102 protein-coding genes and 1 pseudogene (1 of these 103 running past the window's edge) are annotated in these 115,343 nt (G+C 59.4%); 78 read left to right on the forward strand and 25 right to left on the reverse strand.

The annotated features are described in order from the left end of the window. Positions 1-63: 63 nt before the first annotated feature. The gene (locus ACL0K2_RS22035; RefSeq protein WP_045161489.1) at positions 64-477 is read right to left on the reverse strand and encodes a CopD family protein; all 414 of its coding nucleotides are present in this window, start codon (positions 475-477) and stop codon (positions 64-66) included. Between the two features lie 148 nt (positions 478-625). Continuing rightward, complete coding sequence (locus tag ACL0K2_RS22040; protein WP_045161490.1) at positions 626-1,477, reverse strand: ion transporter; 852 nt, start codon at positions 1,475-1,477, stop codon at positions 626-628. A 233-nt stretch (positions 1,478-1,710) separates the two neighbouring features. Between ACL0K2_RS22040 and moaA the strand changes: the two genes are divergently transcribed. The 21 genes from moaA to fliT all read left to right on the forward strand — a co-directional run bounded on the left by moaA (position 1,711) and on the right by fliT (position 29,501). Next, positions 1,711-2,706: a GTP 3',8-cyclase MoaA gene (moaA, locus tag ACL0K2_RS22045; RefSeq protein ID WP_045161491.1), complete on the forward strand. Its 996-nt coding sequence runs from the start codon at positions 1,711-1,713 to the stop codon at positions 2,704-2,706. 389 nt (positions 2,707-3,095) lie between these two features. Then, positions 3,096-6,584 carry a chromosome segregation protein SMC gene (smc, locus tag ACL0K2_RS22050; RefSeq protein WP_045161492.1) on the forward strand — a complete coding sequence of 1,163 codons (3,489 nt, stop codon included), beginning with the start codon at positions 3,096-3,098 and terminating at the stop codon, positions 6,582-6,584. 180 nt (positions 6,585-6,764) lie between these two features. Continuing rightward, positions 6,765-7,580, forward strand: coding sequence for a cell division protein ZipA (gene zipA / locus ACL0K2_RS22055; protein WP_045161493.1), 816 nt, complete (start codon positions 6,765-6,767; stop codon positions 7,578-7,580). A 177-nt stretch (positions 7,581-7,757) separates the two neighbouring features. After that, positions 7,758-10,109, forward strand: coding sequence for an NAD-dependent DNA ligase LigA (gene ligA, locus ACL0K2_RS22060; RefSeq protein ID WP_045161494.1), 2,352 nt, complete (start codon positions 7,758-7,760; stop codon positions 10,107-10,109). 198 nt (positions 10,110-10,307) lie between these two features. Then, positions 10,308-11,078: a glucose-1-phosphate cytidylyltransferase gene (gene rfbF / locus ACL0K2_RS22065; protein ID WP_239612039.1), complete on the forward strand. Its 771-nt coding sequence runs from the start codon at positions 10,308-10,310 to the stop codon at positions 11,076-11,078. Next, positions 11,075-12,151: a CDP-glucose 4,6-dehydratase gene (gene rfbG / locus ACL0K2_RS22070; protein ID WP_413043415.1), complete on the forward strand. Its 1,077-nt coding sequence runs from the start codon at positions 11,075-11,077 to the stop codon at positions 12,149-12,151. The genes rfbF and rfbG overlap by 4 nt, the downstream gene beginning before the upstream one ends. Beyond that, positions 12,142-12,699 carry a dTDP-4-dehydrorhamnose 3,5-epimerase gene (gene rfbC / locus ACL0K2_RS22075; protein ID WP_239612040.1) on the forward strand — a complete coding sequence of 186 codons (558 nt, stop codon included), beginning with the start codon at positions 12,142-12,144 and terminating at the stop codon, positions 12,697-12,699. Before rfbG ends, rfbC begins: the two co-directional genes overlap by 10 nt. After that, the gene (locus tag ACL0K2_RS22080) at positions 12,696-13,919 is read left to right on the forward strand and encodes a methyltransferase domain-containing protein (protein ID WP_413043416.1); all 1,224 of its coding nucleotides are present in this window, start codon (positions 12,696-12,698) and stop codon (positions 13,917-13,919) included. Before rfbC ends, ACL0K2_RS22080 begins: the two co-directional genes overlap by 4 nt. Continuing rightward, positions 13,916-15,040: a DegT/DnrJ/EryC1/StrS family aminotransferase gene (locus tag ACL0K2_RS22085; RefSeq protein ID WP_413043417.1), complete on the forward strand. Its 1,125-nt coding sequence runs from the start codon at positions 13,916-13,918 to the stop codon at positions 15,038-15,040. Before ACL0K2_RS22080 ends, ACL0K2_RS22085 begins: the two co-directional genes overlap by 4 nt. Further along, the gene (locus ACL0K2_RS22090; RefSeq protein WP_413043418.1) at positions 15,037-15,765 is read left to right on the forward strand and encodes a WbqC family protein; all 729 of its coding nucleotides are present in this window, start codon (positions 15,037-15,039) and stop codon (positions 15,763-15,765) included. The genes ACL0K2_RS22085 and ACL0K2_RS22090 overlap by 4 nt, the downstream gene beginning before the upstream one ends. After that, entirely contained in the window at positions 15,762-16,487 is a 726-nt protein-coding gene (locus ACL0K2_RS22095; protein ID WP_045161499.1) for a class I SAM-dependent methyltransferase, read from the forward strand. Before ACL0K2_RS22090 ends, ACL0K2_RS22095 begins: the two co-directional genes overlap by 4 nt. Continuing rightward, a complete protein-coding gene (locus ACL0K2_RS22100) occupies positions 16,487-17,362 on the forward strand; it encodes an NAD-dependent epimerase/dehydratase family protein (RefSeq protein ID WP_045161500.1) in 876 nt (291 codons plus the stop codon). The genes ACL0K2_RS22095 and ACL0K2_RS22100 overlap by 1 nt, the downstream gene beginning before the upstream one ends. Then, a complete protein-coding gene (locus tag ACL0K2_RS22105) occupies positions 17,352-18,338 on the forward strand; it encodes an ATP-grasp domain-containing protein (protein WP_045161501.1) in 987 nt (328 codons plus the stop codon). The genes ACL0K2_RS22100 and ACL0K2_RS22105 overlap by 11 nt, the downstream gene beginning before the upstream one ends. Continuing rightward, complete coding sequence (locus ACL0K2_RS22110) at positions 18,335-19,042, forward strand: metallophosphoesterase family protein (protein ID WP_045161502.1); 708 nt, start codon at positions 18,335-18,337, stop codon at positions 19,040-19,042. The genes ACL0K2_RS22105 and ACL0K2_RS22110 overlap by 4 nt, the downstream gene beginning before the upstream one ends. Continuing rightward, positions 19,039-19,785: a cephalosporin hydroxylase family protein gene (locus ACL0K2_RS22115; RefSeq protein ID WP_413043419.1), complete on the forward strand. Its 747-nt coding sequence runs from the start codon at positions 19,039-19,041 to the stop codon at positions 19,783-19,785. Before ACL0K2_RS22110 ends, ACL0K2_RS22115 begins: the two co-directional genes overlap by 4 nt. Before the next feature lie 59 nt (positions 19,786-19,844). After that, on the forward strand, positions 19,845-25,028 hold the full coding sequence (locus ACL0K2_RS22120; RefSeq protein ID WP_413044506.1) for a glycosyltransferase: 5,184 nt from the start codon (positions 19,845-19,847) through the stop codon (positions 25,026-25,028). A 504-nt stretch (positions 25,029-25,532) separates the two neighbouring features. Beyond that, positions 25,533-26,696, forward strand: a complete 1,164-nt coding sequence (locus ACL0K2_RS22125) for a flagellin (RefSeq protein ID WP_045161505.1) — start codon at positions 25,533-25,535, stop codon at positions 26,694-26,696. Positions 26,697-26,768: 72 nt separating this feature from the next. Next, positions 26,769-27,128 carry a flagellar protein FlaG gene (locus ACL0K2_RS22130; RefSeq protein ID WP_045161506.1) on the forward strand — a complete coding sequence of 120 codons (360 nt, stop codon included), beginning with the start codon at positions 26,769-26,771 and terminating at the stop codon, positions 27,126-27,128. Between the two features lie 65 nt (positions 27,129-27,193). Next, the gene (gene fliD / locus ACL0K2_RS22135; protein WP_045161508.1) at positions 27,194-28,615 is read left to right on the forward strand and encodes a flagellar filament capping protein FliD; all 1,422 of its coding nucleotides are present in this window, start codon (positions 27,194-27,196) and stop codon (positions 28,613-28,615) included. A gap of 132 nt (positions 28,616-28,747) precedes the next feature. Beyond that, positions 28,748-29,134 carry a flagellar export chaperone FliS gene (gene fliS, locus ACL0K2_RS22140; RefSeq protein WP_045161509.1) on the forward strand — a complete coding sequence of 129 codons (387 nt, stop codon included), beginning with the start codon at positions 28,748-28,750 and terminating at the stop codon, positions 29,132-29,134. A 73-nt stretch (positions 29,135-29,207) separates the two neighbouring features. Then, positions 29,208-29,501 carry a flagellar protein FliT gene (fliT, locus tag ACL0K2_RS22145; RefSeq protein WP_413043420.1) on the forward strand — a complete coding sequence of 98 codons (294 nt, stop codon included), beginning with the start codon at positions 29,208-29,210 and terminating at the stop codon, positions 29,499-29,501. Between the two features lie 138 nt (positions 29,502-29,639). On the opposite strand, the gene ACL0K2_RS22150 is transcribed toward fliT, so the two are convergent. Continuing rightward, positions 29,640-29,921 (reverse strand): pyrimidine/purine nucleoside phosphorylase, encoded by a 282-nt coding sequence (locus ACL0K2_RS22150; protein ID WP_413043421.1) that lies wholly within the window; start codon positions 29,919-29,921, stop codon positions 29,640-29,642. A gap of 115 nt (positions 29,922-30,036) precedes the next feature. Next, positions 30,037-30,378 carry a DMT family protein gene (locus ACL0K2_RS22155; RefSeq protein ID WP_045161513.1) on the reverse strand — a complete coding sequence of 114 codons (342 nt, stop codon included), beginning with the start codon at positions 30,376-30,378 and terminating at the stop codon, positions 30,037-30,039. Positions 30,379-30,529: 151 nt separating this feature from the next. Between ACL0K2_RS22155 and ACL0K2_RS22160 the strand changes: the two genes are divergently transcribed. Both ACL0K2_RS22160 and ACL0K2_RS22165 read left to right on the forward strand, forming a co-directional pair. Then, positions 30,530-30,781 (forward strand): YkgJ family cysteine cluster protein, encoded by a 252-nt coding sequence (locus ACL0K2_RS22160; protein ID WP_080890569.1) that lies wholly within the window; start codon positions 30,530-30,532, stop codon positions 30,779-30,781. 28 nt (positions 30,782-30,809) lie between these two features. Beyond that, entirely contained in the window at positions 30,810-31,427 is a 618-nt protein-coding gene (locus ACL0K2_RS22165) for an START domain-containing protein (protein WP_413044507.1), read from the forward strand. Between the two features lie 188 nt (positions 31,428-31,615). On the opposite strand, the gene gltA is transcribed toward ACL0K2_RS22165, so the two are convergent. Next, positions 31,616-32,887, reverse strand: coding sequence for a citrate synthase (gltA, locus tag ACL0K2_RS22170; protein WP_045161514.1), 1,272 nt, complete (start codon positions 32,885-32,887; stop codon positions 31,616-31,618). A gap of 350 nt (positions 32,888-33,237) precedes the next feature. Here gltA and sdhC point away from each other — a divergent pair, with 350 nt between their 5' ends. From sdhC to sstT, 19 genes and pseudogenes are all read left to right on the forward strand, one after another. Then, entirely contained in the window at positions 33,238-33,624 is a 387-nt protein-coding gene (sdhC, locus tag ACL0K2_RS22175; protein ID WP_196298642.1) for a succinate dehydrogenase, cytochrome b556 subunit, read from the forward strand. Next, positions 33,618-33,986, forward strand: coding sequence for a succinate dehydrogenase, hydrophobic membrane anchor protein (sdhD, locus tag ACL0K2_RS22180; RefSeq protein ID WP_045161516.1), 369 nt, complete (start codon positions 33,618-33,620; stop codon positions 33,984-33,986). Before sdhC ends, sdhD begins: the two co-directional genes overlap by 7 nt. A 3-nt stretch (positions 33,987-33,989) precedes the next feature. Further along, on the forward strand, positions 33,990-35,762 hold the full coding sequence (sdhA, locus tag ACL0K2_RS22185) for a succinate dehydrogenase flavoprotein subunit (protein WP_045161517.1): 1,773 nt from the start codon (positions 33,990-33,992) through the stop codon (positions 35,760-35,762). 10 nt (positions 35,763-35,772) lie between these two features. Beyond that, positions 35,773-36,477, forward strand: coding sequence for a succinate dehydrogenase iron-sulfur subunit (locus ACL0K2_RS22190; protein WP_045161518.1), 705 nt, complete (start codon positions 35,773-35,775; stop codon positions 36,475-36,477). Between the two features lie 288 nt (positions 36,478-36,765). Then, positions 36,766-39,597 (forward strand): 2-oxoglutarate dehydrogenase E1 component, encoded by a 2,832-nt coding sequence (locus tag ACL0K2_RS22195; RefSeq protein ID WP_045161520.1) that lies wholly within the window; start codon positions 36,766-36,768, stop codon positions 39,595-39,597. A 68-nt stretch (positions 39,598-39,665) separates the two neighbouring features. Then, positions 39,666-40,892, forward strand: coding sequence for a 2-oxoglutarate dehydrogenase complex dihydrolipoyllysine-residue succinyltransferase (gene odhB / locus ACL0K2_RS22200; RefSeq protein WP_045161521.1), 1,227 nt, complete (start codon positions 39,666-39,668; stop codon positions 40,890-40,892). A 95-nt stretch (positions 40,893-40,987) separates the two neighbouring features. Next, positions 40,988-42,424: a dihydrolipoyl dehydrogenase gene (gene lpdA, locus ACL0K2_RS22205; RefSeq protein WP_045161523.1), complete on the forward strand. Its 1,437-nt coding sequence runs from the start codon at positions 40,988-40,990 to the stop codon at positions 42,422-42,424. A 178-nt stretch (positions 42,425-42,602) separates the two neighbouring features. Beyond that, a complete protein-coding gene (gene sucC, locus ACL0K2_RS22210; RefSeq protein ID WP_045161524.1) occupies positions 42,603-43,769 on the forward strand; it encodes an ADP-forming succinate--CoA ligase subunit beta in 1,167 nt (388 codons plus the stop codon). Next, positions 43,769-44,656, forward strand: a complete 888-nt coding sequence (gene sucD, locus ACL0K2_RS22215; RefSeq protein WP_045161526.1) for a succinate--CoA ligase subunit alpha — start codon at positions 43,769-43,771, stop codon at positions 44,654-44,656. Before sucC ends, sucD begins: the two co-directional genes overlap by 1 nt. A gap of 275 nt (positions 44,657-44,931) precedes the next feature. Then, positions 44,932-46,281, forward strand: a complete 1,350-nt coding sequence (gene brnQ / locus ACL0K2_RS22220) for a branched-chain amino acid transport system II carrier protein (protein ID WP_413043422.1) — start codon at positions 44,932-44,934, stop codon at positions 46,279-46,281. A gap of 49 nt (positions 46,282-46,330) precedes the next feature. After that, entirely contained in the window at positions 46,331-47,056 is a 726-nt protein-coding gene (locus tag ACL0K2_RS22225; RefSeq protein ID WP_045161528.1) for a DUF599 domain-containing protein, read from the forward strand. A 56-nt stretch (positions 47,057-47,112) separates the two neighbouring features. Continuing rightward, on the forward strand, positions 47,113-47,571 hold the full coding sequence (locus ACL0K2_RS22230; protein WP_413043423.1) for a PaaI family thioesterase: 459 nt from the start codon (positions 47,113-47,115) through the stop codon (positions 47,569-47,571). Further along, complete coding sequence (locus ACL0K2_RS22235) at positions 47,568-48,014, forward strand: PaaI family thioesterase (protein ID WP_045161530.1); 447 nt, start codon at positions 47,568-47,570, stop codon at positions 48,012-48,014. The genes ACL0K2_RS22230 and ACL0K2_RS22235 overlap by 4 nt, the downstream gene beginning before the upstream one ends. 48 nt (positions 48,015-48,062) lie before the next feature. Then, positions 48,063-49,313: an MFS transporter gene (locus ACL0K2_RS22240; protein WP_413043424.1), complete on the forward strand. Its 1,251-nt coding sequence runs from the start codon at positions 48,063-48,065 to the stop codon at positions 49,311-49,313. Positions 49,314-49,454: 141 nt separating this feature from the next. Beyond that, positions 49,455-51,362 carry a molecular chaperone HtpG gene (gene htpG, locus ACL0K2_RS22245; RefSeq protein ID WP_413043425.1) on the forward strand — a complete coding sequence of 636 codons (1,908 nt, stop codon included), beginning with the start codon at positions 49,455-49,457 and terminating at the stop codon, positions 51,360-51,362. Positions 51,363-51,591: 229 nt separating this feature from the next. Further along, on the forward strand, positions 51,592-52,608 hold the full coding sequence (locus tag ACL0K2_RS22250) for an amidohydrolase family protein (protein WP_239612057.1): 1,017 nt from the start codon (positions 51,592-51,594) through the stop codon (positions 52,606-52,608). A gap of 245 nt (positions 52,609-52,853) precedes the next feature. Further along, a pseudogene (locus ACL0K2_RS22255) lies at positions 52,854-53,258 on the forward strand (MCP four helix bundle domain-containing protein); the annotation flags it as partial. Between the two features lie 123 nt (positions 53,259-53,381). Beyond that, a complete protein-coding gene (locus tag ACL0K2_RS22260; RefSeq protein WP_413044508.1) occupies positions 53,382-54,416 on the forward strand; it encodes a methyl-accepting chemotaxis protein in 1,035 nt (344 codons plus the stop codon). Between the two features lie 202 nt (positions 54,417-54,618). Beyond that, entirely contained in the window at positions 54,619-55,857 is a 1,239-nt protein-coding gene (gene sstT / locus ACL0K2_RS22265) for a serine/threonine transporter SstT (RefSeq protein ID WP_045161536.1), read from the forward strand. A 75-nt stretch (positions 55,858-55,932) separates the two neighbouring features. Here the strand turns inward: sstT and fabB are convergent, their stop codons facing one another. Both fabB and fabA read right to left on the reverse strand, forming a co-directional pair. Continuing rightward, complete coding sequence (fabB, locus tag ACL0K2_RS22270) at positions 55,933-57,150, reverse strand: beta-ketoacyl-ACP synthase I (protein ID WP_045161537.1); 1,218 nt, start codon at positions 57,148-57,150, stop codon at positions 55,933-55,935. 11 nt (positions 57,151-57,161) lie between these two features. Beyond that, positions 57,162-57,677 carry a 3-hydroxyacyl-[acyl-carrier-protein] dehydratase FabA gene (gene fabA / locus ACL0K2_RS22275; protein WP_045161538.1) on the reverse strand — a complete coding sequence of 172 codons (516 nt, stop codon included), beginning with the start codon at positions 57,675-57,677 and terminating at the stop codon, positions 57,162-57,164. Positions 57,678-58,104: 427 nt separating this feature from the next. Here fabA and ACL0K2_RS22280 point away from each other — a divergent pair, with 427 nt between their 5' ends. The 8 genes from ACL0K2_RS22280 (at position 58,105) to ACL0K2_RS22315 (ending at position 64,377) form a co-directional block, all read left to right on the forward strand. Beyond that, a complete protein-coding gene (locus ACL0K2_RS22280; RefSeq protein ID WP_239612061.1) occupies positions 58,105-59,127 on the forward strand; it encodes an NAD(P)H-dependent glycerol-3-phosphate dehydrogenase in 1,023 nt (340 codons plus the stop codon). A 19-nt stretch (positions 59,128-59,146) separates the two neighbouring features. Further along, on the forward strand, positions 59,147-59,485 hold the full coding sequence (locus ACL0K2_RS22285) for a DUF4389 domain-containing protein (protein ID WP_413043426.1): 339 nt from the start codon (positions 59,147-59,149) through the stop codon (positions 59,483-59,485). Beyond that, on the forward strand, positions 59,482-59,940 hold the full coding sequence (gene sixA / locus ACL0K2_RS22290; RefSeq protein WP_045161543.1) for a phosphohistidine phosphatase SixA: 459 nt from the start codon (positions 59,482-59,484) through the stop codon (positions 59,938-59,940). The genes ACL0K2_RS22285 and sixA overlap by 4 nt, the downstream gene beginning before the upstream one ends. 74 nt (positions 59,941-60,014) lie before the next feature. Next, positions 60,015-60,470 (forward strand): hotdog fold thioesterase, encoded by a 456-nt coding sequence (locus tag ACL0K2_RS22295; protein ID WP_045161544.1) that lies wholly within the window; start codon positions 60,015-60,017, stop codon positions 60,468-60,470. Positions 60,471-60,574: 104 nt separating this feature from the next. Beyond that, positions 60,575-61,381: an alpha/beta fold hydrolase gene (locus tag ACL0K2_RS22300; RefSeq protein ID WP_413043427.1), complete on the forward strand. Its 807-nt coding sequence runs from the start codon at positions 60,575-60,577 to the stop codon at positions 61,379-61,381. Further along, positions 61,378-62,235 carry an alpha/beta fold hydrolase gene (locus ACL0K2_RS22305; protein WP_045161546.1) on the forward strand — a complete coding sequence of 286 codons (858 nt, stop codon included), beginning with the start codon at positions 61,378-61,380 and terminating at the stop codon, positions 62,233-62,235. The genes ACL0K2_RS22300 and ACL0K2_RS22305 overlap by 4 nt, the downstream gene beginning before the upstream one ends. A 172-nt stretch (positions 62,236-62,407) precedes the next feature. Next, the gene (locus ACL0K2_RS22310; protein WP_239612068.1) at positions 62,408-63,211 is read left to right on the forward strand and encodes a DUF4892 domain-containing protein; all 804 of its coding nucleotides are present in this window, start codon (positions 62,408-62,410) and stop codon (positions 63,209-63,211) included. 77 nt (positions 63,212-63,288) lie between these two features. Further along, positions 63,289-64,377: an AI-2E family transporter gene (locus tag ACL0K2_RS22315; RefSeq protein ID WP_045161548.1), complete on the forward strand. Its 1,089-nt coding sequence runs from the start codon at positions 63,289-63,291 to the stop codon at positions 64,375-64,377. Between the two features lie 18 nt (positions 64,378-64,395). On the opposite strand, the gene ACL0K2_RS22320 is transcribed toward ACL0K2_RS22315, so the two are convergent. Next, positions 64,396-65,382 (reverse strand): patatin-like phospholipase family protein, encoded by a 987-nt coding sequence (locus ACL0K2_RS22320; RefSeq protein WP_239612069.1) that lies wholly within the window; start codon positions 65,380-65,382, stop codon positions 64,396-64,398. 214 nt (positions 65,383-65,596) lie between these two features. Here ACL0K2_RS22320 and selD point away from each other — a divergent pair, with 214 nt between their 5' ends. From selD to ACL0K2_RS22360, 8 genes are all read left to right on the forward strand, one after another. After that, a complete protein-coding gene (gene selD / locus ACL0K2_RS22325; protein ID WP_045161550.1) occupies positions 65,597-66,631 on the forward strand; it encodes a selenide, water dikinase SelD in 1,035 nt (344 codons plus the stop codon). Beyond that, positions 66,631-67,737: a tRNA 2-selenouridine(34) synthase MnmH gene (gene mnmH, locus ACL0K2_RS22330; RefSeq protein WP_413043428.1), complete on the forward strand. Its 1,107-nt coding sequence runs from the start codon at positions 66,631-66,633 to the stop codon at positions 67,735-67,737. Before selD ends, mnmH begins: the two co-directional genes overlap by 1 nt. Before the next feature lie 28 nt (positions 67,738-67,765). Continuing rightward, positions 67,766-68,044, forward strand: coding sequence for a lipoprotein (locus tag ACL0K2_RS22335; RefSeq protein ID WP_045161552.1), 279 nt, complete (start codon positions 67,766-67,768; stop codon positions 68,042-68,044). Positions 68,045-68,129: 85 nt separating this feature from the next. After that, positions 68,130-68,735, forward strand: a complete 606-nt coding sequence (locus ACL0K2_RS22340) for a flavin reductase family protein (RefSeq protein WP_413043429.1) — start codon at positions 68,130-68,132, stop codon at positions 68,733-68,735. 256 nt (positions 68,736-68,991) lie between these two features. Next, on the forward strand, positions 68,992-69,909 hold the full coding sequence (locus tag ACL0K2_RS22345) for an AAA family ATPase (RefSeq protein WP_045161554.1): 918 nt from the start codon (positions 68,992-68,994) through the stop codon (positions 69,907-69,909). Positions 69,910-69,936: 27 nt separating this feature from the next. After that, positions 69,937-70,896: a DUF58 domain-containing protein gene (locus ACL0K2_RS22350; protein WP_413043430.1), complete on the forward strand. Its 960-nt coding sequence runs from the start codon at positions 69,937-69,939 to the stop codon at positions 70,894-70,896. Next, on the forward strand, positions 70,893-72,911 hold the full coding sequence (locus ACL0K2_RS22355) for a DUF3488 and DUF4129 domain-containing transglutaminase family protein (protein WP_413043431.1): 2,019 nt from the start codon (positions 70,893-70,895) through the stop codon (positions 72,909-72,911). The genes ACL0K2_RS22350 and ACL0K2_RS22355 overlap by 4 nt, the downstream gene beginning before the upstream one ends. A gap of 98 nt (positions 72,912-73,009) precedes the next feature. Then, complete coding sequence (locus tag ACL0K2_RS22360; protein ID WP_239612074.1) at positions 73,010-73,807, forward strand: acyl-CoA thioesterase; 798 nt, start codon at positions 73,010-73,012, stop codon at positions 73,805-73,807. A 103-nt stretch (positions 73,808-73,910) separates the two neighbouring features. Here the strand turns inward: ACL0K2_RS22360 and ACL0K2_RS22365 are convergent, their stop codons facing one another. Both ACL0K2_RS22365 and ACL0K2_RS22370 read right to left on the reverse strand, forming a co-directional pair. Continuing rightward, positions 73,911-75,383, reverse strand: coding sequence for a methyl-accepting chemotaxis protein (locus ACL0K2_RS22365; RefSeq protein WP_413043432.1), 1,473 nt, complete (start codon positions 75,381-75,383; stop codon positions 73,911-73,913). 89 nt (positions 75,384-75,472) lie between these two features. Next, positions 75,473-76,288, reverse strand: a complete 816-nt coding sequence (locus ACL0K2_RS22370; protein WP_413043433.1) for a TatD family hydrolase — start codon at positions 76,286-76,288, stop codon at positions 75,473-75,475. Between the two features lie 177 nt (positions 76,289-76,465). On the opposite strand from ACL0K2_RS22370, the gene ACL0K2_RS22375 reads away from it, so the two are divergent. Next, a complete protein-coding gene (locus ACL0K2_RS22375; protein ID WP_045161560.1) occupies positions 76,466-77,875 on the forward strand; it encodes a transglycosylase SLT domain-containing protein in 1,410 nt (469 codons plus the stop codon). Between the two features lie 4 nt (positions 77,876-77,879). Here the strand turns inward: ACL0K2_RS22375 and ACL0K2_RS22380 are convergent, their stop codons facing one another. From ACL0K2_RS22380 to ACL0K2_RS22400, 5 genes are all read right to left on the reverse strand, one after another. After that, the gene (locus ACL0K2_RS22380; RefSeq protein ID WP_413043434.1) at positions 77,880-78,905 is read right to left on the reverse strand and encodes a lipase secretion chaperone; all 1,026 of its coding nucleotides are present in this window, start codon (positions 78,903-78,905) and stop codon (positions 77,880-77,882) included. Between the two features lie 46 nt (positions 78,906-78,951). Beyond that, positions 78,952-79,893 (reverse strand): triacylglycerol lipase, encoded by a 942-nt coding sequence (locus ACL0K2_RS22385; protein WP_045161562.1) that lies wholly within the window; start codon positions 79,891-79,893, stop codon positions 78,952-78,954. A gap of 305 nt (positions 79,894-80,198) precedes the next feature. Then, positions 80,199-80,696 carry a transcription elongation factor GreB gene (gene greB, locus ACL0K2_RS22390; RefSeq protein ID WP_045161563.1) on the reverse strand — a complete coding sequence of 166 codons (498 nt, stop codon included), beginning with the start codon at positions 80,694-80,696 and terminating at the stop codon, positions 80,199-80,201. Positions 80,697-80,758: 62 nt separating this feature from the next. Further along, the gene (locus tag ACL0K2_RS22395) at positions 80,759-83,260 is read right to left on the reverse strand and encodes an ABC transporter permease (protein ID WP_239612079.1); all 2,502 of its coding nucleotides are present in this window, start codon (positions 83,258-83,260) and stop codon (positions 80,759-80,761) included. Further along, positions 83,257-83,943 carry an ABC transporter ATP-binding protein gene (locus ACL0K2_RS22400; RefSeq protein WP_045161565.1) on the reverse strand — a complete coding sequence of 229 codons (687 nt, stop codon included), beginning with the start codon at positions 83,941-83,943 and terminating at the stop codon, positions 83,257-83,259. The genes ACL0K2_RS22395 and ACL0K2_RS22400 overlap by 4 nt, the downstream gene beginning before the upstream one ends. A 10-nt stretch (positions 83,944-83,953) precedes the next feature. Between ACL0K2_RS22400 and ACL0K2_RS22405 the strand changes: the two genes are divergently transcribed. From ACL0K2_RS22405 to ACL0K2_RS22415, 3 genes are all read left to right on the forward strand, one after another. After that, a complete protein-coding gene (locus tag ACL0K2_RS22405) occupies positions 83,954-84,559 on the forward strand; it encodes an arylesterase (protein ID WP_045161744.1) in 606 nt (201 codons plus the stop codon). 44 nt (positions 84,560-84,603) lie between these two features. Then, the gene (locus tag ACL0K2_RS22410; RefSeq protein ID WP_045161566.1) at positions 84,604-84,885 is read left to right on the forward strand and encodes a hypothetical protein; all 282 of its coding nucleotides are present in this window, start codon (positions 84,604-84,606) and stop codon (positions 84,883-84,885) included. A gap of 70 nt (positions 84,886-84,955) precedes the next feature. Continuing rightward, positions 84,956-85,918 carry a L,D-transpeptidase family protein gene (locus tag ACL0K2_RS22415; protein WP_413043435.1) on the forward strand — a complete coding sequence of 321 codons (963 nt, stop codon included), beginning with the start codon at positions 84,956-84,958 and terminating at the stop codon, positions 85,916-85,918. Between the two features lie 78 nt (positions 85,919-85,996). Here the strand turns inward: ACL0K2_RS22415 and ACL0K2_RS22420 are convergent, their stop codons facing one another. Next, a complete protein-coding gene (locus ACL0K2_RS22420; RefSeq protein WP_025241419.1) occupies positions 85,997-86,251 on the reverse strand; it encodes an Lpp/OprI family alanine-zipper lipoprotein in 255 nt (84 codons plus the stop codon). Positions 86,252-86,666: 415 nt separating this feature from the next. Between ACL0K2_RS22420 and ACL0K2_RS22425 the strand changes: the two genes are divergently transcribed. Next, positions 86,667-86,957 carry a GNAT family N-acetyltransferase gene (locus tag ACL0K2_RS22425; RefSeq protein ID WP_045161569.1) on the forward strand — a complete coding sequence of 97 codons (291 nt, stop codon included), beginning with the start codon at positions 86,667-86,669 and terminating at the stop codon, positions 86,955-86,957. Positions 86,958-87,006: 49 nt separating this feature from the next. Here the strand turns inward: ACL0K2_RS22425 and ACL0K2_RS22430 are convergent, their stop codons facing one another. Continuing rightward, the gene (locus tag ACL0K2_RS22430; protein WP_045161571.1) at positions 87,007-88,083 is read right to left on the reverse strand and encodes a 3-deoxy-7-phosphoheptulonate synthase; all 1,077 of its coding nucleotides are present in this window, start codon (positions 88,081-88,083) and stop codon (positions 87,007-87,009) included. 274 nt (positions 88,084-88,357) lie between these two features. Between ACL0K2_RS22430 and ACL0K2_RS22435 the strand changes: the two genes are divergently transcribed. Both ACL0K2_RS22435 and cysB read left to right on the forward strand, forming a co-directional pair. Further along, positions 88,358-89,311 (forward strand): putative 2-dehydropantoate 2-reductase, encoded by a 954-nt coding sequence (locus ACL0K2_RS22435; RefSeq protein WP_413043436.1) that lies wholly within the window; start codon positions 88,358-88,360, stop codon positions 89,309-89,311. A gap of 315 nt (positions 89,312-89,626) precedes the next feature. Continuing rightward, positions 89,627-90,601 carry an HTH-type transcriptional regulator CysB gene (gene cysB, locus ACL0K2_RS22440; RefSeq protein ID WP_045161574.1) on the forward strand — a complete coding sequence of 325 codons (975 nt, stop codon included), beginning with the start codon at positions 89,627-89,629 and terminating at the stop codon, positions 90,599-90,601. A gap of 136 nt (positions 90,602-90,737) precedes the next feature. Here cysB and ACL0K2_RS22445 read toward each other — a convergent pair whose 3' ends face one another. Next, positions 90,738-91,472 carry a phosphoadenylyl-sulfate reductase gene (locus ACL0K2_RS22445; protein ID WP_045161575.1) on the reverse strand — a complete coding sequence of 245 codons (735 nt, stop codon included), beginning with the start codon at positions 91,470-91,472 and terminating at the stop codon, positions 90,738-90,740. A 183-nt stretch (positions 91,473-91,655) separates the two neighbouring features. Here ACL0K2_RS22445 and thrH point away from each other — a divergent pair, with 183 nt between their 5' ends. Further along, a complete protein-coding gene (gene thrH, locus ACL0K2_RS22450) occupies positions 91,656-92,273 on the forward strand; it encodes a bifunctional phosphoserine phosphatase/homoserine phosphotransferase ThrH (protein ID WP_045161576.1) in 618 nt (205 codons plus the stop codon). A gap of 140 nt (positions 92,274-92,413) precedes the next feature. Here the strand turns inward: thrH and pabB are convergent, their stop codons facing one another. The 4 genes from pabB to ACL0K2_RS22470 are packed head-to-tail and all read right to left on the reverse strand — an operon-like array spanning position 92,414 to position 96,857. Beyond that, complete coding sequence (gene pabB, locus ACL0K2_RS22455) at positions 92,414-93,754, reverse strand: aminodeoxychorismate synthase component I (RefSeq protein WP_413043437.1); 1,341 nt, start codon at positions 93,752-93,754, stop codon at positions 92,414-92,416. A 48-nt stretch (positions 93,755-93,802) separates the two neighbouring features. Continuing rightward, entirely contained in the window at positions 93,803-94,786 is a 984-nt protein-coding gene (locus tag ACL0K2_RS22460) for an alpha-L-glutamate ligase-like protein (protein ID WP_045161578.1), read from the reverse strand. A gap of 3 nt (positions 94,787-94,789) precedes the next feature. Next, positions 94,790-96,316 (reverse strand): inactive transglutaminase family protein, encoded by a 1,527-nt coding sequence (locus ACL0K2_RS22465; RefSeq protein ID WP_045161579.1) that lies wholly within the window; start codon positions 96,314-96,316, stop codon positions 94,790-94,792. Between the two features lie 4 nt (positions 96,317-96,320). Continuing rightward, positions 96,321-96,857, reverse strand: a complete 537-nt coding sequence (locus tag ACL0K2_RS22470) for an ATP-dependent zinc protease (RefSeq protein WP_045161580.1) — start codon at positions 96,855-96,857, stop codon at positions 96,321-96,323. A gap of 273 nt (positions 96,858-97,130) precedes the next feature. Between ACL0K2_RS22470 and ACL0K2_RS22475 the strand changes: the two genes are divergently transcribed. The 5 genes from ACL0K2_RS22475 (at position 97,131) to prpF (ending at position 103,916) form a co-directional block, all read left to right on the forward strand. Further along, on the forward strand, positions 97,131-97,853 hold the full coding sequence (locus tag ACL0K2_RS22475; RefSeq protein ID WP_413043438.1) for a GntR family transcriptional regulator: 723 nt from the start codon (positions 97,131-97,133) through the stop codon (positions 97,851-97,853). Next, on the forward strand, positions 97,850-98,737 hold the full coding sequence (gene prpB, locus ACL0K2_RS22480) for a methylisocitrate lyase (RefSeq protein ID WP_239612085.1): 888 nt from the start codon (positions 97,850-97,852) through the stop codon (positions 98,735-98,737). The genes ACL0K2_RS22475 and prpB overlap by 4 nt, the downstream gene beginning before the upstream one ends. Before the next feature lie 93 nt (positions 98,738-98,830). Next, entirely contained in the window at positions 98,831-99,958 is a 1,128-nt protein-coding gene (prpC, locus tag ACL0K2_RS22485; RefSeq protein ID WP_239612086.1) for a 2-methylcitrate synthase, read from the forward strand. Between the two features lie 74 nt (positions 99,959-100,032). After that, the gene (gene acnD / locus ACL0K2_RS22490) at positions 100,033-102,630 is read left to right on the forward strand and encodes a Fe/S-dependent 2-methylisocitrate dehydratase AcnD (RefSeq protein WP_239612087.1); all 2,598 of its coding nucleotides are present in this window, start codon (positions 100,033-100,035) and stop codon (positions 102,628-102,630) included. A 98-nt stretch (positions 102,631-102,728) separates the two neighbouring features. Beyond that, positions 102,729-103,916, forward strand: a complete 1,188-nt coding sequence (gene prpF / locus ACL0K2_RS22495) for a 2-methylaconitate cis-trans isomerase PrpF (protein ID WP_413043439.1) — start codon at positions 102,729-102,731, stop codon at positions 103,914-103,916. A gap of 133 nt (positions 103,917-104,049) precedes the next feature. Here the strand turns inward: prpF and ACL0K2_RS22500 are convergent, their stop codons facing one another. Continuing rightward, positions 104,050-104,868: a pyruvate, water dikinase regulatory protein gene (locus ACL0K2_RS22500; RefSeq protein WP_045161588.1), complete on the reverse strand. Its 819-nt coding sequence runs from the start codon at positions 104,866-104,868 to the stop codon at positions 104,050-104,052. Positions 104,869-105,024: 156 nt separating this feature from the next. On the opposite strand from ACL0K2_RS22500, the gene ppsA reads away from it, so the two are divergent. The 7 genes from ppsA (at position 105,025) to ACL0K2_RS22535 (ending at position 112,029) form a co-directional block, all read left to right on the forward strand. Beyond that, positions 105,025-107,397 (forward strand): phosphoenolpyruvate synthase, encoded by a 2,373-nt coding sequence (ppsA, locus tag ACL0K2_RS22505; RefSeq protein WP_413043440.1) that lies wholly within the window; start codon positions 105,025-105,027, stop codon positions 107,395-107,397. A 188-nt stretch (positions 107,398-107,585) separates the two neighbouring features. Beyond that, the gene (rraA, locus tag ACL0K2_RS22510; protein WP_045161591.1) at positions 107,586-108,074 is read left to right on the forward strand and encodes a ribonuclease E activity regulator RraA; all 489 of its coding nucleotides are present in this window, start codon (positions 107,586-107,588) and stop codon (positions 108,072-108,074) included. Positions 108,075-108,176: 102 nt separating this feature from the next. Then, on the forward strand, positions 108,177-109,130 hold the full coding sequence (locus tag ACL0K2_RS22515) for a zinc transporter ZntB (protein WP_413044509.1): 954 nt from the start codon (positions 108,177-108,179) through the stop codon (positions 109,128-109,130). Positions 109,131-109,184: 54 nt separating this feature from the next. Beyond that, the gene (locus tag ACL0K2_RS22520; protein WP_045161594.1) at positions 109,185-109,430 is read left to right on the forward strand and encodes a hypothetical protein; all 246 of its coding nucleotides are present in this window, start codon (positions 109,185-109,187) and stop codon (positions 109,428-109,430) included. Positions 109,431-109,432: 2 nt separating this feature from the next. Beyond that, entirely contained in the window at positions 109,433-110,263 is an 831-nt protein-coding gene (locus ACL0K2_RS22525) for a mechanosensitive ion channel family protein (protein ID WP_239612089.1), read from the forward strand. 107 nt (positions 110,264-110,370) lie between these two features. Next, positions 110,371-110,937, forward strand: a complete 567-nt coding sequence (sigX, locus tag ACL0K2_RS22530) for an RNA polymerase sigma factor SigX (RefSeq protein ID WP_045161597.1) — start codon at positions 110,371-110,373, stop codon at positions 110,935-110,937. Positions 110,938-111,036: 99 nt separating this feature from the next. Continuing rightward, positions 111,037-112,029 carry an OmpA family protein gene (locus ACL0K2_RS22535; protein ID WP_045161598.1) on the forward strand — a complete coding sequence of 331 codons (993 nt, stop codon included), beginning with the start codon at positions 111,037-111,039 and terminating at the stop codon, positions 112,027-112,029. 690 nt (positions 112,030-112,719) lie between these two features. Here the strand turns inward: ACL0K2_RS22535 and ACL0K2_RS22540 are convergent. Together ACL0K2_RS22540 and ACL0K2_RS22545 are read right to left on the reverse strand one after the other, a co-directional pair. Then, positions 112,720-114,315, reverse strand: coding sequence for an isocitrate lyase (locus tag ACL0K2_RS22540; RefSeq protein WP_045161600.1), 1,596 nt, complete (start codon positions 114,313-114,315; stop codon positions 112,720-112,722). 507 nt (positions 114,316-114,822) lie between these two features. Continuing rightward, positions 114,823-115,343, reverse strand: partial view of a secretin N-terminal domain-containing protein gene (locus ACL0K2_RS22545; RefSeq protein ID WP_413043441.1) — the 3' portion only. 286 nt of this gene lie beyond the right edge of the window; the window shows 521 of its 807 coding nt (coding positions 287-807); the start codon falls outside the window, past its right edge — the gene reads right to left on this strand; the stop codon is at positions 114,823-114,825.

Here is a 115,343-nt window from a genome sequence, read left to right on the forward strand (position 1 = left end):
GCGATACATTCAGCTTGGGTCGTTCGGTCATGAGCATCATTCGGTTCTGTCGAACGGTTTGGGCTAGAACGGCTTGGCCAGTACCAGCCAGAGTGTCGCGGTTATAAAGGCCGCTATGGCCGCGCCAAGAAACAGGCAACGGAGGTTCACGCTCTGTTCCGGCTCCCGCTCGATGTGCAGCACCATGACCCCGCATAGGGCATGACACAGCACCATGCCAGCGACAGTGCTGAGCTTGACGATCAACCAGCCGGCCAGAATCCCATCACGCAAAAACAGCGCCGTGCCTGAGCCGATCGTGATAAGCGCGGCGGGTGTGCCGATGAGCGTGAAGACCATGCGTGTCAGATGCGCGTGGTCCCGATAGAAGAGGGCGCTGGTTTGCCGGGTGCCAGCGGCGACGAGCGCAGGCAGGTACAGCAGCGTGCCGCACCAACACAGCAGGCTCGCGAAGTGCAGCAGTTTGAGCAGGGGCATTCGCGTCTCCATCCGGCCCGCGGCAAGTCAGAGGTTGTGACAACCCTCCGCCGAGGCGGTTCGGATGGCGCGCGCTGATGATGGCTGCCCAGTTGTGGCGGTAAGAGCGCGAGGCCTCCTGGGCAATTGAGCGAAGGACGAGCCGGTGTCAGCTGTCGGCGCCGTGTTCTGCCCGCTTGAAGAGTTGGCTCCCGCAGCGGCTGCAGAAGGCCGCATTGGGTTCATGGCTGAGTTTTTCGCACGTCGGGCAGCGGTGCTGCAGGCTGTCGGTCCGCATGGCGGTAGCCAGTTCGGCCGTGAAAATGCCGGTCGGTACCGCGATGATCGAATAGCCGGTGATCATTACCAGGGTGGCGAGAGCCTTGCCCAACGGTGTGTGCGGGACGATATCGCCGAAGCCCACCGTGGTGATGGTCACCACGGCCCAGTAGATGCTCATGGGGATGCTGGTGAAGCCGTTTTCAGGGCCCTCGATGACGTACATGAGCGTGCCGTAGATCAGCACCATAGTGGTCACGCTGAGCAGGAAAACAATGATCTTCTGCTTGCTTCCACGAAGGGCAACCAGTAGGAAGTTGGCTTGGCTAAGATACTGAGTCAGCTTCAGTACCCGGAACACTCGCAGCATCCGAATAGCGCGCACCACCAGCAGATATTCGGCGTCTGGATAAAACAGCGCAATAAAGGCAGGCACCACCGACAGGAGGTCAATCGCGCCGTAGAAACTGAATACGTATCTGCGTGGCTCCGGATGGCAGTAAATGCGGACCAGATACTCGATTAGAAAGATTCCGGTGAACAACCATTCCAGTCCGTCCAGCAGAACACCATACCGATCGCTGTAAACAGCCACGCTGTCGAACATGACAACCAAGAGACTGGCCAGGATAACGAACAGAAGCCAGGTATCGAAGCGTCTGCCCGCCGATGTATTGGTGAAGAAGATGATGACGTAGAGGCGCTCGCGCCAGCCCATCGATCGGAGGGCGTCGTTGTCCATTTGCGGAAGCTCCCGGAAATCGGTGAATTCGAAAATTATCCCAGTGTTCGAACCGTAGCCGCAAAGCATCGTTGCGGCCCGGATGGCAAAAATATCGGACGGAGTCGTTCTGCCTTGGTTGGGTGGGCTGTTTAAGTGGCGTCACTTCGTGGTGACCATTCAGCTCTGCACCTTTGCCTCGCGCCACGTTCCGGCATAGTCTTAGGCATGCGTATCAGGCCTCGGAGAGCGACATGCCAGATTCCCAGTTGGTCGATCCGTTCGGCCGACGCATCACCTACCTTAGGCTGTCGGTTACCGACCGCTGCGATTTTCGCTGCACCTATTGCATGAGCGAGGACATGGTCTTCGCTCCGCGTGCGCAGATCCTCTCGCTGGAAGAGCTCTACGCCGTGGCCGACGCCTTCATCAGGCTAGGCGTCAAGCGCATTCGTGTGACCGGTGGCGAACCGTTGGTACGCAAAGGCTTGCCGACTTTGTTGAGTCGTCTGGGCGCGCGTGAGGAACTGGAAGATCTGGCGATCACCACCAATGGCTCACAATTGCCGACTCTCGCACCGGTGCTGCGCGATGCGGGCGTCAAGCGTCTTAACATCAGTCTCGATTCCCTCAAGCGAGAACGTTTCGCCGAGCTTACCCGCCGTGACAAGCTCGACCAGGTCATCGAGGGCATCGATGCGGCGCGTAACGCCGGGTTCCGCCGAATCAAGCTCAACAGTGTGATTCAGAAAGGCCGCAATGACGACGAAGTGCTCGACCTGGTGAATTTCGCCGTGGACCGCGGGCTCGATATCAGCTTCATCGAAGAAATGCCCCTGGGCAACATCTCCAGCCACGAGCGGGAAATCACCTTCTGTTCCAGCGAGGAGGTGCGTGAACGAATCGAGGTGGGGCACCAACTGATACGCAGTAGCCACACCACGGGCGGCCCATCGCGCTATTGGCAAGTTGCCGGCAGCGATACCCAGGTCGGCTTCATCTCACCGCACAGCAATAACTTCTGCGGCAGTTGCAACCGTGTGCGCGTCACCGCTGAAGGTAAGCTGGTGCTCTGCCTGGGGCACGAGGGCGCGCTCGATCTCAAGACCCTGATGCGGCGCTATCCGGGCGACAGCGAGCGGCTGCGCCAGGCGCTGATCGACGCACTGCAACTGAAGCCGGAGAAGCACGAGTTTCGTACCGACGAGCAGGTCCAGGTGGTGCGCTTCATGAGCATGACGGGCGGTTAAAGCGAACATGCGATGCTCCACTGCCATAGTTGAGTAGGGTGGGCTGGGCGGCATCCCGCTTCATTCCAGATTCCAGCCCGCACCGGAACGGAGCTGGCATCCTTCACACTTGATCGGTTTCGCTCCTGCACGATTTTGGTTGTCGCCGCGTAAACATTGCCGCCACTGGTGGGTTGGGCGGCCCCAGTAGGATGACCTGGTAGCGCTCCGCTTCAGCCCACCCGCATGCACATCCCAGTCACCGAAAGTGCGCATCCATCCCCGCGATGGCCGTTAGGCAGCATGATAAACTCCGGCGTTTCGTGCAGCACCCACTCGATGCCAGGAATCCCGATGTTCGCGGCGACTCTGCTTGTTCATCCTCACGCTGATGCCATGGATAGGCCCACATGCGACTGAAAAGCATCAAGCTTGCCGGCTTCAAATCCTTCGTCGATCCCACCACGGTGAGTTTTCCGAGCAACATGGCGGCGGTCGTCGGGCCGAATGGCTGCGGCAAGTCCAACATCATCGATGCGGTGCGCTGGGTGATGGGCGAGAGCTCGGCGAAGAATCTGCGCGGCGAGTCGATGACCGACGTCATCTTCAATGGCTCCAATACGCGCAAACCGGTGACCCAAGCCAGCATCGAACTGATCTTCGACAATTCCGACGGCACCCTGACGGGCGAATACGCGGCGTTTGCCGAGATATCCATCCGTCGGCGAGTCACGCGCGACGCGCAAAACACCTATTTTCTTAACGGCGTGAAATGCCGCCGCCGCGATATCACGGATATCTTCCTTGGCACCGGTCTGGGCCCGCGCAGCTATTCGATCATTGAGCAGGGCATGATTTCCAAACTGATCGAGGCCAAGCCGGAGGATTTGCGCAATTTCATCGAAGAGGCGGCGGGTATCTCCAAGTACAAGGAGCGTCGTCGAGAAACCGAGAACCGGATTCGCCGCACCCACGAGAACCTTGCGCGTCTGACAGATCTGCGCGAAGAGCTCGAACGCCAGCTCGAGCGCCTGCACCGCCAGGCCCAGTCGGCGGAGAAATATCAGGAATACAAGGCCGAGGAGCGCCAGCTCAAGGCGCAACTGTCGGCCTTGCGCTGGCAAGCGCTGAATGACCAAGTCGGCCAGCGCGAGCAGGTCATCGGCGACCAGGAGGTCGGTTTCGAGGCGTTGGTCGCCGAGCAGCGCAACGCGGATGCCAGTATCGAGCGGCTGCGCGACGGCCATCATGAGCTGTCCGAGAGGTTCAATCTTGTCCAGGGACGCTTCTACTCGGTCGGCGGGGATATCGCACGGGTCGAGCAGAGCATCCAGCACGGTCAGCAGCGTTTGCGCCAGCTGCAGGACGACCTACGCGAAGCGGAACAGGCACGCCTGGAGACCGAGTCGCACCTGGGCCACGACCGTACCTTGCTCGCCACCCTCGGCGAGGAGCTGGCAATGCTCGAGCCCGAGCAGGACATCGCGGGCGCGGCGGCCGAGGAAACGGCTGCGCAGCTCGAAGAAGCCGAAACAGCCATGCAGACCTGGCAGGAGCAATGGGAACGCTTCAACCAGCAGAGCGCCGAGCCACATCGCGCAGCCGAGGTGCAGCAGTCACGTATACAGCAGCTGGAACAGAGCCTGGAGCGTCTAGCCGAACGCCAGCGCCGACTGGAAGATGAGCGTGCGTCGCTCGCCGTCGACCCGGAAGACGCAGCCGTCGCTGAGATGGGTGAATTGCTGGCGGTCGGCGAGTTGAATCTCGAAGAGCTGTCGGCTGCACAGGAACAGGCTGAGCAGCGCCTCGAGCAACTGCACGAGCGATTGCAGCAGGCTGTTCGGGCCGAGCAGCAAGCGCAAGGTGAGCTTCAGCGACTGAACGGCCGCATCGCATCGCTGGAAGCCTTGCAGCAGGCTGCGATGGATCCGGGCAAGGGCGTTTCGGAGTGGCTACAGGAACGAGGTCTCGATCAACGGCCGCGTCTCGCCGAAGGACTGCGCGTCGAGCCGGGCTGGGAGCTGGCGGTCGAAACCGTACTGGGCGCTGATCTGCAGGCGGTGTTGCTGGATTCGTTCGACGAGCTTGATATGAGTGGCTTCGAACTGGGTGATCTACGTCTGGCCAGTCCTTCTCCAGCGGGCGGGGCGGTCAGCGGCAGCCTGCTGGACAAGGTGACGTCAGCCGTCGACCTTTCTCCCTGGCTGGGGCGGGTACGGCCAGTCGAGGATCTCGACCAGGCCCTCGCGCAGCGTGGTTCGCTGGCCGCTGACGCGAGCCTGATCAGCCGCGACGGCTATTGGGTAGGCCGGCACTTTCTGAGGGTCCGGCGGGCCGGGGAGGCCGAGTCCGGATTGCTCGCCCGCGGGCAGGAGCTGGAACGGCTGCAGGCCGAACGGGACGAACGCGAGGCCAGCCTGGAGCTGTTAGGCGAGCAGCTCGGCCAGCTTCGCGAGGCGCAACGAGAAGAAGAAGATCGGCGCGAGCAGCAACGTCGCCGTCACCAGGATTTGTCTCGTCAACAAGGCGAGCTGAATGCGCGCCTTTCCGCCAGCCAGGCCAGGCTGGAGCAGTTGAGCTTGCGCCGTCGTCGTCTGGAGGAAGAGCTGGCCGAACTGTCCGAACAGCGGGCGCTGGAAACCGAACAACTGGGCGAGGCGCGACTGCATCTGCAGGATGCGCTCGACGCCATGGCGCTTGATACCGAACAGCGCGAGACATTATTGGCGAGCCGCGACGGCATCCGTGAGCAGCTTGATCGCATTCGACAGGAAGCACGTCAGCACAAGGATCATGCACACCAGTTGGCCGTACGAGTCGGCTCGCTGAAAGCACAGTTCGATTCGACTCGCCAGGCACTGGAGCGCCTCGAGCAGCAGTTCGAGCGTGCCGTGGAGCGGCGCGAGCAGCTCAATTTGAATCTGGAAGAGGGTGAGGCGCCACTCGAAGAGTTGCGCATGAAGCTCGAAGAGCTGCTGGAGCGGCGCATGGGCGTCGAGGACGAGCTCAAGCTGGCTCGCCTGGCGCTCGAAGATGCCGATCGTGATCTGCGCGACGCCGAAAAACGCCGGACTCAAGCCGAGCAACAGGCGCAGCTGTTACGCGGCCAGCTCGAACAGCAGCGGATGGAGTGGCAAGCGCTCAGCGTCCGACGCAAGGCGCTGCAGGACCAGTTGCATGAAGACGGCTTCGATTTGCACGGTGTGCTCGCCACACTACCTGCCGGAGCTGGCGAGCCGGAGTGGGAGGCTGAGCTGGAGCGCCTAGGCGGGCGCATTCAGCGTCTGGGCCCGATTAACCTTGCGGCGATCGATGAGTTTCAGCAGCAGTCGGAACGCAAACGCTACCTCGATGCACAGAACGACGACCTCGCCGAGGCGCTTGATACGCTGGAAAACGTCATCCGCAAGATCGACAAGGAAACTCGCAACCGTTTCAAGGAAACGTTCGACCTGATCAATGGTGGCCTGCAGGCGCTTTTTCCCAAGGTTTTCGGCGGTGGCAACGCTTATCTGGAACTTACCGGAGAAGATTTACTCGATACCGGGGTGGCGATCATGGCGCGTCCGCCGGGCAAGAAGAACAGCACCATCCACCTGCTATCGGGTGGGGAGAAGGCTCTGACCGCTCTGGCGCTGGTGTTTGCGATCTTTCAGCTCAATCCGGCGCCATTCTGCATGCTCGATGAGGTGGACGCTCCCCTGGACGACGCCAACGTTGGACGCTACGCGCGTCTGGTCAAGGAAATGTCTGAGAAGGTGCAGTTCATCTACATCACGCATAACAAGATCGCGATGGAAATGGCCGACCAGCTAATGGGGGTGACCATGCACGAGCCGGGTTGTTCGAGGCTGGTAGCGGTCGACGTGGAGCAGGCAGTGGCGCTCGCGGAGGCTTGAGCCGCGCCTGTTTCGAGCAAGGTCGAGTTAAACGGAGATCAATAAAAGAGCCGCGTCGGGCGGTGCAAATCTACCGTTCGTCGTGCTAGTTTAGAGCGCAATTTTTACGATGCGCGGATGAGCCTGTTCAGCGGCTTTGAATCTGCGTCTTTATCATCGATTTCAGGGGTTTAAGCATTAATGGATATCGGTCTGCGCGAATGGCTGATCGTCATCGGCATCATTGTCATCGCCGGCATTCTTTTCGATGGCTGGCGACGGATGCGCGGTAGCAAGGGCAAGTTGAAATTCAAGCTGGACCGCAATATTGCGAGCAATCTGCCAGACGATGACGAGTCCAACGAGCTGCTGGGGCCGCCGCGAGTCGTGAGCCGCAACAACGAGCCAGCCTTGGACGAAACCGATCTTCCATCGATGAGCGCGCGCGAGACGAGCAAGCGCCGCAACAGCGATCCCCAGCAGGGCGACCTGCATTTCTCCGATGATGAACCGGTTCCAACCCTGCTGGATCCGGTAGCGGGTGACGATGAAAGGGCAAGCGAATCTGATCAGGATCTGCCCCCGGTTGAGGAAGTACTGGTCATCAACGTGATTTCCCGAGATCCGCACGGTTTCCGTGGGCCCGCGTTGCTGCAGAATATTCTGGAGAGCGGTCTGCGGTTCGGTGAAATGGACATCTTCCATCGCCATGAAAGCATGGCGGGTAATGGCGAGGTTCTGTTTTCCATGGCCAACGCAGTCAAGCCCGGGACCTTCGATCTGGACGACATCGACCACTTCACGACGCCGGCCGTGAGCTTCTTCCTCGGTTTGCCTGGCCCGCGCCATCCCAAGCAAGCCTTCGATGTGATGGTCGCCGCTGCACGCAAGTTGTCGCAGGAACTGAACGGCGAATTGAAAGACGACCAGCGCAGCGTACTGACCGCACAGACCATCGAGCACTACCGCCAGCGCATCGTCGATTACGAACGCCGGCAAATGACCACCAAACGTTGATCAAAAAAACCGCTCCCTGGAGCGGTTTTTTATGGCCTGCCGATCCCTCTCGAAGCCGCCTGAAAGCCAGTCCACACCTGCCGGCCGCCACAGGATCGGCTAGAATCCCGCGTCTGATATCAACCAAGGCGCGCTGATACTGTCTGATCAGCATTGCCACAGCTACGGCTCCGTCATATGCCTTCCGCCCAAACCGCCGCAGAGCGCATCGCCGAACTGCGCAGCGAAATCGACGCCCACAACTACCGCTACTACGTACTCGACGAGCCCAGCGTCCCTGACGCGGAATACGACCGCTTATTCAAACAGCTCAGGGCGCTTGAGGGCGAGCATCCGGAGTTGGTCACCCCGGACTCGCCAACCCAGCGGGTCGGTGGCGCCGCGTTGGCGGCCTTCGGCCAGGTCCGTCATGAAATACCAATGCTGAGCCTGGGCAATGCCTTCGAAGAGCAGGATCTGATCGACTTCGACCGACGCGCGCGCGAGGGGCTGGATTTGCCGGCGGATCTTCTGGGTGACGGCGTCGAGCTGGAATACAGCTGCGAGCCAAAGCTCGACGGTCTGGCCGTGAGCTTGCTCTATGAAGACGGCAAACTGGTTCGTGGTGCCACTCGAGGCGACGGCAGTACGGGCGAAGACATCAGTGCCAATGTGCGCACCATTCGCAATATTCCGTTGAAGCTACACGGTAGCGGCTGGCCCGCCGTGCTGGAAGTGCGCGGTGAAATCTACATGCCCAAGGCCGGCTTCGAGGCGCTCAACGCGCGCCAGCTGGAAGCGGGTGGCAAGCCCTTCGCCAATCCACGCAACGCCGCCGCTGGCAGCCTGCGCCAGCTTGACTCGAAGATTACCGCCAACCGGCCGCTGGAGCTGTGCGCCTATGGCGTGGGCCGCAGCGATGGCGAGCTGCCGGACACCCATATCGGCATTCTCCAGGCCTTGAAAGCTTGGGGCTTGCCGATTAGCCGTGAGCTCAAGCTGGCCAAGGGGGTGCAAGAATGTCGCGACTACTACCACGCCATCGGCGAGAAGCGCGATGCGTTGCCGTATGAAATTGACGGCGTGGTGTTCAAGGTCAACTCGACTGCTCAGCAGCGCGAGCTGGGCTTCCGTGCTCGCGAACCGCGCTGGGCCATCGCGCATAAGTTCCCCGCCCGTGAGGAAGTCACCGAGCTGCTCGATGTGGAATTCCAGGTTGGTCGCACCGGCGCCATCACGCCCGTCGCGCGGCTGAAGCCCGTACAGGTCGCCGGCGTGACGGTTTCCAACGCCACGCTACACAACATGGACGAGGTCGCTCGCCTGGGTGTGATGATTGGCGACACGGTCATTGTGCGTCGTGCCGGTGACGTCATTCCACAGATCCTCGGGGTGATTCCTGAGCGTCGGCCCGAACACGCGCGCCAAGTCCAGGTACCTGAACAGTGCCCGGTCTGCGGCTCGGCCGTGGAGCGCACCCAGCTGATCAAACGCAGCAAGGGCCGGGAATCAATCAGCGAAGGGTCAATTTACCGTTGTGTCGGCCGTCTGGCCTGTCAGGCGCAGCTCAAGCAGGCGATTATTCATTTCGTTTCCCGCAGGGCCATGGACATTGACGGCCTGGGCGACAAGATCGTCGAGCAACTTGTGGATACCGGGCTGGTCGGCTCGCCAGCCGATCTGTACTGCCTGACCTTCGAGCAGGTGTTGGCGCTGGAAGGCTTCGCCGAGGTGTCGAGCCGCAACCTGCTCAAAGCCATCGATGCGAGTCGTACGCCGTCCCTGGCACGCTTCATCTTTGCCCTGGGAATTCCGGATGTCGGCGAGGGCACTGCCAAGCTGCTGGCGCGTGCTCTTGGATCGCTCGATCGCATCAGTCGAGCGATGCCGGACGTGCTGGTCTATCTGCCGGATATCGGTCTGGAAGTCGCCCACGAAATTCACAGCTTCTTCGAGGACGAGCATAACCAGCTTGTCATCCAGCAGCTGCGCGAGCGCGGGGTGCAGTTGCAGGAGGAGGGCGAGGTGCATCCTGAGTTTGCGGCCTGCGCAACGCTTTCCGGCCTGCTCGATCGGCTCAACATTCCGTTCATCGCCAGTACCGGTGCCCAGCGTCTTGCCGACCGCTTCGGCAGTCTCGACGGCATCATCGAGGCCGACTGGCTCGATCTACGCCAGGTCGAACGCCTCAATGAAAAGGCCGCCCGTGCGCTACGCGACTACTTTGACGATCCGGCCAACGCCGAGCGCGCCCGCACTATCGAAGCCCAACTACGTGAGTTCGGGATGCATTGGCAAAGCGAACGGAAGGCCGCGCAAGGACTCCCTTTGGCGGGCCAAACCTGGGTGCTCACCGGCACCCTGGAAAGCATGAGCCGCGACGAGGCCAAGGCCAGGTTGGAAGCGTTGGGAGCGAAGGTCGCTGGTTCCGTTTCGGCCAAAACTGCCTGTGTGGTAGCAGGGCCAGGGGCAGGGTCGAAGCTGGCCAAGGCGACCGAACTGGGGGTAAAAGTCATGGATGAACAAGCGCTTGTGCGTATGCTCGCCTGAACGACATCCAGGTGCTGGAGTCGTCTCGGTAAATCTGCCTACGAGGAACTTCAAGTTCTGAGCGTTGCGGCAGGTCACCGAGCAGGGTTTGCACCAGGCTAAAGGGAATGGCCTGCTTATTGCTGAAGTCGAATACTGAAGAACAAAAATGTCGCTTAATTGACAGTTGGTTCAGCATCCGAAGTCGAGGGCGTTGCGATGAAGGCAGTTATTCTTGCTGGCGGATTGGGTACGCGCATCAGCGAAGAATCCCATCTCAGGCCCAAGCCGATGATCGAAATCGGCGGAAAGCCAATTCTTTGGCACATAATGAAGATCTATTCCCATCACGGCATCAGGGAATTCGTGATCTGCCTGGGTTACAAAGGCTATGTGATCAAGGAATATTTCGCTAATTACTTCCTGCATATGTCAGACGTGACGTTCGATATGTCGACCAACTCCATGGAAGTGCACCAACGCTACGTCGAGCCCTGGCGAGTTACTTTGGTCAACACTGGAGACGACACACTAACGGGAGGCCGGCTGCGCAGAGTACGCGAGCACCTGGGTGACGATCCGTTCTGCTTTACCTATGGCGACGGTGTTGCGGATATCGACGTTAGTGCACTCGTCGAGTTTCACAAATCCCATGGCAAGCCGGCCACGGTGACGGCGATCCAGCCACCTGGTCGTTACGGGGCGCTTGACATGGACGGAGACCGCGTCGGTGCCTTCCAAGAGAAACCCGCAGGCGACGGCTCCTGGATTAATGGAGGTTTTTTCATTCTCAACCCTTCGGTCATCGATTATATCGATGGCGACCAGAGCAGCTGGGAGGGCGGTCCGCTGATGCAGCTTGCGGATGAGTCAAAATTAATGGCGTTCCGTCACCGCGGGTTTTGGCAGGCGATGGACACGCTGAGGGATAAGAATCAACTGAACGACCTCTGGCTGAGCGGCAATGCGCCGTGGAAGGTTTGGCAATGAACCAATTCGCGGAGTGCTACCGGGGGCGCAAGGTATTGCTGACAGGGCATACCGGCTTCAAGGGTAGTTGGCTCGCAGCATGGTTGGTTGAGCTCGGCGCCGATGTGGTCGGTTTTTCACTGCCAAGCGACCCAAAGGAAAAAGTTAGCCATTGGGATGGGCTGGGGCTCCAGATACCCGACCTGCGCGGCGATATCCGCGATGCGGGCGAACTGCACCGTGTGATTGGGGCACATCGTCCGGAAATCGTATTCCATCTCGCCGCCCAGACGCTGGTGCGGCCGTCCTATCGGCAACCCCTGCAGGCTTGGACGAGTAACGTGCTGGGCACCGCCAATCTGCTAGAGGCCTGCCGACAAACGTCTAGCGTTGCCGCCGTGGTGGTCGTAACAACCGATAAGGTATACGCAAATCATGAATGGCCTTGGGGCTACCGTGAGCGCGACGAACTGGCCGGACATGACCCCTATAGCGCCTCTAAAGCGGCCGTCGAGCTTCTTTGCGCCAGCTATCGAAAGTCTTTCTGGAGCGAGATTGGCCCTCTGCTGGCAACGGCTCGGGCGGGAAACGTCATCGGTGGTGGTGACTGGGCGGAAGACCGTCTGATCCCCGATCTAGTACGTGCAATGCAGGCGGGGCAGACTCTGGAAATCCGTTCGCCCACTGCAACCCGGCCCTGGCAGCACGTGCTGGAGTGTCTTTCCGGCTACTTGCTGCTAGGGCAACGCCTACTAGAGGGCGACCGTACCTTCGCCGAGGCCTGGAACTTCGGCCCGTCGCCGGAGGCTAACCGCTCCGTGGCAGATGTTCTCCGCGCCTTGCAGAGGCACTGGCCGGCGGTGACCTGGCAGGTCTCACCTGGCGATGGCTTGCACGAAGCGCAGCTGCTCTATCTGGACAACGCTAAGTCGCGTGCGGGGCTACGCTGGGCTCCCGTATGGGAATTGTCGACTGCCCTCGAAGCTACCGCTGACTGGTACCGCCACTTCCATGAGCGCGGTGAGGTCTGCACTCGGGCGCAGTTGGGTTCGTTCAGTGAAGCGGCAAAAGCGGCAGGATGCGTATGGGCTTGATTCCGGTCGCGACGCCCATTGATGACCTGCTATGCGTCAAGTGCGATTCCCGACGTGACGAGCGCGGTTCCTTCACCCGTTTGTTTTGTGCTGAGGCGCTGGCTTCGCTGCTGGGCGAGCGTCGAATCGTGCAAGTCAATCAATCGGTCACTCGGCAGGTTGGTGCCCTCCGCGGTCTTCACTTTCAGCATTTTCCTCATGCCGAGATGAAGCTGGTGCGCTGTATCCGTGGCCAAGTGTGGGATGTGGTAGTGGACCTGCGCCGCAACTCTTCGACTTTTCTGTGCTGGCACGCAGAACGCCTGAGCGCCGAAAACCAGCGCATGCTGGTTATCCCGGAAGGCTGCGCTCACGGTTTTCAGGTGTTGGAGGAGGACAGCGAAATGCTCTATCTGCACACCGAGTTCTACCGGCCCGATGCTGAAGGCGGGGTGCGCCACGACGATCCGGCGCTGGCGATCGACTGGCCCCTGCCGGCGCGGGATCTGTCGGCGCGCGATCAGCAGCATCCCCTGATCACCTCAGATTTCATCGGGCTGGCACCATGAACTGCCGTCATTGCGAAGCGCGGCTGCGATATGCCTTCCTCGACCTGGGCCATGCACCACCGTCGAACGCTTATCTGACAGAGGCGGATCTGAATCGGCCCGAGCGCTACTACCCGCTGCGCTTGTGGGTTTGCGAGCACTGCTGGCTGGTGCAGACCGAGGATTATGCCGAGGCCGGCGAGCTTTTCGACGCGGACTACGCTTATTTCTCGTCTACCTCCAGCAGCTGGCTCGCGCATGCCCGTGACTACGCCGAGCGCATGCGAAAGACGCTCGCGCTGGGGGCGGACAGCCTAGTGGTCGAGGTGGCTTCTAACGATGGCTACCTGCTACGCAATTTTGTCGAGGCCGGCGTGCCCTGCCTGGGCATCGAGCCGACCGCTAGCACCGCCGATGCTGCCCAGCGCCTGGGTGTTCCGGTGCTGCGTGAGTTCTTCGGGGAGTCGCTCGGCCGTCGGCTGGCCGGAGAGGGCAGGCAGGCCGATCTGCTGCTGGGCAACAACGTGTTCGCTCACGTGCCGGACATCAACGATTTTGCCCGCGGCCTCAAGGCTGCGCTCAAGCCCGGTGGTACCCTGACCCTGGAATTTCCGCACCTGCTGCGCCTGATCGAACGGGTGCAGTTCGATACCGTCTATCACGAGCATTTTTCTTACCTGTCGCTGTACAGCGTCCGACGTATTCTCGAAGCTGTTGGTCTGCGCATCTACGATGCCGAAGAGCTGACCACTCATGGCGGCAGCCTGCGCATCTTCGCGTGCCATGGAGATGACCCACGTTCTCGTGCGGCTGCGGTGGATGTCGTGTTGCAAGCGGAGGCCAATGCTGGTCTCCGCGAGTTGGCTGTCTACAGCGGATTCCAGGCCAGGGCGGACCGAGTGAAGAATGATCTGCTGAGCTTTCTGCTGGAGCAGAAGCGCGCGGGCCGGCGGGTTGCAGCCTATGGAGCTGCCGCCAAAGGCAACACCATCCTCAACTATGCTGGCATCAAGCCCGACCTGTTACCTTGCGTGTTCGATGCTGCACCGTCGAAGCAGGGCAAATATCTACCAGGCAGCCACGTGCCGATCCGATCTCCTCGGGATTTGGACGAGATACGTCCAGATCTGCTGCTCGTGCTGCCTTGGAACATCGCCGAAGAAGTGATGAAGCAGAACGAGCGAATCCGTGAATGGGGTGGCCGTTTCATCACTGCCGTTCCTCGTCTGGAGGTGAAATGAAGCCGCGCATCCAGTACACCCAACCGTCCATTTCCGAGCTGGAAGTGCGGTATGTGACCGATGCGGCTCGTCACGGTTGGGGACCGCGCTGCTACGAGTACATCGAACGCTTCGAAGAAGCCTTCAAACAACACCTCGGGGTGAAATACGCCATCGCGACATCAAGCTGCACCGGTGCCCTTCACATGGGGCTGGCGGCGCTTGGCATTGGAGCAGGCGACGAAGTGATTCTCGCCGACACCAATTGGATTGCCTCTGTGGCACCAGCCGTGCACCTTGGGGCGACCCCGGTATTCGTCGATATTTGCCAGGACAGCTGGTGCCTGGACCCGGCGCAGGTAGAGGCAGCCATCACGCCTCGTACTCGAGCGATCATCGCTGTCCACCTGTACGGCAACCTCTGCGCTATGGATGAACTGCTGGCCATTGGCGAGCGGCATGGTGTTCCGGTGATCGAGGACGCGGCTGAAGCCATCGGCGCCGAGTGGCATGGACGACGTGCGGGCAGCATGGGCCGCTTCGGTGTGTTTTCCTTCCACGGCACCAAGACCATGACCACCGGTGAAGGTGGCATGTTTGTCACCAACGACAACGAGTTGTTCGAGTATGTCCTCGGCCTGTCCAACCACGGCCGGATAAAGGGGCAGACGCGCCAGTTCTGGCCCGACCTGCTGGGCTTCAAGTACAAGATTTCCAACCTGCAGGCCGCGCTCGGCTGTGCCCAGATCGAGCGTATCGGCGAGCTGATCGAGCGCAAGCAGGCCATCATGGCGGCCTATCGTGAGCGTCTGGGTGGCCTGCATGGCCTGCATCTGAATCCTGAACCCGAGGGAACGCGCATCGGCGCCTGGATGCCCACGGTGGTCTTCGATGCCGCACTCGGCATCACCCGGGAGCGATTGCTGGAGCGCTTCGCCGAGAACAATATCGATGCGCGGGTGTTCTTCTACCCGCTCTCTGCACTGCCGATGTTCCAAGGCCGCGTACCGGCTGCCGGTGGCCATTCCGCTAGCATCCCGGAGCGAGCCATCAATCTGCCAAGCTTTCACGACATGCGCGACTTGGATATTGACCGTGTCTGCGCTGTGGTCGAGGCGTTGCACGACGAGGCGGGACGGTGAGTACGGTGGTGATCTCTCAGCCCATGTATTTCCCTTGGGTTGGGATGTTCGAGCAGTGGCGGCTGGCCGATGACTTCGTGTTCTTCGACGACGTGCAATTCGCTCGCGGCTTTATCAACCGGGTGCAGTACAAGACCCCCAACGGCAGCGCCTGGCTGACCGTGCCTCTGCGCCAGCACAGCCGCGACGCGCGGATCTGCGATTTGGAATGCGTTGAAAACTCGGGCTGGCGCGACAAGCACTTGCGTACGCTGGCCTTGGCGCTGGCTGGCGCTCCGCATCTGCAGGATGCGCTCGGGCTGGCCGAATCGGTGCTGCTGCGCCGCGATCTGGGCTTCTGCGAGCTACTCATCGAAGGTATGCAGGTGGTAGTGGACTACTTCGGCCTGCTGCAAGGCAAACGCCTGCATCGCTCCTCGCAACTGGCGGTGACGGGGCGCAAGAGCGATCTGATCCAGGGGCTGGTATCGCGCCTGGGCGGCGACCGCTACGTGACCGGCATGGGAGCCTTGAGCTATCTGAACCACGCAGCCATGGAGCAGGCTGGCATCAAGGTCTGCTACATGGATTACCGCAAGCGTGAGTACCCTCAGAAGTTTCCGCCGTTCACACCCTACGTCACCGTTCTCGATCTGGTGGCCAACTGCGGGAGAGACGGAAGGTTTTTCATCGATTCGGATGTGACCCATTGGCGCCAGGCGCTGGCAGCAAGGGATCAGGTATGAACAAGCTGAACGAAGTGACTTCGCAGTACAAACCCGGGGCGGCAACCTCTCTGGAGAACGAGTTGATCCTCAACTGGTATCCGCCGCGCATCCTGCGCCGTCTCGAAGGGGCATCGCCGAGTTCGCTACTGGAATTGGGACTGGGGCACGGCTACACCACCGCGTTGTTCAATCGCCATTTCCAACGTCATGTAGTGCTCGAGGGGTCGTCGGTCGTGATAGATCTGTTTCGGGACAACTATCCGGGACTGAACATCGAGCTGGTGGAAGGCTATTTCGAGCACTTCGATAGCAGCGAGCAGTTCGATGTGCTGTTGATGGGCTTCATCCTCGAGCACGTGGACGATCCCAGTCTTATCCTGCGTCGCTTCCATGACAATCTGCGCCCCGGTGGTCGGCTCTACGTGGCTGTGCCCAACGCCAAGTCGCTGAACCGTCGTCTGGGGTTGGCCATGGGCAAAATAGGCGACATCTACGAACTCAACGCCAATGACCATGCGTTGGGTCATCAGCGCCAGTTCTGTCGCGACACACTTAAGGCGCTGCTGCAGGCGGAGGGCTATGAAGTCACCTGGGAGGAAGGCATCTACCTCAAGCCGCTGCCGCTTGGTTACATGCAGCCCATGCCTGAGTTCGAGGAAAATTTGCTAGCCATGTGCGAGGTAGGGGTAGACTTTCCTGACCTCTGCGTCGGCCTTCTGATGGAAGTACAGGCGGTCTGATGCCGCGTGCATTAGTGGTGGGCCCAAGCTCAATGCTCGGCAGTAGGCTGAGTGAGCATTTGCGTACGCGGGGCTGGCAGGTCATCGGCGCGGGGCGCTCGGGCGACTGCGAGATACCGCTGGAATTGGGTAGCGAAGCCCTGCGCACCGATTTTCCGCATATCAAGGTGGATGTGCTGTTCCACTGCGCGGCGGCCTTCGGTGATGACTCGCCGCACGGCGCGTGGCTGAACGACCGCGTCAATGTGCTCGGTGCCCATCAGGTATTGGCCCTGGCGCGTGCGGTTGGATGTCGGCGGGTGGTGTACGCCGGGAGTACTTCGTCGGCGCGGCGCGAGGGTACGACCTTTGCCAGCAGCTATGGCGCGTCAAAGGCACGCGCGGAAGCAATATTGGCGTGGGGGCTGGCGCAGAGCGGTCAGGATTTCATTAGCCTGCGCTTTGCCCAGCTATACGATGAGCGGGGCGAATGCGTTCGGCATCAACGCTGGTTCGGACGCATCGTCAGCCACGCTCGCAGCGGCCGTATTTTGCGTCTGCCTCCGGGCGACGCGCCACGCAATTTCGTTCACGTGCAAGACGCAGCCGCTTTGATGGTTGTCGCCAGCGAGGCGCACATGCTTGGCGTTCTGCATGTCTGCCACCCCATGGGCGAGACCTATCTGGAAATCGCCCGCCAGGCCTACGCCGTTTTCGACGAAGGCGGAGGGATTGAGATCGCTCAGGAGAAGACGCCCTTCTGGCCGGCCTACTTCCCTCCGGCATCACCTGAATTGGCGGCGCTGGGCTTGGTTTTCACGCCGATGACGGATGGCCTGCGTGGCATCCGAGACGGTGGCCATGCTGCGTGCTTCGAGGTGTTCGATGTCGCCTGAAGCCGCTACGGTGCGAGTGCTGGTGACGGGCGTAGGCGCGATCATCGGTCAGGGTGTAGCCAAGTCGCTGCGTCAACTGCCGGGCGTTCGAATCATCGGTCTTGACCGCGATCCGCAAGCCTTCGGGCGTCACGCCTGCGACGCATTCCATTTCAAACCGGCGATGGCGGAGACGGACGCGGCCTACGACCGTTTTCTGCTGCAATTGCTGGAGCGGGAAGCGATCGACTTGGTACTCCCTTGCATCGAGCAGGACGTCTTTTACTTCGACACCCGTCGCGAGCTTTTCAATGCTGCGGGAGTGGCCGTGGCACTTAACGACAGTCGCCTGATCAACCTGGCGCGGGACAAGTGGGGCCTGCACCTGGCGTTGTTGGAGGCCGGTCTTCCGACGATTCCTACCAGCCTTTCGACCGACTGGGCACAGGTACTGGCGCAGCTCGGCCCAGCGCCGCTTCTGTGCAAACCGCGCCGGGGGTCGGGTGGCCGTGGTCAGGCGTTGGTGGAGGACGAGGAAGACCTGCGTTATCAGGCGCGTAAGCAGGGCGACAATTTCATGCTACAGCGGGTGATCGGCAGCGACGACGAGGAATATACAGTCGGCCTGTTCGGCTACGGTGACGGCCAGTCCAGCCGCCCAGCCATCCTCCAGCGAACCTTAGGCCCGGGTGGCGCCACCTGGCGTGCCCGGAGCATCGACGGCGATGAGTTGATCGAGAGCGCCTGCGAGGCGCTGACCGCACATTTTCAGCCGGTGGGTCCGACCAACTACCAGTTCCGCAAGGCCGATGGCCGTGCCTGGCTGCTGGAGATCAATCCACGCCTGTCAGCTTCGGTATCGCTGCGTGCGGCGCTCGGCTTCAACGAGGCGGCCATGAGCATTGACTATTTTTGCCGAGGGCAGCGCCCGGTATCCGCCAACTGGCATACGGCGCTTTGCAGCCGCTATATCGAGGACCACATCGAGTACCTATGATCGCAGTGATATCGGATGTTCATGGCAATTTCCCGGCCCTACGCGCGGTACTGGCGGCGGCGGATCGACTCGGCTGTTCGCGAGTGATATCCCTGGGCGACGTGACCGGCTACTACGCCGAGCCGGACAAATGCATTGATCTACTGGCGGAGCGCGGCGCCGTACAGCTGCTCGGCAACCACGATAGCTACTTGGTGGAAGGCACAGGCTGTCCTCGCTCGCGGCTGGTGTCATCGCTGCTGGAACATCAGGCTCGGGTGGTACGCCGGGACCAGGTCGAAATGCTGGCTGGCTTGAGCTCTCAGTACGAGGAGGGCGACGCTTGCTTCGTGCACGGCGGTTGGGAAGACCCTCGCGACCAGTATCTCTATCGCGTTTCCCCGGACAAGCTGAGTGGCCCGTGGCGCTACTACTTTTCGGGGCATACCCATGTTCAGGTGCTGGCTTCGCTGGGCGAGAAAATCTATTGCAACCCCGGTTCTGTTGGCCAGCCGCGCGATGGCGACCCTCGTGCTGCCTTCGCCCTGTTCGACGGCACGAGCATCGTCCTGCAACGGGTGGCCTACGATATCGACGAGACGGCTGCTGCGATGCGCAGTGCCGGCTACGACGAGCCGCGGCTATGGGAAAACCTCTACATCGGCGCCCAGATCGGTGGGCGCATCGACAAGATCGAAATCATCGAGCGAGAGCACACAAAGTGAGCGCAAACGACGAGTTCCAAGCGGAAGTGCAACGCAATATCGAGGCCGCCGGCCAGGACCAGGGACTCAAGGAACGTTCTCTGGACTGGATGCTGGAGGCGGGCGGCAAGTATCGCTACTCCTACAACTTCAGCTGGCTGGGCCGGCCAATCATTCAGTATCCGCAGGACATCGTAGCCATGCAGGAGCTGGTGTGGACCGTTCAGCCGGAGCTGATCGTCGAGACTGGTATCGCCCATGGCGGTTCGCTGATCCTGTTCGCCTCGCTGCTGGAACTCAACGCGGCCTGCGGTGGCCCGCAGAATGCCAGAGTGCTGGGTATCGACATCGATATTCGCCAGCACAACCGCGAAGCCATAGAGGCACATCCCATGTCACGGCGCATCGACATGATTCAGGGTTCGAGTATTGCCTCCGAAGTGGTTGAGCACGTGCGCCGGACTGCTCAGGGCAAGCGGGTGCTGGTGTCGCTGGACAGCAACCACACCCACGATCATGTGCTGGCCGAGTTGAAGGCCTATGCGCCGCTGGTATCGCCGGGCAGCTACTGCGTGGTGTTCGACACCGTGGTGGAGGACACGCCTGACGAGTTGCAGGCCGAACGGCCTTGGGGCAAGGGCAACAGTCCGAAGTCGGCGGTACGCGAATATTTGCATGCTCATCCAGAGTTTCAGGTGGACGCGCGCATGGACAGCAAGTTGCTGATCAGCGTGGCGCCGGAAGGCTACCTGAAGCGGGTCTGACAAGAATTACGGGTCCCCGGCCTAGCCGGGGCGTGAAGAATCAGGATGTGGGGGTGTGCATGCACAAGTTTGAAAACAGGATAGTGGTCAGTGTCCCGGTGTACAACGAGGGGGCCTACGTCCTGGAAACACTAGAGTCGCTCGCTGCCCAAACTCACTCCGACTTCCTGGTGCTGGTGGCCGACAATGCCTCCACCGATCGAACGGGTGACATTTGCCGGGAGTTCTGCACGCGCGACTCTCGCTTCCACTACGTGCGCCACGAACGCAACGTCGGTGCCTCCGCCAACTTCCGCTACTGCTTCGAACACACTACGTCTGAGTTCTTCATGTGGCTCGGGGGGCACGACGTGCTGGCTCCCGAATTCCTCGCCGAAGCCTATGCACGGATGCAAGACGATGATCGGATAAGCCTGGTCTACAGCCGGACCCAGTGGATTGACGACACCGGTAGGGTGCTCGGCCAGACCAACGGCGGCAACTACATATTCGCCGAGCCGTTGGCGCCCCACGAGCGCTATCTCAAGTTATTGCACGCACTGGATCGTTGCGAGGCGGTCAACCAGCTAATCCGTCGCTCCTTCATTGATCTGGATTTTCGCCCGGTGGTGAGCGCCGATCTGGCCTTCCTCTGTCACTTGGCCGCTCATGGGCCCTTCGCCCGCATCGAAAAGCCGCTATATATTCGCCGGGAGATCCGCAAGCGCGACACGACGGCGATGGAGCGCATGACCGGTAGCAAGAGCGCCGCTCACTACCATCAGCTTGCTGAGCTATTTGTGCACAGCATCACCACGCACCGAGCCATCGCCTCAGAGCAAAAACTGGAGCTGATCGGGCAGGTGCTGAATTGGCTGAACAAGCGCTTCCAGCTATTCAGCGAAACGGCGCCGGCTCCGCAGACAATGGCTCCGGCGCCTCGGGCTGTCGCGGAGACGGCGACCTCGCCCGTGCCATTCTTCAGCGTTGTCATGCCCATGTACAACCGCGAGCGCTACGTGAAAGAAGCGATCGAATCGGTGCTGGCGCAGGGCGATCCGGACTTTGAGCTAATCGTCGTCGACGATGGATCCACTGACCGTTCGTTGGATATTGTAGGCGAGATCGACGATCCGCGACTGCGGCTGTTGCGCAACCAGCACGGCGGCGGCGCGGCGGCGCGCAACACGGGCATCGATGCTGCGCGCGGCGAGTTCATCGTCTGGATTGACAGCGACGATCGGCAAGCGCCGGGCGCACTGGCCGCGCTGCGTAGGACCATACAGGCCTGCCCGGACGCCGATGTCTATTACGGCGACTTGGAGATATTCGACGACACCCGTCCAGATAAGCTGTGGCGTACCGAATATCCAGATTTCTATGGCGAGGCGCTGTTGCCACGGTTGATCCGTGGCAACTGCCTGCCCAACCCTGGCACGGCTGTGCGTCGGTCGCTATACCAACGCTACGGTGGCTACGATGTCGCCTTCGTCCGCTGCCATGATTTCCACATATGGACTCGACTTGCCGATAGTGCCCGCTTCAAGAAGGTCGACAACATCGTCTGCCACTGGCGTCAGCACGGTGAAAGTCTTTCCAGTGCCAAGACCCGTGCTTTCGAAGCCAAGGTCGCGCAGGACATGGTTGAGCGTTACTCCCCCAGCCGACTGTTCCCTGACCTGAGTGACGATTCGCAGGGGCAGGGTGCGGCTCTATGGCGGGTTTCGCATATCCACCAGGAACTGGGCGAGCCGGCGCAGGCGTTGCGTGCCGCCTATCGTGCGCAGGCGCTGGGCGTCGGTGATCAAGACCGGATTAGGGAACTTGAACGCCTGTCCGGCAGCCGCTATGAACCGTTCTTCAGCGTCGTGCTGACTACCTTCAATCGCCCGCAACTTCTGTTGGATGCGCTAGCAAGCCTTGAAAAGCAGCAGTTCCGCGATTTTGAAGCGATTCTGGTCAACGATCATGGTGAGGAAGTGGAGCCGTTGCTGGCGCGCTTCCCTTATTGCATCACCTATATTCGCCAAGGCCGAAATCGAGGGCCGGCCGCCGCACGAAACGCAGCGCATCGCGTGGCTCGCGGACGATATGTTGTGTATCTGGATGACGACGACATCTTCCTGCCGGATCATCTACAGACTCTGGCTGACGCACTGCAGGAGCGCCCGGGCGAGGTGGTCTACAGCGATGCGTTGTTCGTGACTGAAAGAATCGAAAACGGTGTGCGCCACAGCCTTCAGGAGGAGCGACGGTATCCGCATGACAGCTATTCGCGCGAGCGCTTGTTCGTTGACAACTATATACCGGTCAACACGTTTGCCTGGCCACGTGCAGTGGCCGCCGAGGTCGGCGAATTTGACGAGACGCTATCGGGCCTGGAGGACTGGGATTTCCTGCTGCGATTGGCGATAAAGCTACCTTTCCACCATGTGCAGCGAGAAACGGTACAGGTACGCATGCGCGTCGGTGACGCCGCGCCCGATCGTCGCTCCCTACACGCTTTTAAAGATTACCCAGCGCTGTACCGTGAACTGTATTCGCGGCATTCGGATTTGGACGATGCCAGCATCAAAAGCCAGCGTGCCGCCAAATTAACGCAGCTCGGACAGATGTCCAGCGGGAGTCCAGGGGATATTGTTCGGACATGGCTCGCGGCGCGTCTGCCGAATCCTTTGCAGCAACGATTGATCGAAGAGCACCTTGAGGACAATCAGGGTGGACCACGCATCGGTGTTCTGGTGCTTGATCTACAGGGCTACGTTGAGTCTGTCACGCAGACGCTAGCCAGCCTGCGGGACGATCAGCAAGGGTATCGGCACATTGAAGCAAAGGTGTTGACCGTCGGTGATTTCGGCGGTGATGCGCTTTCTGGCGACGTGCCCATCCAGGTAACCCTGGAAAACTACGTAACGGCGCTTAACCAGGCCGCGGCGCAGCTGGATTGTGAGTGGTGCTTGCTAGTGCAAGCCGGAGAGCGTTTTACAGCAAGCGGTCTGCTGATCGCTGCACTTGATCTTGTCGCAGCGCCAGACTGCCGTGCGATATATACCGACGAGATTCAAGTTGCTCCTAACGGTGAGCTGCTGCCTATCTTGCGACCAGATTTCAACCTCGATTTGCTATTGAGCTTTCCGGCCAGCATGGGGCGGCACTGGTTGTTTCGGCGTGACGTATTCACAGCTGCTGGCGGGTTCGATCGCTCCTATCCAGGTGCGCTCGAATTCGAGTTGGTGTTGCGCCTTATCGAACAAGGTGGCCTGGCTGGGCTTGGGCATGTGTCCGAGCCACTGTTGATTACGCCTGTGCTGCAACTGGAACATAGCGACGATGAAGTGAGGGCCATCAGAAAACATTTGGGAACCAGAGGATACGCGCAGGCCGAGATCGTACCGTTTCTGCCAGGACGTTATCGGTTGCAATATGGGCATGCCACGGCACCAGGCGTCTCGATCGTTATTCCGGCTTTTGCGCCTCTGGCCGCGTTTCAGCGGTGCATGGAAAGCATCCTGGAAATGACGCGGGATGTCCCTTATGAGCTGTTGCTTGTTCCTAGAAAGGAGCAGGGCGATGAGATGGTCACTTGGCTGAATGGCTTGAAGGCTATGGGCGAAGCCAACGTGCGTGTGCTGGACGAATGCGCGGCCAAAGGGTTACGGGCATCGCAAAACTACGCGGTTCAGCAAGCACGAGGGGACTATCTGCTTTTCATCACCGCGGATACGGCGGTCGTGATGGAGGATTGGCTCACCTCGATGCTGAATCATGCTCAACGGCCGGAAGTAGGCGCCGTGGGCGTCAAGATGGTCAGCTCGGCTGGGGCAATTCAGCACGCCGGTATCGTGCTTGGTCTGCAGGGGCCCGCTTGCTCTCCGTTCATAGGCGAGAAGTTGGATGCTTCGGGTTACATGAATCGCCTTGAAGTCGACCAGAACTACAGCGCGGTCAGTGGCGCGTGCTTGATGATTGCTCGCGAGAAGTTCCTGGAACTTGGTGGGTTGGACGAGTCGGGTGAGGCGGAAAACTGGGCTGACCTCGACCTTTGCTTAAAGGCCCAACAGGCCGGCTATCTCAATGTCTGGACTCCGCACGTCAGCGTAATGAAAGATCGCGCGGATGAGCCGTTGAGTACGGTTGAACAGGATCGCCTGTATAGCCGCTGGCTACCCGTTCTGGCACGCGACCCGGCGTACAACCGAAATCTGTCGTTGGTCAAGCCCGGTGGTTTCAAGCTTGCCGATAACGCAATCTCCTGGCGTCCTATGTCTTCTTGGAAGCCATTGCCGAACATATTGGTTCACCCTGGAGACATGTTCGGTTGCGGGCACTACCGGATGATTTATCCTTTCCAGGCGATGCAGTCCAGCGGACTGGCTGAAGGCGCAGTGTCGGTCGGTCTGATGCACCCCACGGATCTGGAGCGATACGAGCCGGATGCGATTATTCTGCAACGGCAGATCGGAGCAGATCGTCTGGAGGCGATGCGTAGGATTCAGGCCTTTTCGCGAGCGTTCAAGGTTTATGAGCTCGACGATTATCTACCGAACCTTCCAGTTAAGAGTGTTCATCGAACACAAATGCCGAAGGATATTGTCCGGTCTCTTCGCCAAGGGCTTGGTTTCGTTGATCGCTTCGTCGTTTCCACTGAGCCGTTAGCCGATGCGTTCAGGGGCTTCCACTCGGATATCCTGGTAATGCCGAATCGTTTGCCAGCCGAAGTCTGGGGAGGGCTCGAGCGTAAGCGGCTTCCTCGCGGCCGCATGAGGGTCGGCTGGGCAGGGGGATCCAGCCACACCGGTGATTTGGGTATAATCGCCGATGTCGTCAAAGAGCTTGCAGGTGAGGTTGACTGGATTTTCTTTGGCATGTGCCCTGAGTCACTTCAGCCTTATGTCAAGGAATGGCACCGGGGCGTAAGCATCGAGCATTACGCGCGAACGCTGGCGTCGTTGGATCTGGATCTGGCTATCGCACCGTTGGAACACAATGCATTCAACGTTTGCAAGAGCAACCTGAAACTCCTGGAGTATGGTGCCTGTGGTTATCCGGTGGTGTGTACCGACATAGAACCGTATCGTGGCGCTATGCCCGTGACGCGAGTCAGGAATCGATTCTCCGAATGGGTAGACGCCATCCGCGGTCACATGGCCGAGCGCGAGGCTACCGAACGTCTAGGTGATGAGCTTCGTACGTTGGTTTATCGTGATTGGCTGCTAACCGGCGATCCGGTGGATCAGTGGCTCGCGGCCTGGACGGGACGCTAACCTCGAGTTCGCATCGTGTTAAAAGGTGATCTTGCGATCTGAGCCTAGCCTTCTGAGCCCCTGTGGGCTTTGTTGGCTGGGCGAAACCCAGCGAGTACAAGGGTGACCTCAAGAGCTCTGACCGGGCATAGCTCTTTTCTTATAGTTGCTATAAAGCAAATCCCGTCATTGCTAAGCTGAGCTGCGGACAAGTCACCTTGGGCCCCATCCCGATACAAACCAGGCGTTCGCCTTCCTTCCGTAGCAATCCGCGGCAGTAAATTCTCCAGCTTTAAAGTACTTCGCCCTTTGGTCGATATAGATTCCGTTCGGCTCGGTTACCGGTCGTACAAACTCTTGAGTCGGCACGCATGGGCAGCTTCAAAAAAAAAGTGAGCAGCCGCTAAAGGTCCCAGACGAAGCGCCGATACAAGAGATGAATGCGAACTCTCTGGTTGCCTGAGCATTGCAGGCTAGGGTCGCAACCCAGGCAATACAAGCTAGGTCCGATGGAGGACAAACATCATGGCTTTGACAGTAAACACCAACGTTGCTTCCCTGAATACTCAGCGCAACCTGAACAACTCGTCCAACTCGCTGGCTACTTCTATGCAGCGTCTGTCGACGGGCAGCCGGATCAACAGTGCAAAAGATGACGCCGCCGGCCTGCAAATCGCGAACCGTCTGACCAGCCAGGTGAATGGTCTGGGTGTTGCTGTGAAGAACTCCAACGATGGCATCTCGATGGCTCAAACAGCCGAAGGTGCCCTTCAGCAGTCCACAAACCTGCTGCAGCGTATGCGTGATCTGGCTCTGCAATCTGCAAACGGATCCAACAGTGACTCCGAGCGCAAGGCACTGAACTCGGAAGTGAGTGAGCTGAAAAAAGAACTGGATCGTATTTCGAACACCACCACCTTCGGTGGTAAGAAATTGCTGGATGGCAGCTTCAAGACCACCACCTTCCAGGTGGGTAGCGCGGCTAACGAAACCATTAGCGTCAAGATTGACGAAATGAGCACCGACTCTCTCAAAGGTAAGTCCTTCGAAGGGTCTGTTGCTGCCGCAGCCGGAACCGCGAGCGCTTCGGGTACCGTTACTGTGAGTGGAACCGTTAACGGTGAAGACTTCACCGTGACTACCACCATCGCGAGTGGTACTTCAGCCGCCGATGCAACTCAGCAAATCGCGACCGCGATCAACGATGCGAACGTGGGCTTGGGCGCCTTTGTAACTGAAGGTGGAGATACCAAGATCATCTCCTCGCTAGATACTGATGGTTCGGCGAACGCGCTCACCGCTTTGTCTGTAAGTGCGCTGCCTACGGGTCTGACAGCTGGTGCGGCTTATACTGCAGCTACATCGGCAACAGAAACCAAAGTATCGGCGATTGATGTAAGCACGGTGCAGGGATCTCAAGAGGCTGTGATGGTGATCGACCAGGCCATTCGAGATATCGATTCGCAACGTGCTGACCTTGGTGCTGTTCAGAACCGATTCGAGAACACTATCGGTAACCTGCAGAACATCGCTGAGAACGTCTCTGCCGCCCGCGGTCGTATCCAGGACACGGACTTCGCCGCGGAAACCGCTAACCTGAGCAAGAACCAGATTCTGCAACAGGCCGGTACCGCGATTCTCGCGCAGGCCAAGCAGCTGCCACAGGCAGTCCTGAGTCTGCTGCAGTAACACGCGGCTCTGATATGGCGTAAGGATGGGGGAGTGCTTGCACTTCCCCATCGATTCATTTCGAGGTGAATCATGGACGTCGCAAAAGCAACCTGGATTGGACCCGCGTTGAACCCGCTCAGTACGGCACCCAGACTCTCCAAGGAGCCTGGGTTTTCGTCGTCTGATCGGCAAGAGGTAGCTGCACCTAGTGATGACCAAGCTGCCCAGCCGACGGCTGTGGGCGAGGCGGTGGAGAAATTGCTTGCACAAATGCAAAGTACCCAACGCGATTTAAGTTTCAGTATTGATGATTCAACAGGCGACCTGGTCGTTCGAGTAGTCGATGGCGAGTCGGGAACGGTAGTTCGGCAAATCCCTTCCGAAGAGATCCTTCGGTTAGCCGAACGGCTTGACGAGATGCGCAGCCTGCTATTCGAGACCAAGGCGTGAGCGGCACGTTTATTGAATGCTATGCGGATCGCACTGTAACGATGGTTTTTTGACGAGGTAAGGCTATGGCAGGCATAACGGGTCTAGGCGGTTCCGGTCTCGATATCGATAGCGTGGTGGCCAGCATGGTTGCGGCGGAGCGTGCGCCGAAGGATGCGCAACTCAGCAGGCTTGAGGCCAAAACCACGACGCGGATTACGGCGATCGGCACGCTGAAAAGTGCCATAAGCGAGTTTCAGACTGCCTTGGGTAAGCTTGGCAAGCCCGATGTTTTTCAGGCCAGAGCTGCAACCTCTTCTAATACTGATCTCGTTGCGGTAACGGCAGGCGTATCCGCTGGTGCCAGCAGCTATAAGGTTGAAGTCAGCCAGCTTGCGGCTGGAAGCAAGGTAGCGCTTCAGGCAATAGTTGATGATCCGAAATCGCCGGTAACCTTGGGTAGCGGGACTCTCACTGTCAGCGTCGGTAATGTTGCGCTGCCTGCTATCACGGTGGCTGAGGGCAACAACACACTGGCGGGGATCCGGGATGCAATTAACAAAGCCGGCGCTGAGAAGGGCCTGAGCGCGACCATAGTGACCGACAGTTCTGGTTCACGTTTGGTGCTCAATAGCTCGACTACAGGTGCAGGCGAGGACATCACGGTCGCTGTCACAGGCGAAAGCGGCGATTTGTCCAAACTCGCATTTGCTGGGGGAACAGCCGCGCCGGGTAACGATGGTTCGGCGGGTGTGATCACGAAAGCCAGCAACGCCGAGCTCACAATCGATGGGCTGAATGTCAGCAGCAAGACCAACAAAGTCGGGACGGCCATCGAAGGTGTGACGTTGGAGTTGAAAGGCCTTACGGAGGCCGACAAGCCGATCACGGTCGGTGTGAGTTTGGATAAGGCTGGAGTGACGAAGCAGATCCAGAGCTTCGTCGATGCATATAACAAGCTTATAGGCGTTGTTAATGCCCAAACCAAGGTTACTCCGGTAGGTGACGGTAAAACCCCGGTAACCGGCGCGCTGGTTGGAGATGCGACTGCTCGCAATTTGCTCAATACCATTCGCAGCGAGTTGGCAAAAGTGGACGGGGCGAATGGAATCCGTGCGCTTAGCGATATCGGTATTACCACCCAGAGAGACGGCACGCTCAAAGTGGATAGCGAAAAGCTGACCAAGGTCATGGACAATAGCTTCGAGGGGCTGTCTGCATTGTTCGCTGGCGAGAGCGGCTTAGCAACTCGTCTTGATAACAGGCTCAAGCCGTACACCGAAACTGGCGGTATTCTTGAGCAGCGCAATAAGGTAATGACCGAAACCATCTCTGGTATTGACAAGCAGAAGGAGGATTTGAACCGTCGTATCACCTCGCTGCAGGAGCGTCTCTACAAGCAATTCAACGCAATGGATCTACTTGTTGGCCAATTAGGCAACACCTCCAACAGCTTGCTCGCGTCGTTGGAGAACTTGCCCTGGGCAGCCAGCAACTCTAAAAAGTAGCGTTTCGTGAAACTGAAAAGCCGCCTTGCCCAGGCGGCTTTCTTCGTTAAAAAGCTCGTCCGGCCATAAAGTTCGCCCGCGCTCGTCCGATACATTGGATATACGAACTGATGTGGCAAGGGGCTCATCCAAATGAATGCTATGGCAGCAATGAAGCAGTATCAGCAGGTCGGCGTTAAGGTTCAGGTCAACGAGGCTGATCCGCACCGTTTGATCCAAATGCTGATGCAGGGTGGCCTGGACCGTATTGCGCAGGCGAAAGGCGCCATGGAACGTGATGCGTTCGCGGAAAAGGGTGTGCTGGTTGGCAAGGCCATCAACATCATTGGTGGTTTGCGCGATGCGCTTGATAAGAGCGTCGGCGGCGAGCTGGCGGAGAATCTGGACCGCCTATATGAGTACATGACGATGCGTCTGTTCGAGGCGAGCCGGCATAACGATATCGACAAGCTGAACGAAGTGGGCAGGTTGCTGGGCGAAATCAAGCTGGCCTGGGATCAAATCGCACCACGGCCATAATCCGGCCTGTCCGGCGCACTGTTTACTTTGCGCTACATTTACGCTTACCCATTCGCTTTCTTCGAGGATGCACATGCAGTCACGCAAACAGGCATTCGCTACGCTGACTGACAAGCTGCGCGGCGCGCTGGAGGCGACCGATTGGGAAGCGGTAACGATATTGGACCTGGAGTGCCGCGCTCTGGTAGCGGCACTGCGCGACGAAGATGCTTCCGATGCCGCTCTGCATGAGCAACTCGTACAACTGTCGCGCTTGTATGACCGCCTTCAGCAGTCCGGCAACGCGGAGCGCTCGCGTGTGGCTGGGGAGTTGACACGCTTGAATCAGTCCAGGCAGGTCAATCAAGCCTACAAGGCGCTGGATTGAGCCTCTCTCAGACCGAGAGACTTCCTGCAAAATATCGATGAAAACGCTCCGCGATATTCCACGGAGGCCATCCACCCTAGGGTACCTAAGGTGGACTCCATGTAACGAGCGTGTGTTTTCCGCGCCTGGTCTTGCCGTTTAGCGGTACTCGCACAGATAAGCCGTATCCGTTGCCACCTTCAGCTGAAACTTGCTGTTGGCTGGCACGGTGAATTGGCTGCCCGCCCCGAAGGTTTGATAGTTTTCGCTGCCAGGGAGCTTTACGTCCAGGCTGCCGGCCACTACATGCATGATTTCCAATTGATTGGTGCCGAACTCGTAATCGCCCGCGGCCATGACGCCGATGGTGGCTGGGCCTGCCGCCATATCAAAGGCAATGGATTTGACTGTGCCGTCGAAGTACTCGTTGACCTTGAACATTCGAAACCTCTTGAAGGTGCGGAAAGGGCGGCCAGTATGCCGAAGCACTGTGGTGGCGTCATCAGGTCTCGGCGGCCGGCTGAAGGCTGATGACGTTGTGTTTTGCGAGTCGCGCTCATGATCGGAAAATGAAATATACCGCCCCAAGCAAGCACAGCCCGGCCCATAGGTAATCGAGTTTCAGCGGCTGTTGCATGTACAGCACGCTGAACGGAACGAAGATGGCGAGGGTGATCACTTCCTGCATGATCTTCAACTGGCCGATCGATAGTTCGGTGTAGCCGATGCGATTGGCCGGCACCATGATCAGGTACTCGAACAGGGCGATCCCCCAACTGATCAGCGCAGCGATCAGCCAGGGTTTGCCGTTGAGTGTCTTCAAATGCCCGTACCAGGCGAAGGTCATGAAGAGGTTCGAAGCGCAGAGCAGGGCAGCGGTCTGAAGCCAGATGGGCATGAAGGATTCTCGGAAGGACGACGACGGATCCTATTTGGCCGCCGCACGGTCCCGCAAGTATCTGTTAAGCGCCTCGTGTCCTGGTACTAGTGTCTTTTATTCAGGCAGCCATTATTATCGCCGCCCCGTTTTTTCATTTCGGGTGATTGGAATGAATTGCCGCCCCGGTTGCGGTGCCTGCTGCATCGCTCCTTCTATCAGCTCACCGGTACCTGGCATGCCGTCCGGTAAGCCAGCTGGAGAACGCTGTTTACATCTCTCCGAATCGAATCGGTGCGAGCTGTTTGGTCTTCCTTCACGGCCTGCGGTATGTGCCGCTTTCCAGGCTGACCCTAGTGTTTGTGGCGATAATCGGGAGGATGCGATTCGGCTGCTTGGCTGGCTGGAACAGGTCACTGCCTGATATATCGGAGCGCTTGAACATTCTGGAAATGGGAAGCCTGTGTATGAGGGCGTTTGTTCGTTGGCTGGCGATGGGGTTGGTCTGTGCTTCGATAGCTCATGCGGAGGGGAAATGGCGCCTGGCTCAGGACAAGGATGGAGTTCAGGTGTATTTGAAGCCGGTCTCGGGCTCTGCCTATAAAGCGTATCGTGGCGTTACGACAATCCAATCCGACCTCGGTACGTTGCGTGCTCTGCAGGAAGATGTGGTCGACGCCTGCGCCTGGATCCATCAGTGCATGAAGCAGGAACTGTTGCAGATCAAGGGAGCTAACGCTTGGAGCTATATCCAGTTCAGCTCGCCATGGCCTGTAGCGCCTCGCGACTTAGTGGTGAAGGTTACGAGTAGAGAACTTGAGGGGGGTGCGCTTCGGCGGGAGCTGAATGGCGTTCCAGATTATGTGGCGGAGAATGAAGGCTTCGTCAGAGTCACCAAGGTCGAAGGCTTTTGGCTGTTCGAGCCGATGGGCGAGGGTGGAGTGCGGGTCACCTATCAGATGCACACGGAGCCGGGTGGCAGTGTGCCGTCATGGCTAGCAAACAAGTTTGTCGTCGAGGCGCCGTACAACACACTGCGGGATCTGCGCAAACGAGCAGAATATCGTTAAGGAAGGATCTTGATGTCGTCCGCTGCTACGAAAGCAAGCCGCTGTGCTAGGTCGAGCGGAAAATAGGAAGCTATTTGCACCTCCGAACAAGCCGCGCGCGAAAGCAAAGGTATAAAAAGAAACCCCGCCTATTGAGCGGGGTTTCTTTAGCAGCAAGTGCAGCCTGCTATTTTTGTTTCCCAGGCGGCTCAGCGAGGCAGGTCGCGCTGCGGGTGGCCGGTGTAAAGCTGGCGCGGGCGACCTATTTTCTGGCCCATCGCGATCATTTCCTTCCAGTGCGAGATCCAGCCAACGGTACGCGCCAGGGCGAAGATCACGGTAAACATGCTGGTCGGGATGCCGATGGCCTTGAGGATGATGCCTGAATAGAAGTCCACGTTCGGATACAGGTTGCGCTCGGCGAAGTAGGGATCGTTCAGCGCGATCTCTTCCAGCTTCATCGCCAGCTCGAGCTGCGGATCGTTGATGCCCAGCTCACCCAGTACTTCGTCGCAGGTCTGCTTCATGACCTTGGCGCGCGGATCGAAGTTTTTGTATACGCGGTGACCGAAGCCCATCAGCTTGAACGGATCGTTCTTGTCCTTGGCTTTGGCCAGGAACTTCTCGATATTCGACACGTCGCCAATCTCGTCCAGCATGGTGAGAACGGCTTCGTTAGCGCCGCCGTGTGCCGGCCCCCAAAGCGCCGCAATACCTGCAGCAATACAGGCGAATGGGTTGGCGCCAGTGGAGCCCGCCAGGCGAACGGTGGAAGTGGAGGCATTCTGCTCGTGATCTGCATGCAGAATGAAGATGCGATCCATTGCTTTGGCCAGAACCGGGCTGATCGGTTTCACTTCACAAGGTGTGTTGAACATCATGTGAAGGAAGTTCTCCGCGTAATTCAGGTCATTACGCGGATACATCATCGGCTGGCCCATGGAGTACTTGTAAACCATGGCGGCCAGGGTCGGCATCTTGGCGACCAGACGTACTGCGGAAATTTCGCGGTGATGCGGGTCGTTGATGTCCAGGGAATCGTGGTAGAAGGCCGAGAGCGCGCCAACAACGCCGCACATGATGGCCATCGGATGCGCATCGCGACGGAAACCGTTGAGGAAGGACTTGAGCTGCTCGTGAACCATCGTGTGGTTCTTGATAGTGCTGATGAACTTCGCCTTTTCCTCGGCGGTGGGCAGTTCACCATTTAGCAGGAGGTAGCAGGTCTCGAGATAATCCGTCTTGTCGGCCAGTTGTTCGATTGGGTAGCCGCGATGCAGAAGAATGCCTTGGTCACCATCGATATAGGTGATTTTGGACTCGCAAGAGGCGGTGGACATGAAGCCGGGATCGAAGGTAAAGCGACCCGTGGAGGTCAGGCCTCGTACATCGATTACGTCAGGCCCTACGGTGCCGGTTAAAACGGGCAGTTCGATGGCGTCTGCGCCTTCGATGATCAACTGCGCTTTGTTGTCAGCCATGTATGGCCTCCTGTTTTATGCTTGGAATCATCATGGCCCCCCACGCAGGGCCCGCATCACTATAGTGAGATAAATCTCAAAGTCAATTTGCGCGGGCCGCCTGCGGCAGAGGGGTTTTACGGGTGAATTCGCAACACAGAAGAGCCTATTTACGGCATTTATAATTCGACGCGCCATCCGCCTTTAGTGGCACTTCACCACATTGTCATTAGCGACCTAACTGTTTATACTCGGCGACCGACCGGCAGGGGCCTAACAGGCAGTTTCCTGTGGGTTGTCACTCGTGGGTGGCGGGTACCGCTGCGTACTCTTCCCAACAACTTTGCCCTGCGTGTTAGGGGCTCTCAAGTGTGAAAAAAGCCGTGAAAAGCCAACGACCTGTAAACCTAGATCTTAGGACAATAAAACTCCCGATCACTGCTTACACCTCAATCCTTCACCGCATCTCTGGTGTGATTCTGTTTGTGGGTGTGGCCATTCTGCTGCTTGCGCTGGATACCTCGCTTTCTTCTGCCGAAGGCTTCGAAGAGGTGAAGGCGTATCTCGGTAGCCCATTGGCCAAGTTGGTGATTTGGGTGCTGCTATCTGCATTGCTGTATCACCTGGTGGCCGGTGTACGTCATCTGGTCATGGATACCGGGCATGGTGAGACGCTGGAAGGCGGCAAGCTGGGCTCGAAAATCGTTCTGGCCGTTTCGGCGGTGCTGATCGTGCTGGCGGGAGTGTGGATATGGTAACCAACGTCACGAACTTTTCGCGTTCGGGTCTGTATGACTGGATGGCTCAGCGTGTTTCTGCAGTTGTTCTCGCGGCTTATTTTCTGTTCCTGATCGGGTATCTGATCGCGAATCCGGGGCTGGAATATTCCCAGTGGCAGGGGCTCTTCTCGGCCAGTTGGATGCGCATCTTCAGTCTCCTGGCGCTGGTCGCCCTGAGTGTGCATGCATGGGTTGGTATGTGGACTATCTCCACTGACTACCTGACCAACATGGCAATCGGTAAGTGGGCTACCGGTGTGCGTTTCCTCTTCCAGGCCGTGTGTGGCATCGCCATGTTCACGTTCTTCGTCTGGGGTGTGCAGATTCTTTGGGGTATCTGATCCATGGCTAGCATTCGTACTCTTTCTTATGACGCCATCATTATTGGTGGCGGCGGCGCGGGTATGCGCGCTGCGCTGCAGTTGGCCCAGGGTGGCCATAAAACTGCGGTGGTGACCAAGGTTTTCCCGACTCGCTCGCACACCGTATCCGCCCAGGGCGGCATCACCTGTGCCATCGCTTCGGCTGACCCGAACGACGATTGGCGCTGGCACATGTACGATACCGTCAAAGGCTCCGATTACATCGGTGACCAGGACGCTATCGAATACATGTGTTCTGTCGGCCCGGAGGCCGTGTTTGAGCTCGAGCACATGGGCCTGCCGTTCTCCCGTACCGAGCAAGGCCGCATCTATCAGCGTCCGTTCGGTGGTCAGTCCAAGGACTATGGCAAGGGCGGTCAGGCCGCTCGTACCTGTGCGGCTGCTGACCGTACCGGCCATGCGCTGCTGCATACCCTTTACCAGGCCAACCTGAAGGCGGGCACGTCCTTCCTCAACGAATGGTATGGCGTGGATCTGGTGAAGAACCAGGATGGGGCCATCGTTGGCATCATCGCTATCTGCATCGAAAACGGCGAAACGGTCTATATCCGCTCCAAGGCTGTGGTTCTGGCTACCGGTGGTGCGGGCCGCATCTATGCGTCGACCACCAACGCCCTGATCAATACCGGTGACGGTGTCGGCATGGCGCTGCGTGCGGGCGTGCCGGTTCAGGACATCGAGATGTGGCAGTTCCACCCGACCGGTATCGCCGGCGCTGGCGTGCTGGTGACCGAAGGTTGCCGCGGCGAGGGTGGCTACCTGATCAACAAGCATGGCGAGCGCTTCATGGAGCGTTACGCGCCGAACGCGAAAGACCTGGCGGGTCGTGACGTGGTCGCGCGTTCCATGGTCAAGGAGATCCTGGCTGGCAATGGCTGTGGTCCGGATGGCGACCACGTGATGCTGAAGCTTGATCACCTGGGCGAGGAAGTGCTGCACAGCCGTCTGCCAGGCATCTGCGAACTGTCGAAGACCTTCGCGCACGTCGATCCGGTCACTGCTCCGGTGCCTGTGGTTCCGACCTGTCACTACATGATGGGTGGTGTCGCCACCAACATTCATGGCCAGGCTATCACCCAGGATGCCAACGGCAACGACAAAATCATCGACGGCCTGTTTGCGGTAGGCGAAGTGGCTTGCGTATCCGTGCATGGCGCCAACCGTCTCGGCGGCAACTCGCTGCTGGATCTGGTCGTGTTCGGTCGTGCGGCCGGTCTGCATCTGGAGAAGGCGCTGAAGGAAGGTATCGAGCTTCGCGGTGCTACCGACACCGATCTGGACGTTGCCCTGAACCGCCTGTCCAGTCTGAACGAGCGGACTACTGGCGAAGATGTCGCTTCGTTGCGCAAAGAACTGCAGAACTGCATGCAGAACTACTTCGGTGTGTTCCGTACTGGCGAATACATGCAGAAGGGTATCGCTCAGCTTGCCGATCTGCGTCAGCGCATCGCTACCGTCAAGATTTCTGACAAGAGCCAGGCCTTCAATACCGCACGTATTGAAGCACTGGAGCTACAGAACTTGCTTGAGGTCGCTGAAGCGACTGCTATCGCAGCAGAAAATCGCAAAGAGTCCCGCGGCGCGCATGCCCGTGAGGATTTCGAAGAGCGTGATGACGAGAACTGGCTGTGCCACACCCTGTACTTCCCAGGTGAAAAGCGTGTAGCCAAGCGGGCCGTGAACTTCTCTCCGAAGACAGTTCCGACTTTCGAACCCAAGGTCCGGACTTACTGAGGTCGCCGATATGTTGCAAGTGAGCGTTTATCGCTACAACCCGGATAAAGATGAAAAGCCGTACATGCAGGACTTCCAGGTCAATACCGATGGTAAGGACCTGATGGTGCTGGACGTGCTTGCCCTCATCAAAGAGCAGGACGAAGGCTTCTCCTATCGTCGCTCCTGCCGTGAAGGGGTTTGCGGCTCCGACGGTATGAACCTGAACGGCAAGAACGGTCTGGCCTGCATCACGCCATTGTCGTCCGTCGTCAAAGGCAACAAGCTTGTGGTTCGTCCGTTGCCTGGTTTGCCCGTTATTCGTGACTTGGCGGTTGATATGGGCATCTTCTATAAGCAGTACGAGAAGGTTCGTCCTTATCTGATGAACGATACGCCGGCTCCGGCTATCGAACGTCTGCAGAGCCCGGAAGATCGGGAGAAGCTTGACGGTCTGTACGAGTGCATTCTGTGTGCTTGCTGTTCGACCAGTTGCCCGTCCTTCTGGTGGAATCCGGACAAGTTCCTTGGCCCCGCTGCGTTGCTTCAGGCCTACCGCTTTCTGGCCGATAGTCGCGACACAGAGACCGAGAGCCGGCTTTCTGCATTGGACGATCCGTTCAGCGTGTTCCGCTGCCGCGGCATCATGAACTGCGTGAGTGTCTGCCCGAAAGGGTTGAACCCAACCAAAGCGATTGGTCATGTGCGCAACATGCTGCTGCAGAGCGCAACCTGATGTGCCCTAGGCGCCTGTGGTTATCCGTAGTTACAGGCTCTTAATGCTTCACCGCGACACCTACGGCGCCAGAGTTTGAACTCGGCGCCGTAGTCTTAGTAGGAATCCCAGCTTACAAGGCCGGGGTTTCGCTCTGAAAATTTGATGACCAGCAGGAGCATCCGGGGTGGTTCTCGGAAACTATCTGCGCGGTCCGTAGTGGCTTTACCCGGGTCGCTGCTTCAGAACTTGGGAAGTCATGCTGCGGTCTCCACGCTGGTGGTGTCTCCTTATCGAAGGTGACCAGACATGCAAGAAAGCGTAATGCAGCGCATGTGGGACAGTGCCCACCTATCCGGTGGTAACGCTGCCTATGTGGAAGAGCTTTATGAGCTCTACCTGCACGATCCCAACGCTGTGCCCGAAGAGTGGCGCACCTACTTCCAGAAGCTGCCTGTCAATGGCGGCGCTGCAGCCGATGTTTCGCATTCGACAATCCGCGATCACTTCGTCCTGCTGGCCAAGAACCAGCGTCGCGCCCAGCCGGTTTCTGCGGGTAGCGTCAGTAGCGAGCATGAGAAGAAGCAGGTTGAAGTCCTGCGTCTGATCCAAGCGTACCGGATGCGTGGCCACCAGGCTGCTCAGCTCGATCCGCTGGGCTTGCAGCAGCGCCCGGTTCCGGCTGATCTGGCCATTAACAACTATGGCTTGACTGATGCAGACCTGGATACGGTTTTCCGTACCGGTGATCTTGCCATGGGCAAAGATCAGGCTACCTTGCGTGAAATTCACCAGGCGCTGCAAGAGACTTATTGCCGCACCATTGGCGCAGAATTCACCCATATCGTCGATTCGGATCAGCGCAACTGGTTCATCCAGCGCCTGGAAAGCGTCCGTGGTCGGCCGACATTCTCACCGGAAATCAAGAGTCATCTGCTCGAGCGTCTGACCGCTGCCGAGGGTCTCGAGAAATATTTGGGCACCAAGTATCCGGGTACCAAGCGCTTCGGTCTGGAGGGGGGTGAGAGTCTAATACCCCTGTTGGATGAGATCATCCAACGGTCCGGCTCGTACGGCACGAAAGAAATCGTGATCGGCATGGCCCACCGCGGTCGCCTCAATGTCCTGGTGAACACGTTCGGCAAGAACCCGCGCGACCTTTTCGACGAGTTCGAAGGCAAGAAGGTAGAAGGGCTTAGCTCCGGCGACGTCAAATATCATCAGGGCTTCTCCTCGAACGTCATGACCCCCGGTGGTGAAATACATCTGGCGATGGCATTCAACCCGTCCCATCTGGAAATCGTTTCGCCAGTGGTCGAGGGCTCCGTTCGCGCGCGTCAGGACCGTCGTTCCGATTCGGCCGGTGACAAAGTGCTTCCGGTAACCATCCACGGCGACGCCGCCGTCGCGGGTCAGGGCGTGGTCATGGAAACCTTTCAGATGTCCCAGACCCGAGCCTATCGGACTGGCGGCACTATCCGGATCGTGATCAACAACCAGGTCGGCTTCACGACAAACAAGCAGGAAGATGCGCGCTCCACCGAGTACGCGACCGACGTTGCGAAGATGATCCAGGCACCGATCTTCCACGTTAACGCAGACGATCCCGAGGCGGTGCTGTTCGTCACGCAGCTGGCGGTCGACTACCGCATGCAGTTCAAGCGCGACATCGTCATCGATCTGATCTGCTACCGTCGCCGCGGCCACAACGAGGCCGATGAGCCGAGTGGTACTCAGCCGCTTATGTATCAAAAGATCGCCAAGCAGCGCACCACTCGTGAGCTGTATGCCGACTCGCTGACCCAGTCGAAAGTGCTGGAAGAAGCGCAGGTTCAGGAGAAGGTCGACGAGTATCGTACTGCGCTGGACAACGGCCTGCATGTGGTTAAGAGCTTGGTCAAAGAGCCCAACAAGGAGCTGTTTGTCGATTGGCGCCCGTATCTGGGACACACCTGGACCGCTCGTCACGATACGCGCTTCGATCTGAAAGCCTTGCAGGAACTGTCCAACAAGATGCTGGCCATTCCGGAAGGTTTCGTGGTTCAGCGTCAGGTTTCGAAGATTCTTGAAGATCGTCAGAGGATGGGTGCCGGTGCGCTGGCCATCAACTGGGGCTATGCCGAGACGCTGGCTTACGCGACGCTGTTGTTCGAAGGCCACCCGGTGCGTATCAGTGGTCAGGACGTCGGTCGCGGGACCTTTTCGCACCGCCATGCCGCGCTGCACAACCAGAAAGACGGTAGCACCTACATTCCGTTGCAGCATCTGTACGAAGGGCAGCCACGGTTCGATCTATACGACTCCTTCCTCTCGGAAGAAGCCGTGCTGGCATTCGAATACGGTTATGCGACCACCATGCCCAACGCGCTGGTGGTCTGGGAAGCCCAGTTCGGTGACTTCGCCAATGGGGCGCAGGTCGTCATCGACCAGTTCATCACCAGTGGCGAGCATAAGTGGGGCCGTCTTTGTGGTCTGACCATGCTGCTGCCGCACGGCTATGAAGGGCAGGGACCGGAGCATTCATCCGCCCGCCTGGAGCGCTATCTGCAGTTGTGCGCCGAGCACAATATCCAGGTGTGCGTGCCGACCACGCCGGCGCAGGTCTACCATATGCTGCGTCGTCAGGCGATCCGCCCGCTGCGCAAGCCGCTGGTGGCCCTGACTCCAAAGTCATTGCTGCGTCACAAGCTAGCGACCTCGACGCTGGAAGAGCTGACTCAGGGCTCGTTCCTGACCGTGATTCCGGAAATCGATCAGATCGAGCCGAGCAAGGTCGAACGCCTGATCATGTGCAGCGGCAAGGTCTATTACGATCTGCTGGATAAGCGCCGCAACGAAGGCCGGGAAGATATCGCGATCATCCGCCTAGAACAGCTCTACCCGTTCCCGGAAGATGATCTGGCCGAGGTGCTCGCGCCGTATCAGAACCTCAAGAGCATCGTTTGGTGTCAGGAAGAGCCGATGAACCAAGGCGCTTGGTATTGCAGTCAGCACCATATGCGTCGTGTTGCCGTCGCGCACAAGAGGGAGTTGTTCCTGCAGTACGCAGGTCGTGAAGCCTCTGCTGCGCCTGCGGTCGGCTATGCCTCCATGCACGCCGAGCAGCAGGAGAAACTGCTGCAGGACGCGTTCACCGTTTAAATCATTCTTGCAAGAGGCCGCGATCGCGCGGCCTCGATGTAGAAATCGAATCAAATAGGACCCAGCTAATGGCTATCGAGATCAAAGCCCCCCAATTTCCGGAATCGGTTGCTGACGGCACCGTTGCCACCTGGCACAAGCAGCCGGGCGACGCGGTCAAGCGCGACGAGCTGATCGTCGACATCGAGACCGATAAGGTCGTGATGGAAGTATTGGCCGAAGCGGACGGCGTGCTGACCGAAATCGTCAAGAATGAAGGCGACACCGTGCTCAGTGGCGAGCTGCTCGGCAAGTTGGAAGCCGGTGGTGCTGCCAGTGCTTCTGCGCCTGCCGCGGCCCCGGCTGAAGCTGCTGCGCCCGCTGCTGCTGCGCCCGCGCCTGCTGCCGGTGGTGAAGATGCCATTCTCGCTCCGGCTGCGCGCAAGCTCGCCGAAGAGAACGGTATCGACCCCAACAGCGTCAAGGGCACCGGTAAGGACGGCCGCGTCACCAAGGAAGATCTGGTCGCCGCCATCGAAGCCAAGAAATCCGCTCCGGCCGCCGCCAAGCCTGCTGCCAGCGCCGCTGCTGCGCCTGTTGCTGCTGCCGGCGATCGTACCGAGAAGCGCGTGCCGATGACCCGTCTGCGCGCCAAGGTCGCTGAACGTCTGGTCGAAGCACAGTCGAACATGGCGATGCTGACCACCTTCAACGAAGTCGACATGACCGAAGTCATGGCCCTGCGCTCGAAGTACAAGGACCTGTTCGAAAAGACCCATAATGGTGTGCGCCTGGGCTTCATGTCCTTCTTTGTCAAGGCATCTGTCGAAGCGCTGAAGCGCTTCCCGGCAGTCAATGCCTCGATCGACGGCACCGATATCGTCTATCACGGTTACCAGGATATCGGCGTTGCCGTGTCCAGCGACCGTGGTCTGGTCGTACCGGTCCTGCGCAACGCCGAGCTGATGAGTCTGGCCGAAGTCGAAAGTGGCATCGCTACCTTCGGCAAGAAGGCTCGTGACGGCAAACTGTCGATCGAGGAAATGACTGGCGGCACCTTCACCATCACCAATGGAGGTACCTTCGGCTCGATGATGTCGACACCGATCGTCAACCCGCCGCAAGCTGCCATCCTCGGCATGCACAACATTTTGCAACGTCCGATGGCCGTCAACGGTCAGGTTGTCATTCGGCCGATGATGTATCTGGCGCTGTCCTACGATCACCGTCTGATCGATGGCAAGGAGGCGGTCAGCTTCCTCGTGACCATCAAGAACCTGCTGGAAGATCCTGCCCGTCTGCTGCTGGATATCTAACAAGCGTCACGGGCTGCAGCCGACAGGCTAGGCGTAAGCCGGGCTTGTTGATTGCGGCCTTTGACTTTTGCTGCACGTACTCAAGAGGATTTGCAATGAGCCAGAAATTCGACGTCGTCGTCATCGGTGCCGGCCCCGGCGGTTATGTAGCAGCCATTCGCGCAGCCCAATTAGGTTTGAAGACCGCGTGCATCGAGAAGTACCAGGGCAAGGAAGGCAAGACCGCGCTTGGCGGCACTTGCCTGAACGTCGGTTGCATTCCGTCCAAGGCGCTGCTGGACAGCTCCTACAAGTTTCACGAGGCGCACGAGAGCTTCAAGGTGCATGGCATCAGCACCGGCGAAGTGGCCATGGACGTTCCGACGATGGTTGCTCGCAAGGACCAGATCGTCAAAAACCTCACTGGCGGCGTTGCAGGCCTGATGAAGGCTAACGGTGTGACCGTTTTCGAAGGTCACGGCAAGCTGCTCAGCGGCAAGCAGGTCGAAGTCACCGGCCTCGACGGTAACACTCAGGTGCTGGGCGCCGAAAACGTGATTCTCGCGTCAGGCTCCAAACCGGTGGATATTCCGCCTGCGCCGGTCGACCAGAAGATCATCGTCGACTCCACCGGTGCGCTGGATTTCCAGAGCGTCCCGGCCAAGCTCGGTGTGATCGGCGCTGGTGTGATTGGTCTGGAGCTGGGTTCGGTATGGGCGCGCCTGGGCGCCGAAGTCACTGTGCTGGAAGCGATGGACAAGTTCCTGCCGGCCGCTGACGAGCAGATCTCCAAGGAGGCGTTCAAGGTGCTCAGCAAGCAGGGTCTGAAGATCCTGCTGGGCGCGCGCGTGACCGGTTCCGAAGTCAAGGGCGACCAGGTCACCGTCAACTTCACCAACGCCGAAGGCGAGCAGCAGCAAACCTTCGACAAGCTGATCGTGGCGGTTGGCCGTCGTCCGGTGACCACCGACCTGTTGGCGGCCGACGCCGGCGTCGACATGGACGAGCGTGGCTTCATCTTCGTCGACGACTATTGTGCTACCAGCGTCCCGGGTGTTTACGCCATCGGTGACGTGGTACGGGGTGCCATGCTCGCCCACAAGGCCTCGGAAGAGGGCGTGATGGTGGCTGAGCGCATCGCTGGCCACAAATCGCAAATGAACTACGACCTGGTTCCGTCGGTCATCTATACCCATCCGGAAATCGCATGGGTTGGCAAGACCGAGCAGGCGCTGAAAGGCGAGGGCGTTGAAATCAACGTCGGTACTTTCCCGTTTGCCGCTAGCGGCCGCGCCATGGCTGCCAACGACACCGCCGGACTGGTCAAGGTGATCGCCGATGCCAAGACCGACCGAGTGTTGGGCGTTCATGTGATGGGGCCGGCTGCAGCTGAACTGGTTCAGCAGGGCGCAATTGGCATGGAGTTCGGTACCAGTGCCGAAGACCTCGGCATGATGGTCTTCTCGCATCCGACCATGTCCGAAGCGCTGCATGAAGCAGCACTGGCAGTGAATGGCCACGCCATTCACATTGCCAACCGCAAGAAGCGCTGATAGCGCTGCGGTAGAAGACGGTTCGCGTCGGTTCAACTGGGACCCTCGCGAGCCGTCGATACCTTCAACGCAAGGTATGACAGGTCTCTGAAAGGTGTTTTGCGATAGTTTTCAGCGACTTGAGGCGACGCGGCATACATGCAACGTCTGATGCACATCAAACCGAACGGTAGCTAAGATGAATCTTCACGAATATCAAGGTAAGCAACTGTTTGCCGAATACGGATTGCCGGTTTCCAAAGGCTACGCGGTCGATAGCCCCAAGGAAGCGGCTGAGGCTTGCGACCACATTGGTGGCACCGAATGGGTGGTCAAAGCTCAGGTGCATGCTGGCGGTCGCGGTAAAGCAGGTGGTGTCAAACTGGTTCGTAGCAAGGACGAAGCACGTGCATTCGCCGAGCAATGGCTGGACAAGCGCTTGGTGACTTACCAGACCGACGCCAACGGCCAGCCGGTCAGCAAGATTCTGGTCGAAGCTTGCACAGACATCGACAAGGAGCTCTATTTGGGCGCCGTAGTCGATCGCGCCACCCGCCGAGTCGTGTTCATGGCGTCCACCGAAGGTGGCGTGGACATTGAAAAGGTCGCTCACGACACACCTGAAAAAATTCTCAAGGCCACGATCGATCCGCTGGTTGGCGCTCAGCCATTCCAGGGCCGTGAGCTGGCGTTCAAATTGGGCCTGAAAGGCGACCAGGTTAAGCAGTTCACCCATATCTTCGTGAACTTGGGCAAGCTTTTTGTCGATTACGACCTGGCACTGCTCGAAGTCAATCCGCTGGTGATCAAGAAAGACGGCAATCTGCACTGCCTGGATGCCAAGCTGAACATCGACAGCAACGCTATCTATCGTCAGCCCAAGCTGCGCGGCATGCAGGATCCTTCTCAGGACGACCCGCGCGAAGCGCACGCAGCCAAGTGGGAACTGAACTACGTGGCGCTCGATGGCAACATCGGCTGCATGGTCAATGGTGCCGGCCTGGCCATGGGTACCATGGACATCGTCAACCTGCATGGCGGCAAACCCGCCAACTTCCTCGACGTCGGCGGTGGTGCGACCGAGGAGCGTGTGACCGAAGCCTTCAAGATCATCCTTTCCGATGAAAACGTTGCTGCCGTTCTGGTCAACATCTTCGGTGGCATCGTGCGTTGCGACATGATTGCCGAAGGCATCATCGGTGCGGTCAAGGAAGTCGGCGTGAAGGTCCCGGTCGTGGTTCGCCTGGAAGGCAACAATGCCGAACTCGGCGCCAAGAAGCTGAGTGAAAGTGGTCTGAACATCATCGGTGCGACCAGCCTGACCGATGCGGCCATTCAAGTCGTCAAAGCCGCGGAGGGCAAGTAATGAGCGTCCTGATCAATAAAGACACCAAGGTCATCTGCCAGGGCTTTACCGGCTCGCAGGGTACCTTCCACTCCGAACAGGCGATCGAGTACGGCACCAAGATGGTTGGCGGCGTGACGCCGGGCAAGGGCGGCACCATGCACCTCGGCCTGCCGGTGTTCAACACCGTCAAGGAGGCCGTAGAAGCGACCGGCGCTGATGCATCGGTCATCTACGTCCCGGCGCCGTTCTGCAAGGATTCGATCCTTGAAGCCGCGTTCGGTGGCATCAAACTGATCGTTTGCATCACCGAGGGTATTCCGACCCTCGACATGCTCGAAGTGAAGATCAAGTGCGACGAGCTGGGTGTGCGTCTGATCGGGCCGAACTGCCCGGGCGTGATCACACCCGGCGAATGCAAGATCGGTATCCAGCCTGGCCACATTCACTTGCCAGGCAAGGTCGGTATCGTATCGCGTTCCGGTACGCTGACTTATGAAGCGGTCAAACAGACCACTGACGCCGGCTTCGGTCAGTCCACCTGCGTCGGTATCGGCGGCGACCCGATCCCCGGTTCGACCTTCATCGACATCCTCAAGCTGTTCCAGGAAGACCCGCAGACCGAAGCGATCGTGATGATCGGTGAGATCGGTGGCTCTGCCGAAGAAGAAGCCGCGGCTTACATCAAGGCCAACGTGACCAAGCCGGTGGTTTCCTACATCGCTGGTGTGACCGCGCCTGCTGGCAAGCGCATGGGCCACGCCGGTGCGATCATCTCCGGTGGTAAGGGCACCGCAGACGAGAAGTTCGCCGCGCTGCAGGATGCCGGTGTGAAGACCGTGCGCTCGCTTGCCGATATCGGCAAGGCGCTTGCGGAACTGACCGGGTGGGAAGTCAAGCAGGGCTGATCTTTGACCTGCGACACCAGATGCCAGTCAGCCTGCCTGACTGGCATTTTTGTTTCTGGCGAGGGCAGCTCGTCTGGCACTCGCCAATGTGGCGTCTACAAGATGAGCCCTAACGCCATCATGCCAGAACGGCCTGGCTCCTCGCTCTGAGCGAGGAATTCCAGTAAGGTGCGTGCTTTTTTTCTCGGGCGGCTCGACATGGATAGTGTCCGACTTCGGGGAAACACACCCGGTGCGTTCGCCGTACCAGACCCTCCTGCAGTGGTGACTAACCGATGACTCGTTTGAAAGGCTTGGATCTGCTGGCTCTCGGATTCATGACGTTCGCGCTATTTCTGGGTGCGGGCAATATTATTTTTCCACCCAGCGCCGGGCTTGCCGCGGGGCAAGCAATCTGGCCCGCGGCGGCAGGCTTTCTGATGACCGGCGTTGGTTTGCCGCTGCTCACGGTGGTGGCGCTGGCCCGCGTGGGTGGCGGGATGGACAGGTTAACCGCGCCCCTCGGCCGAGGTGCTGGAACGCTACTGGCCATGGCGGTTTATCTTGCCATCGGGCCGCTATTTGCGACACCGCGCACTGCGGTGGTCTCGTTCGAAATGGGCGTGGCACCCTTCACGGGAAACTCGGCCATTCCACTGCTTGCTTACACAGCGGCGTTCTTTGCTGCGACGCTGTTCCTCGTGCTAAATCCTGGTCAATTGGTCGACCGGGTGGGCAAATTCATCACACCGGTGCTTCTCGCGGCCTTGTTGGTGCTAGGCGGGGCAGCGCTTTTTGCGCCCGCTGGGGGGATTGGCACAACCGCCGAAAGCTACCGCAACGGCCCTTTGCTCAAAGGGTTTCTCGAAGGCTATCTGACGATGGATACGCTGGGTGCTTTGGTGTTCGGTATTGTCATTGCCACCGCCATTCGTGATCGTGGGGTGTCGGAGCCGGCACTGGTGACGCGTTATTCGATGATTGCCGGGAGCATTGCGGCCATTGGGCTTTCGCTCGTCTACTTGGCGCTGTTCTATCTCGGGGCTACCAGCCAGGGGATCGCCGGCGATGCTCAGAACGGTGTGCAGATTTTGACGACTTACGTACAGCATACGTTCGGTACTACCGGCAGTCTGTTGCTGGCGGTGGTGATAGCGCTGGCCTGTCTGACCACTGCGGTCGGGCTGACTGCGGCCTGTGGCGAGTTCTTCAGTGGTCTTCTGCCGGTCAGCTACCGCGCGGTGGTGATCGTGTTCACCTTGTTCAGCCTGATGGTAGCGAATCAAGGGCTTACCCAATTGATCGGTGTTTCGGTGCCGGTGCTGGTCGGGTTATATCCGCTGGCGATCATGTTGGTTGCACTGAGTCTGCTCGATCGCTGCTGGGTCTCGCCAAGTCGGGTGTTCGCTCCGGTGATGGCTGTGACGCTTGTATTTGGCGTAGCGGATGGTCTCTTGGCTGCGGGTTTTAAGGATTGGGTACCGGAGCTCTTCACGACCTTGCCGCTGGCTGCGCAAAGCATGGGCTGGTTAGTGCCGGTACTGGTCACTCTGGTCATTGCAGTGATCATCGACCGGTTGCTCGGCCCCGCTCGAGCTCGTAATGAATCGAGCGCGTCGAAAGCTGCGAGCCGTTCGAAGGACTAAGCTCAGCGTTGACCCGCTATAATCAGATGCGAGTTTTCAGGGGACCGTTATGTCGATTCCGAATCATCTTCTACCGCACCTGATAGCTGTCGTCTGGTTTGTCCTGTGTTGGGTTGGGTATACCCGGTACGCCAGTTGGCGCGCCAGGGACACTGCTTGCCTGGCCAGCGTACTGCATCTGTACCGGCAAGACTGGATGCGGCGCATGCTGTTGCGTGACAACCGGATCGCTGACGCCAACGTAATCGGTAATCTAGAGCGCAATGCCGGCTTTTTCGCTTCCAGCACCTTGATTATCCTGGCTGGCATTCTTACGGCGCTGGGCGCCTCTGAGCGAGCGGTCTCGCTGCTCGCCGATTTGCCATTCGCGCAGCCCGTGAGTCGAGGCCTTTCAGAGATCAAACTGCTCGCCCTGGCCGTGGTATTCGTTTACGCGTTCTTCACCTTCAGCTGGTGCATGCGGCAATACAATTTTGCTGCGGTGCTGGTCGCCTCTGCACCTATGGCAGGTGAGCGCAACGTCAGCGACCTGGAGCGGAAGTCATTCGCCGAGCGCGCTGCACGGGTGGTCTCGATGGCCGCCAACCAATTCAACTTCGGGCTGCGTGCTTACTATTTCGGCATGGCCACACTGGCCTGGTTTATTCACCCCTGGTTCTTCATGGGCGTGACGGCGGGCGTGGTGGTCATTTTATATCGCCGCGAATTTCATTCCGACGTACTCGAAGTGATGGTGTTTACGCCAACCTTGCCTATCGAAACTCCCAAGGAATAGGGCCGCGTCCGCGAGCAGGTTAATGTGCTCGGCTTGTTTCACATTCGAGAATTCGCATGAGCGATAGTCAGATACTGGAGCGCACCCGGCGCTTCCTTTCCTTGTTACGTCATTGTCAGGTCCTCGGCATGAGCGTCGAGCACGCCGATGCCAAGGGGCTTACCCTGCGCCTCCCCTATAGCGAGAAGATCGTCAGCAATCCCGAAAGCGGGCTCGTTCATGGTGGTGCAATCACCACACTCATGGACACGACCTGCGGTATCTCGACGGCCTGCGCCTTGCCCGAAATGGAGATCTGCCCGACGCTTGATCTGCGTATCGATTACATGCACCCGGCGGAGCCGAATCATGACGTGTTTGGTTTTGCTGAATGCTACCGCGTCACGCCGACAGTGATTTTCACCCGTGGCGTGGCGTATCAGCGTGATATCAACGAACCGATCGCGCATGTAGTGGGCACTTTCATGCGCATGGGCAAAAGCACGCTGGTATCAGCATCGCAGGTGCGTCGATGAGCAGTCTGGACCTTGATGCGCTGGTTCGCGAGGCCCATACCAGCAACAACTACGATGCGCTCCTGCAGATGGTGCCGTATGCCAGGCTGATCGGCATCGAGTGTTTACGGCTCGGTGACGAGATGGTGTTCCGGCTGCCCAAGAACCAGGACAACATCGGTAATCCCACGCTGCCGGCGATCCACGGTGGGGTGATCGCCGGCTTCATGGAGCACGCGGCGATGCTCCATTTATTGATGTTCATGGGCGCGCCACATTTGCCCAAAATCATCGACTTCTCGATAGATTATCTTCGGGCGGGTCACTATCGTGACACCTTTGCCGCCTGCCAGGTCTGGCGCCAGGGGCGCCGTGTAGCAAACGTCGCGGTTACGGCCTGGCAAACGAATCAGGCCGAGCCCATCGCCACTGCCCGTTGCCACTTCAAAGTCAACGAGCCCTGATCGTCCGGCGGCTACCACTCCTCAATGTAGTTGCTTCAAGGGTGTTGAATGGATGCGTTGCTGATACTGGGCGGGCTGCTGCTGATAGGGGCGGGCCTCGTCTGGTTGATCGTTCTGGCTTTCAGTAAGGGCTTGTTGTGGGGCGTCGGAAGCCTGCTTCCTCCCGTTACCTTGCTCTTCGTCGTTCGACACTGGAGTGTCGCCCGAAAGGCCATTGGCTTGTCAGGGTTGGGGTTCATCCCTTTGATTGTCGGATTCACGATGCTTGCCAGCCAACAGCCGGAGCGGCTGGCGGCGATCGCCAGCTTGCAGTGGCTCGAGCCGGACGAGCAGATGCAGAGCCGCCATCTGGCTATAGGGCTACGGGGGGAGCTCGATGGACGCCCATTCAGCCCACGGGTCGGCAGTTTCATGAATGGCGTGTTGACACTACGTGAAGGGGACGATCTGTTTGCCAGGCAAGAAGTCCGCATTCGCCTCGGCACGACCCCTCCCGGTGCATTACGGGTCGACGTGCTGCCCCAGGATGTCAGCCCGGTACCGGAGGTGGAAATCAACTGGATGCGCCCCGAGCAGGAACTGCCCGAAGCACGCAGAGTCAGTAGCGGCTATACCCTGCATCTGGATCTGCAACCGGTTCCGCCGAACAAGTTGGCTGGCGACTTTCATCTGGTCCTGCCAGCGCACTACCACACCAGCCTCAGCGGCCATGTCGAGCTATTCACCGACGACTTACGTTATCGCTCAGGTCAAGTAGATCTGACGCACGACTCGGCGGATACGCTCATTCATCTGGCCAGGGACCATTTGCAGCGACGCTTCGAGACGCGAGCGGTAACCATCGAATCGCTGGCTCCGGTGAATTTTCCCGCTTTTGCCATGAAACTCAGGGTGCAGGCGAAGGTAAAGGGTACGCCAGGCCAATTCGAGATGGATGTTCACAAGGGCGACCAAGGCTGGGCGGTAGACGACGACAGCTACCCACCTTTACCTGAGGCGATCGAAACGCCAGTCAAGGTAATCGCCGTCCAGCCGGAATCTCTCCCAGACAGTGCGCCATCACCTCGTGTCGATCGTCGACAGCGGTTTTCCCTGGCGCTGTTGCTGCGCAATCCGGCGCGCTATGAACATTTGCTGGTGCGGGCGCATACGGAGCGTGGCGGGGTGGCGGAAGGGCGTTTCGTCGGCATTGATCGTGACGGTAACGTGGCCATCCGGCGCATGCTCAAGGGGCCGGGAGAGGTCACTTACAATCTCGCCTCGAGCGATATCGTTTTGCTCGAGCTGCTCGAACCATAGCGTCGAGCAGCTCGAACGGCCGGCTCGACGGAGTGCAGTGCTGGTAAGCCGGCGCACTTGAATTCCTGCATCAAGCCCCCATCTGCTTGACATCACCGCAGTCGCGGTCCGTGCCATTGACGATGTGGAGTTTGCAAGACGATGAGTGTGGAGACTCAAAACAAAGAAACCCTGGGCTTCCAGACCGAGGTGAAGCAACTGCTTCATCTGATGATCCATTCCTTGTACTCGAACAAGGAAATCTTTCTTCGTGAATTGATTTCCAACGCCTCGGATGCGGCTGACAAACTACGCTTCGAGGCATTGGCGAAGCCCGAACTGCTCGAGGGCGGTGCCGAGCTGAAGATCCGTGTCAGCTTCGACAAGGACGCCAAGACCGTCACCCTCGACGATAACGGCATCGGCATGAACCGTGAGGATGTCATCACCCACCTCGGTACTATTGCCAAATCCGGTACCGCCGAGTTCATGAAGCACCTCACGGGCGACCAGAAAAAAGACTCGCACCTGATCGGTCAATTCGGTGTGGGGTTCTATTCCGCATTCATCGTCGCCGACCAGGTCGAGGTATTCAGCCGTCGCGCGGGCACGCCTGCCGATGAGGGCGTGTACTGGGCGTCTAAAGGCGAGGGTGAGTTCGAAGTCGCCACTATCGACAAACCGGAGCGCGGCACCCGCATCGTGCTGCACTTGAAGTCGGGCGAAGAAGAATTTGCCGATGGCTGGCGTCTGCGCAACATCATCAAGAAGTACTCCGACCATATCGCCCTGCCGATCGAGCTGCCAAAAGAGTTTCATGGCGAAGAGAAAGACAAGCCGGCGGAGCCTGAATGGGAGACCGTCAACCGCGCCAGCGCGCTCTGGACGCGTCCTCGTACCGAGATCAAGGACGAGGAGTATCAGGAATTCTACAAGCACGTCGGCCATGATTTCGAGAATCCGCTGGCCTGGAGCCACAACAAGGTCGAGGGCAAGCTCGAATACACCTCATTGCTCTATGTACCAGGCCGCGCGCCGTTCGATCTGTACCAGCGCGAAGCACCCAAGGGCCTCAAACTTTACGTGCAGCGCGTTTTCATCATGGATCAGGCGGACGAATTCCTGCCGCTGTATCTGCGCTTCATCAAGGGCGTGATCGACTCAAATGATCTGTCGTTGAACGTTTCGCGCGAGATCCTGCAGAAAGACCCGATCATCGACTCGATGAAGTCGGCTCTTACCAAACGTGTTCTGGACATGCTGGACAAGTTGGCCAAAGACAAGCCTGAGGACTACAAAAACTTCTGGAAACAGTTCGGCCAGGTGCTCAAGGAAGGCCCGGCAGAAGATTTCGCCAACAAGGAGAAAATCGCCGGTCTCCTGCGCTTCGCCTCCACCCATGACGCCTCGGGCGAGCAGAGCGTATCGCTGGTCGACTACCTCGGACGTGTCAAGGAAGGTCAGGACAAGATCTACTACCTCACGGGCGAATCCTATGCTCAGGTCAAGAACAGTCCGCACCTGGAAGTCTTCCGTAAAAAGGGTATCGAGGTGCTGCTGCTGACCGATCGCATCGACGAATGGTTGATGAGCTATCTCACCGAGTTCGACGGCAAACAGTTCGTGGATGTCGCACGTGGGGATCTGGATCTCGGCAAGCTGGACACCGAAGAGGACAAAAAGGCCCAGGAGGAAATCGCCAAGACCAAGGAAGGCCTGGTCGAGCGTCTCAAGACCTCGCTCGGCGACGCCGTGGCCGAGGTGCGGGTATCGCACCGGCTGACCGAATCACCGGCGATCCTCGCTATCGGTGAGCAGGATTTGGGCTTGCAGATGCGCCAGATTCTCGAGGCGAGCGGGCAGAAGGTGCCTGAGTCCAAACCGATCTTCGAGATCAACCCGCAACACCCGCTGATCGAGAAGCTGGACGCTGAGCCGGATGAGGACCGCTTCACCGACCTGTCGCACATTCTCTTCGATCAGGCTGCGCTGGCCGCTGGCGATAGCCTCAAAGATCCAGCTGCCTACGTACAGCGTCTGAACAAACTGCTTGTTGAGCTTTCTGCGTAACTTGCAGCCGCTCGCAAAAGGGCCCGTCAATGACGGGCCCTTTTGCGTTTAGCCCGACGTTCTCACGTGAGTTTGGGCCAGCCGGTAGCGCCGATACGCTCTCGATACGGCTGGCAAGAGGCGATTGGCAAAACGGATTCAGTCACCAATACACAGGCGAAACGACAGCGACTACTGAACCGCCATGCGGCGGGGCGGTCTATCCGCTTGGCTGTCAGGAGGTCATTGGTTGTTCACCTTACGAAACTGTTTTGTCGCGTTGTGCCTGGTTGCTTCAAGTGCACCGGCGTATGCGCGCGACTATCACTACAGCGATGCGCATCTGCATTTCGTTGATTTCTTTCAAGAAAGCGATGGCATGGCCAACTTGCTCAAGGCCATGGACGCCGGTGATATCGATCATGTAATGATCAGCGGTATTCCGGTTGCCAAGAAATGGCATGAGAACGAGCCCAAGCGACCTCGCTACTATGCCGGTGACGACGCGCCGGTTTATTGGTACAGCGCAACCGATGTGGTGGTTGCTGCGGCATTGAAGGAGCTGAACGAAGAGCAACGTCGCCGATTCCATCCGTTCCTGTCTGGCTTCAATCCCAACGACAAGAATGCCGATGCGCACATCCGGCGAATGCTCGATCTTGATCCGGGTCTCTGGCAGGGGCTGGGAGAGGTATTCACTCGTCACGACGACGTGACCGCCTTGACCGAAGGCGATACGCCTCGCGCCAACAACGAGGCGCTGACGCGGGTTTATCACCTGGCAGCCGAGTTCGATCTACCGGTGATGCTGCATTCCAACATCACCTCCAAGCGCGAGCGCAACCCTCTCTATTTGGCAGAGCTGGAAGAGCCACTGCGCAATCACCCTCATACCCGCTTCATCTGGGCACATGCCGGCACCAGCATGGAGCTGCACCGACATCAGGAAAAGCTCGAGTTTTTGCTTCCGACGGTCAGCCGTCTGCTGGATGATTACCCCAATCTCTACATCGATCTGTCATGGACGATGCTCAGGCCCTATCTCATGGACGAGGCTGGCGTGCCGGACAAGGATTGGTTGGCACTGATCGAGCGTCATCCCACGCGCTTCATGATCGGTACTGACGTGGTTGGACGGTTCGATGGCTTGGCCGAAAACATCCATGCGTTCGATCCGTTCCTTGATGCCTTGCCTGAGCCTGTTGCTCGTCAGGTCGCACGCGAGAACTTTTTGGCTGTCTTGCCTCGCAAATCGCATCAGAAATAGCTGAGCGCGCAAAAATCAGCGGGCATTAGTGGCTATCTGCCAGCTACTTTTGCCATTCGTCGAAACTCCGCCGTGCAGCGCTGTTTTTTGACGTCAATTATTCAAGCTATTGGTTCCGACTCCGATATCAGGGCTGTTACTGCTGCGATGAGTGCAGCACATCTCTTGGAGTACAAGGTCCTATGTCGATCCGACGTTTGAATATTTCGAGCCGCTCTGCAGTTGGCTTCGGCTTGATTGGTCTCATGGTCCTGGCCCTGGGCTTGTTCGCTGTGAACCAGATGGCCGAGATGCGTAAGCAATCCCGTGAAGTTGACGAGAATTGGCTGCCGAGCCTCGTCAGCCTGGGGGACCTGAACGCCGGCATGCAACGTACGCGTGCGCTGACGATGCGCTTGATCATGTTGAACACCGACCAAGCACGTACCTCGACCAGTCAGATGCTTTCCAAGCTGACCGATGACGTCGGTTCGATGAAAGCCGAATACGAACGGATGCTGACGACAGCAGATGAAAAGGCGGCATATGAACGCTTTAGAACCGCTCAGGCTCAGTACATGGTTGAGCAGAGCAAGGTGGTCGAGTTCGCCATCCGGGGTGCGCGGGAGCAAGCACTGGATGTCATGAACGGCAGCATCAGCGAGCATGCTGATGCAATGACCAAAGCGTTGGCCGATCTGCAGCGCATCAATGCCGACGAAGCGGGTCTTGCCGCGGGCCGCGCGCTGACGGCGTACGAAACGGCGTTCAGCTGGGTGATTATCACCATCATCATGGCGGCGCTTGTGACTGTGGCGCTGGCTGTTCTGTTCACCAAGAGCATCGTTCGGCCTTTGAATCAGGCGGTCGAAGTGGCCGAGGCGGTGGCTGCTGGTGATCTCACTCGGGACTTTGCCATAGAAGGCAACGACGAGCCGGCGCGCTTGCTGGTTGCGCTGAAGGCCATGCAGACAAATCTGCGCAATACCATCCAGGGCATTGCCGATTCGTCCAATCAGCTGGCTTCGGCGGCTGAAGAGCTCAACATCGTTACCGAGGATTCGACTCGCGGACTGCATCAACAGAACCATGAGATCGAGCAGGCCGCCACGGCGGTGAATGAAATGACGGCGGCTGTGGACGAGGTAGCCCGCAATGCGGTGGCGACTTCCGAGGCTTCACGTGAGTCGGACACGACGGCGCAGCATGGTCGCCAGCAGGTGATCAGAACCGTCGAGTCGATAGATCTGCTGGCAGAGGATGTCACCACTACCGCTAATCAGGTCGAGCAACTGGCCGGTCAGGTACGGGACATCAGTAAGGTTCTGGATGTGATTCGCTCGATTGCCGAGCAGACCAATCTGCTGGCGCTCAACGCTGCCATCGAGGCGGCTCGTGCTGGCGAGGCTGGCCGCGGTTTTGCGGTGGTAGCCGATGAGGTGAGGGCGCTGGCGCACCGCACCCAGCAATCTACTCAGGAGATCGAGCAGATGATCGGGGACGTTCACCAGGGCACCGATAAAGCGGTTCAAGCCATGCAAGCCAGCAACGAACGGGCACGTAGCACGCTGGGTGTCGCGCGTACTGCGGGTGAAGCGCTTGATGACATCGCACGAGCGATCAGTCAGATCAGCGAGCGCAACCTGGTTATCGCCAGCGCTTCGGAGGAACAGGCTCAAGTGGCTCGTGAAGTCGACCGTAACCTGATCAACATTCGAGATCTGTCGTTGCAGTCCTCGGCGGGTGCCAATCAGACCAGCGTCGCGAGCCAGGAACTGGCGCGGCTGGCTGTCAGCCTGAACGAGCTGGTGGCGCGCTTCCGTATCTGACTGTGAACCAACAGCGCGCCCCGTTGTTCGGGGCGAGCTGTATGGCGCTGTTAGCACCATTGCGGCAGCGTTCCGTTTGCCTCGGTGCTGGGCATTGAGGACTGATATGCGTACTATCCGGCGTTTTTAATCGGCCATCGCCGTAGCGCTCATCAGCGTCAAGGCGTTGCGCCCGGTCCAGCCTCTTACGCCGAGACTACCAATGCTCAACCTCTCAAGTCGCCTTTTTAGAGCCTATAACCGTGTCAGTCTGGTGACCCAGATCGTTGTCGGGCTGGTCGCCGGTTGCCTGCTGGCATGGCTGTCTCCACAAACCGCGAACTCGGTCAGCCTGCTAGGAGATCTGTTCGTGTCGGGTTTGAAGGCCGTTGCACCAGTTCTGGTCTTCGTGCTGGTAACCGCGTCTCTGGCCAACCATAAACGCGGACAGCCAACGCACATCCGGCCGATCCTGGTGCTCTATGCGCTGGGAACCTTGAGCGCCTCCGTGGTAGCGGTTATCGCCAGTACGCTGTTTCCCACCAGCCTCACATTGATCAGTCAGGCCAACGACGTCGCGCCACCGTCCGGGGTCGGCGCCGTTCTGCAAACCCTATTATTCAACGTGGTGGACAATCCGGTGCACGCGCTTATCGAAGGCAACTTCATCGGCATCCTGGCGTGGGCCATCGGTCTAGGTGTCGCGTTTCGCCACGCCCGCGAAAGCACGCGCGATCTGATTGCTGATATATCGGAAGGGGTGACGCTGATCGTCAAGGTTGTAATTCGCTTCGCACCGCTGGGCATTTTCGGCCTGGTCGCCGGGACGCTCGCTGAGTCCGGCTTCACGACACTGGCCGGCTACTTGCAACTGCTGTTGGTGCTGGTCGGCAGCATGCTTTTCATGGCATTCGTCGTGAATCCGCTGATCGTGTTCTGGCAGATTCGCAAGAACCCGTATCCGCTTGTGTTGACCTGCCTGCGTGAAAGCGGGATCACCGCATTCTTCACACGCAGTTCGGCAGCGAATATCCCGGTCAACATGCAGCTTTGCGAGCGTCTCGGGCTACACAAGGACACCTATTCGGTGTCGATCCCACTGGGTGCGACCATCAACATGGGCGGGGCGGCGATCACTATCACGGTGCTGACCCTGGCGGCCGTCCATACGCTGGGTATCGTCGTCGATATACCCACTGCCATCCTGCTCAGCCTGCTCGCGGCCATCTGCGCCTGCGGTGCATCCGGCGTGGCGGGCGGTTCGCTGTTGCTGATTCCGCTGGCGTGCAGCCTGTTTGGCATCTCCAATGATCTGGCCATGCAGGTGGTGGCGGTCGGATTCATCATCGGCGTGGTGCAGGATTCGACCGAAACTGCGCTGAACTCATCCACCGACGCGCTGTTCACCGCCGCTTCATGTATCGCTCATGGTGATGTGGGTGAAGACGGAGCACGACCCTGATCGGACCTGAAATCGGCACAGAACGCACAAACAACAACGGCGCCCTAAGGCGCCGTTGTTCTAACCGCTTGTCGATCAGCCTTTCCAGCGCTTTAGGACCAGCGTGGCGTTGGTGCCACCGAAACCGAAGCTGTTGCTCATGACGGTGTCGATCTTGGCATCTTCGCGAGTTTCACGAACGATCGGCATGTCAGCGACTTCCGGATCCAGCTCTTCGATGTTGGCCGAGCCTGCGATGAAGTTGCCCTGCATCATCAGCATGCAGTAGATCGCCTCGTGAACACCTGCGGCGCCCAGCGAGTGACCGGAGAGGCTCTTCGTCGAGCTGATGGCCGGGACCTTGTCGCCGAACATGTTGCGCACGGCCTTGCTCTCGGCGACATCGCCCACCGGCGTGGAGGTACCGTGGGTGTTGAGGTAGTCGATGTCGCCATCGACCGTCGCCATAGCCTGCTGCATGCAGCGCAACGCGCCCTCACCACTTGGTGCAACCATGTCGTAGCCGTCTGAAGTGGCACCGTAACCGACGATTTCCGCGTAGATCTTGGCCCCGCGCTTGAGCGCGTGTTCCAGCTCTTCGACCACGACCATGCCGCCGCCGCCCGCGATGACAAAACCGTCACGCTTGGAGTCGTAGGCCCGCGAAGCCTTCTCCGGCGTTGCGTTGTATTGGCTGGAGAGCGCGCCCATGGCGTCGAACAGGCAGCTCTGGCTCCAATGTTCTTCTTCGCCGCCACCGGCAAAAACAACGTCCTGCTTACCCATTTGAATCTGCTCCATCGCATGGCCGATGCAATGCGCGCTGGTGGCGCAAGCCGAGGCGATGGAGTAGTTGATGCCCTTGATCCGGAACGGCGTGGCCAAGCAGGCGGATACCGTGCTGCTCATGGTGCGCGGCACGCGGTATGGGCCGATGCGCTTGACGCCCTTGTCGCGCAGGATATCGATGGCTTCCATCTGGTTGATGGTCGAAGCGCCACCTGAGCCGGCGATCAGGCCGATACGCGGATTGGAAATATCATCAGCGCTGAGGCCGGAATCTTCCAACGCCTGCTGCATGGCCAGATAGGCATAAGCCGCCGCATCGCCCATGAAGCGAAGAACCTTACGGTCGATCAGCTCTTCGAGGTTCAGATTGACCGAACCCGAAACCTGGCTGCGCAGACCCATGTCCGCATAAGCCTGGTTGAAGCGAATGCCAGGGCGGCTGGCGCGCAGGTTGGCGGAAACGGTGTCTTTGTCATTGCCGAGGCAGGAAACGATACCCAGGCCGGTGATCACGACGCGACGCATGCGGAAGTCCTTCAAAAGCTATCGGTAGATGTAAACAGGCCGACGCGTAAACCTTCGGCACTGTAGATCTCGCGACCATCTACGCTGACGGTACCATCGGCGATGCCGAGGATCAGAGAGCGACTGATGGTGCGTTTGATATGGATGTTATAGGTGACCTTCTTGGCGGTCGGCAGGACCTGGCCGAAGAACTTCACTTCGCCAGAACCCAGCGCACGACCACGGCCGGGGTTGCCCTGCCAGCCGAGATAGAAGCCGACCAGCTGCCACATGGCGTCAAGACCCAGGCAGCCGGGCATGACCGGGTCACCTTCGAAATGGCAGGCAAAGAACCAGAGATCAGGATTGATATCCAGCTCGGCGACCAGCTCGCCTTTGCCGTACTTACCGCCCACTTCGCTGATATGAACGATGCGATCGACCATCAGCATGTTCGGCGCGGGCAGTTGCGCATTACCGGGCCCGAAAAGCTCGCCGCGGCTGCAACGAAGCAGATCTTCCCGAGTAAAGGCCTGTTGTTTGGTCATGCGTATTCCTCAATGGTCCCTTTATGGAGGGCTTGCTGCTTTTTATCCGACCCGAAACATAGAGAGTCCGATCATAAAGACTAGTCATAGACTGCCACCCTGCGCCGAAAGTCACAGCGCAAGGACATGGATACCGCTCGTTTCGACCGACTACGAGAAGACCATGGTAGAAACGGGCCGATACTTTAACACTCCTGGCCTGCGACAACGACCATGCGACGACCTGTCCCTTATAGACCATAGGGGAACGTATCGCGACGATGCCCGCAGGGCATGGCTGGACGCAGGGATCTTTTTCCGGATCAAGGCGTCGTTTGAAACTGTAACCCGATGATTCTATTGACGACTGGCTTTGTACTGGCTGAGAGCGGAGCGCTACGTATAATGCCGATCATTGCCATCCAGGTTGGCTCAAAACGGATACCTCATGACTGAACAGCAACCCATAGCGGTGCTTGGCGGCGGTAGCTTCGGGACCGCGATCGCGAATCTGCTTGCCGAAAATGGCCACGGCGTCCGGCTGTGGATGCGTGATGCCGAGCAGGCCGAAAGCATCCGCGCCCAGCGTCAGAATCCGCGCTATCTGAAAGGTGTGGTAGTGCTTCCAGAGGTCACCCCGGTGACGGACCTGGGGCAGACGCTGGCGGACTGCGAGCTGATCTTCGTAGCGCTGCCCTCCAGTGCGCTGCGTCAGGCGTTATCGCCGTTCGCGGCTCAACTGTCGGGCAAGATGCTGGTCAGCACGACCAAAGGTATCGAGGCACAAGGCTTTATGCTGATGAGTCAGATCCTTCAGGAAATTGCACCGCAGGCTCGAATCGGCGTGATCTCGGGCCCCAATCTGGCACGTGAAGTGGCCGAGCATGCCTTGACCGCAACCGTTGTCGCCAGTGACGACGAAGCGCTCTGCCGATGTGTGCAGCAGGCGCTACATGGGCGAACCTTCCGCGTCTATGCCAGTTCCGATCGTTTCGGTGTGGAGCTCGGCGGCGCGCTGAAGAACGTCTATGCCATCATGGCTGGGATGGCTGCTGCCCTGGGCATGGGCGAGAACACGCGCAGCATGCTGATCACACGCGCGCTGGCGGAGATGACCCGGTTTGCGGTCCGATTGGGCGCCAACCCTATGACCTTCCTCGGGCTGGCGGGCGTGGGAGATTTGATCGTTACCTGCACTTCTTCGAAGAGTCGCAACTTTCAGGTGGGCTATGCGCTTGGCGAAGGCCTGAGCCTCGATCAGGCGGTATCCCGTTTGGGGGAGGTGGCTGAGGGCGTCAATACCATCAGGGTGCTGAAGACCAAGGCCGAGGAACTTCAGGTCTACATGCCACTGGTCGCTGGGTTACATGCCATTCTGTTCGAGGGGCGTACGCTGGAACAGGTAATCGCGCTGCTGATGCGCGGCGAGCCGAAGACCGACGTGGATTTCATTTCCACCGACGGCTTCTGAAACGATAGCGGAGATATCGATGAGCACATCACAACGCAGTACGGATCGCGAATCGCTGATTCTGCGTGCCATCTGGATGCTGGTTTTCTTTTTTGTCTGGCAGGTGGCCGAGGTGGGGCTGCTGGTGGTCGTAGCCGCGCAGTTGGTCCTGCGTTCGGTGAATGGCAAGGCCAACGAGAGTCTGCTAGCGCTGGGCGACAGCCTCAGTCAGTACGTGGCACAGATCGGCCGTTTCGGCACCTTCAACACGGATCGCAAGCCCTGGCCGATGTCCGATTGGCCTCAACCGCGTCCCGCCGATATGGAAACGGCGCCACCCGTGACGCCGACGCCGCCAGCGCAGGAGCCGCAGCCATGAAGATATGGCTGCTGCGTCACGGGGAGGCCGAGCCCAGGGCCCGTACCGATGCGGAACGTAACCTGACAGCCGCCGGTCGGCTCGAAGTGGAGGGCGCTGCGGCCCAACTGCTGGATCAGGCGCTGCAGGTTATCCTCGTCAGCCCCTATCAGCGGGCCCAGCAGACCGCAGAAATCGTCCGGCAGACGCTTGATTTCGCCGGTCCGGTCGAGACGGTACCCTGGCTGACGCCCGAGTCGGATCCAAACGATGCAATGCTATATCTCGACCGTCGCGCCGAGCAGAATCTACTGCTTGTGACCCACCAGCCCTTTGTCGGCGTATTGGGTGGCTGGCTGGTCAGTGGCCATCGCGACGCGCCGCTACCGATGGCGACTGCCAGCCTGGCCGAGCTGGATGGCGAACATCTGGCTGCGGGACTGATGCGCCTCGTCAAACTGCAGCATCCGGGCTGACCAGCGACATCGTTCTGAAAAACTAGAGCGCAGCGCAACGTGCTGGTTTAGATCAAGTACATGGAGAGCGACACTTGAGCATTTGGCACCGTCTTCCGGAACTCGAACAACTCAACGCTAACAGCCAGAACACCATCGCCGAACTGCTCGATATTCGGTTCGAAGCCGTCGGTGACGACTCCCTTACCGCCAGCATGGTGGTCGATTCCCGCACTCACCAGCCTTATGGCTTGCTGCATGGTGGCGCTTCGGTGGTGCTCGCCGAAACCGTAGGTTCCGTGGCCAGCTATCAGTGCATCGACCCGAGCCGATACTATTGTGTCGGCCTCGAAGTGAACGCCAACCATATTCGCGCGTTGCGCAGCGGGCGCGTCACTGCGGTCTGTCGTCCAATCCATCTCGGGCGCTCCAGCCACGTCTGGGACATCCGTCTAAGTGGTGATGATGGCAAGCCCAGCTGTGTTTCCCGCTTGACCGTTGCCGTGATGCCCTTGGGAGAAAACAGTCCGCGGCGTGCAGAGGCGTCGTAGACGCCTTGTTTGGCAGGACTGCCTTGGGTTCCGTCGCTCAGACCGATTGCCGTAGGGAGTAGGGGGCCAGACAATGGTTGCCTTTCTCTTTCCGCATCGAACCCATGACGCAACGCATCTTCTTCGCCCACGCCAACGGCTTTCCCTCCGCGACCTATCGCAAGCTGTTCGACGCGCTGGCGCCGGACTACGTCATCACCCACCTCGACCAGCACGGACACGATCCGCGTTTCCCCGTGGATGACAACTGGCAGAATCTGGTGCGCGAACTCCTTGAACAGCTCGCGCCTCTTGAGGAGCCTGTCTGGGGCGTAGGTCACTCGCTGGGTGGAATGCTGCACTATCACGCAGCCCTTCAACGGCCGGACCTTTATCGCGGTGTGGTCATGCTCGATTCGCCAATGACCACCTGGTTCGATCAGACGCTGATCTGGGCGGCGAAGCGTTTCGGCTTCATCGATCGGCTTACGCCGGCTGGTCGCACCCTCGGCCGTCGCGAGGCGTTCAGTTGCACAGATGAGGCACGGCAATACTTCGCCAGCAAGGCGTTGTTCCGCGCATTCGATCCCGATTGCCTGAATGCCTACCTCGAACATGGGTTGGAGCCAACCGCCCAAGGGCTGCGCTTACGCTTCGATCCGGAAACCGAAATCGAGATCTACCGCAGTGTGCCGCACGTAACGCCCGGCTGGCCGCATGCGTTGAAGATTCCACTCGCCGTGGTGCGTGGTCGCCAGAGCAGCGTAGTGCTGCCTCATCACCTGTGCCTGCTTCGCCTGGTTACCCACGGCGAAGCGCATACCTTGCCGGGAGGGCACATGTTTCCGCTCGAGCGTCCGGGTGATACGGCGATGTTGCTCAGACGGGTATTCGCTCGCTGGGGTGAACTGGGCCAACGAGGTGCCGCATGAGTGTTGTATTCGAAGAGATTCGCCTAAGCCTGCCGCATATCGAAGTCGCGGCGCACCTTTACGGCCCAGAAGAGGGTCGACCGGTCATCGCGCTGCACGGTTGGCTGGACAACGCCGCCACTTTCTCCCGGCTCGCGCCGCTGCTGGAAGGTGTGCGTATCGTTGCGCTCGACCTGCCAGGGCATGGCCATTCCGGCCACCGTCCGATTGGCGCGGCCTATAACATCTGGGATTACGCCCACGATGTGCTGCAGGTGGCCGAGCAGTTCGGCTGGAAGCGTTTTTCTCTGCTGGGCCATTCGATGGGGGCCATCGTGTCGGTGTTGCTGGCCGGTGCCATGCCCGACCGCATCGAGCGTCTGGCGTTGATCGATGGGGTGATTCCCTATACGGGCGAAGCCGACACCGCACCGCAAAAGCTTGGCGAGTCGTTACAGGCGCTGCTCGCCGTCGACGACAAGCGCAAGCCGGTCTATGCCGAATTCCAACAGGCTGTCGCGGCGCGCATGAAGGGCGTCGGCGCGGTCAGTCACGAGGCAGCTGAACGGCTTGCTGAACGAGGGTTGATGCCAGTGCCCGGTGGTTATACCTGGCGCACCGATGCCCGCTTGATGCTACCGTCCGCGATGCGCCTGACTCGTGCGCATGCGCAGGCCTTCGTGCATCGGGTGGCTTGCCCTTCGAGTTTGGTACTGGCGGAGCAGGGCTTGATGACACAACCGGCCATGATTGAACTGACCGAGACGTTGCCGTTCATGCGGCATCGATTGCCCGGAGGGCATCATTTGCATCTGGATGATCAAGCGGGAGCCGAAGCGGTGGCAGCTGTTTTCAACCCGTTCTTCGCGGCTTGAATCGAGCAAAGGTGCGGTTGCGCAAGAATCTGTCGCAAAGCCCGGCTTGACTTGCTTTTGCCAACTGGTGAGGCTGGGGCATCGCCTCAACAGGAAGTACCTCAATGATCTATCTCCATGCCGCCGCCACGCCCAACGGTAAGACTGCCCAGTCGAAGGTGATCCGTTGAGTATGCGAAGTGTATGGACAGTCGCGCTGGCCATGCTCGCTCACACCGCGAGCGCTGCTGATGTACCGGGTAGCCGGGACTTCGACTCGCTTGAGCGATACCCACAAGCGCAAATTGTTGCGTTCAAGGAGCAGCAGGTACTGGAGCGGACCTATCCGCTGGACTCGATTCGCCGCATCAGCGGTCGTCTGCGAATGAGCGACCAGGTGAGTGCAAGTGGCCAGCTGACCGCCGCCACTTATCAGTTACCAGAGGTACATACCGGTATCGAAGCTTTCGAACGGGCACGCAACCGGCTGTTGCAGGACGGTGCCGAACTGCTCTTCTGGTGTGAGGGGCGAGAGTGTGGATCGAGCAGCCTCTGGGCCAACGACATATTCCAACGCTCGACGCTCTACGGTCCCGATGCCAGGCAGGCCTATCTGCTGGCGCGTCTGCCGGGCGATTCCGATCGCCTCATGGCGCTCTACGGCATCACGCGGGGCAATGGCCGCCCTTATCTGCAGGTGGAACAATTCACCCCCGACGAGGCGCTCGGTGTCATTCTGCCGAATCCGGCCACGCTGTTACGTCAATTGAAGAGCAACGGAGAACTCTGGTTGCCGAGGTTGCCCCAAGAGCCCACGGCTGAGTGGGGCGCGCTGCTGGCGAATGTTCTGCGGCTCGACAGCACTATGCGGGTCGCGCTGGCGGGGAAGGGTGCCGAGGGCTGGCGGGAAGCGCTGACGCAGGAGCGAATCAAGGCGCGACGCCTAGATGTCGAGAGGACCGACGAGGACGGTCTGCGTATCAAACTGTTGCGCTGAGAACAGGCTTCAGAATGCAATAGCGCTCCCCTGATACGCTCCCCTGGAGCGCACCGCGTTTCCCCATAGGTACCCTGATGCTTAACAACGATCGTTTGCTGGTGCAGATTTTGCTTCTGGTGCTGCTCGGTGCCTGTGTGTGGGTACTGGCTCCGTTTGCTTCCGCGCTGTTCTGGGCAGCGGTATTGGCGTTTGCCAGCTGGCCGGTCATGCGTGTGCTGACACGCTGGTTAAAGGGCAATTCCACCCTTGCCGCTACCCTGCTGACGTTCGGCTGGATGGTGTCGGTAGCGGTGCCGCTGGTGTGGCTGGGGTTCAACATTGCCGATCAGATCCGCGAGGTCAACGTATTGGTGCATAGCCTGCAGATGCAGGGCCTGCCGGAGCCTCCGGTGTGGCTGGGCGAGGTGCCGCTGGTTGGCGATCGGCTATTGACCCTCTGGAGCACCATTAACGAGCAGGGCACTGCCTTCTTCGCGACGATTCGCCCTTATGTCGGCCAGGTCGGCAACTGGTTGTTGGTACGCAGCGCGCGGATCGGGGGAGGGATGTTGGAGTTGGCGCTCAGTCTGGTGCTGGTGTTTTTCTTCTACCGCGACGGCCCAAAATTGGCGGCCTTCGTCCACAGTTTGCTGCATCGACTGATCGGCGATCGTGCGGATCATTACCTGGAGCTGGTTGCCGGTACGGTACAGCGCGTGGTCAACGGTGTGATCGGCACCGCCGCTGCGCAGGCGATTCTGGCCTATGTGGGGTTCAGCATCGCTGGAGTGCCGGGTGCGTTGATTCTCGGCGTGCTGACGTTCGCGTTCAGCTTTCTGATGGTCCCGCCGCTGGTCTGGGGGCCGGCTGTGGCCTGGCTTGCCTGGCAGGGCGAATATGGAATGGCAGTTTTCCTCGGCATATGGGGCATGTTCATCATCAGCGGCGTGGACAATGTGCTGAAGCCCTATCTGATCAGTCGCGGCGGCAACTTGCCGCTAGTGGTGGTACTGCTGGGCGTGTTCGGCGGCGTGCTGGCGTTCGGTTTCATGGGACTGTTTCTCGGCCCGACGCTCCTGGCGGTCGCCTACAGTCTGCTGGGTGACTGGTTGATCAAGGAAGTGCCCGAAGTCGTCACCCCGAATGAGTTGTCCGCCGGTGTCGATCGAGCAGCTTCTCGGTGAAGAGGGACATAGCTGTGGCTAGAGCTGTTCTTCCTCGTATTTGTCGAGCGTGTCGCGGGCGATGATCTGGCCGAGCTTGATCAATTCGGGCGCCTTGTAGAACTCGTAAAACCGGCAGGCGCGTTTAGGAATGTTGACCAGCACGTTCGGTGGATAACCAGCAATCTTGTATTGCGTCAGCGATGATTGCATCACCTCGAAGCTCTGGTTGATCAGCTCCAGCAATGAAGCTGGACCGCCGACATCCACCACCATCGACCCCTCCGCCGATTTCGGTGCACTTTGCCCGGTAGGGGCCGCTGGTGGCTGGCTCGCTCCAATTTCGTCAGGGGCTTGAAGTTCAGCGATATGCTCTTCTAGTCCCTTGCTGCGCCAGAACGGAATATGCGAGCTTATCGAGCTGACCATGGCATCGAAGCGACCAGGGCGAATCACTTCCGGCAGGGGGTATTGCCGATGGTTATTGGCGTTGAGGTTCACCGCGATGATGATGTCACTGTGACTGGAGACCACCGGGACAATCGGCAAGGGGTTGAGGATCCCGCCATCAACCAGCATTCGGTTGCCTTGCATGACTGGGGTGAACAGACTTGGGATGGCTGCCGAAGCGCGCATCGCCAGCTCCAGGTTGCCTTCCTGAAACCATATTTCCTGCTGGTTGGTGAGATCGGCCGCGACGGCAGTGAACGGAATTGGCAGGTCTTCGATGTTGACCGAACCGAGCATGTCACGGATACGGCCGAAGATCTTCTCGCCGCGTATCGCTCCGAGACTGAAGCTCGGGTCGACCAACCGCAGCATGTCGAAATAGTCCAGGCTCTCGATCCAGTCCCGGTATTCGCCCAGCTTGCCCGCGGCATAAATCCCGCCGACCACTGCGCCCATCGAGCAGCCCGCGATGCAATTGATCTCGTAACCCCGGGCGGTGAGCTCCTCGATGACCCCGATGTGCGCATAGCCACGCGCGCCACCCGATCCCAGTACCAGTGCAACCTTGTTGCCCATGTGATTCTCCCCATTTGGCAAGGGTGATAGCTTCCAGCCTCAGACGCGGGGCATCAAGCCCCGCCATCAGCTAATTCGAGCGCAGCCGAACCAGGATTTCTACCAGGCCTATGGCACCGCCATCAGCCGACCGGTGTAACCGGGATTACCGCGAGACGCCGGCCTTCTTGCTACAATCGGCGCCCGTTTTGCCAGCATCATGAGAGCCCTTCAGATGAGCGAACCCATCCGTCTCACCCAATACAGCCATGGTGCCGGCTGCGGCTGCAAAATTTCGCCGAAGGTGCTGGACGTGATCCTTGCCGGCAGTGGCGCGCAAAATCTCGACCCGCGCCTGTGGGTCGGCAACGCCTCGCGTGACGATGCTGCCGTCTACGGTATCGATAATGAGCGCGGCGTGGTCTCGACCACCGACTTCTTCATGCCCATCGTCGACGATCCATTCGATTTTGGACGAATCGCCGCCACCAATGCCATTAGCGACATCTATGCGATGGGCGGAGACCCGTTGATGGCCATTGCGATCCTCGGCTGGCCGGTCAACCTGCTGCCGCCTGAAGTGGCCCGCGAGGTTATCGCCGGCGGGCGCGCGGTCTGCGATGCGGCGGGCATTCCCCTGGCTGGCGGCCATTCGATCGATGCCCCCGAACCGATCTTCGGCCTGGCGGTGACCGGCCTGGTGAACAAAGCGCAGATGAAGCGCAACGACACGGCGTCTGTGGGTTGCAAGCTCTACCTGACCAAGCCGTTGGGCATCGGCATTTTCACCACTGCCGAAAAAAAGGCCAAGCTGCGAGCCGAGGATGTCGGTCGCGCCCGTGACTGGATGTGCACGTTGAACACCCCCGGCAGCCGCTTCGGCAAGCTTGCTGGCGTTCGTGCCATGACTGACGTCACAGGCTTCGGTCTGCTCGGGCACCTGGTGGAAATGGCCGACGGTAGCGGTGTGACCGCGCGTATCGACTATGCCCGCGTGCCGCGCCTCGAGGGCGTCGAGTATTACCTGGAGCAGGGCTGCGTCCCCGGCGGCACCGGACGCAACTTCGACAGCTATGGCGAACGTATTGCCACGCTCGACGAGTCGCACAAACAACTGCTCTGCGATCCGCAAACCAGTGGTGGGTTGCTGGTGGCGGTAGCGCCTGAGGGCGAGGCAGAGTTTCACGCGGTCGCGGCCGAACTCGGTCTCGTGCTCGAGTCGATCGGCGAGCTGATCGAAGCCGGCACCTTTGCCGTCGAGGTCCGTTGATGCGCGGCGATACCGATAATTACCGCGAACTGTTTCTCAACGATGTGCCCATGATGGATGCCCGGGCTCCGGTGGAGTTTTCCAAGGGCGCCTTCCCCGGTGTGGTCAATCTGCCGCTGATGAACGATCTGGAGCGGCAGAAGGTCGGCACCTGCTACAAGCAGCACGGTCAGCAGGCGGCGATCGAGCTTGGCCATCGGCTGGTCAGCGGTCAGATCAAGGCCGAGCGCATCCAGGCCTGGGCCGACTTCGCCCGGCAAAATCCGCGCGGATATATCTACTGTTTTCGTGGTGGGCTGCGTTCGCAGCTGGTCCAGCAATGGCTCAAGACCGAGGCGGGGATCGACTATCCTCGTGTGACCGGCGGTTACAAAGCGATGCGTCATTTTCTTTTGGAAACCATCGAGCACGCGGCCGAACATGATGATTTCGTGTTGGTCGGCGGCATGACCGGCACCGGCAAGACCGAGGTGCTGGCGCGTCTGGAGGACAGCGTCGATCTGGAAGGCATTGCCAACCACCGCGGGTCGAGCTTCGGTAAGCGCGCCACGCCGCAGCCGGTACAGATCGATTTCGAGAATGCGCTGGCGATTCGTTTGCTGAAGATGCAGCATGCTGGCGCTCGGCAGTTCGTCCTTGAAGACGAAGCACGGCTGGTCGGGCGCTGCTCCATCCCGCTGCCATTGTTCCAAGGTATGCAACGCTATCCGCTGGTGTGGTTGGAGGACAGCTTCGACAGCCGGGTTGATCGCATTCTCAAGGACTATGTGATCGACCTCTGTGCCGAATTCATTGCCGAGCAGGGCGAGGAAGGGTTCACCGCATTCGCCGAGCGTTTACGGCAAAGTCTGGTCAATATCAGCAAGCGGCTCGGAGGCGAACGCTTCGCACGCTTGGCCGCGATCATGGATCAAGCGCTTGCCGAACAGGCCAGTACTGGCGCAGTCGAGCTGCACCGCGGATGGATCGAGACGTTGTTGAAGCAGTACTACGATCCGATGTACGCCTATCAGCGAGAGAGCAAAGCGTCCCGTATCGAGTTCGCTGGAGAGCAGGACGCCGTAGTCGAATTCCTGCGCGAACGTGCAGCAGGCAAGCAAAAATGAGCAGGTCTCGAAAGTGAGGGATGTATCGATGAAAAGTCTGATCTGTTTATCCGTGCTGGCGTTGGCCCTGACCGGCTGCGCCGGAAAAACCGCCTATCGCGACAGCTGTGCGTCTCAGCTCAATGCGGCTTGGGAAGAGCAGAGCCTTGCCGAAGCGGAGGGTTTCGCCGGTACCGTAAGTTATTCCAAGGCAATGGCTTTACTGACGGGTGCCAAAACCCAACAGCAATTCGAGGCTTATCGAGGCTGCGTGGAAAAGGCCAAGAAGGCCCGTTTCTATCTCCGCGAGTCGCGCGCAGGTCGCTAACACCCCTTCCGGTGGCACCTTCGGCAGGTGCCACCGCCGTATACGCTCGAGCCGAATGTGCTGATCGGTTCATTTGGAAATCTCCATGCAACTCGACTTCTGCGCACTGACCCCGGCCGAGCGCTATCGCTGGCTTACCTCGACGATTACCCCGCGTCCGATTGCCTGGGTGTCGACCCGTTCGACCGATGGCATCAGCAACCTTGCGCCCTTCAGTTTCTTTCAAGTCATCAGCAGCGAGCCGCCGACGTTGCTGATCAACGTGGGCCTGAAGGACGGCATGCCGAAGGACACTGCGCGAAACGCACGGGATACCGGTGAGCTGGTGGTTCAACTGGTGGGGGCCGAGCAGGTCGAGGCGATGAATGCATCCGCTGCCGTGCTACCCCATGGCATCAGCGAATTCGAGCATTGTGGCATTGCCAGCGAACCCGCCAAATTGGTTAACGTACCCAGGGTGTGCGCGGCACCAGTTGCTTTCGAGTGTCGAGTCGCACAGATCCTGCCCTATCCAGCGGAGTCACCCAACTGCCATCTGATTTTCGCCGAGGTGCTGCTGGCGCATGTGGCTGACGGATTGCTCGATGAGCGCGGCCGCATCGACCCGGCCAGGCTCGACGTGGTCGGAAGGCTTGGTGGCACCAGCTATACCTACACGCGCGAGCGTTTCGAGATGCTCCGGCCGCAGTGAGCGGTGGCGCCGCCCGGGCCATTCGATGGTCGCGACAGCCTAGAGGCCGAACTGCTTCCGGTACAGCGGCACGCCAGCTGCCGGCCGACCACGTTCAGTCGGGCCTGGCAGGATACCAAGCGCTCGCTGCCGTATAGGTCGTTCGAGGTGCCGCCGAGCAAGTGCCCGGTCACAACTTCGTCAACAAAGATTTCCGTCGGCTTTGCCTGCGCGTCTCGGGTCAGTAGCATCGTGGGACGAATCGAAGGAGAGCGGAATGCGCGCTAGATTGGATGTCTGCCTGCGAGCGGTGAACGACATATTGCTCGGCAAGCAATCACAGGTGCGATTGGCCATGGCCTGTCTGCTGGCCAGAGGGCACCTGCTGATCGAGGACCTTCCGGGCATGGGCAAGACCACCCTCAGTCACGCCCTCGCCAGGGTGATGGGCCTGGAGTTCCAGCGGATCCAGTTCACCTCCGACCTTCTGCCGGGCGATATTCTCGGCACTTCGGTGTTCGATAAGGACAGCGGTCAGTTTGCTTTCCATCCAGGACCCATCTTTGCCGAGCTGATTCTGGCGGACGAAATCAACCGAGCCACGCCAAAAAGCCAGAGCGCGCTTCTCGAGGCCATGGAAGAGGGGCAGGTGACGATCGAGGGCGCCACGCGGCCGCTGCCCGATCCATTTTTCGTGGTGGCCACGCAGAACCCGGTCAGCTCCGGCGGGACGTTTTCTTTACCTGAGTCGCAGTTGGACCGCTTCCTCATGCGCTTATCGCTGGGTTACCCGGCGAAAGCCGCCGAGAAGGCCTTGCTGCTAGGCGATCCACGCCGTGATCTGCTTGTGCGGCTGGAGCCTCTGCTCGACCGCGCTACGCTGGGGGAAATTCAGGATGCGGTGGCGCAGGTTCGGGTCAGCGACGCACTGGTCGATTATGTGCTGAGATTGGTCGAGGCGACCCGCACGCAGCCTCAGTTCGCCTGGGGACTGTCGCCGCGAGGCAGTCTCGCCCTGCTGGCCGCGGCACGCGCTTGGGCATTTCTCGATGGGCGCGATTACGCCATACCCGAAGACGTTCAGGCGGTGCTGCCCGCGGTGGTAGGGCATCGTCTGCGCGAGCGTGCCGATGCCACAGGTCACGGTGGTGGCGCGCTGGTGCAATGGCTGTTGCGCGAAGTGCCAGCGCTCTGACTCGCACGACCTGCCCGGGGGCTCAGCATGCGACTACTGCCGCGGATACGTGAACGTTGGCTATTGAAGCGTATTCCGCCGGGCCCGAGCATGCGGCTCGACCAGCGACGGATATTCATCATGCCGACGCCGGTGGGCATGACCTTTCTGCTGGCTTTGCTATTGATGCTGGTTGCTGCGATCAACTACCAGAACAGCCTCGCCTACGCGCTGACGTTCCTGCTCGGCTCGGTATATCTGGTCGCGATTCTGCATACCTGGCGCAATCTCGCCGGTCTGACGCTACTGGCGGGCAGTTCACCGGCCGTCTTCCTCGGAGAGCAGGCGCGTCTGCAAGTACGACTGGAAAGCCGTGGACGCCTCTACCAGGCCGTCGCGCTGGGCTGGCCAAAAAGCGGCCTACAGGTGGTCGACGTGCCGGTAGGGGGAACCTGCGAGGTCGATCTGAGCCTGCCAACCGAAGATCGTGGCTGGTTACGGCCGGGGCGTGTGCGTGTCGAGAGCCGCTTTCCTTTGGGCATTTTGGTGGCCTGGAGCTGGGTGGATCTGCAACTGGCAGCTCTGGTGTATCCAAGACCTGTGGAGGGCGAGTTGCCGACCGCCAGAGGGCCCGCTGACGAAGAGCGCGAGGGCACCTGCGTATCAGGGCCCGGCATCGATGACTATCAGGGTTTGAAACCTTGGCAGCCGGGCGACTCGCGGCGACGCCTCAACTGGAAAGCCTATTCCCGTGGGCAGGGGCTGCTGGTCAAGGATTTCACCGCTCTGCTTGGGCAGGAACCGTTGCTCGATCTGGATGCGCTCGAAGGTGACATCGAGTCGCGACTGTCGGTGCTATGCCACTGGATCGTCGAACTGTCTGCGCGTCAGCAGCCCTTCGCCTTGCAGATCGGCGCGACACTTATCGGTCCGGATGCAGGGGTCGACCACCGCAACCGCTGCTTGCGTGAACTGGCGGTGTTCGGTCTGGAACGGGAGGTTCGATGAGCACCCAGCAGTCGATTCCGCGCAACGGCCTGGTCTGGCTGCTGGTCGCCCAGGTACTGGTGATCTTGCCGCACCTGGGTCACCTACCGTTATGGATCATCGGCCTCTGGCTGGCTTGCGCCACCTGGCGCGTGCAGATCTTTCGCATGCGCGCGCGCTATCCGAGAGGCTGGGTGAAGGTTTTGATGATGATTGGCGTCGGCGGCGGCGTGTTCGTTTCGCGCGGCAGCCTGATCGGGCTCGATGCCGGCGTCGTACTGCTGATTGCCGCGTTCATTCTGAAGCTGGTGGAGATGCGCAGCCGGCGCGACGCTTGGGTGCTGATCCTTCTCGGCTTCTTTGCCGTGGCGACCAGCTATCTGTTCTATGACAGCTTGCCGGCCGGCCTTTACAGCCTGCTGCCTGTCACCGTTTTGTTGGCCGCGATGATTGGCCTGCAGCAAAGCAGCACCGATACACACCCCTGGGCAACGTTGCGCCTGGCTGGCTCGCTGCTGCTGCAGGCTGTACCGCTGATGCTCGTTCTATTCGTATTGTTTCCCCGGATGGGGCCGCTCTGGTCATTGCCGCAACCCCGAGATCGCGGAGTGACGGGGCTTTCTGACAGCATGTCGCCGGGTGACATCGCGCAGTTGAGCCGGTCTGCCGGGCTGGCATTCAGAGCCAGCTTCGAAGGCCCGATCCCCGAGCGGGATCAGCTCTACTGGCGGGCCGTCACGTTCGAGCGCTTCGATGGTCGGCGCTGGTCGCAATCGCTCGCTGTACAGATCCCAGGGGCGCCAGACTGGACGCCCGGAGGCGCCGCGGTGAGTTACTCGGTGGTGATGCAGCCCAGCGGCCGTCCATGGCTATACGCGCTGGATGTGGCGCAGGTCGATGCGGGGGGCGTGCGGTTGATGCCAGATTTCCATTTACAACGCCCGCGTCCGATCGATCAGGCATTGCTCTATCAGGTCACCTCGTGGCCCGAATCGCGTCGCGAACCTGTGGCTAGCGCTGCCACACTGGAGCGTGCGCTGCAGTTGCCGGCACAAGGCAATCCGCGCAGCCGTGCCTGGGCCGCGCAGTTGCGCCGCGATAATCCAGACCCGACGGCGCTGGTGCAGGCACTCCTCCAGCATTTCAATCGACAGCCGTACCGATACACGCTGCGGCCTTCATCGGCGGGGGGCGATATCGTTGACGGCTTTCTGTTCGATACGCTGAACGGATTCTGCATTCACTACGCTGGCGCGATGACGTTCGTCTTGCGTGCCGCCGGCATTCCCGCTCGGGTCGTGGCGGGCTATCAGGGCGGGGAGATCAATCCGACGGGCAATTATCTGTCGGTTCGTCAATTGGACGCCCACGCTTGGGTCGAGTACTGGGTTGCGGGTCGCGGTTGGGTCTCGATCGACCCCACGTTTCAAGTCGCGCCGGAACGCATCGAACGAGGCCTTGAGGATGCACTTTCCGACGAGCAGACGCTGTTTGATGACTCACCGCTGGCGCTGCGGCGCTACCGAGATATCGGCTGGCTGAATCAGCTGCGATTCGGCTGGGACAATCTCAACTACGGTTGGCAGCGATGGGTGCTCGGCTACCAGGGTGAGCGTCAGCTGGACGTGTTGAAAGGACTGTTCGGCAAGGTCGACGCCGGTAAGCTCGGGTTGCTCACCGTTGCTGCGGCCGCGCTATTGACGATGGTCCTGGCTTTGCTGCTGCTTAAACCCTGGCGCCGTGAACGTGATCCACAGCTGCGCCTGTTCCATCGGTTCGAACGACTCCTCGCTCGGCACGGCGTCGAGCGGCAGGTCGGCGAGGGCCCGCGTGATTTCGCCGAGCGCGCGGCAGTGTTGATGCCGATCGTCGCCGAGCCGATACGGGAGTTCACCCGGCTCTATGAGATGGCGCGTTATGCTGGCCAGCCCGCAGACAGAAACGAAATGCACGTTTCGCTCGCCAGACTGCGTCGCCAGCTGCCTTGGCGCTCCGGTACGCGCAGAAAGCAGGAAACTGAACCCGGCGAGCGATAGCTGCGTGCGATGGTGTCCTATCACCAATGCTCAACTGCACACTTCTGGCCGCACGTCGGCGATAAGATGGTGACCGATAAAAACAATCCGAGGTGGGCATGACCCTTTTCGAACTGATACGAGCCGTGCGTGACAATCCTGCGAACGTCATCGTGCCGGCCACCTGGGGGCAGGGGCGTGCGGGTTTCGGCGGTGTGGTTGCAGCGCTGGTCTATGAGGCCATGCAGGCGCAGGTGCCGGACGGCCGTCCAGCGCGCTCGCTGGCCATCACCTTTGTCGGCCCGTTGATGGTAGATACTCCGGTCAGCTTCGAGGCTGAGGTATTGCGCGAGGGCAAGGCGGTCAGCCAAGTGCTCGGGCGTGCGGTGCAGAACGGCCAGGTGGTAACCATCGTCCAGGGCAGTTTCGGTGCGGCCCGCGCATCGGCGGTGCGGGTAGCCGCAGAGCCCGCGCCGTCGATGCCGCCGGTAGACGAATGTCAGGAGCTGCCCTATGTGCCGGGCGCCGCGCCGGAATTCACCCGTTATCTGGCGATGCGCTGGGGCATCGGTGGGCTGCCGTTCTCGGGCAACACGTCGCGCGAAATGGGCGGTTGGGTGCGCTTACGCGGCGAGGTCGAGCGCGAGCCAGTGACCGTTTCGCATCTGCTGGCACTGGTGGATGCCTGGCCGCCAGCCGTACTGTCGCATCTGAAGGGATTCGCACCTGGCAGTTCGCTGACCTGGACCATCGAGTTCATCCAGCCGATGCCGTCGCTCGATACTCACGACTGGTGTCAGTACCGCGCGGTGATCGAGCATGCCCAGGATGGTTATGGCCATTGCGCAGCGGCGCTCTGGACCCCTGGGGGTGAGCTGGTGGCATTGAGTCGCCAGACGGTAACGGTGTTCGGCTGAGCCAAGGTTCGGCCATCAGGACGGCTTCGACCGAAGACTGGCCAGCGCTCTCCATCGGTCGGCCCGCCAGCGCGAGACCTTGGCCTCGTGCTGAAGGGGCGGCTCACAGTTTGAATTGCTGAATCGCTTTGCTCAGTTCTTTGGAGAGTGCAGCCAGCTCGGAGCTGGTGGCGGCGGACACGGCGGTCTGCTCAACGGTCTGTTCGGTGACGTCGCGGATGCCGGTCACCGAGCGATTCAGCTCTTCGGCTACGCCACTCTGCTGCTCTGCGGCATCCGCGATCTGGGTGTTGCTCTCGCGCATCTGCGCGACCGCTGCGGTGATCGCTTCCAGAGCCAACCCCGCCTCGCGGGCCTCGCTCACGCAGTCGTCGGCCTTCAGCGAACTTTCCTGCATGAACTCCACCGCGTCGCGTGTCATGGCTTGTAGCCCGGAGATCATCTGGGTGATCTCGTCGGTCGACACCTGAACACGTTTGGCTAGACTACGCACCTCGTCCGCCACCACCGCGAAGCCCCGGCCCATCTCGCCAGCGCGAGCCGCTTCGATGGCGGCATTCAGCGCGAGCAGGTTGGTCTGCTCGGCGATGCTATGGATGACGCTGACGACACCGCTGATCTTCTGGCTGTCGGCGGCGAGTTGTCCAATCGTCTCGGCTGTTTGTTGCACTCCTTGCGACAGACTGGATATCGACCGCTCAACGCGAGTCACGACGCTGTGGCCGTCACCGGCGAGACGGTCGGCATGCTGAGACTGGTCGCGGGTTTCTCGCGCATGGTCGGCGATCTGGTAGACGGTCGTGCTCATTTCATTGATCGCCGTCGCGGCCTGATCGGTTTCGCTTTTCTGCCCGAGCATGCCCTTGCGTACTTCGCCCATACTGGAGGCCAGGCGGCTGGCGCCCTCGTCCAGGCGTGTGGCCGCTTGGGTGACGGTACCTACGATGCGCTGGTAGCCGGATTGCATGGCATTGAAAGCGCCCGCCATCTGGCCGACCTCGTCACCGCTGTCCAACGGTACGCGTACGGTGAGATCACCGCTGCGCTCCACATGCAGCATGACGTCTTTCAACGTGTTGAGATGGCTGAGCAGGAATCGGATCATCACCTGAGAAGCCGCTAGCAGCGCCAGCATCAGAACGGCGACGGCCAGCGCATAGCTGAAAAAGTGCTGCGTCAGCAATTGCCAGACGCTAGGCGCGCGAGCCAGAACGGCAAGGCTGTCGCCGCCTGAGCGAGTGATCCGCTGTGCGCCGACAACCGGTGTGGTGGCGAAAAAGCGGTCGTGGTCGATTGCAAGCCAGCCCTGACCCGGCGCGATGGTTCGACCTTCGATAACCAGCCCCTGACCGGCAGCTGCCGCCAGCAGATCGGGATGGCGGGGGAGGGCACTGCCTGCCGGCCAGTCCTGCAGCACCCTGGCCAGTTCCTGAGCGCTGGTTTGCGCGTCCTGGCTGCGGGACCGCTGTTCCAGTTGCAGGGCGAACAGCACCAGCAGCAACGTGGTAACGAAGGTCACCATGTTCAGCGCCCAGAACTTGTATTTCAGAGAAAGATCACGAATCCAGAGAACCATGAGTGCGCTTCTGTATGGGTGGCTGAGAGGGCGTCGGTGCGTTTTAGGCGTCCGTCTTTTTAGCGGCAGAACGACGGCAGGCTTTAGCGCTATTCTGGTTGAGCCAGCGGAGCGATGCCGAAGAACCGTTGAGCGCAGGCGGTGGTGGTTGTCGCGAGTTCGTCGTCGCTCACGCCGCGATGGCGGGCCACTTCACGCAACACTTCTGGAAGAAAAGCGGGCTCGTTCTGACCGCCTTTGGGTTTGGGCCGCAGCGTGCGTGGCAATAGATAGGGCGCATCGCTTTCGAGCATCAATCGCGAGGCGGGAATCTCGCGAACCAGCGGCTGCAGGTGCGTGCCGCGGCGCTCGTCGCAGATCCAGCCGGTGATGCCGATGTGCAGGTCGAGGTCGAGATAGGCGTAGAGGGCGCGCTTCTCCCCGGTAAAGCAATGAACGACCGCGGCACTGAGCCGATCGCGGAAAGGCCGGAGGATGTCCACCAGGCGCTGGTCCGCATCGCGTTCGTGAAGAAATACCGGGAGACCGGTTTCCACTGCCAGTTGCAGATGTTCTTCAAGCACCCGTTCCTGCTGCCCGCGCGGGGAAAGGTCCCGGTTGAAATCCAGCCCGCATTCTCCAACAGCGCGAACCTCGGGTTCGGCGAGCAATTGCTTCAACTGAGTGGCGGTTTCGGACGTCCACTGGCTGGCATCATGTGGATGGACTCCTGCCGTGCAAAACAACCGTTGCCGGCTCTCATCCAGCTCACGACAAAGCGTTAATGCTGCTTCGCTTTCGACCAGACTGGTGCCGGTCAGTACCAATTGCGTGACGCCAGCTGCGTAAGCGCGAGTCAGGACGGCGCGCGGGTCGCGAGCGAAGGTCGGGTGGGTCAGGTTGACACCAATGTCAATAAGCTGCACAAACTACCTCATGTAGAATAAAAATAATATAAGTATTAATATCAAATACTTATAGCTGATATCTCATGTTAATTGGCAAGCTACGCTGGCGGCGAAACCGTGGCTATGAGAATCTTCGCCGCCCTGCGGCAGGCTGGCCGCCCTACAGACTGTCCCGTTCGAGTCGATACGCTGTAAATGAACCGATTATTGCCCTTGCTGTTGTGCCTGATGGTGCTCGCACCCTGGCCGGCCGCTGCGCGCGTGATGGGGCCTCAGGCGTGGCAGCCGGCGGATACGGTACGCGATCTGGCTGAGATTCGCCGCAGTGGCGTGTTGCGTGTGCTGGTCAATCAGAGCCGCAACAGTTCGGGCGAAGTCAAAGGTGAAGCCATCGGCGTGGAATACGTGCGGCTACGCGCGTTCGAGCAGTTTCTCAATCGCGGTTCGAAGGGGCCCGCGATCACCCTGGAAGTTATACCTAAGGCCAAGGACCAGCTGCTCGGCGCACTGCAGAGAGGCGAGGGTGATCTGGTCGCGCCTGGAGAACGTTTGGAGTCAGGATCGACGCGTCGGGTGAGCCATAGTCGCGCCGTAGTCGATAACGTCCCCATGGTTTTGGTCAGCCGCCAGGGCGGCCTTCGCTACAAAAACTTCGAACAGCTATCGGGACGCAGTCTGGCGTTGTCTGCCGGCAGCGCCGCCGGGCTGGAACTGGAAGTGCTCAATCAACGGTTGATGCAAGCCGGGCGCGCGCCGATTGCTGTCGAGTGGGTCGATCCAACGCTCGCGGTCGAGGACGTGCTGGAGATGGTGCAGGCCGGCATCTATTCCGCGACTGTCGTCGAGCTGCCCATTGCGGAGCGATGGGCGAAGGTACTGCCCAAATTACGTATCGAGCGAGATCTGGTTCTGGGCAAGCGCGCCGACATGCGTTGGTTTGTCCGAACGGAGGCCAGCATGTTGCGCGCTAGCGTCGATCGCTTCCTCCGAGGCTACAGTGCGCCGGATAACCAGGACGCCGCTTTCGTCCGGGTCTATCGGCGCCTTTACCGGGTGCAGTATCCCCTTGATCGGGTCGGTCGGCAGCGCTTGGAGAAGGTGCGGCCCACTTTACAACGGCATGCTCAGCAGCAGGATATCGACTGGCTCAATCTGGCCGCGCTGGCATTCAAAGAGTCGACCCTCAATCCGGCAGCCCGTGGTGCTTCCGGCGCCACCGGGCTCATGCAGGTGACGCAGGCTACTGCACGCAGCATGGGTGTAAACGACATCGGCAAGCTTGATAACAATGTGCAGGCCAGTGCGAAGTATCTAGCCAACATCCGGCAGAAATTTTTCGCTAGCCCCAGGCTGAATGAACGCGAACGCATGGCGTTCGTCCTCGCGGCTTACAACATGGGGCCGCAGCGGGTCCAGAGCATGCGTGCCGAGGCCCGGCGCCGAGGGCTCAATGCCGACCAGTGGTTTTTCCAGGTCGAGCGCGTTGCCATGGAAACCATGGGTATGGGCGTAGTCAGCTACGTCAATGCAGTAAACAAGTACTACCTGACCTACACGCGGGAGCGTTACCTGCTCGAAGGCGGTCCGCAAAGCGCTGCCAAATGAGCGTTTAGCTTTGCTTGATGACGAGTAGCTGCTCGACCGCCTCCAGGCGTTGGCGCTCGTTTTCGTCGAATCGTTCGGCGGCCAATCGGGCGATCGCAGCGCGCTTATCCGCTTCGCCAAGCCCTCGGCTGCTTTCGATGCGGCTCTTTTCTTTTTGATAGGAGGAGAGTCGCCTTTGCCATTCTTGCCTTTTGAGATCGAACCGTTCCAGACGCGCGGTGGCGGCGTTGCCAACCAGCTGCTGACGCAGCCGACGTAGGTCCGCGGGCGTGGCTCCGCGCGCTTGCAATGCACGTGTCTGCTCGCGTAATTCAGACTGCAATTGAATGACCATCGCATCCTGCAGTTCGGGCGGTAGGCTGCTCTGCAGCCTGTCGATTGCGGCTCCCTTGGCGGCGGCATCGAGAGTTGAGTCGCGACGAATCGCCAGCCTTTCCAGCGTGAAGCTGTCGGCCGTTTCGTCGAGTGCAAAAAACGCCTGATGGACCTCATCGTCGAATAATTGGGCGCGCAGCTGGCGAACCGCTTGCAGCCGCTCGCGCATGGCGTTCAGATCGGCCTGCTGCACATGATCCTGCTCCAGTAGCAGCAGTTGGCGTTTGTAATCCAGATACTGTGCTAGCAACTGCAGCGCTTGACCTTCTCCGGGCTGGGGAAGTTGCGCTTCGATGTAATGTCGTAGACGCGTGACGCTGGCCTCAAGGGGTTCTTCGCCAATCGAGGCCAGGAAATAATCGAAGACGCGTCGGATGTCATTCTCGATGATCAACCTGCCGGAGGCGTCCGTTCGTAGTTGCCCATCGACCTGGGTCCCCGCGAAGGAAGGAGGTAAGCGACGGATCGTTGCGACAGGCGAAGGCCGCGGATCCGGTAAACGGACCGATGTCTGGGTTGGAGCCGGCGATGGGGCGCGTACGGGCGCAACGCGCTGCGCCTGGTCCGGCTGTGTCTCGACCGGGTCCTGCCAATCGATCGCGACGCCGAGGGTCACGGTCACGGCCAGCAGGAGCAGGAGGGCGATTACTTTCATCGAGACGCCTCGCTTCAGGGCCGGGGCCGATCGGCCCCGGCGAGTCTCAAAGGCCTGCGTTCTTCAGGCGGTTGGCATGCTGGCGGTAGACAGTCAACGGATCGGTTTCGAACAAGCTGGTCAGTCCGAGCACCTGATTGACCTCATCCAGGTGATTCATCCGGTAGTTGTCGCGGATAACCATGCCGAGGTGTGAGCTGCAGCGTCCAACCAGCCCGTCATTCGCTTCACCGAAGGCGAGCGAGCCAGCGCCCAGCATGGCGTCACTGACATCCAGTGGGTTGGTGAGCGGGCTGGTACCGCTCCAGGAGTAGTAGCTAACGCCGCCTACCTTGTATGCGCCTTCGCCGCATTTAGAGGTCGGAATTCCCTGTGGGTATTTGGCATTGAATCGCGCGGCGCCTTCACTGTTGAGCGACTCGAGTGACCCGAGCGAGTTTTGAGGCGCGGTGCTCGGGCTGCCGGAGAGAAAATGGATCAACGCGCCCATGCCATTGACCAAGCCGGCAATGATGGCCTCGCCGCCGGATCCCTCGGGAACCTTGCGAAGCAGATCCGCGACGTCCGAGCCCTTGTGCGGGGCGCCGACGCTGGTGACCGAGGCAACCAGATCGGGGCGCACGGCGGCGACGTAGCGTACGGTCGGGCCACCATGACTGTGGCCGATCAAGTTCACCTTCGATTTTCCGCTGATCGCAACGATTTCCTCGACCTGATCCAACAATTCTTCACCACGCAGCTCCGAGGTGTTGAGCTGGCTGACTTCGGTCACGTAGACCTGCGCACCGTCACGCTGCAGCGCGCGTGGGATGCCGTACCAGTAGTCGAGGCCGAGCAGGCTGTCGAAGCCAAGCATGCCGTGGGTTAGAACGATCGGGTAACGCGTTTGGGTGTATCCGCTCGAGCCGAACAGGCCGGCATGTACCTGGTTTGTGACGGCCAAGGCGGTACCGAGGCACAGAGCGATCAAGGTCTTCTTGTTGTTCATGAATGCACTCATCAGTGGGTGAATCGGGCATGGCGATCCCTCGCTGTTCACCGCGCGTTGCGCGTACTGCCGCCTGACAAACGCAGCAATCGTGCCAATCCTATAACAGGCGGCGGGGATCGGCTCTGGCACCGTTCGTCCAGACTGATGGGTGGCCATGGCTGCCAGCGCCGTATCGTCTTGCCTGTTACTAGGCGGAACGCTTTGATGGGTAGGAAAGTTATATTCGCTTGATCTAGACCTGATCGCCGAAGTTTGCGTAATATCGCGACTTACGAGTCATATTGGAACTCGCTGGTCACTGCTCACTGGTAATCGATAGCGACGATGTACCAAAGCTTGGCGCCGGTGGGTGTCTGAACGTGCACCTCGGCATCTAGTGGCTTGCCGATCAGGGCTCTGGCCAGTGGCGAGTCGATGCTGATCAGCCCCTGCCGAAGGTCCAGTTCATCGGGGCCGACGATGCGATAGCGGGCCTGTTCGCCGTTCTCGTCTTCAACCGTCACCCAAGCGCCGAAGTAGACTTTGCCCGGATCACTCGGTTTCTCACTGACGACCTTGAGCTTCTCCAGACGCTTGGTAAGAAAGCGCACTCGACTGTCTATTTCCCGCAGCATCTTCTTGCCGTAGGTGTATTCGGCGTTTTCCGAACGGTCGCCTTGCGCGGCCGCTTCGCTGACCGACTGGGTGACCTGCGGGCGCCTGACGTGCCAAAGCTCATGGAGTTCGGCGCGCAGCCGCGCTTCGCCCTCGGGAGTAATCAGAGGCGTACCGGCAGGGCGGGGAGGGCGATAGCGGCTCATGATGGCTCCGGGTCAGGCTGGAAAGTCGCACATTCTAAAAGGACTCACTGCTGTCCGCTGGCTCAGTTGTCTCGGAGCACATCGAGCGGACTGGCATTGAGCGCTCGGCGAGTGCCGATCACGCCGGCCGTACCGACTAGCAGCGCGCCGATCAGCGGCAGCAATAGCAGCCAGGGATGCGGATGCCAGCGTAGATCGAACACGAAGTGATAGAGCAGTGCGCTGACCAGCTCGCAGCCAAGGGCCGCGAGCAACCCGCTGGCAGCGCCGAGCACGCCGAACTCGGCACGTCTGGCTTTGAGCAACAGGCTGCGCTCGGCGCCCAATGCCCGCAGCAGGGCTCCCTGACGTATACGCTCGTCGAGCGTTGCCTGAAGCCCGGCGAGCAATACGGCCAAGCCTGCTGCCAGAACGAACATCAACACGTATTCCACTGCCAACGAGACCTGCGCAAGGATGCTGCGCAGCTGGCTGAGCAAGGCCTCGACCTGCAGTATCGTGGCGGAGGGAAAGTCGCGGGCCAATTGAACCAGTTCGCGGTCCTTGCCGCTGGGCAGATGAAAGCTGGTCATGAAGGTGGCCGGCATGTCTCGCAGCGTGTTGGGTTCGAAGATCATGTAGAAGTTCGGTTGGAAACTGTCCCAGTTCACTTCGCGCAGGCTTGTCACCGTGACGTCGCGGGTCAGTCCGCCGACCGTGAAGCTGAGCCGATCGCCCAGCCCGATCTGAAGACTCTCGGCCAGCTCGGCTTCCACTGATACGCCGGGTAGATCGCCGCGCTCGCCCTCCCACCAGTGGCCGGCGGTCAGCTGGTTATCGGAAGGCAGGTCGCGTGCCCAGGTCAGGCTCAGGTCCCGGCGAATCGCCCGCTCACCCTGGCTGTCTTTGCTAACCAACTGGCGCACCGGCTCCCCATTGATAGCCACTAGCCGGCCCGGAACCACGGGATATAGCGGCGCAGCGTGATCCGACAGCGCATCGATGCGCTCGGCGAACGCATCGCGATCCGTCGGCAAAATATTCAGTACGAAATGGTTAGGGGCGTCGTCCGGAAGCTGGTTCTGCCAGGTATCGAGAAGTTCGCCGCGCAACAGGGCGATCAACGCCATGGCAAGCAGTATCAGGCCAAAGGCCAAGGCTTGACCGGCTGCCGCCAACGGGTGACGGAGCAGCTGTCCGAGGCCAAGGCGCCATATCAGCGACGCGCCCGACAGTGAGCGCCGTAGTCCCTGCAGTGCCAGTAGCAGCAGTCCGCCAAGCAGGACGGTCGCTAGCAAGCCGCCGCCCAACAGGGCCAGTGTGATTTTCAAATCCAGGCTCAGGCGCCACATAATCAGGCCTAGGGCGATCACTGCTGCGCCGTACACCAGCCAGGAGCTCGGCGGGACGGGGAGGATGTCGCGGCGTAGCACCCGGAGCGGCGGCACACGCCCCAATGCTGCCAGTGGCGGTAAGGCGAAACCGGCCAGTGCGACCAGCCCCGTGGCGATGCCTGCCAGCGCGGGCCAAAGGGTGGCGGGCGGTACTTCGCTGACCACCAGCTCGCGCAGCAGGAAAAACAACCCATGCTGCGCGGTCCAGCCCAGCAAGGCGCCTGCCGCGCTGGCGGCCACGCCTAGATAGCCGAGCTGCAGCGTATAGAGCATCAGCGCCTCACGTCGTGACAGCCCCAAGCAGCGCAGCAGGGCGCTGGCATCGAAGCGGCGAGCGGCGAAACGTGCTGCCGAGAGCGCCACAGCGACACCCGCCAATAATACAGCCGCTAGGCTGGCCAGGTTCAGGTAGCGCTCGGCGCGCCCCAATGCGCCGCCAATCTGACGATTACCATCCTTGGCCGTCTCGATACGTTGATGCGGCTGCAACTCCGGTTTGACGGCCTCTTCGTATGCACGTAACTGCTCCGCCGGGCCACGCCAGAGCTCGCGGTAGCGCACGCGGCTACCCGGCTGCACGACGCCGGTGGCTTCGAGGTCGTCGAGATGCATCAATACATGTGGCGTCAGGCTGTAAAAATCGCCAACCCTATCGGGTTCGTAGGTCAGAACACGCGTCAGTTTGAGCTGTTTGTTGCCAACTTCGATGTGGTCGCCGATCTGCAGGTCGAGTGCGGCGAACAGGCGTGCTTCGGCCCAGGCTTCGCCGGGCTGAGGGCCTGGCCCGGGTTGTTCCGGTTGATAGGGCGCGGCTGCGCTGCGCAGTTCTCCGCGCAGCGGATAGCGATCGTCGGCTGCCTTGACGCTGGTCAGCTGCAGATTGTCATCGGTGGCGACGACGCTGGAGAATTCCACCACCCGAGCATGGTCGAGCTGAAGCCGAATGCCTGCTTCGATCTGTTCGGGCTCAGCGGGCGCGCTGCCGCGCAACACGAGATCGGCTCCGAGGAATTCAGTGGCGCGCAGCAGCATGGCATCGTTCAGGCGGGCGCCGAAATAGCCGATGGCGGTGCTTGCCGCGACGGCAATCAGCAGCGCGAGGAACAGCACACGCAGCTCGCCGGCGCGTGCATCCCGCAATAGCTGGCGCAGTGCGAGAGCAGCCAGTCGGCTGGCAGGCACGCGCTTCATCGAGTTTGCTCGTCGCGAAGCTGGCGCCCACCTTCCAGTCGCAGCAGGTGTTGGCAGCGCTTTGCCAGGCGCTCGTCATGGGTAACCAGCACGAGGGTAGTGCCGCGCTCACGGTTCAACTCGAACAGCAATTCGGTGATATTTGCCCCCGTGTGGCTATCGAGATTGCCGGTTGGCTCGTCGGCGAACAGCACCTCGGGCTCGGCGGCGAATGCGCGAGCAACCGCCACGCGCTGTTGCTCGCCGCCGGATAGTTGCCTGGGATAATGATGCAAACGAGCGTCCAGGCCGACGCGCCCGAGCAGTTCGGTGGCTTTCGCCTGCGCATCGCGGCGGCCATGCAGCTCGAGCGGCAGCATGACGTTCTCCAAGGCATTGAGGCTGTCGAGCAGCTGGAACGATTGAAAAACGAAGCCGACATGCTCGGCGCGCACCCGGGCACGCTGATCTTCGTCCAACTCGCCGAGCAGATGGCCGGCTAGGTGCACTTCACCCGAACTGGGCAGATCCAGTCCGGCCAGCAGGCCGAGCAGGGTTGACTTGCCGGATCCAGAAGTTCCGATGATCGCCAGACTTTCCCCCTTGCTCAGGCTCAGGGACACATCGTCGAGTATCGCCAGCTCGCCTTCCGCGCTGGGTACCGCTTTGCTAAGGTTCCGGGCAGAGAGAATGCTGGCGCTCATGGAGATTCCGATGCGAAATTGGCTGAAAAGTGGGGTGCTGGTACTGCTGTGCTGGACCCAAGGTGCCTGGGCGGGAACGGTATTGGTGGTCGGGGATAGTATCAGCGCCGCTTTCGGGCTGGAAACCAGCCAAGGGTGGGTGCAGCTGCTTCAGCAACGCCTTGATACACAAGGGCAGGATCATCGGGTAGTGAACGCCTCGATCAGTGGCGACACCAGCGCCGGCGGGCTGGCTAGATTGCCCGCTCTGCTCGAAGAGCATAAACCCGAAGTGGTGATTCTGGAGCTTGGCGGCAACGATGGATTGCGCGGCCAGTCGCCTACCCAATTGAAGCAGAACCTTGCCGCCATGGTTGAGCGGTCGCGTCAGGCGGACGCCAAAGTGCTGCTGCTTGGCATGCGTTTGCCCCCCAATCTGGGGCAGCGGTACACAACGGCATTTGCCCAAGCGTTCGACTCGCTTGCCAAGGAGCAGTCGCTGCCTTACGTCCCGTTTTTTCTCGAAGGCGTCGGCGGGGTCGAAGGCATGATGCAGGCCGATCGCATCCATCCGGCAGCCGGCGCGCAGCGACGACTGTTGGATAACGTCTGGCCGGTGCTCGAACCCTTGCTTTGAGGCGTGCGCGCGGCTACTGTCGCGCCCCTCGATCGGAGCCTTCAATGCCACGCCCAGCCTGGACCCTATTTGCCTATCGCCTCATCGTGCCGGACGAGCAGTTCGACCTGTTCGCTTGTCGCGAGAATCGTCTGCATCTGGCGCTGCGGCAACTGGAATTGAACGGACGGGTCGATCGCACGCTCTGCGGTGGTTTCCTACCGGCTCGACCGCACTGGCAGGATCTGGAGCGAGCGATGCTCAAGGATCGCCGGCTCTGCCCGGCCTGCCGCGATACGCTCAGTGCACAGCGCAAGGGCCTTCCGTCTGCCGCGAGTATCTGGTAGCTCGGCGGCCGCTGTCGCTTCGAGTACAATCGCCAGCAACACGCCCACTTAATTACCAAGGAAATCCTGAATGCTCTCGCGTGCGTCTGCAGTCGCCTCCTGTGTGTCATTCGCTGCTTTGCTGTTGGCCGGCCAGTCCGCTGCGCTCGAGTTGCCGCTACCTCCGGAAGGCGAGGACGTGGTTGGGCAGATCCAGGTGATCAAGGCCAAATACGAGGACACGTTCGCGGCGCTGGGCGAGACGCATGATCTGGGCTATCTGGAGCTCGTAGCGGCTAACCCAGGGGTGGATCCCTGGTTGCCTGGTGAAGGTACCGACATCATTCTGCCGACTCGCTACATCCTTCCGCCCGGGCCGCGCGAGGGGATTGTCATCAACCTGGCGGAATACCGCTTGTACTACTATCCGAAAGGCGAAAACGTGGTGCATACCTTCCCCCTTGGAATCGGGCGTGAGGGGTGGGGTTCACCTGTCGGCAAAACTCATATCTCGGCGATGACGAACAATCCGGCTTGGTATCCGCCGCAGTCGATTCGGGACGAGCACGCGGCCGATGGCGATCCTCTGCCCAAGGTCGTGCCGCCAGGTCCGGATAACCCGCTTGGTCCGTACAAACTGAACCTGGCATTGCCGGGCTACCTCATCCACGGCTCGAATAAGAAGTTCGGCATTGGCATGCGCGTCAGTCACGGTTGTTTCCGCATGCTGAACCACAACGTGCTGGAGCTGGCCGGATTGGTCAAGGTCGGAACGCCAGTGAGGATTATCGACGAGCCCTACAAGTTTGGCGTAAGCGAGGGCAAGATCTACCTGGAGGCGCATACGCCTCTGCAGGATGAGGACAAGCATATGACGCTTATGGACAAGCATGCAGTGGTAGTCAACACGCTGTTGAAACGTGACGAAGCGGCCGGTGTGCTGCAGTTGGATTGGGAAATGGTGCGTGAAATCATCGCTGGCGAAGACGGTCTGCCGATCCAGATCGCCGAACAGGGGCAAGCTCTGGCCAACCACGAAGAGTCGGTTTTCTGAAGATTTGACGAGCCGATTATCTGGCGCCCACAAAAAAGCCGACCTGTTTGCAGGTCGGCTTTTTTTATCGCCTGAAGCTTACTTGCGGCTGGCGCGTTCCAGCATACGCAGTGCACGCTCGTTGGCTTCGTCAGCAGTCTGCTGAGCCTTCTGAGCAGCTTGCATAGCCTCGTCGGCCTTGCTGTACGCTTCGTCGGCACGAGCCTGAGCACGGGCAGCGGCGTCTTCGGTCGCGGTCAGACGGGCTTCGCTTTCCTTGGTCATGCTGTTGCTGCAACCAGTAGCCAGAACTGCGGCGAAAGCCAGAGCAGAAAATTTCAGAACGTTGTTCATCGTGTTCCCCTTAAGGATGAAATCCATGGCAACTTCCGTTATGGAAAGTTGGCGCGCACATACTACCGATAAGTTGCGCTAAGTAAACTGAGGCAAGCAGTCGTTACCACAATTTTTCTGCAAGCTCATCTTTTTCACGGCATCCGCAGGCCCGTTGATTGAAAAACAATCAGAGCCGGCCGCTGCACTCGTTACATGGACCGGTCGGGACGTTGAAAAGTTGCACTCGCCGAGCAATTCGGCGAGTGAGCGTTATATCGCTTAGCGCAGCCATGAAGCACTGCCAACTTATCAATTGAAGCCGAGTCTTACATGGCGGTAGCATGCGTCATCCAGCTAACAACAAGAATGGGGAATGTGCGGCCTCGCACACAGCTCCAAGTCGATAGGCAGGCAAGCCTGCAGAGGAGGCGAGATGACCGAGAAGCTAACCATCCATCATGATCGAACGGGTCGCCAGTTCGAGACGACCGTGGATGGCTATCGCGCCTATCTTGCTTATGTCGATTTAGGTAAACAGACGCTGGATATCTACCGGACCTTCGTGCCAGATGCGCTTCGTGGTCGCGGCGTTGCGGCTGTATTGGCTCAGCATGCGCTCGATTACGCGGCGCGCGAGGGCTACACCGTGATTCCGTCCTGTTCGTATGTGGAGTGGTACATAGAGCGGCAGGGCAGTTCGACGAACAGTATCGACAGCGAATAAAAAAACGCCGGCAAGCGGCGTTTCTTTTGCTACAAGTCGCCGTGAGCCGTTAGCCGCGAGCGCGCTTCGGCAGTACATTCTTCAGTTTCGTATGCATGCCGAGGATAGCCTTTTCGGTAGCGTCCCAGTCGATACAGGCATCGGTAATGGACACACCATATTTCAGGTCAGCCAGATCCTTGGGAATTGGCTGACTGCCCCAGCCGAGGTGACTTTCTACCATCAACCCGACGATCGAGTTGTTGCCCTCGAGGATCTGGTTAGCCACGTTGTCCATGACTAGCGGTTGTAATGCCGGATCCTTGTTGGAGTTCGCGTGGCTGCAATCGACCATGATGTTAGGGGTGATGCCAGCCTTTTTCAGTTCCTGTTCGCACACGGCCACGCTGACCGAATCGTAGTTGGGCTTGCCGTTGCCGCCGCGCAACACGACGTGACCGTAGGTATTGCCCTTGGTGGTGACGATGGAGACCCCGCCGGACTGATTGATGCCAAGGAAGCGATGCGGGCTGGATACCGATTGCAGCGCATTGATCGCGACGGTCAGGCTGCCATCGGTGCCATTTTTGAAACCCACCGCCGAGGACAGGCCTGAGGCCATCTCACGGTGTGTCTGGGACTCAGTAGTGCGCGCACCGATGGCCGACCAGCTGATCAGGTCCTGCAGGTACTGCGGAGAGATTGGGTCCAGTGCTTCGGTGGCGGTGGGCAGACCCATTTCGGCGAGATCGAGCAGCAACTGGCGGCCGATGTGCAGGCCATCCTGGATCTTGAACGAGTCGTCCATATAGGGGTCGTTGATCAGGCCTTTCCAACCTACGGTGGTGCGAGGTTTCTCGAAGTACACCCGCATGACCAGAAAAAGGCTGTCGGACACCTTGTCGGCCAGCACCTTGAGGCGCTCGGCATATTCATGCGCGGCCTTGAGATCATGAATCGAGCAGGGGCCTATCACCACGAACAGGCGATGATCCTTGCCGTCGAGAATGTTGCGTACCACCTGGCGTCCTTCGGAGACGGTCTTCAGCGCGGAAGCGGTCAGCGGTATTTCACGCTTCAACTGCTCCGGCGTGATAAGTGTCTCGTTGGAGGAAACGTTAAGGTCATCGATCGGTAAATCAGCCATCGTGTTCTCATCAGTCACGGATGCCGTCCGCCAGCCAATCCCGATGCGGCGGAGCAGGGCTTTAGGGCGCAGCGGGGAAGCGGAACCTTATCGCGTATTGAGGCGCTCCGACAATGACCTTGAAGTCGGACTGCCGCCTGGGTCCGCCCTATACCGGTATGCGACCGAAGGGCTACCGTGAGTGACGGCTGGGCGCTGCCCCGGGACGCTGCTAAGGTTGCGATTTCAAGCGCGCCATTGTTGGCGTCGTACTGACCTGTAGCTGGAGTTCTGCATGACCGCACCTCATCCCCGAATTGGAATTATTGGCACTGGCGCCATCGGTGGTTTCTATGGACTGATGCTCGCCCGGGCCGGCTACGACGTGCACTTTCTGCTGCGCAGCGAATACGAGGCGGTCAGGCAGAACGGGTTGCACGTGAACAGCGCGGTACAGGGTTCGTTGCATCTGGATGAGGTACAGGCCTATCGGCGGGCCGCGGACATGCCCAAATGCGACTGGCTGTTAGTGGGGGCGAAAAGCACCAGCAATCCGGAACTGGCCCCGCTGATCGTGGAGGCTGCTGGGCAAGATGCCAAGGTCGTGGTGTTGCAGAATGGCCTGGGAATCGAGGACGACCTGCGTGCGTTGCTACCGAGCAATATTCATCTGCTTGGCGGTCTTTGTTTCATCTGCGCGCACCGTTCGGCGCTGGGCGTCGTCGAGCATCAGGCGCTCGGTGGGGTCAATCTCGGCTACCACTCAGGTTCGGCAGCAACGCCAGAGCAACAGCAGGCCTTGGTCGAAGAGGGCGTATCGATGTTTCGCGCGGCGGGTGTCGATTCCAATGCGGCCGCCAATCTCGCTCAGGCGCGCTGGCAGAAGCTGGTGTGGAACATGCCATACAACGGCCTTTCGGTCCTGCTGGATGCCGGCACGGCGCCTTTGATGGCCAACCCTGACAGTCGGGCACTGGTCAGGTCGATCATGCTGGAAGCCTGTGGAGCGGCGAGCGCCTGTGGCTATCCACTACCTGAGGCACTGGTAGACCGGATGATGACAGCCACCGACCACATGCCCAACTATCTACCGAGCATGTACCACGACCATGCGCATGGGCGCCCGATGGAGCTCGAAGCGATCTACGCCGCTCCGCTTGCCGCGGCCGCACAGGTCGGTTTTGGGATGCCCAAGACCGAGGCGCTGCTTCAGGCCCTGCGTTTCATTTCCATGCGCGCAGACCGCTAGGTCAATCACCTCGGAGGCAGCTGCCGGGCGGGCGTTCGAGTCGGTAGAGGTTTCTTTTGGGGCTGCTAAGCTCAAACGAGGCCGCGAGAATTCTAAGTGCCTGTTTGACGTTCAGGATGCGATCGGCCTGGCATATCAGACGGATAGTCCCAGGATATGCTCGCTGTTCTAGTTCGTACTATGAGAGGCGGCGATTGCGACCCGAATCGCTGGGAGGCGGTACATATGGAAATGACCTAGAATTCCGACGTTCTGGTGCGCAAAGTTATAAAAAAATGGTGACGTTCAGGCGTCATTGGCCTTTGAGGGATCTCTATGAAGCTTCAGCAACTGCGTTACATCTGGGAGGTGGCGCATCATGACCTCAATGTCTCGGCAACCGCGCAGAGCCTGTTCACGTCCCAACCCGGCATCAGCAAACAGATCCGCTTGCTCGAAGACGAGCTAGGGGTGGAAGTCTTTGCCCGGAGCGGCAAGCACTTGACCCGAGTTACCCCCGCTGGCGAACGCATCATTACGACCGCTGGCGAAATTCTTCGCAAGTGCGAAAGCATCAAACAGATCGCCCAGGAATTCTCCAACGAAAAACGCGGTACCTTGAGTATCGCGACCACTCATACCCAGGCCCGCTATGCCCTGCCGCAGGTAATCAGCGCCTTCATCAAGCAGTACCCGGATGTCTCCCTGCACATGCACCAGGGTACGCCCATGCAGATCGCCGAGATGGCAGCCGACGGCACTGTGGATTTCGCCATCGCCACCGAGGGGCTGGAGCTGTTCGGTGATCTGGTCATGATGCCGTGCTATCGGTGGAATCGTTGTGTGGTCGTGCCGCAGGGGCATCCGCTGGCGAAAGTGGAAAAGCTCACCCTGGAAGCCTTGGCGGAACATCCGATCGTGACCTATGTGTTCGGCTTTACCGGACGCTCCAAGCTGGATGAGGCATTCAGTCACAGAGGCTTATCGCCGAAGGTGGTGTTCACGGCGGCAGACGCCGACGTCATCAAAACCTATGTGCGCCTTGGGTTGGGGGTCGGAATCGTCGCGCGAATGGCGGTCGATGCCAAGCTCGACCCGGATCTGGTGGTGCTCGATGCCAGCGAGCTGTTCGAGTCCAGCGTGACCAAGATCGGATTCCGTCGCGGCACTTTCCTGCGCGGCTTCATGTGCGATTTCATCGAAACCTTCGCCCCGCATCTCGATCGGGAAATACTCGAAAGAGCTGTTCAGTGCCGGAACAAGGTCGAGCTGGACGAGTTGTTCAGCGATGTCGATCTGCCGACTTTTTGATAGCGGGTCAATCGCCACTCAATACGAATCGAAGCCAGCTTCGCTGAGGCGACGCTGGGGTTTGGATGATTCGGTTATGAGCTGACGTCAAGCGGCGACTCATCGCGCAAGCACACTCGAAGTGTGAAAAACACCGTCAGCTTCGGGCGATAAGATTACCGGCGTGCAGGCCGCATTCCTTCTGGGTGGACTCCTCCCACCACCAACGACCCTCACGCTCATGCTGGTTTGGCAGAACCGGGCGTGTGCATGGTTCGCAGCCGATGCTGATGAACCCGCGCTCGTGCAGGCTGTTGTAAGGCAACTCGAGCATGCGGATATAAGCCCAGACTTCCTCACTGGTCATCTGCGCCAATGGGTTGAATTTATACAAGGTGTGCTCTGGCGTTGAAAAAGCGCTGTCGATCTCCAGTACCGATACTTGGCTACGCGTGCCGGGGCTCTGATCACGGCGCTGGCCGGTGGCCCAGGCTCGGACCCCGGTAAGCTTGCGTCGAAGCGGCTCTATCTTACGGATGCCGCAGCATTCGCCATGACCGTCGCGGTAGAAACTGAACAACCCTTTCTCATTGACCATCGGCTGCAACAGGGCAGGGTCCGGCGTCATGATGTCGATAGCGATGTCGTAATGCTCGCGAACCTGTTCGATGAAACGATAGGTCTCGCTGTGCAGACGACCGGTGTCGAGGCTGAACACCTTGACGTTCTTGTTCAGCTTCCAGGCCATGTCCACCAGCACGACATCTTCAGCGCCACTGAACGAGATCCAGAGATCGTCGCCGAACAGGTCGAAGGCGAGCTTGAGAATGTCTTGGGGTGATTTACTGGCATAGGCAGATGCCAGCTCGGCTACATCAATTGTTTGGCTCATCAGGCGGCTTCCTTGGTTGGCGCTTGGCGCTCTGCTGGCCGCGGATGTTAGCAAATTGTTTTTATGACTCTAAATAACGTTTGGGGTGGCCATGCCTAACTTTAACGAATAAGCCATCGCGTTGCGCCACCTGATCCTTACCGTTAGAGTGCCGCTTCAATTTTCTGCTTTGAGGAGTGATTCGTGGAAATAGCCTGTCTCGACCTGGAAGGTGTCCTGGTTCCGGAAATCTGGATCGCCTTTGCCGAGGCCACCGGAATCGAATCGCTCCGGGCAACCACACGGGACATTCCTGACTATGACGTACTGATGAAGCAGCGCCTGCGCATCCTCGACGAGCATGGCCTGAAGTTGTCGGATATCCAAGCGGTCATCGCGACCCTGAAGCCGCTCGACGGCGCTGTTGAGTTCGTCGCCTGGTTGCGTGAGCGTTTCCAGGTAGTGATCCTGTCGGATACCTTCTACGAGTTTTCGCAGCCGCTGATGCGTCAGTTAGGTTTCCCCACGCTGCTTTGCCATCGACTGATCACCGACGAGTCGGGGCGTGTCGTTAACTACGAGCTGCGCCAGAAGGATCCCAAGCGCCAGTCGGTGATCGCTCTGAAGAGCCTGTACTACCGCGTTATCGCCGCTGGTGATTCGTACAATGACACCACCATGCTCGCCGAGGCGCATGCCGGCATCCTCTTCCATGCGCCCGATAACGTCATTCGCGAATTTCCGCAGTTCCCGGCCGTTCACACCTTCGACGCTCTGAAGCAGGAGTTCCTCAAGGCGTCCAATCGCACGCTTGAACTCTAACCGGCCAAGATCCAGCGTTGTATTCGTCGGGTGGAGTCACGTCTCATCGATCCACCTTGACGGCCGTGCGGAGGCGCTGGCGGATAACAACATGCCCATCAGTCAGAGGCAGGCGCGAGCCACGCGCCTGCAATCGCCGGCTATAGCCCTTCCAGCGTCTCCATCAGCACCCTCACCTTATCGAAGGTTTCCTGATACTCGGCTCGCCAGTCAGAATCCGCCACGATCCCGCCGCCGCCCCAGCAGGTCGCCTGATCGTTTTGAATCAGCAGTGTGCGGATGGCGATGGAGCTGTCCATCTCGCCTCGTACATCCAGATAGAGCAATGAGCCGCAGTAGATCGAGCGCCGCGTGGGCTCCAGCTCGTCGATCACTTGCATCGCACGGATCTTCGGCGCGCCGGTTATCGAACCTCCGGGGAAGCTGCCGGCCAGCAGGTCCAGAGCGTCCTTGTTGCTGGCCAGGGTACCGCTGACACTGCTCACCAGATGGTGCACGTTCGGATAGCTTTCCAGCGAGAACAGCTCTGGCACCGTCACGCTGCCGATTTCGCAGCTTCGCCCCAGGTCGTTTCGCAGCAGGTCAACGATCATCAGGTTTTCGGCGCGATCCTTTTCGCTGTTCAGCAGCGCTTGGGCCTCTGCCCGGTCAGCATCGGGGGCATCTCGACGAGGACGCGTGCCTTTGATCGGTCGGGTGTCGACGATTCCGTTGGAGAGCCGCAGGAAGCGTTCGGGGGACAGGCTGACGATGGCGCCGCGCTCCACGGTCATGAAGCCTGAATAAGGCGTCGGACAGGCGGTGCGCAGGGCCTGGTACGCCTGCCATGGGTCGCCTGTGCACGGCGCACGGAAGCGTTGCGCGAAATTCACTTGATAGCAATCGCCGGCCTGGATGTATTGCTGGATGCGCTCGATTGCTTGCTGGTACTCGGAGCGCTCCAGGTCGGCGGTGAACGGCGAATCAAGGCTGAACGCCGATTGCTCTGACTGCCATCTCGACTCGAACAGCTTGATCAGACAATCCCGCTCTTCATCGGCGAGCTTCGGATGGAAAATCAGCTGGGCCGTTTGGTTGTGATGGTCATTTATCAATGCCCAGGCGTATAGACCGAACCGGGCGGGCGGCAATCGCAGATCCGCCACCGCAGCGGTCGGGAGCCTTTCGAGCCGCGCACCGAAGTCGTAGCCGAGAAACCCCAGCAGGCCACCGGCGAAAGGCAGCTCCAGTCCCGCTGGAGGCTCTGCCTTGCCGAATGTTCGCAAGGCGTCTCGAAGACGCGCAAAGAAGGCGCTGCCAGTCTCTCCTGGATTTGGTTCCAGTATCTCTCTCGGCCACGCGCTCAGTAGGTCGTACCGCCCGCGCTCTGCGGTCGGGCGTCCGGAGTCCAGCAGCACCGCGCCGGGCGCATGGCGAACGCGCTCGAACCAGAAGGTGGGGGCGGGGCGATAGGGCAGGGTATGTACGGTGCAGAGCGGCATGCGAGAGTGTCGATCCAGGAGTGGCCCGGATGTGGCCGGGCCTGGGATTCACGCGTGGGGCGGTATATGACCGAAGAGATGCTGCGCGAACCGCACCCGCTCTTCAGGCGTTTCTTGGATACCCTTCTGCTTGAGCTCTTCGATCCGGTCTTCCACAGCATGCGTACGCAGGGTCAGGCCGCAGTCGTTGGCGATCTGGATGTTCAAGCCGGGGCGAGCGTTGAGCTCCAGGATTAGTGGTCCCTTGTCCTGATCCAGCACCATGTCCACGCCGATATATCCCAGTCCGCAGAGCTCGTAGCAGCCCGCAGCAAGCTTCATGAAACCGTCCCAGTTGGGCAGCTGCACACCGTCCACCGCGTTGGTGGTGTCAGGATGCTTGGTGATCTTGTTATTCAGCCAGGTGCCGCGCAGCGTAATACCTGTCGCCAGGTCAACGCCGACGCCGATTGCACCCTGATGGAGATTGGCCTTACCGCCAGACTGCCGCGTCGGTAGGCGCAGCATGGCCATCACCGGGTAGCCCATGAGTACGATGATGCGGATATCCGGAACGCCTTCGTAGCTGATGCTCTTGAAGATCGGGTCCGGCGTGACGCGGTATTCGATCAGGGCGCGATCGCGATGGCCGCCGAGCGAGTAGAGGCCGGTGAGGATATTGGAGATCTGATGCTCGATTTCATCGTGCGTCATGATCTTGCCCGATACCGTTCGGTAACGACCTTCGAAACGATCAGCGATTACCAGAATGCCGTCGCCGCCAGCCCCTTGCGCCGGTTTGACTACAAAATCGTCATGGTCTTTGACGATGTCCTTGAGTTTGTCGATGTCTTTTTCGGTCTCGATGATGCCGTACATCTCCGGGACGTCGATGCCGGCTTCGATTGCCCTTTCCTTGGTGATGATCTTGTCATCGACGATCGGGTACAGGTTGCGCTTGTTGTACTTGAGCACGTAGTCCGCGTTGCGGCGATTGATACCCATGATGCCTTTGGCTTCGAGGGCCTTCCACGTTTTGATCAGACCGAACATGGCTCAATCCTTCAAAAAGGCTTTGAATCGAAACAGCTCGGTCAGGCGGTAGCCACGGTAGCGACCCATCGCCAACATGAACCCGACCATGATCAGCAGTACGGCTGGGAAGGTGAACATGAAGTAGGTCAGCTCCGGCACGCTCATCAGGAGGTGCGCCAGGGTTGCCGCAATCAGTGTCCCGACGGCGACCTTGAAGGCATGGCCCGCGCCGCGTTCTTCCCATGTAATGGATAGCCGCTCGATGGTCATGGTGAGGATCACCATCGGGAACAGCGCGACCGACAGTCCACGTTCCAGACCCAGCTTGTGGCTGAGCAAGCTGATCACGGCGATCAGTACGACGACGAAGGTCAGGACCACGGAAAGTCTAGGAAGCATCTGCAATTTCAGATGCTCCAGATAGGAACGAAGCGAGAGCCCCAGCGCGGTAATCACGGTAAACAGGATGATCCCGAATCCGAGCTGCGTCTCACGGAAGGCAAGGGCGATCAGAACCGGTGTAAAAGTACCCAGCGTCTGCAGGCCGCCGAGGTTTCGCAGAATCAAAATCACCAGCACGCCGATCGGAATCATGATCATGATCTGGTACGTCTGCTGAGTTTGCAGCGGCAGGCCGTACAGCGAGTACTCGAGGAAGTCCGCGTCGGTGTTCTCGTCGGTCAGCTTGGCCAGGCGGATGGCATTCATTTCGCTGCTGTTGAGCGTAAATGTCACCTGCGGGTTCCGGCCACCCTCCAGATTGATGAGCGGCTCGTCACCGGTCCACCAGACCAAACGATCTTTCGGCAGGCCCTGCTCACCGGTTTCGGGATTGAAGTACAGCCATTTATCACCATTGAAGCTGCGCAGCCACAACTCCGGCGTCTGCGCCATGTCGGGCGACAGCCGTATGGTGTGTACGCGCTCCATGGGGACGTGTGCGATTGATAGCAGCAACTCGATCACGCGCGCCTTGTTCGCCGTCGCGGAGTCACCGCCGAGCAGCAGCTTGACGTTATCGTCGTTTTCGTTATTGACGCGCTTGATGGCTTCGCTGATGAAGGTCTCGACATCGGCCGAGTGCTGGCGAATCGGTGAGAGCAATGCTTCGGCGGCAATCTTCTCAGCTCCTTCGACCGGAATACTGTCACGGAAGATCGGGCCGTTGGCCTTGGTTTGTTCACCGCTATAGCGTCGAGTCAGAACCAGGCGGTAGTAGAGCGTCTGATTGCCACTGACGCGGCGCGCCGACCAGGTGACGCGGCGGTTGCCATCGGCACGGTTGATGCTCACACCATAGTTATTGGAGATGAAGCTTTCGTTGAGGCTGACAAACTCCTGATTCAGCGGCGGCACATACATCTGCAGCTTTACCGGATCGCGCGGATTGGCCTGGAATTCAACTTTGGCATCGATATTCCACAGGTCGTCCGTTTCATCCTCGGTAATCGGAATGCCGAGAATGAAAATCTGGTACGCGGTGATCGCGATGCCCAGCGTGACGAGTATAAAAATCAGGACTTTCAGATGCAGGGTAAGGGCGCGCATGGAATTACTCGTCAGCGTCGGATTCGGTAATGCAGCCGGGCTTGCCAGCAGCGTACTTAAGGCTTGGGTCGACCAGGGCTTCGAAGCGAGCAAGCGCATCGGAACCTATTAAAAGTGGGTATTGGAATGCACTTCGGTCCGTGAGGTTCACTTCAATGCTGCGTTTAGCCTGGCCCATACACAAGTTGAGCTCTACGACGGGGCGCGGGGTGTAGGTTTTTTCTTCTTCCGGGTCGAAGTCACCGGCGCGCCGCTTGATCTTGCTAATGCGCTGCAGGGGCAGCTCGATCGGACGGTTGTGGGCCTCGTCAATGGCGAGATAGAAGCGGACCCAGCTTTTCCCGTTGCGCTTGAAGCGCTCGATGTCGCGTGCGCTGAGCGAGGCGGTCTGTGCGCCTGTGTCGAGTTTCGCCGGCACTTCGAGACCGAAATCGGGTAGTGCTACATGTTCGTTGAGACCGTAGACAGTTTTTTCTTCAGCCTGGACGAGAAACGGAGAAGCCAATAGGCAGAGCAACAGGAGACGGGATTTGGTGCTCATAGATCCAGAATTAGTCGAGTCGGAGAGGGCAGTCGGAACGACGATCCCATGGATGTGGCATGGCGAGGCGAACGCCAGCGCGGCATATAGCGGCGCATTCTAGCATGGGCGTTTATTGGTGCGACTAGCCTTGCTCCCTCGATGCTTATTTTCAAAGCGTTGCGCTAGAGAGATTGCGACTTCGAAAGGTGTCGACAATCTACCTTGGTCTTATTTGACTGGGCGCCTTTTCAGGCATAGATTTGTCTTTAAATCAGCTTAGGTGTCAACAATATGCTCGATGCGTTGGAAATCGCTCGCCCTGATCAGGTCGACAGCGGAACCCTTTCCGAGCACGTTTTTCGACTGATCCAGGCGGCTATCGTAAAAGGTGAGATTGCCCCGGGCAGCAAGATCTCAGAACCCGAATTAGCACGCACATACGGCATTAGCCGGGGGCCGTTGCGTGAGGCGATACATCGTCTGGAAGGGCAAAAGCTGCTAGTTCGCGTGCCGCACGTAGGGGCTCGTGTCGTTTCGCTCAGCCATGAGGAGCTGATCGAGCTCTATGAGATTCGCGAGTCGCTGGAGGGCATGGCCTGCCGACTGGCCGCGCAACGTATGAGTGAGACCGAAATAGGTGAGTTGCGTCGCGTGCTGGAGACCCATGAACGGGACGAGGCGTTCAAGGCGGGCGTCGGTTACTACCAGCAGGAAGGCGACTTCGATTTCCATTATCGAATCATCCAGGGCAGCGGCAGCCGTACGCTGACCCAGATGCTCTGTGGCGAGCTGTATCAGCTGGTTCGGATGTACCGCATCCAGTTTTCCGCGACCCCGAACCGCCCGCATCAGGCATTCGCCGAACACCATCGAATTCTCGACGCCATTGCCGACCGCGATGGCGAATTGGCCGAGTTGTTGATGCGTCGGCATATCGGCGCGTCCAAGCGCAATATCGAGCGCCACTATCAGGCTGCTCAGCAACCGACACCACAGACAAGAGGTGAGGCATGACACTTCCTACTCCCGGCCAGCGTTTTCGTGACGCGGTGGCCAGTGAACACCCCCTGCAGGTGGTTGGCGCGATCAATGCCAATCATGCGCTACTGGCCAAGCGTGCCGGTTTCAAGGCGATCTACCTGTCGGGTGGTGGCGTCGCAGCCGGATCGCTTGGCCTGCCCGATCTCGGTATCAGCGGGCTGGACGACGTGCTGACCGACGTACGCCGGATTACCGACGTCTGCGATCTGCCGCTGTTGGTTGATATAGATACCGGCTTCGGCTCCTCGGCCTTCAATGTGGCACGTACCGTCAAGTCGATGATCAAGTTTGGCGCTGCGGCGATTCATATCGAGGACCAGGTGGGCGCCAAGCGCTGCGGCCATCGCCCCAATAAGGAGATCGTCTCGCAGCAGGAAATGGTCGATCGGATCAAGGCGGCAGTCGATGCGCGTACCGACGACAGCTTTGTGATCATGGCGCGTACCGATGCGCTGGCGGTCGAGGGGCTCGAATCTGCACTGGAGCGCGCCCAGGCCTGCGTCGAGGCCGGAGCGGATATGGTTTTCCCTGAAGCGATCACCGAACTGTCGATGTACAAGCTGTTCGCCGAAAAGGTCGGTGCGCCGATCCTGGCCAACATCACCGAATTCGGCTCGACACCGCTGTACACGACCGAAGAGCTTGCTGGTGCCGATGTCTCTCTGGTGCTCTACCCGTTATCCGCGTTCCGCGCCATGAACAAGGCGGCCGAGAACGTCTACACCGCCATTCGCCGCGACGGTACGCAGAAGAACGTCATCGACACCATGCAGACCCGCATGGAGCTGTACGAGCGCATCAACTATCACGCCTTCGAGCAAAGCCTCGACGCGCTGTTTGCCCAGAAAAAAGGCTGAGGCCTGATCGGGGCAAGCGATTCAGAGATCGTCCGAACGCTGATGATTGAGCAATTTGCAGTATCCAGAACAAGTTCAATTAAGGAGAAAGCAATGGCTGAAGCAAAAGTATTGAGTGGCGCTGGCCTGCGAGGCCAGGTTGCCGGCCAGACTGCGTTGTGCACGGTCGGCAAGACCGGCGCGGGCCTGACCTATCGGGGGTACGACGTGCGGGATCTGGCGGCACAGGCCGAATTCGAGGAGGTCGCTTACCTGCTGTTCTATGGTGAGCTGCCAACTGTCCAGCAACTTGCCGATTACAAGACACGCCTGAAGGGCATGCGTGATCTTCCAGCTGCGCTTAAAGAAGTGCTGGAGCGAATCCCTGCCGATGCGCATCCCATGGACGTGATGCGCACCGGCGCTTCGGTGCTGGGCACCCTGGAGCCGGAGCACTCGTTCGAGCAGCAGCGCGATATCGCCGAGCGTCTGATGGCCGCTTTCCCCGCGATCATGTGCTACTGGTACCGCTTCACTCATGAACAACAGCGGATCGAATGCGCCAGCGACGAAGACACGCTGGGCGGCCATTTCCTCGCGCTACTGCACGGCAACAAGCCAAGCGAGCTGCACGTCAAGGTCATGAACGTCTCGCTGATCCTCTACGCCGAGCATGAGTTCAACGCGTCGACCTTCACCGCGCGCGTCTGCGCCTCGACCTTGTCGGACATGTACTCCTGCGTCACTGGCGCCATCGGCTCGCTGCGCGGTCCGTTGCATGGCGGTGCCAACGAGGCGGCCATGGACTTGATCCAACAATGGAAGTCGCCGGAAGAAGCGGTGCAGGGCATCCTCGGCATGCTCGAGCGCAAGGACAAGATCATGGGCTTCGGCCACGCGATCTATAAAGAATCCGATCCGCGCAACGAAGTCATCAAGATCTGGGCGAAGAAACTGGCCGATGAGGTAGGCGATACCGTCTTGTTTCCGGTGTCGGTTGCAGTCGACGAGACCATGTGGGCGCAGAAGAAACTGTTCCCCAATGCCGACTTCTACCATGCCTCCGCGTATCACTTCATGGGAATCCCGACCAAGTTGTTCACGCCGATCTTCGTCTGCTCGCGGGTCACCGGCTGGGCGTCCCACGTCATCGAACAACGGGCCAACAATCGCATCATCCGGCCAAGCGCCGAGTATGTCGGTCCGGAACAACGCAAGGTCGTTCCGATCGCTGAGCGCTGATCGAGACAGGAGAGACCGCGTTGTGGTCTCTCCAACCCGCTTTTGCGAACATCCCACTGGATTGAGTCATAGGCATGAATACAGAACACCGCAAACCACTGCCCGGCACGTTGCTGGACTACTTCGATACACGCGCCGCGGTCGAAGCCATCCAGCCCGGGGCCTACGACAAACTCCCCTATACTTCGCGCGTGCTGGCCGAACAGCTGGTGCGGCGTTGCGATCCGGCCCTCTTGGCCGATTCGCTGAGACAGATCATAGAGCGACGCCGTGACCTGGATTTCCCCTGGTATCCGGCGCGCGTGGTCTGTCATGACATCCTCGGCCAGACCGCGCTGGTGGATCTGGCCGGCCTGCGCGATGCGATTGCCGAGCAGGGCGGTGACCCGGCCAAGGTCAATCCTGTGGTGCCGACCCAGCTGATCGTCGATCATTCTCTTGCCGTCGAATATGCTGGCTTCGACCCTGACGCATTTGAGAAGAACCGTGCCGTCGAAGAGCGTCGCAACGAGGATCGCTTTCACTTCATCGAGTGGACCAAGACGGCATTCAAGAATGTCGATGTGATCCCGGCTGGCAACGGGATCATGCACCAGATCAATTTGGAGAAGATGTCACCGGTGATTCAGGCCCGTGGCGGCATTGCCTTCCCGGATACCTGCGTTGGTACCGACAGCCACACCCCGCACGTCGACGCGCTCGGTGTAATCGCCGTCGGTGTCGGTGGGTTGGAAGCCGAGACCGTGATGCTCGGCCGCGCATCGATGATGCGACTGCCGGATATTATCGGCGTTCGCCTGACGGGCAAGCGTCAGCCCGGTATTACCGCGACTGACATTGTCCTGGCATTGACCGAGTTCCTGCGCAAGGAACGTGTGGTTGGTGCGTATGTGGAGTTCTTCGGTGACGGCGCGGCCAGCCTGACCATCGGGGACCGCGCAACGATCTCCAACATGTGCCCGGAATACGGTGCCACGGCTTCAATGTTCTATATCGACCAGCAAACCATCGACTATCTGAAGTTGACGGGTCGTGAACCGGAACAGGTGGCGCTGGTGGAAAACTACGCAAAGACTACCGGCCTGTGGGCTGATGCCCTGGTCGATGCCGAATATGAGCGGGTGTTGGAGTTCGACCTGTCGAGCGTCGAACGCACCATGGCCGGCCCGTCCAACCCCCATCGTCGCCTACCAACGTCCGCGTTGCATGAGCGCGGCATCGCTGGCGATCTCGACAAGGCGCAAGCCGAAGAGCGTGAAGGACTGATGCCGGACGGCGCGGTGATCATCGCCGCCATCACCAGCTGCACCAATACATCGAACCCGCGCAACGTAGTCGCCGCTGGCCTGCTGGCAAAGAAGGCCAACGAGCTGGGTTTGGTGCGCAAGCCCTGGGTCAAGACTTCATTCGCGCCGGGCTCAAAGGTCGCCAAGCTATATCTGGAGGACGCTGGCCTTCTGACTGAACTGGAAAAACTCGGTTTCGGCATCGTGGCCTACGCCTGTACCACCTGTAATGGCATGTCCGGTGCGCTGGATCCTAAGATCCAGCAGGAAATCATCGACCGTGACCTGTACGCCACGGCAGTGCTCTCGGGTAACCGCAACTTCGATGGTCGCATTCACCCATACGCCAAGCAGGCGTTCCTGGCGTCACCGCCGTTAGTGGTTGCCTATGCCATCGCCGGTACCGTGCGTTTCGATATCGAGAAGGATGTACTCGGCCATGACCAACTGGGCAATCCGGTTACGCTCAAGGATCTTTGGCCGAGTGATGAAGAGATCGACCGCATTGTTGCTGCGTCGGTCAAGCCGGAGCAGTTCAAGCAGATCTATATTCCGATGTTCGATCTGGGTACGGTGGTAGAGGCGGAAAGCCCGCTGTACGACTGGCGTCCGACGTCGACCTACATCCGCCGTCCGCCTTACTGGGAAGGCGCTCTCGCAGGTGAGCGCTCGCTCAAGGGTATGCGCCCGCTGGCGGTGCTGCCGGACAACATCACCACCGATCACCTGTCGCCATCCAACGCGATCCTGCTCGACAGTGCTGCCGGCGAATACCTGGCCAAGATGGGCTTGCCGGAAGAGGACTTCAATTCTTACGCCACGCACCGCGGCGATCACCTGACCGCCCAGCGTGCGACATTCGCTAACCCGCAATTGGTCAACGAGATGGCGGTTGTCGACGGGCAGGTTAAGAAAGGTTCGCTGACGCGCGTCGAGCCGGACGGTAAGGTGATGCGCATGTGGGAAGCCATCGAAACCTACATGAACCGCAAGCAGCCGCTGATCATCATCGCTGGCGCCGATTACGGGCAGGGCTCATCCCGCGATTGGGCGGCGAAAGGCGTTCGGTTGGCGGGTGTGGAGGCGATCGTAGCGGAAGGCTTCGAGCGGATCCATCGAACCAATTTGGTTGGCATGGGCGTGCTGCCGCTCGAATTCAAGCCGGGCACCACGCGCCTGACGCTGGGCATCGATGGTAGCGAAACCTATGACGTGATCGGTGAGCGCACGCCGCATGCCACGCTGACGTTGGTGATCACCCGCAAGAGTGGCGAACGTGTCGAGGTGCCAGTCACGTGTCGCCTCGATACGGCGGAAGAGGTATCGATCTATGACGCCGGCGGTGTGCTGCAACGCTTCGCGAAGGATTTCCTCAACCAATCCTGAGTGCGCGCGAGGCTTCGCTGCTGCGCCCAAGCAGCAGCGTTGCGCCCTGAGAGTCCGAATCCGTTCTATGGCCAGGTATTTAAATAAGGCAGATTTCCATGGTACACGCACCGCAACTGAGAATTCCGGCCACCTATATGCGCGGGGGCACCAGCAAGGGTGTGTTTTTCCGCCTCAAGGATCTGCCGCTCGCGGCGCAGGTTCCGGGCGCGGCGCGGGACAAGCTGTTCATGCGTGTCGTCGGCAGCCCCGACCCTTATGGCAAGCACACCGATGGTATGGGCGGCGCAACGTCCAGCACCAGTAAATGCGTCATCCTGTCCAAGAGCGCCCGCCCTGAACATGACGTCGACTACCTTTATGGGCAGGTCTCGATCGACAGCGCCTTTGTCGACTGGAGCGGCAACTGCGGCAATCTTTCAACGGCTGCTGGCGCGTTTGCACTGCATGCCGGACTGCTCGACCCGGAACGCATTCCGCAGAACGGCGTCTGCAGCGTGCGCATCTGGCAGGCCAATATCGGCAAGACCATCATCGCGCATGTGCCGGTGACCAACGGCGAGGTTCAGGAAACCGGTGATTTCGAATTGGATGGGGTGACCTTTCCTTCGGCGGAGATCGTGCTGGAGTTCCTGGATCCCGCCGACGAGGGCGAGGCTGGTGGTTCGATGTTTCCCACCGGAAACCTGGTCGACTCGCTTGAGGTACCAGGCATCGGCGCGCTGAAAGCGACCATGATCAACGCCGGTATCCCGACGATTTTCATCAACGCTGAGGATGTAGGGCTCACCGGTAGCGAGCTGCAGGATGCGGTCAACGGAGATCCGAAAATACTGGCCATGTTCGAGTTGATTCGTGCTCACGGCGCGCTGCGCATGGGACTGATCAAGACGATCGCCGATGCCGTGAAGCGGCAGCATACGCCCAAGGTTGCCTTCGTTGCCAAGTCGCGGGACTACATCTCATCCAGTGGCAAAGCCGTTAGCGCTTCAGATGTCGACCTGCTGGTGCGCGCCCTCTCGATGGGCAAGTTGCATCACGCGATGATGGGAACCGCGGCGGTTGCCATCGGTACGGCCGCCTCGATTCCGGGCACGCTGGTCAATCTGGCCGCCGGGGGAGGCGATCGCTCGGAAGTCGTGTTCGGGCACCCGTCCGGTACGTTGAGGGTGGGTGCTGAAGCCCGCGAGGTCAACGGCGAGTGGACGGTGCTCAAGGCAAGCATGAGCCGCAGCGCACGAATACTGATGGAAGGTTGGGTGAGGGTACCAAGCGATGGGCTCTGATCGCGGGCACCGAGCTTTGCATGGATCAAGCGCTTGCGGTCAGCCGTACGTTGGTTGACCGCCCGAAGACAGAACGGCATAGACGCAGAAAGTCCGCACTAAGCGGACTTTTTGTTGTCTAGCAGAACGGCGCTTATTTGAGCCGTCGTTCGACGCCTTTCTCGACAAGAATCTTGGCGGATATCTCCTCCACCGAGAAGTGCGTGGAATTGATGTAGTTGATGTTCTCGCGGCGGAACATGCTTTCCACTTCGCGAACCTCGAATTCGCATTGAGCGTAGCTGGCGTAGCGGCTGTTCGGTTTGCGCTCGTTGCGAATGGCAGTTAAGCGGTCTGGATCGATGGTCAGGCCGAACAGCTTGTCCCGGTGGGTTTTGAGCGCGGTAGGTAGTTGCAAGCGTTCCATGTCGTCTTCGGTCAGCGGGTAATTGGCTGCCCGGATGCCGTACTGCATGGCCATGTAGAGGCAGGTGGGCGTTTTGCCGCACCTGGAGACGCCGACCAAAATCAAATCCGCCTTGTCGTAGTAGTGCGTGCGGGCGCCGTCATCGTTGTCCAGAGCGAAATTGACTGCGTCGATTCGCTCCATGTAGTTGGCGTTATGGCTGATCGAGTGGGATTTGCCGACCGAATAGGAGGAACGTGACATCAGCTCATGTTCCAGCGGAGCGAGAAAGGATGAAAAGATGTCGATCATGAAGCCATTGGACTCAGCCAGGATGTCGCGAATCTCCTGGTTCACCAGCGTATCGAATATGATCGGGCGAGCGCCGTCACTTTCCGCCGCTTTATTGATTTGCTGTACCATTGCCCGCGCTTTTTCCGCCGTATCGATATACGGTCGGGTGAGCTTGATGAAGTTGATGGTTTCGAACTGTGCCAACAGGCTTTGGCCGAGTGTTTCAGCCGTGATCCCGGTACCGTCGGATATAAAAAATGCAGTTCGTTTCATTGCGCCTGGGACCTTAAGTCAAGAACGGTTCTCAGCTATAGTAGGCCCCTTCGCCGAGCCTCGATTGGCGGGCATTGTTACTTATTTTGCAGGGCCAGACCACCGTGCCGCGGATGGGCACGAACCGAGTTCCCAAAACAACGTGGAGAGATCACCTTGGTAGAGTACGTAGTTTCCCTCGATAAGCTCGGCAATCATGATGTTGAGCGTGTAGGGGGCAAGAACGCCTCCCTTGGCGAGATGATCAGCAACCTTGCAGGCGCCGGTGTTTCGGTACCTGGCGGTTTCGCCACCACGGCCCAGGCCTATCGTGATTTCATGGAGCTCAGCGGTCTCAACGAGCAAATCCATGCGCTTCTCGATGCATTGGATGTCGATGACGTTAATGCACTCGCCAAGGCGGGCTCGCAGATCCGCGGTTGGGTGATGGAAGCTGAGTTTCCGCCGCAATTGGACGCAGATATCCGTACCGCCTTTGCAGAAATGGCCGGCGGTAATGACAACATGGCGGTAGCAGTTCGCTCCTCCGCCACCGCCGAGGATCTGCCGGACGCTTCATTCGCTGGTCAGCAGGAAACCTTCCTCAACATTCGTGGCGTGGACAATGTGATCCGCGCTACTAAGGAAGTGTTTGCCTCGCTCTTCAACGATCGTGCGATCGCCTATCGCGTGCACCAGGGCTTCGATCACAAGCTGGTCGCATTGTCCGCGGGCGTTCAGCGTATGGTCCGCTCCGAGACCGGCACTGCCGGTGTGATGTTCACCCTCGACACCGAGTCCGGCTTCCGCGACGTGGTGTTCATCACCGGCGCCTACGGCTTGGGCGAGACGGTCGTGCAAGGCGCGGTGAACCCCGACGAGTTCTATGTTCACAAGCACACCCTTGAGGCCGGTCGTCCCGCCATCCTGCGTCGGAATCTGGGCAGCAAGGCGATAAAGATGGTCTATGGCGAAGAAGCCAGCGCTGGCAAATCGGTCAAGACCGTGGAAGTCGACCAGGCCGAGCGCATGCGTTTCTGTCTGAGCGATACCGAAGTCGCCAATCTTGCCCGGCAGGCTATGACCATCGAGAAGCACTACGGCCGCCCGATGGACATCGAGTGGGCCAAAGATGGCGATGACAACCAGCTATATATCGTTCAAGCGCGTCCAGAAACCGTAAAGAGCCGCAGCAGCGCCAACGTCATGGAGCGCTACCTGCTCAAGGAAAAAGGCACGGTCCTGGTCGAAGGCCGCGCCATCGGTCAGCGTATCGGCGCTGGCCCGGTGAAGATCATTCGCGACGTATCCGAGATGGATAAGGTGCAGCCCGGCGACGTTCTAGTATCGGACATGACCGACCCGGATTGGGAGCCGGTGATGAAGCGCGCTAGCGCCATCGTTACCAACCGCGGCGGCCGTACCTGTCACGCGGCCATCATCGCACGTGAACTGGGCATTCCCGCGGTTGTTGGTTGCGGTAATGCAACCGAGCTGCTGCAGGACGGCCAGCGCGTCACCGTCACTTGCGCCGAGGGCGACACCGGGCTGATTTTCGAGGGTGAGCTGGGCTTCGACATCCGTCAGAATTCCATTGATGCCATGCCCGAACTGCCGTTCAAGATCATGATGAACGTCGGCAACCCGGACCGTGCATTCGACTTCGCCCAGTTACCGAACGCTGGTGTCGGCCTGGCACGGCTTGAGTTCATTATCAATCGCATGATCGGTGTGCACCCCAAGGCGCTGTTGAATTTCGACGGTCTGCCGTCAGACATCAAGTCCAGCGTCGAAAAACGTATCGCAGGCTATGGCGATCCGGTCGACTTCTATGTCGAGAAGTTGGTCGAGGGGGTTAGCACGTTGGCTGCCGCATTCTGGCCGAAGAAGGTCATCGTGCGTCTGTCGGACTTCAAGTCCAACGAGTATGCCAACCTGATCGGAGGCAAGCTCTACGAGCCTGAAGAAGAGAACCCGATGCTCGGTTTCCGCGGCGCTTCGCGTTACATCAGCGAATCCTTCCGCGACTGCTTCGAGCTCGAGTGCCGTGCCATGCGTAAGGTTCGCGATGAGATGGGGCTGACCAACGTGGAGCTGATGGTGCCCTTCGTGCGCACCCTGGGTGAGGCGTCGCAGGTCATCGATATCCTCGGCCAGTTCGGCCTCAAGCGTGGCGAAAACGGCCTGCGTATTATCATGATGTGCGAGCTGCCATCCAACGCTCTGCTGGCTGACGAGTTCCTCGAATTCTTCGATGGCTTCTCCATCGGCTCCAATGACATGACGCAGCTTACGCTCGGTCTGGATCGCGACTCCGGCATCATTGCGCACCTGTTCGATGAGCGTAATCCGGCGGTGAAAAAACTGCTGGCCAATGCGATCGAGGCCTGTAACAAAGCTGGCAAGTACATCGGTATTTGCGGACAAGGTCCGTCGGATCACCCGGATCTGGCTAAGTGGCTGATGGAGCAGGGCATCGAGAGCGTGTCGCTGAACCCCGATTCTGTGCTTGATACCTGGTTCTTCCTGGCGGACGCCGAAATCAAGTAATCGCACGGGCGGCAAAGCAAAAAGGGCGGTCTCCGCCCTTTCTCACTTTTCCCGGGTGGCAGGATGGTTGCGGTCTATGGGACGCATTCCGTAATGCCGACGCCTACGGTGCGCCGAGGTGTTCATGTCGACCTGGATGGTTGATACCCCTGAGATCTGATGCGATTCCCACTTGAAGGAGATTTACCATGCAATACATCACTCCCGATCTGTGCGACGCCTACCCGGAATTGGTGCAGGTAGTGGAGCCGATCTTCAGCAATTTTGGCGGCCGCGACTCCTTTGGCGGGCAGATCGTGACCATCAAATGCTTCGAGGATAATTCGCTGGTCAAGGAGCAAGTGGACGTCGACGGCACCGGCAAGGTGCTGGTGGTTGATGGCGGTGGCTCGCTACGACGGGCATTGCTGGGCGACATGCTTGCAGAGAAGGCCGCCCGTAACGGCTGGGAAGGGCTGGTGATTTATGGCTGCATTCGAGATGTCGACGTAATCGCCCAGACCGAGCTCGGAGTGCAGGCACTGGCCACCCATCCGATGAAGACGGACAAGCGTGGCATTGGCGACCTCAATGTTCCGGTAACTTTCTGTGGGGTTACGTTCCGTCCAGGTGAATATGTGTATGCCGACAACAACGGCATTATAGTATCGCCAGAGATGCTGAAGATGCCTGGCTGAGCGCCGGCGTCCGTTTACCGAGCCCGGCTATGCCGGGCTTTCGCGATTTGAAGGGGGACGATTTTGTCTGAGGAGATTGGCCATGCAGGCCTTTTGCATGCAATGGTCCTGGACGGACAGGGTGGGGCGCGCCAGGTTGCCTACGCAGACATTCCCTCGCTGCACCTGGCTGATTCCGAAAGCCTGTGGCTTCACTGGGACCGCAGCCAGGCGCAGGCGCAGGCCTGGCTGCGTAAGCAAAGCGGATTAAGCGGGTTCGTCTGCGACGTACTGCTGGAGGAGAACACCCGGCCACGTTTGCTCGCGTTGCCAGGGGACGAGCTATTGCTGTTTCTGCGGGGTGTCAATTTGAACCCCGACGCTGAGCCCGAGGATATGGTCTCGCTGCGAGTATTTGCGGATGCTCGGAGGGTCATCTCGCTGCGCCTGCGCCCGCTGCGCTCCACCGAAGTGGTACTTCAACAGTTGAAGGCCGGTGTCGGGCCGAAAACGTCATCCGAAATCTTGCTCAGCTTGGCTGATGCACTCACCGATCGTGTCGATGACTTGGTCGCGGTGCTGACGGAAAAACTGGACGAGGAAGAGGAGCGAATCGAGGCGGACGAACGTTACACGCCGCCCCAGGACAAGATGTTGTACTTGCGACGCCAGGCTGCGAGCCTTCGTCGCTTCCTGCTGCCACAGCGTGAAATCTATGCACAGCTGACACGTAATCGTTTGCCCTGGTTCGTCGATGACGATACGGATTACTGGAATGAGCTGAACAACCGGCTGATCCGCTATCTCGAGGAGCTGGATTTGGTGCGCGAGCGAGTCAATCTGGTGCTTGAGGCAGAGGAGCGTCGAATGCGCGAGCGAATGAACAGAACCATGTATCTGCTCGGCATAATCACCGGCTTTTTCCTGCCAATGAGTTTTCTTACCGGACTGCTGGGCATCAACGTCGGGGGCATTCCCGGCTCTGAGAACCCATACGGATTTGCGGTGGCATGCACCGTGATCATGGCGGTGGCTGGTTTCCAATGGTGGATCTTTCGCCGGCTGAAATGGGTGTGAATGTGACTACCCACACGGTTAAGCCGTCTAGGTCAGACTGTTAGCGAGGTAAACATGCGCGATCCCTTTGAAGAATCCTTGCGGGACATGCTCAACGCGCAGTCGGCGCGCGATGACGATGCCTGCCTGGACCGCGTACTGAAGACGGCTAACCGTCAGGTTGGCGCAGGCGATCTGTTCGGACTGATGGGCCACTGGCTGCAGGCCGTGCTGATTGCCTTCAGCAGCGGGGCGCCGCACACCTCGGCTGTTACCCGTCGTCGTTCCTCCCCCCATTCTTCTTTCGATAAGGCGGATTGATCATGGAATTAGATCCCTGGGGCCAAAGCTTGCTGGGCGCGCTGAATGCGCTTTGGGAACCCGTGGCGGCGTTCATTCCGCGTTTGTTTGGTGCGTTGTTGGTAGTGGCTGTCGGCTTTATGGTCGCCAAGTTACTAGACACCTTGCTGTCGAAGGTTCTGGCGAAAGTAGGCCTTGATCGATTGGTCGCGGGTACCGGTGTGACCAAGCTGCTCGGGCGTGCCGGGATTCGCGTACCGATATCGGTCCTCATCGGCAAGATCGTTTATTGGTTCGTTCTGTTGGTTTTCCTGGTGTCGGCTGCCGAATCCCTCGGTCTCGCCCGGGTGTCGGCGACGCTCGATATGCTCGCGCTTTATGTGCCCAAGGTATTCGGTGCCGGGCTGATCTTGCTCGTCGGTATCCTGCTGGCTCAATTGGTCAACGGGTTGGTTCGAGGTGCTGCCGAGGGAGTTGGGCTCGAGTACGCCAGCGGGCTGGGGCGGATCGCTCAGGGCTTGGTGATCATCATCATCATCTCGGTTGCAATCGGCCAATTGGAGGTCAAGACCGAGCTGCTCAACTATGTGATCGCGATTGCTTTGATCTCCGTCGGCTTGGCGGTTGCGCTGGCCTTGGGTCTTGGTAGCCGTGAACTGGTCAGTCAGATCCTGGCCGGAATCTATGTGCGCGAGCTGTACGAAGTCGGCCAGCGGGTGCGGCTCGAGGGACTGCAGCTGGAGGGCGTTATCGAAGAGATCGGCACCGCCAAGACCTTACTGCTCACTGACGACGGTGAGCTGGTCTCGATTGCAAATAGAGTGTTGCTGGAACAGCGCGTGGGCAGCCGTTAGGCTCGGTAATCTGTTAAAGTGCGCCGCCCCTTTTCGCGGGCTACCGTGAATGGCGGCCACGACTTTTGCCGGTTCGAAGCGTCTTGACTAAAGCCCATCCGCCCAACATGAGCTATGACCCCCGCCAGCTTTCCGATGAAGAGCTGGTGCAGCGCGCTCATGCCGAGCTGTTCCATATCACGCGCGCGTATGAAGAGCTGATGCGACGATATCAGCGCACGCTATTTAACGTATGTGCGCGTTATTTGGGAAACGACCGGGACGCAGATGACGTTTGTCAAGAAGTGATGTTGAAGGTGTTGTACGGCTTGAAGAACTTTGAAGGCAAATCGAAGTTCAAGACATGGCTATACAGCATTACGTACAACGAATGTATTACGCAGTATCGCAAAGAACGCCGTAAGCGACGGTTACTTGATGCGCTGAGCCTCGATCCGGTCGAGGAGGCTGTCGAGGAAAAGACGCCCAACACCGAGGAAAAGGCGGGGCTAGACAAGTGGCTGGTCCATGTGAATCAGATTGATCGGGAGATACTTGTGCTGCGCTTTGTCGCGGAGCTGGAATTTCAAGAAATCGCCGACATCATGCATATGGGCCTAAGCGCAACGAAGATGCGATACAAGCGTGCACTGGATAAACTGCGGGAAAAATTTTCGGGAATTGCTGAAACTTAATGGCAACAAACTGTCTTAGTGATAGCGAACAGCTTGGGCTTAGAGACAGCCGGTTTCCTTAGATTGTTCTGATACTCACCACCAGATGGGGATTTACGGATGAAACTTAAAAACACCTTGGGCGTTGTAATTGGCTCTATGGTTGCTGCTACTTCTCTTAGCGCGCTCGCCCAGGGCCAGGGCGCTGTAGAGGTGGAAGCATTCGGCAAGCATTACTTCTCAGACAGCTCCCGCGGCTTCGAAGACGAAGGCGAGCTCTATGGCGCTGGCGCCAGCTATTTTCTCACCGATGATGTTTCCTTGGGCCTGTCCTACGGCGAATATCACGACGTCACTTCCGACGAGCCGGTAGCGGGCGGCGGCCACAAGAACATCAAGGGAAGCCTGACTTCTCTTGATGCGGCCTACCACTTCGGCCAGCCAGGCGTAGGTCTGCGTCCTTACGTTTCCGCCGGCATGGCTCACCAGAGCATCGGCCAGGCAGCACGTAGCGGTCGTGACCACAGCACCTTTGCTAACATTGGCGCGGGTCTGAAGTATTACTTCACCGAAAACTTCTTTGCCAAGGCCAGCGTTGACGGCATGCACAACATCGATGCCGGCGACAGCGAGTGGATGGCTGGCGTGGGTGTAGGCCTGAACTTCGGTGGCGGCGCACGGCAGCAGGTTGCACAGGTCGAGCCGACTCCTGAGCCAGCACCGGCTCCAATCGTCGATAACGAGCCAGAGCCGGAACCGGAGCTGGTCCGTGTCGAGCTGGACGTCAAGTTCGACTTCGACAAGGCGCGCGTTCGCGAAGAAAGCTACAGCGACATCAAGAACCTGGCTGACTTCATGCAGCAGTACCCGCAGACCAGCACCACCGTTGAAGGTCACACTGACTCGGTGGGTACTGATCAATACAACCAGCGTCTGTCCGAGCGTCGCGCTCAGGCTGTTCGCGAAGTGCTGGTCAACCAGTACGGCGTAGAAAGCCAGCGTGTTGATTCGGTCGGCTACGGCGAATCCCGCCCGGTTGCTGACAACAGCACCGAAGAAGGCCGTCAGATCAACCGCCGTGTAGAGGCAGAGGTCGAAGCACAGGTTCGTTAATCCGCACCTTGTTTCGCGAGGCTCGCCAGCGGTGCCATTAGGCATCAGAGCCTCTGCTTTTAAGAATCCGATGTCAGGCGACTGGCATCGGATTTTTTTTGCCTTTCCGAAGCCTCTTGTCGAATCGAATAGCGCTAGTGTCTATGCCGAATGCGGATTCACGAACGATATTCGATTTGGACGGCGGACGCGGAGAGCTGTACAGCCACTAGGGCGGGGTCTAGACGATGCCTGCATATGAGAAGAACTGGTAAGGCGCTTAGCGAGGCCATCAGACGCATCCAGAAGGCGCTCGCCAGGGTCTGGCAAAGTGTTGAGTCGTATATGACGGACAAGGGGAGAGGTTAGCCCCATCAGGACTCAAGGCCGACGCGAACACCTAACGAAAAGTTGAGAAATTAGACATACAAAATGTCGATGCCTATGCCACCGGCTTAGCGCTGCGCAGGGTTGACCTGGTTAGCCAGGGCGTGGATGGTGGCGATGTATACCTCGGGAGAGGTGTATTAGACGACGGGCAGGTACGGGCGGGGTTTTACGGATTCGCTCAAAGGGTGAGCGGCAAACAGTCTTAACAATTGATTCTTCTATGAACCGAGATGCTGTTCCGCTAGTGAACAGCATCTCGGACGGATGCCGGGGCATCACTTGCACCACTGGCTCGGGCCGACGCCCGAGCCTGAACAGCTCTTAATGGAACTGGTTCATGGTGTTGTCTTTACCGCTGGCCTTCAGAGCAGCCTCGCCAGCGAAGTACTCCTTGTGGTTGTCGCCGATATCGGAACCAGCCATGTTCTGATGCTTGACGCAGGCGATGCCCTGACGCAGCTCCTGGCGCTGCACACCCTTGACGTAGGCGAGCATGCCCTCTTCGGCGAAGTAACCCTTGGCCAGGTTGTCGGTGGACAGCGCGGCGGTGTGGTAGGTCGGCAGCGTGATCAGGTGATGGAAGATGCCAGCCTGGGCGGAACCGTCGCGCTGGAAGGTGCGGATCATTTCGTCTGCGCGGGTGGCCAGCTCGGTCTCGTCATACTCGACGCTCATTAGCTTGGCGCGGTCGTAGGCGGAAACGTCCTTGCCTTCGGCAACCATGGCATCGAACACTTGCTGACGGAAGTTCAGCGTCCAGTTGAACGACGGGCTGTTGTTATACACCAGCTTGGCATTCGGAATGACTTCGCGGATGCGATCGACCATGGCCTTGATCTGGCCCACGTGCGGCTTCTCGGTTTCGATCCACAGCAGGTCAGCGCCGTTCTGCAGCGAGGTGATGCAGTCCAGGACGCAGCGGTCTTCGCCGGTGCCCTTGCGGAACTGGAACAGGTTGCTTGGCAGGCGCTTCGGACGAAGCAGCTTCCCTTCACGCTTGATGACGACGTCGCCGTTGCCGAGTTCGGCTTCGGTAATTTCTTCGCAGTCGAGGAAAGAGTTGTACAGGTCGCCCAAGTCGCCCGGCTCTTTGGTTACGGCAATTTGCTTGGTCAGGCCTGCACCCAGAGAGTCTGTACGCGCCACGATCACACCGTTGTCGATGCCCAGTTCGAGGAAGGCATAACGAACGGCGGCAATCTTGGCGAGGAAGTCGGCGTGCGGAACGGTAACTTTGCCGTCCTGGTGGCCGCACTGCTTCTCATCGGAAACCTGGTTTTCGATCTGGATGCAGCAGGCACCGGCTTCGATCATGCGCTTGGCCAGCAGGTAGGTGGCTTCAGGGTTACCGAAGCCAGCGTCGATGTCGGCGATGATCGGGACGATGTGAGTTTCGTAGTTGTCGATCTGATTCTGGATCTCGGCAGCCTTGGCCTGGTCGCCGGCTTCGCGAGCAGCGTCCAGAGCGGTGAACAGCAGATCCAGTTCGCGGCTGTCAGCCTGACGCAGGAAGGTGTACAGCTCTTCGATCAGGTCGGAAACGGCGGTCTTCTCGTGCATGGACTGGTCCGGCAGCGGGCCGAACTCGGAACGCAGAGCGGCAACCATCCAACCCGACAGGTAGAGGTAGCGCTTGTTGGTCGTTTTCAGGTGCTTTTTGATGGAGATCAGCTTCTGCTGACCGATGAAGCCATGCCAGCAACCCAGCGACTGGGTATAGACGGACGAATCGGCGTCGTATTCAGCCATGTCTTTGCGCATGATGTCGGCGGTGTACTGGGCAATTTCCAGACCGGTCTTGAAGCGGTTCTGAGCGCGCATACGAGCTACGGATTCAGGGTTGATAGCGCTCCAGCTGCTTCCAGCTACTTCTTTCAGAGCGGCAACGGCCTTGATGTCGTTTTGATAAGCGGACATGGTCAATCCTTCAAAAAATTCGTGTTTGGTTGAGCACCGACTTTCCCACCGAAACCTACGTGCTTACGCTGATCATGCGGGCAACACGCGGCAGAGCGTCGAAATACCGACCGGGACGAGGATTGAACCAAGGAGAGGAGGGTTTGCAGTTACGACCGCAAGAGGAGCCGGCAAGCTTTGGAATGATTCGTGGCATTCCACACGCAGTGGCACAAGGCCTTTGCGTGGCGAGCAGTACTGACGTCTCGAGCTGATGCGTTAATCGCTTCCCCGTCCCTCAGGACGACTCGTTCCAGTCGCAACCTCGTCAGTCCGCCTTGTGGGCAGTACAGTCACGGAACGGCTCTGCTGGTTGGCTGAGCGCGATCCGGAGACCCTTGCCAGGGCCCCTGGTTAGCGGGAGCGGGGCCATAATGCGCTGGCAAAAAAGGTTCGTCAAATGTTTTGTAGTGCTTTTTTTATAGCACTACATATTTGGTGCTGCGCGACAAATGCTTTGGGCTTTGCTTAATCCAGGCTGTCTACTTTGATTCGTAACGAGTGATCTTGGCGACCTTGGGTGGAGTAGCGGCGAAGGGTCCCGCTCTGATTGGAACTGGCGCTTTCGTCGATACCGCCGAGCGAAATCCATTCCCCGAGCCGGCCGCTGACTCGGGTATCTGTTTCCTGAATGTCGATAGCGCCAGGAACGGAAGAGCTCACGCGATCTTGGTGGCTGCTAATGGTTACCTGTACGCGGTCCCCGTGAACCGTGGCGGTGGCATAGAAACCGCGCGTGACGTTGCGGTATTGGGTTTGTTGATAGATCTGGCCGTAACCATCGGTGCCGCTGGTCGTCAGTGGCACGCTTTGGCCGACCTGGATCAGGGCCGGGTACCCCTCGGTTGCCTGGACTTGCTGGACACCGCTGCCTTGGCTGCTGGTGCTGCGGCGGATAATGCGAACCTGATCGCGTCCGTTCTGCTCGCCGCGCCCGGTCTGGATTTCGATGTCACCAGCGCGCGCCGACCCGTCGACGCGGTAACCGC

Source organism: Pseudomonas sp. YJ42 (assembly GCF_047225135.1).
GTDB classification, from domain to species: domain Bacteria; phylum Pseudomonadota; class Gammaproteobacteria; order Pseudomonadales; family Pseudomonadaceae; genus Stutzerimonas; species Stutzerimonas stutzeri_E.

Coding starts and splice junctions, on each gene's coding strand:
- ACL0K2_RS22155 (WP_045161513.1), bottom strand. CDS start 30,378: ATGCCCATCTGGCTTCAGACCGCTGCCCTGCTCTGCGCTTCGAACCTC.
- ACL0K2_RS22385 (WP_045161562.1), bottom strand. CDS start 79,893: ATGAACAACAAGAAGACCTTGATCGCTCTGTGCCTCGGTACCGCCTTG.
- ACL0K2_RS22235 (WP_045161530.1), top strand. CDS start 47,568: ATGAGCAGTCTGGACCTTGATGCGCTGGTTCGCGAGGCCCATACCAGC.
- ACL0K2_RS22535 (WP_045161598.1), top strand. CDS start 111,037: ATGAAACTTAAAAACACCTTGGGCGTTGTAATTGGCTCTATGGTTGCT.
- ACL0K2_RS22195 (WP_045161520.1), top strand. CDS start 36,766: ATGCAAGAAAGCGTAATGCAGCGCATGTGGGACAGTGCCCACCTATCC.
- fabA (WP_045161538.1), bottom strand. CDS start 57,677: ATGACCAAACAACAGGCCTTTACTCGGGAAGATCTGCTTCGTTGCAGC.
- ACL0K2_RS22380 (WP_413043434.1), bottom strand. CDS start 78,905: ATGAAAGTAATCGCCCTCCTGCTCCTGCTGGCCGTGACCGTGACCCTC.
- rraA (WP_045161591.1), top strand. CDS start 107,586: ATGCAATACATCACTCCCGATCTGTGCGACGCCTACCCGGAATTGGTG.
- sucD (WP_045161526.1), top strand. CDS start 43,769: ATGAGCGTCCTGATCAATAAAGACACCAAGGTCATCTGCCAGGGCTTT.
- fliD (WP_045161508.1), top strand. CDS start 27,194: ATGGCAGGCATAACGGGTCTAGGCGGTTCCGGTCTCGATATCGATAGC.
- selD (WP_045161550.1), top strand. CDS start 65,597: ATGAGCGAACCCATCCGTCTCACCCAATACAGCCATGGTGCCGGCTGC.
- rfbG (WP_413043415.1), top strand. CDS start 11,075: ATGAACCAATTCGCGGAGTGCTACCGGGGGCGCAAGGTATTGCTGACA.
- ACL0K2_RS22280 (WP_239612061.1), top strand. CDS start 58,105: ATGACTGAACAGCAACCCATAGCGGTGCTTGGCGGCGGTAGCTTCGGG.
- ACL0K2_RS22300 (WP_413043427.1), top strand. CDS start 60,575: ATGACGCAACGCATCTTCTTCGCCCACGCCAACGGCTTTCCCTCCGCG.
- ACL0K2_RS22375 (WP_045161560.1), top strand. CDS start 76,466: ATGAACCGATTATTGCCCTTGCTGTTGTGCCTGATGGTGCTCGCACCC.
- ACL0K2_RS22040 (WP_045161490.1), bottom strand. CDS start 1,477: ATGGACAACGACGCCCTCCGATCGATGGGCTGGCGCGAGCGCCTCTAC.
- ACL0K2_RS22240 (WP_413043424.1), top strand. CDS start 48,063: ATGGATGCGTTGCTGATACTGGGCGGGCTGCTGCTGATAGGGGCGGGC.
- fliS (WP_045161509.1), top strand. CDS start 28,748: ATGAATGCTATGGCAGCAATGAAGCAGTATCAGCAGGTCGGCGTTAAG.
- rfbC (WP_239612040.1), top strand. CDS start 12,142: ATGGGCTTGATTCCGGTCGCGACGCCCATTGATGACCTGCTATGCGTC.
- ACL0K2_RS22475 (WP_413043438.1), top strand. CDS start 97,131: ATGCTCGATGCGTTGGAAATCGCTCGCCCTGATCAGGTCGACAGCGGA.
- ACL0K2_RS22315 (WP_045161548.1), top strand. CDS start 63,289: ATGCTTAACAACGATCGTTTGCTGGTGCAGATTTTGCTTCTGGTGCTG.
- ligA (WP_045161494.1), top strand. CDS start 7,758: ATGCCTTCCGCCCAAACCGCCGCAGAGCGCATCGCCGAACTGCGCAGC.
- ACL0K2_RS22080 (WP_413043416.1), top strand. CDS start 12,696: ATGAACTGCCGTCATTGCGAAGCGCGGCTGCGATATGCCTTCCTCGAC.
- fliT (WP_413043420.1), top strand. CDS start 29,208: ATGCAGTCACGCAAACAGGCATTCGCTACGCTGACTGACAAGCTGCGC.
- ACL0K2_RS22095 (WP_045161499.1), top strand. CDS start 15,762: ATGAACAAGCTGAACGAAGTGACTTCGCAGTACAAACCCGGGGCGGCA.
- ACL0K2_RS22435 (WP_413043436.1), top strand. CDS start 88,358: ATGACCGCACCTCATCCCCGAATTGGAATTATTGGCACTGGCGCCATC.
- cysB (WP_045161574.1), top strand. CDS start 89,627: ATGAAGCTTCAGCAACTGCGTTACATCTGGGAGGTGGCGCATCATGAC.
- ACL0K2_RS22400 (WP_045161565.1), bottom strand. CDS start 83,943: ATGAGCGCCAGCATTCTCTCTGCCCGGAACCTTAGCAAAGCGGTACCC.
- ACL0K2_RS22230 (WP_413043423.1), top strand. CDS start 47,113: ATGAGCGATAGTCAGATACTGGAGCGCACCCGGCGCTTCCTTTCCTTG.
- ACL0K2_RS22350 (WP_413043430.1), top strand. CDS start 69,937: ATGCGACTACTGCCGCGGATACGTGAACGTTGGCTATTGAAGCGTATT.
- ACL0K2_RS22225 (WP_045161528.1), top strand. CDS start 46,331: ATGTCGATTCCGAATCATCTTCTACCGCACCTGATAGCTGTCGTCTGG.
- ACL0K2_RS22355 (WP_413043431.1), top strand. CDS start 70,893: ATGAGCACCCAGCAGTCGATTCCGCGCAACGGCCTGGTCTGGCTGCTG.
- ACL0K2_RS22260 (WP_413044508.1), top strand. CDS start 53,382: ATGGCGGCGCTTGTGACTGTGGCGCTGGCTGTTCTGTTCACCAAGAGC.
- ACL0K2_RS22345 (WP_045161554.1), top strand. CDS start 68,992: ATGCGCGCTAGATTGGATGTCTGCCTGCGAGCGGTGAACGACATATTG.
- brnQ (WP_413043422.1), top strand. CDS start 44,932: ATGACTCGTTTGAAAGGCTTGGATCTGCTGGCTCTCGGATTCATGACG.
- ACL0K2_RS22395 (WP_239612079.1), bottom strand. CDS start 83,260: ATGAAGCGCGTGCCTGCCAGCCGACTGGCTGCTCTCGCACTGCGCCAG.
- ACL0K2_RS22165 (WP_413044507.1), top strand. CDS start 30,810: ATGGGAAGCCTGTGTATGAGGGCGTTTGTTCGTTGGCTGGCGATGGGG.
- prpC (WP_239612086.1), top strand. CDS start 98,831: ATGGCTGAAGCAAAAGTATTGAGTGGCGCTGGCCTGCGAGGCCAGGTT.
- ACL0K2_RS22525 (WP_239612089.1), top strand. CDS start 109,433: ATGGAATTAGATCCCTGGGGCCAAAGCTTGCTGGGCGCGCTGAATGCG.
- sstT (WP_045161536.1), top strand. CDS start 54,619: ATGCTCAACCTCTCAAGTCGCCTTTTTAGAGCCTATAACCGTGTCAGT.
- sigX (WP_045161597.1), top strand. CDS start 110,371: ATGAGCTATGACCCCCGCCAGCTTTCCGATGAAGAGCTGGTGCAGCGC.
- ACL0K2_RS22120 (WP_413044506.1), top strand. CDS start 19,845: ATGCACAAGTTTGAAAACAGGATAGTGGTCAGTGTCCCGGTGTACAAC.
- acnD (WP_239612087.1), top strand. CDS start 100,033: ATGAATACAGAACACCGCAAACCACTGCCCGGCACGTTGCTGGACTAC.
- ACL0K2_RS22365 (WP_413043432.1), bottom strand. CDS start 75,383: ATGGTTCTCTGGATTCGTGATCTTTCTCTGAAATACAAGTTCTGGGCG.
- ACL0K2_RS22500 (WP_045161588.1), bottom strand. CDS start 104,868: ATGAAACGAACTGCATTTTTTATATCCGACGGTACCGGGATCACGGCT.
- ACL0K2_RS22150 (WP_413043421.1), bottom strand. CDS start 29,921: ATGTTCAAGGTCAACGAGTACTTCGACGGCACAGTCAAATCCATTGCC.
- prpB (WP_239612085.1), top strand. CDS start 97,850: ATGACACTTCCTACTCCCGGCCAGCGTTTTCGTGACGCGGTGGCCAGT.
- smc (WP_045161492.1), top strand. CDS start 3,096: ATGCGACTGAAAAGCATCAAGCTTGCCGGCTTCAAATCCTTCGTCGAT.
- ACL0K2_RS22465 (WP_045161579.1), bottom strand. CDS start 96,316: ATGCGCGCCCTTACCCTGCATCTGAAAGTCCTGATTTTTATACTCGTC.
- ACL0K2_RS22515 (WP_413044509.1), top strand. CDS start 108,177: ATGGTCCTGGACGGACAGGGTGGGGCGCGCCAGGTTGCCTACGCAGAC.
- ACL0K2_RS22340 (WP_413043429.1), top strand. CDS start 68,130: ATGCAACTCGACTTCTGCGCACTGACCCCGGCCGAGCGCTATCGCTGG.
- ACL0K2_RS22085 (WP_413043417.1), top strand. CDS start 13,916: ATGAAGCCGCGCATCCAGTACACCCAACCGTCCATTTCCGAGCTGGAA.
- ACL0K2_RS22445 (WP_045161575.1), bottom strand. CDS start 91,472: ATGAGCCAAACAATTGATGTAGCCGAGCTGGCATCTGCCTATGCCAGT.
- ACL0K2_RS22470 (WP_045161580.1), bottom strand. CDS start 96,857: ATGAGCACCAAATCCCGTCTCCTGTTGCTCTGCCTATTGGCTTCTCCG.
- prpF (WP_413043439.1), top strand. CDS start 102,729: ATGGTACACGCACCGCAACTGAGAATTCCGGCCACCTATATGCGCGGG.
- lpdA (WP_045161523.1), top strand. CDS start 40,988: ATGAGCCAGAAATTCGACGTCGTCGTCATCGGTGCCGGCCCCGGCGGT.
- ACL0K2_RS22420 (WP_025241419.1), bottom strand. CDS start 86,251: ATGAACAACGTTCTGAAATTTTCTGCTCTGGCTTTCGCCGCAGTTCTG.
- zipA (WP_045161493.1), top strand. CDS start 6,765: ATGGATATCGGTCTGCGCGAATGGCTGATCGTCATCGGCATCATTGTC.
- ACL0K2_RS22105 (WP_045161501.1), top strand. CDS start 17,352: ATGTCGCCTGAAGCCGCTACGGTGCGAGTGCTGGTGACGGGCGTAGGC.
- mnmH (WP_413043428.1), top strand. CDS start 66,631: ATGCGCGGCGATACCGATAATTACCGCGAACTGTTTCTCAACGATGTG.
- greB (WP_045161563.1), bottom strand. CDS start 80,696: ATGAGCCGCTATCGCCCTCCCCGCCCTGCCGGTACGCCTCTGATTACT.
- ACL0K2_RS22305 (WP_045161546.1), top strand. CDS start 61,378: ATGAGTGTTGTATTCGAAGAGATTCGCCTAAGCCTGCCGCATATCGAA.
- ACL0K2_RS22285 (WP_413043426.1), top strand. CDS start 59,147: ATGAGCACATCACAACGCAGTACGGATCGCGAATCGCTGATTCTGCGT.
- sixA (WP_045161543.1), top strand. CDS start 59,482: ATGAAGATATGGCTGCTGCGTCACGGGGAGGCCGAGCCCAGGGCCCGT.
- ACL0K2_RS22425 (WP_045161569.1), top strand. CDS start 86,667: ATGACCGAGAAGCTAACCATCCATCATGATCGAACGGGTCGCCAGTTC.
- sucC (WP_045161524.1), top strand. CDS start 42,603: ATGAATCTTCACGAATATCAAGGTAAGCAACTGTTTGCCGAATACGGA.
- moaA (WP_045161491.1), top strand. CDS start 1,711: ATGCCAGATTCCCAGTTGGTCGATCCGTTCGGCCGACGCATCACCTAC.
- ACL0K2_RS22520 (WP_045161594.1), top strand. CDS start 109,185: ATGCGCGATCCCTTTGAAGAATCCTTGCGGGACATGCTCAACGCGCAG.
- sdhD (WP_045161516.1), top strand. CDS start 33,618: ATGGTAACCAACGTCACGAACTTTTCGCGTTCGGGTCTGTATGACTGG.
- fabB (WP_045161537.1), bottom strand. CDS start 57,150: ATGCGTCGCGTCGTGATCACCGGCCTGGGTATCGTTTCCTGCCTCGGC.
- ACL0K2_RS22100 (WP_045161500.1), top strand. CDS start 16,487: ATGCCGCGTGCATTAGTGGTGGGCCCAAGCTCAATGCTCGGCAGTAGG.
- pabB (WP_413043437.1), bottom strand. CDS start 93,754: ATGCCGCTCTGCACCGTACATACCCTGCCCTATCGCCCCGCCCCCACC.
- ACL0K2_RS22125 (WP_045161505.1), top strand. CDS start 25,533: ATGGCTTTGACAGTAAACACCAACGTTGCTTCCCTGAATACTCAGCGC.
- ACL0K2_RS22130 (WP_045161506.1), top strand. CDS start 26,769: ATGGACGTCGCAAAAGCAACCTGGATTGGACCCGCGTTGAACCCGCTC.
- ACL0K2_RS22160 (WP_080890569.1), top strand. CDS start 30,530: ATGAATTGCCGCCCCGGTTGCGGTGCCTGCTGCATCGCTCCTTCTATC.
- htpG (WP_413043425.1), top strand. CDS start 49,455: ATGAGTGTGGAGACTCAAAACAAAGAAACCCTGGGCTTCCAGACCGAG.
- ACL0K2_RS22415 (WP_413043435.1), top strand. CDS start 84,956: ATGCTCTCGCGTGCGTCTGCAGTCGCCTCCTGTGTGTCATTCGCTGCT.
- ACL0K2_RS22540 (WP_045161600.1), bottom strand. CDS start 114,315: ATGTCCGCTTATCAAAACGACATCAAGGCCGTTGCCGCTCTGAAAGAA.
- sdhA (WP_045161517.1), top strand. CDS start 33,990: ATGGCTAGCATTCGTACTCTTTCTTATGACGCCATCATTATTGGTGGC.
- ACL0K2_RS22460 (WP_045161578.1), bottom strand. CDS start 94,786: ATGTTCGGTCTGATCAAAACGTGGAAGGCCCTCGAAGCCAAAGGCATC.
- odhB (WP_045161521.1), top strand. CDS start 39,666: ATGGCTATCGAGATCAAAGCCCCCCAATTTCCGGAATCGGTTGCTGAC.
- ACL0K2_RS22405 (WP_045161744.1), top strand. CDS start 83,954: ATGCGAAATTGGCTGAAAAGTGGGGTGCTGGTACTGCTGTGCTGGACC.
- gltA (WP_045161514.1), bottom strand. CDS start 32,887: ATGGCTGACAACAAAGCGCAGTTGATCATCGAAGGCGCAGACGCCATC.
- ACL0K2_RS22110 (WP_045161502.1), top strand. CDS start 18,335: ATGATCGCAGTGATATCGGATGTTCATGGCAATTTCCCGGCCCTACGC.
- ACL0K2_RS22190 (WP_045161518.1), top strand. CDS start 35,773: ATGTTGCAAGTGAGCGTTTATCGCTACAACCCGGATAAAGATGAAAAG.
- ACL0K2_RS22335 (WP_045161552.1), top strand. CDS start 67,766: ATGAAAAGTCTGATCTGTTTATCCGTGCTGGCGTTGGCCCTGACCGGC.
- ACL0K2_RS22310 (WP_239612068.1), top strand. CDS start 62,408: ATGCGAAGTGTATGGACAGTCGCGCTGGCCATGCTCGCTCACACCGCG.
- ACL0K2_RS22360 (WP_239612074.1), top strand. CDS start 73,010: ATGACCCTTTTCGAACTGATACGAGCCGTGCGTGACAATCCTGCGAAC.
- ACL0K2_RS22430 (WP_045161571.1), bottom strand. CDS start 88,083: ATGGCTGATTTACCGATCGATGACCTTAACGTTTCCTCCAACGAGACA.
- rfbF (WP_239612039.1), top strand. CDS start 10,308: ATGAAGGCAGTTATTCTTGCTGGCGGATTGGGTACGCGCATCAGCGAA.
- ACL0K2_RS22320 (WP_239612069.1), bottom strand. CDS start 65,382: ATGGGCAACAAGGTTGCACTGGTACTGGGATCGGGTGGCGCGCGTGGC.
- ACL0K2_RS22410 (WP_045161566.1), top strand. CDS start 84,604: ATGCCACGCCCAGCCTGGACCCTATTTGCCTATCGCCTCATCGTGCCG.
- ACL0K2_RS22035 (WP_045161489.1), bottom strand. CDS start 477: ATGCCCCTGCTCAAACTGCTGCACTTCGCGAGCCTGCTGTGTTGGTGC.